Annotated in this window: 55 protein-coding genes; 19 read left to right on the forward strand and 36 right to left on the reverse strand. The window is 71.7% G+C overall.

Annotation, left to right across the window (positions count from 1 at the left end; all coding sequences use genetic code 11):
• Nucleotides 1-360 precede the first annotated feature (360 nt).
• From ABZ234_RS06590 to ABZ234_RS06600, 3 genes are all read right to left on the reverse strand, one after another.
• Complete coding sequence (locus ABZ234_RS06590; protein ID WP_355011285.1) at nucleotides 361-921, reverse strand: hypothetical protein; 561 nt, start codon at nucleotides 919-921, stop codon at nucleotides 361-363.
• A gap of 1,134 nt (nucleotides 922-2,055) precedes the next feature.
• A complete protein-coding gene (locus tag ABZ234_RS06595) occupies nucleotides 2,056-2,388 on the reverse strand; it encodes a hypothetical protein (RefSeq protein ID WP_355011286.1) in 333 nt (110 codons plus the stop codon).
• A 262-nt stretch (nucleotides 2,389-2,650) separates the two neighbouring features.
• The gene (locus ABZ234_RS06600) at nucleotides 2,651-3,883 is read right to left on the reverse strand and encodes an MFS transporter (protein WP_355011287.1); all 1,233 of its coding nucleotides are present in this window, start codon (nucleotides 3,881-3,883) and stop codon (nucleotides 2,651-2,653) included.
• Between the two features lie 675 nt (nucleotides 3,884-4,558).
• On the opposite strand from ABZ234_RS06600, the gene ABZ234_RS06605 reads away from it, so the two are divergent.
• The 4 genes from ABZ234_RS06605 (at nucleotide 4,559) to idi (ending at nucleotide 9,078) form a co-directional block, all read left to right on the forward strand.
• Nucleotides 4,559-5,962: a family 2B encapsulin nanocompartment shell protein gene (locus ABZ234_RS06605; protein ID WP_355011288.1), complete on the forward strand. Its 1,404-nt coding sequence runs from the start codon at nucleotides 4,559-4,561 to the stop codon at nucleotides 5,960-5,962.
• Nucleotides 5,963-5,997: 35 nt separating this feature from the next.
• Entirely contained in the window at nucleotides 5,998-7,356 is a 1,359-nt protein-coding gene (locus ABZ234_RS06610; RefSeq protein ID WP_355011289.1) for a family 2 encapsulin nanocompartment cargo protein terpene cyclase, read from the forward strand.
• An 86-nt stretch (nucleotides 7,357-7,442) separates the two neighbouring features.
• A complete protein-coding gene (locus tag ABZ234_RS06615; RefSeq protein ID WP_355011290.1) occupies nucleotides 7,443-8,303 on the forward strand; it encodes a geranyl diphosphate 2-C-methyltransferase in 861 nt (286 codons plus the stop codon).
• 166 nt (nucleotides 8,304-8,469) lie between these two features.
• The gene (idi, locus tag ABZ234_RS06620; RefSeq protein ID WP_355011291.1) at nucleotides 8,470-9,078 is read left to right on the forward strand and encodes an isopentenyl-diphosphate Delta-isomerase; all 609 of its coding nucleotides are present in this window, start codon (nucleotides 8,470-8,472) and stop codon (nucleotides 9,076-9,078) included.
• A 109-nt stretch (nucleotides 9,079-9,187) separates the two neighbouring features.
• Here idi and ABZ234_RS06625 read toward each other — a convergent pair whose 3' ends face one another.
• From ABZ234_RS06625 to ABZ234_RS06640, 4 genes are read right to left on the reverse strand one after another with little or no spacing between them, the layout of a single operon-like run.
• The gene (locus ABZ234_RS06625; RefSeq protein WP_355011292.1) at nucleotides 9,188-11,953 is read right to left on the reverse strand and encodes a DUF3962 domain-containing protein; all 2,766 of its coding nucleotides are present in this window, start codon (nucleotides 11,951-11,953) and stop codon (nucleotides 9,188-9,190) included.
• Nucleotides 11,950-15,747 carry a hypothetical protein gene (locus tag ABZ234_RS06630; protein WP_355011293.1) on the reverse strand — a complete coding sequence of 1,266 codons (3,798 nt, stop codon included), beginning with the start codon at nucleotides 15,745-15,747 and terminating at the stop codon, nucleotides 11,950-11,952. Before ABZ234_RS06630 ends, ABZ234_RS06625 begins: the two co-directional genes overlap by 4 nt.
• 17 nt (nucleotides 15,748-15,764) lie before the next feature.
• The gene (locus ABZ234_RS06635; protein WP_355011294.1) at nucleotides 15,765-16,670 is read right to left on the reverse strand and encodes a hypothetical protein; all 906 of its coding nucleotides are present in this window, start codon (nucleotides 16,668-16,670) and stop codon (nucleotides 15,765-15,767) included.
• Nucleotides 16,667-18,397: a PD-(D/E)XK nuclease family protein gene (locus ABZ234_RS06640; protein ID WP_355011295.1), complete on the reverse strand. Its 1,731-nt coding sequence runs from the start codon at nucleotides 18,395-18,397 to the stop codon at nucleotides 16,667-16,669. Before ABZ234_RS06640 ends, ABZ234_RS06635 begins: the two co-directional genes overlap by 4 nt.
• Before the next feature lie 132 nt (nucleotides 18,398-18,529).
• Here ABZ234_RS06640 and ABZ234_RS06645 point away from each other — a divergent pair, with 132 nt between their 5' ends.
• Nucleotides 18,530-19,831 (forward strand): serine/threonine-protein kinase, encoded by a 1,302-nt coding sequence (locus tag ABZ234_RS06645; RefSeq protein ID WP_355011296.1) that lies wholly within the window; start codon nucleotides 18,530-18,532, stop codon nucleotides 19,829-19,831.
• A 185-nt stretch (nucleotides 19,832-20,016) separates the two neighbouring features.
• Here ABZ234_RS06645 and ABZ234_RS06650 read toward each other — a convergent pair whose 3' ends face one another.
• Complete coding sequence (locus tag ABZ234_RS06650) at nucleotides 20,017-22,926, reverse strand: tetratricopeptide repeat protein (protein WP_355011297.1); 2,910 nt, start codon at nucleotides 22,924-22,926, stop codon at nucleotides 20,017-20,019.
• 441 nt (nucleotides 22,927-23,367) lie between these two features.
• Here ABZ234_RS06650 and ABZ234_RS06655 point away from each other — a divergent pair, with 441 nt between their 5' ends.
• Together ABZ234_RS06655 and ABZ234_RS06660 are read left to right on the forward strand one after the other, a co-directional pair.
• Complete coding sequence (locus tag ABZ234_RS06655) at nucleotides 23,368-23,760, forward strand: hypothetical protein (RefSeq protein ID WP_355011298.1); 393 nt, start codon at nucleotides 23,368-23,370, stop codon at nucleotides 23,758-23,760.
• Nucleotides 23,757-27,473: an AAA domain-containing protein gene (locus tag ABZ234_RS06660; protein WP_355011299.1), complete on the forward strand. Its 3,717-nt coding sequence runs from the start codon at nucleotides 23,757-23,759 to the stop codon at nucleotides 27,471-27,473. Before ABZ234_RS06655 ends, ABZ234_RS06660 begins: the two co-directional genes overlap by 4 nt.
• A 94-nt stretch (nucleotides 27,474-27,567) precedes the next feature.
• Here the strand turns inward: ABZ234_RS06660 and ABZ234_RS06665 are convergent, their stop codons facing one another.
• The 6 genes from ABZ234_RS06665 to ABZ234_RS06690 all read right to left on the reverse strand — a co-directional run bounded on the left by ABZ234_RS06665 (nucleotide 27,568) and on the right by ABZ234_RS06690 (nucleotide 32,137).
• A complete protein-coding gene (locus tag ABZ234_RS06665; protein ID WP_355011300.1) occupies nucleotides 27,568-28,866 on the reverse strand; it encodes a metallophosphoesterase family protein in 1,299 nt (432 codons plus the stop codon).
• Between the two features lie 336 nt (nucleotides 28,867-29,202).
• Nucleotides 29,203-29,517, reverse strand: coding sequence for a contact-dependent growth inhibition system immunity protein (locus ABZ234_RS06670; protein ID WP_355011301.1), 315 nt, complete (start codon nucleotides 29,515-29,517; stop codon nucleotides 29,203-29,205).
• Nucleotides 29,518-29,702: 185 nt separating this feature from the next.
• A complete protein-coding gene (locus ABZ234_RS06675) occupies nucleotides 29,703-30,443 on the reverse strand; it encodes a hypothetical protein (protein ID WP_355011302.1) in 741 nt (246 codons plus the stop codon).
• Nucleotides 30,440-30,772, reverse strand: coding sequence for a contact-dependent growth inhibition system immunity protein (locus tag ABZ234_RS06680; protein WP_355011303.1), 333 nt, complete (start codon nucleotides 30,770-30,772; stop codon nucleotides 30,440-30,442). Before ABZ234_RS06680 ends, ABZ234_RS06675 begins: the two co-directional genes overlap by 4 nt.
• 64 nt (nucleotides 30,773-30,836) lie before the next feature.
• A complete protein-coding gene (locus ABZ234_RS06685; protein WP_355011304.1) occupies nucleotides 30,837-31,253 on the reverse strand; it encodes an SgcJ/EcaC family oxidoreductase in 417 nt (138 codons plus the stop codon).
• Nucleotides 31,254-31,318: 65 nt separating this feature from the next.
• Nucleotides 31,319-32,137: a metallophosphoesterase gene (locus ABZ234_RS06690; RefSeq protein WP_355011305.1), complete on the reverse strand. Its 819-nt coding sequence runs from the start codon at nucleotides 32,135-32,137 to the stop codon at nucleotides 31,319-31,321.
• Between the two features lie 124 nt (nucleotides 32,138-32,261).
• On the opposite strand from ABZ234_RS06690, the gene ABZ234_RS06695 reads away from it, so the two are divergent.
• Nucleotides 32,262-32,792 carry a GNAT family N-acetyltransferase gene (locus ABZ234_RS06695; protein ID WP_355011306.1) on the forward strand — a complete coding sequence of 177 codons (531 nt, stop codon included), beginning with the start codon at nucleotides 32,262-32,264 and terminating at the stop codon, nucleotides 32,790-32,792.
• A gap of 118 nt (nucleotides 32,793-32,910) precedes the next feature.
• On the opposite strand, the gene ABZ234_RS06700 is transcribed toward ABZ234_RS06695, so the two are convergent.
• The 9 genes from ABZ234_RS06700 to ABZ234_RS06740 form a co-directional block, all read right to left on the reverse strand.
• Nucleotides 32,911-33,561, reverse strand: a complete 651-nt coding sequence (locus ABZ234_RS06700; protein ID WP_355011307.1) for an ATP-binding cassette domain-containing protein — start codon at nucleotides 33,559-33,561, stop codon at nucleotides 32,911-32,913.
• 17 nt (nucleotides 33,562-33,578) lie between these two features.
• Complete coding sequence (locus tag ABZ234_RS06705) at nucleotides 33,579-35,645, reverse strand: hypothetical protein (RefSeq protein ID WP_355011308.1); 2,067 nt, start codon at nucleotides 35,643-35,645, stop codon at nucleotides 33,579-33,581.
• 69 nt (nucleotides 35,646-35,714) lie between these two features.
• Entirely contained in the window at nucleotides 35,715-36,011 is a 297-nt protein-coding gene (locus ABZ234_RS06710) for a lactococcin 972 family bacteriocin (RefSeq protein WP_267949375.1), read from the reverse strand.
• 289 nt (nucleotides 36,012-36,300) lie between these two features.
• Nucleotides 36,301-37,254 (reverse strand): GntR family transcriptional regulator, encoded by a 954-nt coding sequence (locus tag ABZ234_RS06715; RefSeq protein ID WP_355011309.1) that lies wholly within the window; start codon nucleotides 37,252-37,254, stop codon nucleotides 36,301-36,303.
• Nucleotides 37,255-37,493: 239 nt separating this feature from the next.
• The gene (pdxA, locus tag ABZ234_RS06720) at nucleotides 37,494-38,525 is read right to left on the reverse strand and encodes a 4-hydroxythreonine-4-phosphate dehydrogenase PdxA (protein WP_355011310.1); all 1,032 of its coding nucleotides are present in this window, start codon (nucleotides 38,523-38,525) and stop codon (nucleotides 37,494-37,496) included.
• On the reverse strand, nucleotides 38,522-39,733 hold the full coding sequence (locus tag ABZ234_RS06725) for a four-carbon acid sugar kinase family protein (protein ID WP_355011311.1): 1,212 nt from the start codon (nucleotides 39,731-39,733) through the stop codon (nucleotides 38,522-38,524). The genes pdxA and ABZ234_RS06725 overlap by 4 nt, the downstream gene beginning before the upstream one ends.
• Nucleotides 39,730-40,860, reverse strand: coding sequence for a 2-keto-3-deoxygluconate permease (locus ABZ234_RS06730; protein ID WP_355011312.1), 1,131 nt, complete (start codon nucleotides 40,858-40,860; stop codon nucleotides 39,730-39,732). Before ABZ234_RS06730 ends, ABZ234_RS06725 begins: the two co-directional genes overlap by 4 nt.
• A gap of 177 nt (nucleotides 40,861-41,037) precedes the next feature.
• Nucleotides 41,038-41,541, reverse strand: coding sequence for a DoxX family protein (locus ABZ234_RS06735; protein WP_355011313.1), 504 nt, complete (start codon nucleotides 41,539-41,541; stop codon nucleotides 41,038-41,040).
• 239 nt (nucleotides 41,542-41,780) lie between these two features.
• The gene (locus tag ABZ234_RS06740) at nucleotides 41,781-43,145 is read right to left on the reverse strand and encodes a hypothetical protein (protein ID WP_355011314.1); all 1,365 of its coding nucleotides are present in this window, start codon (nucleotides 43,143-43,145) and stop codon (nucleotides 41,781-41,783) included.
• A gap of 261 nt (nucleotides 43,146-43,406) precedes the next feature.
• Here ABZ234_RS06740 and ABZ234_RS06745 point away from each other — a divergent pair, with 261 nt between their 5' ends.
• From ABZ234_RS06745 to ABZ234_RS06755, 3 genes are read left to right on the forward strand one after another with little or no spacing between them, the layout of a single operon-like run.
• Nucleotides 43,407-44,936 carry a TIGR02677 family protein gene (locus tag ABZ234_RS06745; RefSeq protein ID WP_355011315.1) on the forward strand — a complete coding sequence of 510 codons (1,530 nt, stop codon included), beginning with the start codon at nucleotides 43,407-43,409 and terminating at the stop codon, nucleotides 44,934-44,936.
• On the forward strand, nucleotides 44,936-46,420 hold the full coding sequence (locus ABZ234_RS06750; RefSeq protein WP_355011316.1) for a DUF2398 family protein: 1,485 nt from the start codon (nucleotides 44,936-44,938) through the stop codon (nucleotides 46,418-46,420). Before ABZ234_RS06745 ends, ABZ234_RS06750 begins: the two co-directional genes overlap by 1 nt.
• A complete protein-coding gene (locus tag ABZ234_RS06755) occupies nucleotides 46,417-50,664 on the forward strand; it encodes an SbcC/MukB-like Walker B domain-containing protein (protein WP_355011317.1) in 4,248 nt (1,415 codons plus the stop codon). The genes ABZ234_RS06750 and ABZ234_RS06755 overlap by 4 nt, the downstream gene beginning before the upstream one ends.
• A gap of 54 nt (nucleotides 50,665-50,718) precedes the next feature.
• On the opposite strand, the gene ABZ234_RS06760 is transcribed toward ABZ234_RS06755, so the two are convergent.
• Together ABZ234_RS06760 and ABZ234_RS06765 are read right to left on the reverse strand one after the other, a co-directional pair.
• Entirely contained in the window at nucleotides 50,719-51,456 is a 738-nt protein-coding gene (locus ABZ234_RS06760; protein WP_355011318.1) for an SDR family oxidoreductase, read from the reverse strand.
• 149 nt (nucleotides 51,457-51,605) lie between these two features.
• Nucleotides 51,606-52,814 carry a hypothetical protein gene (locus tag ABZ234_RS06765; RefSeq protein ID WP_355011319.1) on the reverse strand — a complete coding sequence of 403 codons (1,209 nt, stop codon included), beginning with the start codon at nucleotides 52,812-52,814 and terminating at the stop codon, nucleotides 51,606-51,608.
• Between the two features lie 121 nt (nucleotides 52,815-52,935).
• On the opposite strand from ABZ234_RS06765, the gene ABZ234_RS06770 reads away from it, so the two are divergent.
• Nucleotides 52,936-53,538: a histidine phosphatase family protein gene (locus tag ABZ234_RS06770; protein ID WP_355011320.1), complete on the forward strand. Its 603-nt coding sequence runs from the start codon at nucleotides 52,936-52,938 to the stop codon at nucleotides 53,536-53,538.
• Between the two features lie 41 nt (nucleotides 53,539-53,579).
• On the opposite strand, the gene ABZ234_RS06775 is transcribed toward ABZ234_RS06770, so the two are convergent.
• Nucleotides 53,580-55,064 carry a hypothetical protein gene (locus tag ABZ234_RS06775; protein ID WP_267949388.1) on the reverse strand — a complete coding sequence of 495 codons (1,485 nt, stop codon included), beginning with the start codon at nucleotides 55,062-55,064 and terminating at the stop codon, nucleotides 53,580-53,582.
• Nucleotides 55,065-55,683: 619 nt separating this feature from the next.
• On the opposite strand from ABZ234_RS06775, the gene ABZ234_RS06780 reads away from it, so the two are divergent.
• Nucleotides 55,684-57,093 (forward strand): SLC13 family permease, encoded by a 1,410-nt coding sequence (locus ABZ234_RS06780; protein ID WP_352985565.1) that lies wholly within the window; start codon nucleotides 55,684-55,686, stop codon nucleotides 57,091-57,093.
• An 87-nt stretch (nucleotides 57,094-57,180) separates the two neighbouring features.
• On the opposite strand, the gene ABZ234_RS06785 is transcribed toward ABZ234_RS06780, so the two are convergent.
• Nucleotides 57,181-57,879 carry a FadR/GntR family transcriptional regulator gene (locus ABZ234_RS06785; RefSeq protein ID WP_352985567.1) on the reverse strand — a complete coding sequence of 233 codons (699 nt, stop codon included), beginning with the start codon at nucleotides 57,877-57,879 and terminating at the stop codon, nucleotides 57,181-57,183.
• Between the two features lie 207 nt (nucleotides 57,880-58,086).
• On the opposite strand from ABZ234_RS06785, the gene ABZ234_RS06790 reads away from it, so the two are divergent.
• The 3 genes from ABZ234_RS06790 to ABZ234_RS06800 all read left to right on the forward strand — a co-directional run bounded on the left by ABZ234_RS06790 (nucleotide 58,087) and on the right by ABZ234_RS06800 (nucleotide 63,684).
• Nucleotides 58,087-59,586, forward strand: coding sequence for a carboxyl transferase domain-containing protein (locus ABZ234_RS06790; protein WP_355011321.1), 1,500 nt, complete (start codon nucleotides 58,087-58,089; stop codon nucleotides 59,584-59,586).
• Nucleotides 59,587-59,748: 162 nt separating this feature from the next.
• A complete protein-coding gene (locus tag ABZ234_RS06795; RefSeq protein WP_355011322.1) occupies nucleotides 59,749-60,969 on the forward strand; it encodes a CoA transferase in 1,221 nt (406 codons plus the stop codon).
• 753 nt (nucleotides 60,970-61,722) lie between these two features.
• Nucleotides 61,723-63,684 (forward strand): ABC transporter ATP-binding protein, encoded by a 1,962-nt coding sequence (locus tag ABZ234_RS06800; protein ID WP_355011323.1) that lies wholly within the window; start codon nucleotides 61,723-61,725, stop codon nucleotides 63,682-63,684.
• A 26-nt stretch (nucleotides 63,685-63,710) separates the two neighbouring features.
• Here the strand turns inward: ABZ234_RS06800 and ABZ234_RS06805 are convergent, their stop codons facing one another.
• Complete coding sequence (locus ABZ234_RS06805) at nucleotides 63,711-65,483, reverse strand: PD-(D/E)XK nuclease family protein (protein ID WP_355011324.1); 1,773 nt, start codon at nucleotides 65,481-65,483, stop codon at nucleotides 63,711-63,713.
• A 207-nt stretch (nucleotides 65,484-65,690) separates the two neighbouring features.
• Here ABZ234_RS06805 and ABZ234_RS06810 point away from each other — a divergent pair, with 207 nt between their 5' ends.
• Complete coding sequence (locus ABZ234_RS06810) at nucleotides 65,691-66,521, forward strand: hypothetical protein (protein ID WP_355011325.1); 831 nt, start codon at nucleotides 65,691-65,693, stop codon at nucleotides 66,519-66,521.
• A 184-nt stretch (nucleotides 66,522-66,705) separates the two neighbouring features.
• Complete coding sequence (locus tag ABZ234_RS06815; protein ID WP_267950339.1) at nucleotides 66,706-67,161, forward strand: GNAT family N-acetyltransferase; 456 nt, start codon at nucleotides 66,706-66,708, stop codon at nucleotides 67,159-67,161.
• Nucleotides 67,162-67,240: 79 nt separating this feature from the next.
• On the opposite strand, the gene ABZ234_RS06820 is transcribed toward ABZ234_RS06815, so the two are convergent.
• Together ABZ234_RS06820 and ABZ234_RS06825 are read right to left on the reverse strand one after the other, a co-directional pair.
• Nucleotides 67,241-68,818: a hypothetical protein gene (locus ABZ234_RS06820; protein WP_355011326.1), complete on the reverse strand. Its 1,578-nt coding sequence runs from the start codon at nucleotides 68,816-68,818 to the stop codon at nucleotides 67,241-67,243.
• Between the two features lie 283 nt (nucleotides 68,819-69,101).
• Complete coding sequence (locus tag ABZ234_RS06825) at nucleotides 69,102-70,463, reverse strand: hypothetical protein (RefSeq protein ID WP_355011327.1); 1,362 nt, start codon at nucleotides 70,461-70,463, stop codon at nucleotides 69,102-69,104.
• 499 nt (nucleotides 70,464-70,962) lie between these two features.
• On the opposite strand from ABZ234_RS06825, the gene ABZ234_RS06830 reads away from it, so the two are divergent.
• Complete coding sequence (locus ABZ234_RS06830) at nucleotides 70,963-72,174, forward strand: phosphatidylserine decarboxylase (protein ID WP_355011328.1); 1,212 nt, start codon at nucleotides 70,963-70,965, stop codon at nucleotides 72,172-72,174.
• Nucleotides 72,175-72,316: 142 nt separating this feature from the next.
• Here the strand turns inward: ABZ234_RS06830 and ABZ234_RS06835 are convergent, their stop codons facing one another.
• From ABZ234_RS06835 to ABZ234_RS06860, 6 genes are all read right to left on the reverse strand, one after another.
• Nucleotides 72,317-73,492, reverse strand: a complete 1,176-nt coding sequence (locus tag ABZ234_RS06835) for an AAA family ATPase (RefSeq protein WP_355011329.1) — start codon at nucleotides 73,490-73,492, stop codon at nucleotides 72,317-72,319.
• Entirely contained in the window at nucleotides 73,476-74,261 is a 786-nt protein-coding gene (locus ABZ234_RS06840; protein WP_355011330.1) for an RNA ligase family protein, read from the reverse strand. Before ABZ234_RS06840 ends, ABZ234_RS06835 begins: the two co-directional genes overlap by 17 nt.
• 82 nt (nucleotides 74,262-74,343) lie before the next feature.
• Nucleotides 74,344-74,592, reverse strand: a complete 249-nt coding sequence (locus tag ABZ234_RS06845) for a hypothetical protein (RefSeq protein ID WP_355011331.1) — start codon at nucleotides 74,590-74,592, stop codon at nucleotides 74,344-74,346.
• Between the two features lie 75 nt (nucleotides 74,593-74,667).
• Entirely contained in the window at nucleotides 74,668-75,165 is a 498-nt protein-coding gene (locus ABZ234_RS06850; RefSeq protein WP_355011332.1) for a hypothetical protein, read from the reverse strand.
• Nucleotides 75,166-75,224: 59 nt separating this feature from the next.
• Nucleotides 75,225-75,599 (reverse strand): hypothetical protein, encoded by a 375-nt coding sequence (locus ABZ234_RS06855; RefSeq protein WP_355011333.1) that lies wholly within the window; start codon nucleotides 75,597-75,599, stop codon nucleotides 75,225-75,227.
• On the reverse strand, nucleotides 75,596-85,174 hold the full coding sequence (locus ABZ234_RS06860) for an ADP-ribosyltransferase (protein ID WP_355011334.1): 9,579 nt from the start codon (nucleotides 85,172-85,174) through the stop codon (nucleotides 75,596-75,598). The genes ABZ234_RS06855 and ABZ234_RS06860 overlap by 4 nt, the downstream gene beginning before the upstream one ends.
• Between the last annotated feature and the right edge of the window lie 58 nt (nucleotides 85,175-85,232).

Raw genomic sequence — 85,232 nt, forward strand, 5'->3', positions numbered from 1 at the left:
GGGAACCCTGGCTCGGAGTGGTTGCTTGGTGTCGGTGCGGTAGCCGGTGTCGGGGAGCGCACCAGGAGCCGCACGGCACCGACGACCCCGGGTCAGCGAAAGGGTTCGCACCCGTCGGCCTGGGGTTTCCTTACCCTCGGGTCCGTTGGACCATTGGATTATAGTTCCCCTGGCGTATCAGCGTCTGCTTTGCTTTGTTTCCTCATTTCGTTCCGATCCATAAATATTCGCCAGAGCGCTAGGCGATCTTCGGACTTGGATGGCATCAGGATCTTCGTCAGGCTGCAAATAATCGCACCGAGCGCCAATAGGAATGCAAGGATGAAAGTGGCCCACCAGGGAATGTCGAGCGCCGAGAAGTCAAACATTTTTCTCCTGCGCTCGGGGTTTATTGTGAGGGCGGAAATCGCGAACCGGGGGTTTCATGATTTCTAGCGCTGCGGTCCCCAGTTTAATTATGTGACTGCTTTTTGTTGTGCTCGAAGATGTTCCTTTGATTCCTACAATGGAGTGGGTGAGGGCTGCCTTTAGGGATTCGGGGTGAGGGCCTTGGTTGTATTCAATAACCCAGTGATCACCTTCTCCCCAGAGGCGGCGGTTGACCGCGTCCGGTCGAGACCATATTTCCCTTTCTCCTGCACTCTGTTTCTGTGGGGGGCTATCCCACTCAATCTTCCATTTTTTGCCCGGGTCTCTGAGGGAGTACCGGCTGGTGAGCCCAGCCAGTAGGATCCTGGCGTCGTTGCTCATGTTGGGTAGGGCAGATATTTCCTCCTCTTCTTTTTCTGTCAGTGCGTCGCCTTGGGAGAGGTATCCGCCCCACCAGGATTCATCCTTGTGTATAGATTCGGGCTTCTCTTTGGCATTCCAGTAGCTCAGGCCTGTTATGGCGAATTTTGCGCCGCTGGGTTCATGGATCATTAGCACAGTTTCACGAGACTGGGTTGGTTCGCCGATGAGCCGCAAGCCTGGAAGTCGATTCCCGGAATCCCCAATTCCTGGACTAGAGAGGAGGGGGTATGTGGCATTGATAGGGGCTCGGCGGGCAATAAATATGAAGTACCCCCACCGGGGGGAAGCGATTGGGGCGTATACGTGAGTTCGTGCGATATTCCACGAAGCTGGGCGTTCCCCTGGAGTGCCAGTATTAAATAGGCCTAGCGCGAGCTGTGCGCGAAAAGAGAGCTGTTCTGGAGAACACTCATCTAGGCCGATGGCTCCCTTGCGTCCTACTCCTGCAAGTGCAGACTGAAAGCATTCTCCAGTGAACTTGCTTCGTAGGTGGGCAGAGGTATCGTGCTTTGAACTGCGTTTCCTGGACATGAGTTAAGGCAACCAAGTCTCGGTGCTGCCCGGTCAGCATCTGAAGGTTTGCGCCCATGCAGGAATGGCATCCAAAATTTTTGCAGAGAGGTTGCGCTTCGCACCCGCGGGCCTGGGCTGCCGAACTCCGGGATGGCGTTCCCATCTGGCCTTCGTTCCTCTGCGGAACGTTCTACGCTTAACACCTGGGATGCTAGCACACGTGGATGGTGGAAGGTAGATGGTGTTTCCTATCATTTTTATTGGACTGACGTGCGGGCGTGGTCCGGATTACTTCATTCGGCAGGCATGCTTGCGCTGAAACTGATGCAGAAGGTCGAGTTCTGCACTACTAAAGGAAATATGCACTATTTGCTCGGATGTGAGCAGCCTTGGAGTGGAAGGGCAAGGCGGTGGCGCCTGCTTGGATGGTAGAGAGCGGGGAAGCAGCGGGCACAACGGCACCAGGCCGTATTCATTCCTTGACGGGTGTCAGAGTGCAAGCGCAGGGTGACTCAGGGTCTGGGAGTCCTGGGGTGCATGGCGAGGAAGTGCTCCGGAGGTGAGTGGGCTGGGTGCATGGGGCCTTGCCCTGGGGAGCGCGCATGGGCCCGAACCACGACGAGGACCTCTCACGAGGTCCTCGAACACCCCGTATGAACTGGGGTTTTGTGGCGCACCCGGCAGGATTCGAACCTGCGACCATCGGATGAGAAGTCCGTTGTCGAGATGGTGCAGACCGTCCTGGGTGACTCAGGCGTCGCAGCTTTGGCAGCGGCGCGTGGCAACTCGCGCCGTGTTGCCGTGCGTGGCCTGAGCGGGGCTCCCCTCGCTGATGCGTCTCCACAGCTGAGGGTCGGGCTCGGGAATCCACCCCCACTGCGGTGCCGTGACCTCGTTGTCGTTCTGGTGCATGCAGCCTGGCCGGTGGGCCACGCCACGCGGTGAGACGAGGACGGCGCCGGCGGGGAAGACGGAGCCCGCCGCCACGGTGCCGGTACGGGCCCGAGCGGTTCCGTCGTCCTTGCTGAGAGAGCAGGCGCAGCCGCCGCCGACGGGGAGTTCGCAGAAATCACAGCGTTCCATGGGCCCCATCCTGCGCGACCCCTGTGACGATCGGGCGTGAGGCGCACGTCCTGCGCGGGAGGCCGCCAACGTGTTGCCTGGTCCGGAAGGCATGGCCGGATACGGCCACTTCCGGAAGAGAAGGTACCGGGGGAACGAACGCTTCATCCCCGAAGGACGCGCCGGGCGCCCCGGGGCCCTCATCACTCGTCGGCCCCCGATAGGGGGACGGGTTCTACGGTCCGGCCCGCAACACCTGAGCGCCACCACACGGAACGGGGCGTCAGTCCGCGGGAACACTCTGCGAGAGCACACGTGCCCGCAGGTGTGGGACTGCCCTGGCCATCACCGCGGACACCGCGATGCAGTAGCCGCCCAGCGCGGCCAGCTGGGCGGGGTAAGGGACACCCGAGTCGATGAGCAGACCCGCCATACCGGGACCGGCAGCGGAGGCGAACACCAGGACCGCCACGACCACCGACCGGATCGAACCCAGGTGCGCGGTTCCGTAGACCTCCGGCCACACCGCGCCGAACAGGCTCAGGGAGAGGCCGTTGGTGACGCCGTACAGCGCCATGAAGGCGAACGCCCCCCACTGGCCGGCCACCGAGGCCAGCACGACCAGACCGAACCCGAGCGGCAGCAGGTAGACGGGCACCAGCCGCATCGCGCTGAACCGGTCGACCAGTTGTCCTCCGACCAGGTTGAACACGACGGTGGTCACCGCGTACACGGTGAACGCCGCGGCGAACGCGGCTGGCGCCCACCCGCGCGACTCCACCAGGTACACCTGATGGAAGAACACGGTGTTGCCGATCAGGGCGGGAGCCGCCATCGCCGCCGCGACCAGGTAGAAGCAAGGGTCGCGCAGGGCCTGGCGGCGGGTCCAGTCCCGTGCCCGAAGTTCCCGAACCCCCGCCGGCACGGGGTCGGGTTCGCGCTCGGAGCGCATGAGCGCCGTGACCGGCCACGCGAGGACGAGCAGGAGCACCACGGCCGACCACCAGGTCCCGCGCCATCCGGCCAGGGCGGCGAGGGCGACCACGGCCAGGGGCAGGAGCGCTTCTCCGGTGTTCAGCCCCAGCGTCGCCACCGAGGTGGCGCGTCCTCGCTCGCGGCCGAACCACCGGCCCATGAGCGTGAACGAGGTGTGCGTCATCATCCCCTGGCCGAACAGGCGCAGGAGGAACAGCGCCACGAAGAGGGCGGCGACGTGTGACGACAGCGTCATCGCCGCCGCGCCCGCGGCCAGGAACGCGAAGACGCCCAGGACGACCCCCGCGGAGCCGAAGCGGTCGACGACTGAACCGATCTGCGTCAGGGCCAGAGCGCTCGCCAGGGTCGCGAACATGAAGAGCGAGCCGAACTCCCCGTGGGAGAGGCCGTACTCAGCCCGGATGTCGCCGGCGGACAGCGAGACGAAGAAGGTCTGTCCGAAGGAGGACATGAGGAAGAGCGCGAATCCGCCGAGGAGCCATCGCCGGTTCGAGTGCAGGAAACGCAGGTAGCCGGACATGCCCACTCTTCGCTTGTCGTGTTCCCGGCACGTCCCGGGACCGGCCGGTCTCCTCGTGCGCCGGGCCCCAGGGCCCGGGGGGAGAGACGCAGTCGCGGCCGATCCTAGCCAGGTCCCTAACCCGGCCCCTGCGGCGGGTCCGGCGCAGCTCCGTCCGTACGGGCATCCGCTTTGGGAACACACGGGAAGCTGTAACCGGTTGTCCGAAAACACTGCCTTTGGCGTTCAGGTGGCGCACTGGGTCCTCTTTTTCAAGAGGCGTTCATGTCGTGTTATGTCATCGCCTTCCGGGCAAAAGGGATGGCTGTGCCTCGCGTGTGGCGGGGTCAATGCTGTGGGGTTTTTCGTCATCCTTTGTCATATTACGGGGATGGTTTGAGCTGGGGTCGTAAGGGGAGAACGGAGGATTCTCTCGGGTTCTTCATGAAAGGTCGAGCATGGGCAGTGGGTTTTGGTAACCCCTGTTCAGAGTGGGAAAAACGCGATTCCGCTGCGATGTCCGACGGCGCTCTCCTAGGGTGATCAGCGGTTTACGGGACGCGGGCTCTGGGGCCACCAGGGTCGGGCGGCTCACGTAGGCGTTCAGCCAACCCTCCTTCCCCTCGCCCGTCCCGTGGGCTCCCCCGAGGACCCACGGGACGGGTACAACGACCACCACGAGGAGAGACTCCGCGGATGTCGATCGACTCAGCCCCCGAGGTACGAACCAGCGAGCAGCGGAGCCTTGCGACCGCGGCGGCGCGCAACCTCGCCACCACCACCAAGTCCGCGCCGCAGATGCAGGGCATCAGCTCCCGCTGGCTGCTGAAGATGCTCCCGTGGGTCCAGGCCGACGGCGGCGCCTACCGGGTCAACCGGCGCCTGACCTACACCATCGGTGACGGCCGGATCGACTTCGACCAGACCGGCTCCGAGGTCCGCGTCATCCCGGCCGAGCTCGGCGAGCTCCCCGTGCTGCGCGGCTACGAGGACATGGAGGTGCTGCAGGCCCTGGCCGGACGCTTCGTCCAGCAGGAGTTCGAAGCGGGGCAGGTGCTGGCGCAGGAGGGGACCCCGGCCGACCACCTCTACCTCCTCGCGCACGGTCGCGTGCACAAGACCAGCAACGGCCACTACGGCGAGGTCAACCGCCTCGGCGTCCTGGCCGACGGCGACAAGTTCGGGGACCGCTACCTCCTCGACACCGACCCGGTCTGGGACTTCACCGTCAAGGCGGCGTCCTCCGGTGTCCTGCTGGCACTGCCCCGTCGCGAGTTCATCGCCCTCCTGGACGACTCGCCCAGCCTCCAGGCGCAGGTCCAGCACTTCCTGTCCGTTCCCGAACACCGGCAGAACAAGCACGGTGAAGCCGAGATCGCCCTCTCCTCCGGCCACGTCGGCGAGACCGAGCTGCCCGGCACCTTCGTGGACTACGAGCTCAAGCCCCGCGAGTACGAGCTGAGCGTGGCCCAGACGGTGCTCCGCGTGCACACCAGGGTCGCAGACCTCTACAACAAGCCGATGAACCAGACCGAGCAGCAGCTGCGGCTGACCATCGAGGCGCTCCGCGAGCGCCAGGAGTCCGAGCTGGTCAACAACCGCGACTTCGGCCTGCTCCACAACGCCGACTTCAAGCAGCGCATCCAGACCCACGAGGGCCCGCCCACCCCGGACGACCTCGACGACCTGCTGAGCATGCGCCGCAACACCCAGTTCATGTTCGCCCACCCCAGGGCCATCGCCGCCTTCGGCAAGGAGTGCAACAAGCGGGGGCTGAACATCGGCACGGTCGACGTCAACGGCCACCACCTCCCCGCCTGGCGCGGCGTGCCGCTCCTGCCGTGCGGCAAGATCCCGGTCTCGGAGCACCACACCTCGTCGATCATCGCCATCCGCACCGGCGAGGACAACGAGGGCGTCATCGGGCTGCACCAGACCGGCCTCCCCGACGAGGTCGAGCCGGGCCTCAACGCCCGGTTCATGGGCATCGACGACAAGGCGATCATCTCCTACCTGGTCAGCACCTACTTCTCCGCCGCGGTCCTGGTCCCCGACGCCATCGGCATCCTGGAGAACGCCGAGGTCCGGCCCCGTGCCTGAGCGCCCGACACTGTCAGGGAAGGAGGACTGAGACGGTGTCACTGATGGCCCGGATGTCCGCCTCCACCGCCACCCACAAGGCGGCGGACCTGGTGGAGGCCCTGCTCCGCGACTCCAACCGACCCGGAAGACCGGACCTGCTGGCGCCCCCGGCAGTACCGACACCGCAGGGGGGCGTGCCGGAGGGCCCCTCCGCTCCACGCCTGCCCGGCGGGCCCACGGGGCTCGGCGTCTCGGCGGCCACGATCCGGCTCCCGGCGCCGCCCGCCCGGCAGCGCGCCGCGGTCCCCCTCGGGGCCCCGGCACCGGGCCGTACCGGCGTCGGAGCGCGGACCGTCCCGCGGGTCCCCGCGACGCCGCCCGGCGCCGGGAGCGTCGGCTCCCACGGGAGCGGGGGTTCTCCGGACACGATCCGCCCGGCGGCGGACAGCGCGTCCGCCGTGCCCGTGCTCTACTGCCCGCCGGCCCTTCGCGACGATCCCGCCCTGGGCGACGAGGTCGACGACCGGCTCGTCGAGTGGGCCGAGGAGGTGGGGGTCTACCCCGGCCAGCTCGACCGTGTCAGGTCGGCCGGGTTCGGACGCCTCATCATGCTCGCCCACCCCGAGACGGACGACCCCGACCGGCTGCTGGCCGCCGCCAAGTGCGCCCTGGCGGAGTGGTCCGTGGACGACCACTACGTCGATGGCGAGGTCGAGGAGGCGCAGCCGGAACTGCTCGGCCAGCGCCTGGCCATCGCCCACTCGGTGATCGACCAGGCCCACCTCCCGCTGAGCTACGCGCCCCAGCTGGAGGAGGTCGTCCAGAGCGACCCGGTGATGGTTGCCCTGCGCTCCAGCCTGAAGAACCTCGCCCGCTACGGCTCGTCAACCCAGGTGCGCAGGCTCCGCCACGAGCTGGCCATCATGTTCGTGGCCTACAACCAGGAGGGCGTCTGGGCGGCGACGGGGCAGCGGCCGCCGGTCTGGGAGTTCCTCATGCACCGGCACGAGAACAGCTTCGTGCCCTGCATGGCGCTCATCGACACGGTCGCCGGTTACGAGCTCCCCGCTGAGGAGTTCTCCGACCCCAGGGTGCGTCGCCTGTTCACCATGGCCGGATCGGCGACCGTGATCGTGAACGACCTGTACTCGATGGGCAAGGAGGACCCCTCCGACTTCAGTGTCCCCCGGCTGATCGCCACCGAGGACGGGTGCTCCGAGCGCGAGGCGATCGAGCGCACCGTCGTGCTCCACGACGAGCTGATGCACACCTACGAGGCGGAGGCCTCCGCCCTCGCCCTCACCGGCTCACCCGAGCTGCGCCGGTTCCTGGCAGGCGTGTGGGCCTGGTGCGGCGGCAGCCGCGAATGGCACGCCCGCACCGCCCGCTACCACGGGACGGGCGCCGCCTGAGGGGGATCACGGCCCCCTGCACGTCACCACCGCGGCCCGGGCCCTGCCCGGGCCGCCTCCGGAAACCACCACAAGGAGTACACGCGATGACCACCACCATGCCCTCCTCGGACAACGTGCTGCGCACCGACTACCAGAAGTCCGTGGCCGCGTACTGGAACGCGGAGAAGGACCCCGTCAACATCCGCCTGGGCGAGGTCGACGGCTTCTTCCACCACCACTACGGGATCGGCGACTACGACCCCTCCGTCCTGCAGGGCCCGGAGGAGGCCCGCGAGGCGCGCATCATTGAGGAGCTGCACCGCCTGGAGTCCGCCCAGGCCCAGGTGCTCATCGACCACCTCGGCGACATCAGGCCCGAGGACCGCATCCAGGACACCGGATCCGGCCGGGGCGGCACAAGCTTCATGGCCAACCAGCGGTTCGGCTGCTACGTGGACGGCGTCTCGATCTCCCAGCAGCAGGTCGACTTCTCCAACGAGCAGGCGCGCGACCGGGGCGTGGACGACAAGGTGCGCTTCCACTTCCGCAACATGCTGGACACCGGCTTCGAGACGGGGTCCATGCGCGCCAGCTGGAACAACGAGTCGACCATGTACGTCGACCTCTACGAGCTCTTCAGCGAGCACGCCCGCCTGCTCCGCTACGGCGGCCGCTACGTCACCATTACCGGCTGCTACAACGACGTGACCGGCGGACGCTCCAAGGCGGTCAGCCGCATCGACGAGCACTACACGTGCAACGTGCACCCCCGCAGCGCCTACTTCAAGGCGATGGCGGCCAACAACCTCGTCCCCATCAGCGTCGTCGACCTCACCGCCGACACGATCCCCTACTGGGAGCTGCGCGCGCAGTCCTCGGTCGCCACCGGTGTGGAGGACCCGTTCCTGACCGCCTACAAGGAGGGCAGCTTCCACTACCTGCTCATCGCCGCCGACAAGGTCTGACCCCAGGCCCGGCGCGCGGGCGCTCGCCGGTCTCGCACCGAGCGCCCGCACCGATCTTCCAGACCCCCCGTAGCCCACAGCCCGGGCACCGCAACCGCGGACGGGGACGACGGGCCCGCGTCGCGGGCCCGTCACCCCTTCCCCTCCGCCCGACCGAAGGATCCACATGAGCACGCACCCCGCCGCCGGCCGCCCCGGAACCTCCGCCACCGTCCCGCCCGGAGACCGCCCGGACAGCCGGATCATGCTCGAACTGGTCGACGAGGCGGGGACGACCATCGGCACGGCCGAGAAGCTCTCCGCGCACCTGGCCCCCGGACGCCTCCACCGCGCCTTCTCCGTCTTCCTCCTCGACGAGCACGGCCGCCTCCTCCTCCAGCGCCGCGCCCTGGGCAAGTACCACTCGCCCGGCGTGTGGTCGAACACCTGCTGCGGCCACCCCTACCCCGGCGAGCCGCCGTTCGCGGCCGCGGCCCGCCGCGTCGGCGAGGAGCTGGGCGTGGCGCCCGCGCTGATGCGCGAGGCCGGCACCGTGCGCTACCACCATCCTGACCCGGACTCCGGCCTGGTCGAGCAGGAATTCAACCACCTGTTCGTGGGCCTGGTGGACGGCGTCCTGAGCCCCGACCCCGACGAGATCGCCGAGACCGCCTTCGTCGGCCCGGAGGAGCTGGCGAAGCTCGTGGGCGCGGACCCGTTCTCGGTGTGGTTCACGACGGTGCTCGACGCGGCACGGCCGGGACTGCGCGAACTGGCGCCGGCGGTCGGCTGGTAGGAGCCGGATCTGTGAGGGTGGATCCGGTCGGACGCAGCCTCGCCGGAGACACTGGTGTCTGGCCAGGTGCCTGAACCTTGAGAACGGCCGGATCCAAGTTCGTGGCCGGTCATTCGTCCGCGGTCGGGAGCACGTACTCGACTGCCAGCTTAGCCATGTGGAGGGGATAGGGAAGCGCCAGCGGAGCCTTGATGTCCGGTGCGTAGCGCATCTGGTGTACGCAGGCGGCCCACTCCTGGGGCACATCCGGATCTTCTCCGGTCCCGCGGGCCAGAACCGTGATCTCCAGCAGGTTGGGGTTGCTGGCGTCCTTGTCTGTATCGGAAACCACTCTCCCCTTCTTGTTCTGCCGTGTTCCGTCTTTCACTGCCTCGACCGAGGCATTCTTGGCGGTGGGAGCCTTGTCCGTGCTGCTGTAGAAGACGCGTTGGTCCGGGGTGTCGACTACCGGCCTGATACCCGCGGGCAGCCCATATTTGTCACCGGTCCCGTACCACTGGGGAGTCTCGTCCCCGCCGCTGTCCCGGACTCGAAGCAGGCGCAGTCCTTTGCCCCAGTGGTGAATGGGCAGGCTTTCCTCTCCGTCGTCCAACCAGATGCGATCACGTTCGAGGTCGCCGTTGCGGAGCCAGGTCCAGCTGTCCCGGAGGTTCTGTGCATGCGTCATCAGAAGGGTCGGACGGCCCTTCGACTGAGCGAGAAGAGGGCGCAGGAGGGCGTTGGTCTTGCGGCGTCTCTCCTCACGGGTCCCCTCGGTTCTGCCAGAGGAGAAACGGTTCTCGGGTTGTATCTCCTCAAGGGGGAGGTCGTAATGGTTGTCGGCGGCCTCCGCGGCATCGACCTCGCCGGCGAGCCACAGCAGGTACTCCCGATAGGGGACCCAACGCCGGGCGTCGTGGCGCCACCCGCATACCGCCTGAACGCCATCTTGAGGACGCACTCTCAGAGCGAGCAGTCGCCAGGTGGGCTTACGGGTCGGACCGTCCCAACGGCGTTTAGCCATCCACACGGACACGTACTGCAGATCCTGGGGGAGGCTGTCGGTGAACGTATGCAGTGGGACCTGGGACACCCCGAGTTGGCGGAAGGCGTCCAGCCAGCTCGTCCGGGCACGGTGTGCACGGTTCTTCTTGAGCTTTCCGGTGATGGCCGTCTGGATGAACTGGGTCACCGCTCCGGCACGTGCGCAGCCGAGCCGTACGGCGAACTTGGGATCGGTCCGGCGGTCCTTGTACTCCGTATCGATCTCGACCAGGGCAACAACAGGAGGCTCTTCTGTCCCCTCGTGCGGGTCCTCTCCGCGTACGGTCGTTTCCGCCAAGGCACGGCGTTGCCGGATAGCCTCCTGGAGTGCCTTCGACGTGACCACCGATCCGTCCCCCAGATCGAGAGGAGAGGTCAGCCTTCCACTCGGTCGGAGCTGGAGATGCAACTCCAGGTTCGGGAGGTTCCAGGACAGAGTGCTGCTGCTCCTTGATTCCGGAAGGGGGAGGTCCAATAGTTCACACCACGCTGATACGAGGGCCTCTCGGGTTTCGGTCTCCTGCCAGTGCACGCGCGCGACGAATGGAGCACCGTCGAGCAGGCTGCGCAGAAGGTCTCGCCGATCCTGGGCTTCCTGCTTATTCTGTTCCTGGACCTTTTCAGCTCTGATCCGATCCTTTTCTTCCTTGCTCCCTTTGCTGGGGACTCCGGGGGGTTTGGGAAAGTTCGACGGATGGTTGGGGAGGGGGAGTTGCGGACGCAGCGGCACTCGTTTCAATATGGGCGAGAGGGCATCGTCGATCCAGGTCATCAGCGGGACGCGTTCTCCCGCCATCAACCCGGCTCCCACATCGTGTGAGCCCATTCTCGTGTTGTACGGGATCGCTGCGACCACACCGCCGACTCCGCTGAGCCACTGTTCCGGTTTGCTGATCAGCTCCCGCGGATCGGGCAGGCTAGGCAGGATGCTCGCATTACGCGGCATGTCGGGTCCATCGATGATCCGCCATCCGTGAGTCCCTCTGCTCGGGTAGTAGCGCAGGCGGTTCACGGAGAACCGGCTGCGTTCACCGGAGGAACCCACCCAGGGTGACGTGGTGAGCAGATGGACGGATACCGACTGGCGGCTAGTGTGAAGGCTTCCGCTGGATCCGGTGTCCGTCACCCACCGCCGCACACCGGTGCGTATGTGTACACGAAACCGTGAGATGAAGGGGACCGTCTGCACGCTGATGGTGATCACATAGGAGAAACGGGCACCATCCTTGCCGACATGATCGGTCATCGGCGGCCACGAGACCAGCTCCGCACGCCGGGCACTTCCAGGCGACTCCAGGAAGGAGTGGCTGTTGCCACTGGGCCCGGTGAAGGGCCCCGACAGTCGGATGAGCCTTGCCAGGAAATCGGGGAGCAGGTGATAGAGCGCGGGAGCGGGTTCGGCTGTCCCTCCCGAGCTGATCGTCTGTGCTCGGAGGTCTACCTCCTGATCCTCCCAAGTGAGAGGGGTGGAGTCGATGAGGGCGAACATCTGCGCGGGGTCGATGTCATCGGAATCGATGCCTTTCATCCCCCGCACCCAGAGTTTGAGGACTCCTCGGATGAGACGCAGGTTCACGGGGTTTCGCGCATAGAGCCAAGGGGTTTCGTCTGGGACAGCGACCCTGCGGCCTACGGATATCACATCCGGGGCGGCCGCCGTCAATACATTGTTCAGTCGGCCGATCGGAAAACTCTGGAAACGCTGCTTATCAGGATCGGCGAACCTGGAATGGTGGAATCTGTTGAAGGCCGAGCGGAGCTCCTCCGGCATGGGGAGCACGTGGAAGTGGTGGTTGATCTCCTCGGCCTCGGGCATCTGATAGGCGGTGAGAGTAATGGACTTGTAGGTCACGGTGTCTTTCCGGGGTTGGGGCCGGGAACAGAGGGTGGCTGTCGGAGCAGGTCGACCAGCGCGTCATACAGCGGCCTGTAGAGGGCTTCGGCGAGATATCTGGTTGCTGAGGTGACCGGGAGGCGGTGCGGAGGCGTGGTGCCGGGGGAGCTGGACGTCGTGTGGCCGAAGTAGGGGTCAAGCACCTCACGCATGCTCACCAGCAGGCTTGTCCTGGACGTGTCCTGTCGACTTCCGGAGGCCAGGCGCGGTGCGAAGGCCGCATCGACGAAGTGCACCCGCGCGTCGACCCCGCCTCGGGTGAGGCGCCCGATCACCTGCCACAGCACGACGAGAAGATCCCAGGTCAGATACTCGCGGTCGTCCGTTGACAGGCCCTGCCATGACAGCCGGCGGTTGGCAAGCCTCCGGAGTTCCTGTCGGGCCTCCTTGCGCCAGGCCAATCCGGCTTTGTCCAGGAAGTCGTAGTTGCGGACCATCGCGTCGAAACCGCCATCGGCCAGGGTCTTGCGTACGGTCAAGTCGTTGAGGGCGTGTACGAGTACACCGACGTCCCCGGGGTGAGGGAAGGGGCGGGAAAGGAAGTAGACCGATCCGAAGATCGCTTTGTCATTCCGGTTGAGGATGTTGTGGCCGCGCTCCACCGAAAGCAGAGGAGCCACCAGGATCGTCCGTCCGGTCTCGCGGAAGCTGGCGAGGTCGCCCCGGCGCAGGACGGGCACGGTCATGAGACCGTCCAGGTCCGGTGGCTGGTGCTCAGGGGAGAGATCGTCGTCATCGGAGGCCAGGACGCACACTTGGTCGTGCCATCCGGGCGTTGAATGTATCTCCTTGGCGACCAACCGCGAGTCGGCGTAGCTGCCCACGAGTACGAGAAGGTGCCTGCGCTGAAGATCTCTGAGCAGACTGAGCTCCCGTGAGAATTTTGACCGTCCTCCGTTGTCCTCAGGGTCGGGTCTGGCGAGGCCACGCACCATCTGGCGCAGGATTTCCGGTCGGTCGCCGAGCGGGGCACCGGAGAACTGGAGGGGTTGCTCGGGCTTATCGCTCGGGGAAGACGGTAGCCGTCCGTGCACAAAAGCTGTGTGCATGGAGATCCGCGGTTCGGCTGCCTGCTTGGTGGGGGAAGCGGGGGTCCCCGTCTCACTTGTGGAAAAGGAGGCGCCCTTCTGTTCTGGGCGGGCGCGGAGCACAGCCCTTACCGGTTCGGCGACGTGGTAACGCGTTGAGGCGCTTGCCCAACTCGTGCCCGACATCAGCACGACGTTGGGTCCACGTTTTTTTCCGTCCGCGTCGAGCAAAGGTAATGCACGAAGCAGCTCTCTCCCGACTCCTGTGCAACGGAAGAACCTCAGCTCACCGGTGGGCGTATCGCGTTTTTTGGGGTCGGCCACGAACTGGAACGCCAGGATGTTGCCCATCGGTGATTCGGGGATGTGAGGGGCGTAGTCGGCGGGGGAGCTGTGATAGAGCGCGTTGGTCGAGGCATCGAGCCTGAGCGCTGTCTCCACGCGTGGCCAGAGCGTGGTGAGCAAGTTCAACCGGTCGTGCATGACGGCCAGGAGAAGGGTGAACTCGAACCTGTGCCGCTCCCTGTCGAATTCGGCCAGGACGTTCTTCCGAACGGTTTCGCTCCTCCACTCGTCCTGGGAGATCTTCTGGGGATCGCGCAGCCCGGTGAGTGACAGCAGGACCGCCTCCAACTCCTGTGCGACCCGTGGATTTCCGGGTCTGTTGGTGATGAGGCGCCGTGCCAGTTCGGCGAGCCGGAGGGTCGCTTGTTCCGGCTCGGAGTTGACGAGCAGATCCTCGTCGGTGTCTCCCACCGGGTCGTCCCGGAAGTCGTCCAGGATCTGAAGGACCTCGGAGCGCCGCTTATCGCGAACCTCCTGGTCCGCATTATGGTCCGGATCCAGGTGATCCAACCACCGGGCGGTCTGGGCCCTTCGTGTGCCCACCTTGTCGTCTCGCAGTATGTCGTCGGAGAACCTGGTCGTGGGCCATCGGCCGGCCAACTCCAGCTGGAGCGACCAGACACTGAAGAAGTCTTCCTGTGCCCATGCCCTCAACTCCTCGTTGTTGACGAGCATCGAGTAGATACGGTTGGCCGTGGTGGAGACGGTGTCCAAAGCCGCGGTCCACTGCTCGACCTCACCGTTGGTGAGCTGGATACGTCCTTCCCGAGCCAGTTCCGCGACCTTGTGGCGGTCGAGTTCGTCCAACCAGGAGTCGTCGCCCGGCTTGTACAACGTTGCGGTAGGTGAGAAGACCCGGTCCAACCGGATCTGAACCTGGTCGGCCTCATCGACGATGATCATGTCGCTGGTGCGGGAGGCCAACTCCAAGTAGCGGATGCGCTCGGCATTCTGGTGCCGGGGGAGTGAGGACAAGGTGAGGGACTCGGGGGTTGCCACCCAGATCGTCGCCTCGCGGAGTTCCCGTACGGTGTCATGGCGCGGGCAGCACGCCCACAGTGGGCAACCGTGCCGATCTTTTTGCCCTCCGGTCCCCGCAGGAGGGTTGCCGGAGGGCGTCTCAGTGTCCGACTTCGAGTTTTTCAACGGAATCAGTGACTGGCACGGAGCCTCGGAGAAGCTCAGCGGCTCGGACGATTCCGAGCCGCGGAGAGCACTCAGGGGGCAGGCAGTGCTCAGGTGGGTGAAGGACTCGTCGTAGTGGGCCAGGGGCGAGTCGTAGACCTGGCTGACCCGGTGATGGAGCCGTGAGGTGTGCTGCTCACGCGTCGAGGAGCCGATGATCGGGGCGGCGTGGAGGCGGGACCACTTCTCGTATTCGGTGTCACCGGCTCGGGCTCTGCTGCTCGCGGCCCGCCCCATCCTGTTGAAGCGTTCCACCACGCGCAGGGCCTCGGATACGTCGCCGACGACCAAGGTGACGTGCCACCCCTTCTCCACCACGGCATGTGCGGTCACAATGTCGCGCAGAGTGCTCTTGCCCACGCCGGGGACCCCGATGAGGTGAAGCAGGCCGTCGATGACGAGGCGGTCGGCCTTCGTGAAACTGTTGCTCCCCTCCTCCAGAGTGAAGAGCTCCATCCGCTGGAAGCGGCTCTCCCAGTCGTCGTGGCCACGTTCGCCGTCGGCCTTCTCACGGGCGTCGAGTCCGGCCATCTTCCGTGCGGTCTCCTCCAGATGATGCACCTCGTCGGAGAAGGGCTCACGGGAGGAGGCGGCATCCAGATCGAAGCCGACGATCTCGAGCTTTGGCACGTCGTCGGGGACGGTGAGGTTCTCGGTTCCGATTCGAGGGCCGTGGAATCGGTACTGGCCGGGAACAGCGAGTTTCAGGGGGCGTGTGCGGAACGGCGGGGCCGAGGAGAGGAGGGCGTCGTAGACCTGCCGGCGGTCGCCTGCGAGGGAGGGCCAGCGCCACTCCGCAGGTTCTTCGAGATCCAGGCTGTATCCGCGAACCCGCTCGGGGAGTTGGAGGTAGCGCAGGAGACCTGAGCGCCAGATCTCCCTTCGGTGCATGGGCTCGAGGTGGTGGCGGGCGGCGCGCAGGAGACGGGCCGGATCCGTGTCAGGTGTCTCGGTGAGGATTCCGGCAGCGCGGGCGAACGGGTAGCCCCCGAAAAGCGTCCACCCGTCAATAGGGCGAAGCGTCCGCGCTGCTCCCGGCATCGTGTTGAGTCTTTCCAGGAGACGGAGCCCCAGCTCGATCGCGTAGTCGAGCTGAGCCGGGGGTTTTTGTCCGAGGAGTTTCCTGAACTCCGCTGCCTGGGGCGCGGACAGGGTGCTCAGCGCCCTGTCCAAGTGGGCCCGGGTGTCGCGCATGGGACGGTCCTTCGCGGTCAGAGCTGACGGTCGGGAGAAGGCACATGGGGAGATGCGCGTTTGGAGTCGTCGATGCGGACGGGTGCCACGACGAACTCACGGATGGGGCGTATGAGGTGGTACAGGACCCCGTCGTCGCGGTGCAGGGACGTGCCCACGGTGACCTGCTCCCGGCTGGGGCAGAAGTTGATCTCACACACCCAGGACTTTGCTGTGGGGGCGAGGAGAAGTCCGCAGTACCTACAGGCGGCGGCCTTGCCGGACGAAGTGAAGTACTTGTCCGGCACGGCGGCGTAGACGTGGTCCATGGGAAGGTCTTGGACGTGGACCCCACCGATGGTGTCCAGCATGTAGAGGGCGAAGTCCCTGCTGTTCATGACCGGGGTATCGATGATGCTGCGTCGGAAGGCCAGATAGCCCTCCTCCTTGCCCGACCTGTGGTAGGCGTCGTACACCTTTCGCATGACACGTTTCTCCACCTCGCGATGAGGCGTGCTTGGATCCACTCCCAGGGAGAGCCGCAGGCAGAGGAGCGACGGGCGCAGCGGATCTGTCTCGATGAGACGGTCAGTGATCTCCTCGAACTCCTCCGGGAGCTCAAGGAAGAACCAGTCGCTCACGGGGCGGTCCCGACACCAGGCCAGGAGCTCGGTGAGGCCACGGGGATAGCGGGGCCCCGAACCATGGTGGAGGACCACTTTCGGATACCTGTAGGCGCCCAGGAGACAGATGCGATCCAGCGCATGTTGGGCCATCGGCGGGTACGGCGGACCGAAGGCAGAATTGCGGGGGTGTTCTGCCAGATCGACCACGGCTCGAGCAACTGAGCGGAGCACTTCCAGGCACGCTTTCTCGTCGTAAGGGCCGCCCACGAGATCGGTCAGGACGGTGGGTTTCTGCTCCTGGGAGGGGGCTTCGGTCACGGGCTGTCGGTCTCCTTCTCGAGGTCGGCCGAGGATGGACACCATCGCCGGTAGGCGCAGCGGCCGCAGACCTCCTGTGCAGGGGTGGGGACGTGCGACGTGTCTGCGTGCCACGAGCCGGCAAGCTCTTGGATCACCGTCCTGGCGCGGGACGTGGTCAGATCCGAATGAGGGTCGAGTATTCGCACGTCGGGGCCGTTCGGCGTGAGGGTTTCGAGCTCCACCGAGGAACCCGCCCCCAGAGGGATCACCCCACGATCGAAGAGCAGAATCGCCAGAGCCAGTTGAGGGTGCCTGGACAACAACCAGCGACTCCCCGGTGTGTAGTCGGACGATGTCGTTTTCAGTTCGCGGTAGACCCAGGCGCCGTCTCGTTGGTAGAGCAGGTCCGCCTTGGCCAGGACCAGGACATCGGCCGCCGGATCATCGGCCGTCACGGTCTGCTCCACGTGGACACTCGCTGAGGGGGAGACATCCTGGAAGGGGCAGACCTCAATGTGCCCCAACAGCATCGCCGCTGCCTGCTGGGCCTCCTCACCTGTCAGGGACCAACCGCCCGCGGCCCACGAGTCGTGGCTCCGAGGTAGGTCGTCCGTGGTGCACGGCCGACGGGGGGAGCGCATGTGCAGCACGTCCAACCATGCATGCACGGCGCGACCCTGCCGGACGGCAGCAGGGTTCTCCACACTGTTCTCGAAAGGAAGGTGGAGGGATCGAAAGTGCTCCTTGGCCGGACAGTCGCGGAAGTACCGTCCGGAGGTGATCGACCATGTCCTTCGAGGGCGCGACCGGTCATGGATGCCCAAGAGCCCCGGTGCGCTTCTCAGCTGCCCGCATCCCCCGCGCACCTTGCAGGAGAGACAGTCGGATCCGGGTACACGGTTGGTGCCTCGGAGCAGTGCGTGAAGTGCTTCACGACCCGAGGCCGCATAGAACTCCTCGGCCTCCGAGACGCTTCCCTCGTAGAGAGGTGGTGACGAAACGGAGGAGTCGAGGCAGGAGACCTCGACAATGCGTACGCGATGGGGCAGCTGGGTTCGGGAAGGATCATGGCGCATCGGAAAGGGGGCGCCGCCGAAGTAGTGGCCGGGAGACTTGGCGACCATGTCCCGGTCCACGTGCGTTCCTGTAGCCAGCACGAACGCGGCGACAGCTATTTCGGCTTCGTCGCGTCGACGCCTGCCAAGGGGGCCGAGGACCGGGATACGAAGCTCTCGAACCGTCTCCTCGCCCTCCCGCAAGATGTATCTGCGCCCCCAGACACAGAGTTCGTATGGCCGCGTGCGGCCCGCGTAATCCTCAGGCAGATACTGCCTGACCCACGGATCGTAGACGGGGATCCGCCTGGAACCTGTTCCGTGTGCATCCTCTTCCAGGGAGTACAGGTAGGCATGTGCAGCATGCCGTGTCCAGGTCAACAGTCCTTCGTGCGGGGGCCGGATCAACTCGCCCATGATCCCTCTGACGCGTTCACCGGGAGAGGGGAGCTCGGCACAGGCCCTGTCGACGGTCTGCCCCTGGTGTTCGACGAGGTCGAGAACTGCGTTGAGGGGACTGAAGGGCATGTCGGCCAGGGTGGGGTATTTCTTGCGTTCTGTCCTTTTTGTAGAATAGTCGGTCTTTGTTCGCATGTGTGTTGGGCAGTTGTCCTGAAAGGTGTTGGTGGATCCACTGAAGATCCGTATGACCGTTTCGTGGTCGTCTGGGTAGGGTGGGTAATCGATCAAGGCTCCTCCAGTTGGGGATTGTGTCATACTGAAACGAGTCTTGTGGTTCTTTTGCTTGAAAGTTCACACCTGTCCGCGGTTTGCCCTAGCCTGCAGTGGTTGGTGGTGGATTACTCATGATCGGAGTGGGGTGTGCAGGTCGGGGACAAGACTCCCGGGGGGCGGTACACATTCTTGGACCGTCTCGGCGGCGGAGGTATGGGCGAAGTTTGGCTCGCGAGGGATGAGCAGTTCGGGCGGACCGTTGCTGTCAAGTTCCTTCTTGAAGAGCATCAGTTGACGAAGAGTACTTCAGGAGGTGGGTGGGATTACCAGAATCTTGAACAGAGATTTCTGAGAGAGGCTGAGGTTATGGCCTCGCTCGACCATCCGGGTGTCCCGATGGTTCTGGACTGGTCCATGGAGCCGTGTGGGGATTTCAAACGACGCTACATTGTCATGCAGCACGTCGAGGGTGGAACACTCGAGTACATCTTCGATAAATTTCACTCCCTCGTGGTGGAAGAGGTGGCTTGTCTGGCGGCGCAGGTGTGCTCTGTCCTTGCAGTGGCGCACGACAAGAATCTGATTCATCGCGACCTTAAGCCCAGCAACCTTATGGTTGATCGTTCGGGGTTGGTCAGGGTGTTGGATTTCGGAATCGCGATCCTGACCGACCCGAATATCACTAGGTTGACGAGGAGTTCCCAGGCAAGTCCTGGCACCACGGGGTACATGGCTCCAGAGGTCCGAACTCTAAAAACTCCCGGAGTTGAGGAGTCGGATCTCTATTCTCTGGGCTGTGTCATGTACGAGGCGCTGGGTGGTCCCGTTTTCAGCGGTACGTCAGATGAGGTGACTGCAGCCCATTTGAAGGAGACTCCCGAACCGATAAGGGTGAGGAACCCGACCGTGCCGGAGAAGCTCGGTGAGCTGATCGACCAGATGCTACTCAAGGACCCCGGAGAGCGTCCCAGTGGTGCTCGGGAAGTGTATGGGCGCTTGAGGAGCTATCTTCCCCGGCAAGATTTCCGAGGCCGGGAATCCTTTGATCTCACTCGACCGTTTGTCGACCCTTGGTGCCCGCTCCCACGGTCGGACGGCAGGTCTGGGGGAGGGCGGATGCCACCGCAAGTCATCGCCAAGCCGCAGGTCACCAGCTCTTCGGTTGCGGCGGGACTGCGTGCGGCGCAGGAAACCTGGGAGACGGGGCGAACAGAGGACGCCCTTATGCAGGCCAAGCAGATTCTCCAGGGAGCCAAGGATCACTTGAAAATTCCCTCGAGAGTCACGCGCAAGGCTTGGCTGGCCTATGCCACGATGCTCCGTGACTCTGGCAGCGTTCCCGAAGCAGTAGCGGAACTCCGTGCGATGCTGGAACAGTCTGCTCCATTTGTTGGGGAAGAAGACTCGCACCTGGGGCAGGCGAAGAAAATTCTGCGTGACATCGAGTAGAGAGATCGACGGGTGAGGGAGTGGCCCTCACCCGTCAACTCAGATGTACTTAGGTGGTTTCTTCGGGTTGGTGGGGCGCTTCTCCTGCATGGCCTCTCCTTTGTTTTCATGCAGACCTCGGCCTGCAATTGGCGGTGTTCCAGTGGTTTGATTCTAGCATGTCCGGGTGATGTTGGCTTGGATTTTCAGGGTGAGACCTCCCGGGCTCCGCGTTGCTTCTGGATCTTTTTTCGTATGGTTTTCGCGCCTTCTTCGTCGAAATCGCTCAGTATCAGGCAGGCGTTCTCCCAGGACTCTTCAGCAGCATGTGGCCGGTTTGCATCACTGAGGACATCTCCCATGCTTTCGAGCGTGCGAGCTTCATTCGAGCGATGATTGATGTCTCGGTAGATGCTGAGGCACAGGCGGTAGTGCTCCAGGGCGGACTCGTGATCGCCCAGTTGATGCTGGATCACGGCAATGCTGTCGAGATCGGCTGCTTCACTGTTGATTTTTCGCAGGGTTCGATGTATCTCCAGCGCCTGAAGACAGTAGGGGAGACCTCCCTCGGGGTCTCCGTTCTCCGAGATGCTCCATCCGAGGCCGTTGAGTGTGTCGCCGACACTACTTGTGTCCTTGTGCTCCCTGAATCCCCGAAGCGCTTTCTGGTAGGCCGGGATGGCGAGTTCGTGCTGTTCGTCGTAGGAGTAGACCACAGCGAGCGTGTAGTGGCTCTCTGCCGCTGCCCAGGTTTCTGATTCCGATCCCAGGGTCACCAAGGACCTCTCGGCGTATTCCAGGGCTTTCTGGTAGAGCCCCATGCGGCGCAGGGTGATGGCCATCAGACCTAGGAAGTGGGATGCCTTGGCAACGGGTGTGGAGGAAGGCAGAGCGTCTATCACCAGCTGGAGTGCAGAGGTGCAGTCGACCCACCGCCCCTGCATCCACAGATGTTCTGTCAGGAAATCTGCGATGGCACATGCCTCTTCGATCAGCCCGATGCTGGCGGAGTATGTGACGGCGGCGAGTAGGGCGTTGGTGTGGTGGCGGATCCACAGCTCTGGATCTTCGCGTGTGTACGTGTCGGCCTTGAGCGTAGACGGGTCCGCGTAGTACCGCATCAGCCGTTCGTTTCCCTGCGTGGAGAGGAGTTGTGCTTGCTCCGATTCGCGACTGAGTGATGTCGCGTAGTCACGGAGCAGGTCGTGCATCTGGAAACTGCCGTCCGTGCTTTCCGTCATGAGGCCGAACTGCTGCAGTTGGTACAGCACTTTGCGGGCTCTGCTGTGGCCCAGGAGGGCAGCTGTATCATCTGCGTCCAGGTAGGGAGAGGGGCATGCACCGATCAGGATGAAGGCATCCCTCAACTCAGGCGTGAGAGCGGTGTAGGTCCAGGAGAGAACCACCCGCATGTTCGACCGGGCGTCGCCGAGATCAAGCAGATCGAGTCGGTCGTCCGCGTCGGCGAGTTCTGATGCGAACCGGAACAGCGGGCGCTCAGGGCACTGGTTCAGGCGTGCCGCAAGGATGCTGATCGCCAGAGGGACACCGCCGCACAGGGAGAGGAGCTGGTTCGCAGCCTCGAGTTCAGCGGCCACGCGGTCTTCGCCCAGAAGTGCCCTGAGGAGTTCGTGTGCCTCGGCTGGAGGCAGGGGTTCGAGTCGGATGGAGACAGCCTGGTAATGGCTCATGAGCGTGCCCAGAGGTCGGCGGCTGGTGACGACAACGGCTGATGTCTGCTTCCGGGGCAGCAGCGGCAGGATGCTCTCGGCATCGGAGACGTTGTCCAGGACGACCATGAACCGGTGAGCCTCGATGATGTCCCGGAAGCGCAGGCAACGATCCTCGACGGTCGCCTTATTGGCACGGGAATCCTCACCGATCTGACTGAGGAGGTTTTCCACGATCTCCTCGGTGGACATCGGCGACGAAGGACCGAAACCTCGTGTGTCGACCAGCACCTGGCCATGGGGGAAGCTGTGGCGGGACGAGTTCGCGTAATGGTGAGCCAGGGTGGTCTTCCCCATCCCGGCACCTCCGGTGATGAGTACTGGACCCTCCTCCCAAGGGATGTGCTCCCAGGTTCGGGAGGCGTTGTCGATGAAGGGGCCCCTCGGTGCTGCAATGGTTTGGGGAGACCTGAGCCGGCCCGTGAGAGCTTTTCGCGCCTGCTTGTGCAGGGCGTCGATGACCTGTCCAGGACTCAAGGTTCTTCTTGCCGACTGGAACTCCGGCCTGCTGCGCCAGTCGGGATCCCGGAGCAGTTGGAACCCGGGAGTGCCCGAGTCGAGGCATCCGATGTCGCCGACAGTCCGCATACGTCGATCCACCATGTTCTTGACCGTCTCCCAGGCGTCTTCGGTCAGCATGGTCGCGAGTCCCAGGTGTTCCAGGCAGGGCCGGATGCGGTCGCTGGGAAGCATTCCGTGTGTGAGCTGTCGCTCGGGTAGGTCCGTGACAAGGGTCAGGGAGCGGAGGAAGGCTCTCAGATGCCGACTCAACAGCGGGGTCGGAGAGCGGGTGGGGGCTGAGGGCAGTAGTTCCTCGGGCAGAGCGAAGTCACCACGGCCGTAGTGTTCTCGTACCGCTACGCGGCCCATGGTTTCGAGCACTTGAGAAATCAGCTTCTCATCCTCAGAAGAGAGCGGGAGCCTTCTATCGGGCTTGAGAAGTTCGGTGGCCTTCTTCAGCCTTCGAGCCTCGCGTCCGAGGAGATCGGAGTTGGTGTACAGATAAGTTCTGCAGGTCCTGTCCAGGTGCCACCAGTTGCCAAAAAGGTGAAGAAGTCCGCCTTTCTTGATCAGCTCCTTCTCGCCCCACCTTCTGCCCGTGGGATCCCGATGTTTCACTGAGCAGAGGTGCACTTGCCCCTGATGTATGACACAGAAATCCTCGTGCCACTCGCATATGAAGGTCCACTCGTCGTCCGTCCTCGTAGTCCCAGGGATTGTGAGGTGCGCGAGGAGGAGTTCGAAGACTCGTCGCGTGGCCACCAGGGTCTGCCAGTGGAAGCGATCATGCGTCGCCTCGCCGTCGTGCTCTCGCGGAGGGCGGGAACGCGCGGTCTCGATCGAGGCCGGAGGCTCCGCCGGGGGGACAGGTATGTCGAGGACCATGATCCGATGATCTCCTGCGGTTCCGTGATTATGTCTTCGTCTGTTGTGGTGCTGACAGTTCACAGCACGAGTAAATTCTTGCAGGCGGTAGTGACATGGGGTGGTGCTTCTCTGGAATCCGTACGGTGTCAGCCTTGGGGGGCGGTGTTGATTTACGCCCTACGTGTGTGGACGGGGAGAAAATCAGACTCCGAGACGAAAGTTCCGGGATGAAGACGAGGTCGATTGGCTCTCCTCGGGTGCTCGGCCGCACTGGCCCGGTTCTGGCCTCTTCCGAAGGCCCTCCCCGGTTCGGTCTGGCCGGAAGCGGCCAGGGGACCGAAGTCCCGGTCACAGCCGGACGTCTGCTGGTAGAACGTGCGTGGCGGAGTGGCAGCGGGCCGTGACCGAGCGGTCCTCTCCGGGGGACGGGAGCGTGCGCGGGTGCGGCAGAGTGCGTTGGTGGCCAGGGTCGGCTTCGAGGACGACGTCACGGCCGAGGAGGCGGACCAGCACACACGTGACCTGGTGCTCCTGCTCGAGGACCTGGACGTCGACGAGGTCCGGGCGGTAGAGGGAGAGGTCGTCTCCGGGACCCGGTCGGCGGACCCCGCTGCCGTGGCCGGCGCCGTGCTGGTCACCGGGATGCTGCTCAAACCTGTGCTCACGGCGGTCGTCTCGCTCGTCGGGACATGGCTGGAGCAGAGCGGCCAGCGTTCGGTGACGGTGGAGGTCGAGGGAGCCAAGGTCACGGTGCAGGGGAGGGTGGCGCCCGGCGAGGTGGAGGGCTACGTTCGGGCCCTGCGCGATGGTGGGGCCGCCCCTGCTGTCGAAACCGGGAAGGACGACGCGTGAGGCGTACCGCGATTCTCCTGGGCGTCAACCGCTACGAGGACCTCGACGACTTGCGTTCGCCGTACGAGGATGTCCGGGCGCTCGAACGGGTCCTCAAGCACAACGGCCACTACACCAGGGTCGAGGCGCTTCTCGACCCGACGCGCGACGAGGCCATGGAGGTGCTGGAGGCGGCGCTGTCGGAGGGCAAACCCGACGACCTCCTGCTCATCTCCTTCTCCGGGCACGGTGTCAAGGACAAGAGGGGTCGGCTGCACCTGGCCCTGCGGGACACCCGCCGCAAGAGGCTGGAGACCACCGCGCTCTCCGCCGAGGTCCTCAAGCGCCTGCTGGAGGACTCCCGTATGCGGAGCAAGGTGCTGCTGCTCGACTGCTGCCACGGTGGTGCCTTCGCCGACGGGTTCGCCACCCGCTCCGCCGGTGAGGAGGCAGAACCGCTCGACCTGGAGCGCCAGCTCAGCGATGGCGCCGGCACCTACGTCATCGCCGCGTCCGGGGCCCTGGAGCTGGCGAGGGAGGGCGACAACGCGTCGGGGGCGCGGCCCTCGCCCTTCAGCGAGGCGGTCGTGCGGGGTCTCGGCGGCGCCGCGTCGGACGCCAACGGGGACGGATGGATCGACGCGGTCGACCTCTACCAGTACGCGCATCGTGAAGTGGACCACGTGGACGGCCAGCGTGTCACCGTGTCCTCCCTCGGCGTGCGCGGATCGCTGGTCCTGGCCCGGCACACGGGATCGGCCACGGCGGCCGACCTGCCGGGGGTCTCCGGCCGGACCGACCGGACCGACCGGAGCGGCGCGGCGGATACGGAGGGGACCGAGGCGCGCGGGGCCGGCACGGAACAGCCGCGGGCCCGTGGGGAGCGGCCCGCCGAATGGACCTGGTCGGGCTACCTGGACTACCTGCGCGACTGTCTGGTCCGACAGAGCGTCCTGCAGCAGCTGCCCGACGCCAGCGGCCGGGACGCAGCTGTCTGCGAGATGGACTCGGAGGTCCTTCTCAGCCGGGCGGAGGGCCGATGGCGGCTGCCCGGTCGCGCCGAGACCCTCGCGCGGGAGGCGGTGAAGGAAGGCCGCCCGCTGCGCTACGGCTATCCGGCGGTGCTCTTCGACCCCGTGCGGTCCGACCGCGGCAGCGGGAGAAGGGCCAAACTCGCCCCACTGTTCGTGATGGACGTGGAGATGGCGGAGGAGCCCGACGGGCACTATCTGATGCCGGTCGGTGAGCCGGAGTTGAACCGCGAACTCCTGATCTCCGCGGCGGGCCTGGACGAGGGCGACATCGAGGAACTGGTCACCTGGTTCGAGGTCGGCTGGGACGGGGGAGAGGTCTCCGGACTCGCCGACAAGGCGCGCGCGGTCTGCGACCGACTCCGGCTGGCTCGGGTGGACGACCTCGTCGCCGGTGAACTGCGCAGCTCGCTGGACGTTCGCCACGGTGCGCGGCGCGGAGCGCAGAACGCCGCCGTCCTCTATCGAGGTGACCCCGCGGGCGCGGCCGTCAAGCAGCTCGTCGGGGATCTCGACCACCGGGGCAAGGGCATCCGGGTCGATGCCCTCGCGGGTACGGCGCTGGCGGCCCTGTCCGACCCCCACCACGCGGTCAGCGGTTCCGGGACCGCGCTCCCGGTGGTCACCGGACGCAGCAACGCCGCACAGGAGGAGATCCTGGCCTCGGCCATGGGGCAGGTCATGACCGTGGCCACCGGAGCCCCCGGTACGGGAAAGAGCGAACTCATCACCTCCGTGGTCACCACCGCCGTCGCGGCCGGGCAGTCGGTCCTGGTGGCCTCCACCAACAACACGGCCGTGGACGAGGTGGTCGAGCGGGTCAACCGACTCGCTCCTGGGGCCGACCTGGTCGTGCGCACCGGGAACCAGGAGCGCAGGGCCGCCGAGCCGGGGATCCTCAACGGGCTCCTGGCGGCCGAATGGGAACCCGCCGACACGGCCACCGCGCAGGCCCGACTCGTGGTCCACCAGCGCGGAGTGGGGGCGGCCCAGCACGAGCTGGCTGTCGCGGAGGAAGCGGAGCGGAGGCTTGCGGCGCTGGCGGGGACGCGTAACCGGCAGGTGCGGGGCCTGCCCGGCGGGGTCGGTCCGGGTGTCTTCGGCGGGCCCCGGGAACTGCGCCGGTGGACCCGCCGCACCGAGGCGGCGCTGGAGTCCCGGTGGACCGGCTGGTGGCACCGCCTCCTGACCAGGCGGGGGCTCCGTATCGCGGGGACGGACGGGGAACTCTCGGAGATCCTCGCCTTCCTCACCACCGAGGGGGAGTGGCGGGAGCTGCGCGAGCGGGTGGGGGAGGGTGCGCGACCGGAGGCGGCGGTAGCCCGGATCAACGGCCTACGAGAAGAGCGGCGCGAGGCGAGCAAGGAGTTCCTGCTGGGCCGGGTCGCCGAGTCGCTGCGCAGGGGCCGCACCGTCGTGGAGGGCAGGCTGCGCGACCTCGCCTCGGGGCAGAACGGCTGGAAGGGCATGAAAAAGCTGGTGCGCACCGTGCCGGCCTGGGCCACCACGTCCCGATCGGTGCGCGGGGTCTTCCCGCCGGAACCGAAGTTGTTCGATCTGGTGGTGGTCGACGAGGCCAGCCAGTGCACCGTCGCCGATCTCGTTCCACTGCTGTACCGGTCACGGCGGGCACTGGTGATCGGCGACCCGCACCAGCTCCAGCCGGTCAACCCCATGACCGGACAGGACGACCGCAGGATCCAGGCGGTCCACGGGCTCCCCGAGGCCGAGATGGGGGAGCGCTCCCTGGCCTTCACCGGCTCCTCCGCCTACCACGCTGCCGCCTCCGCACTGGTGGAGGGCGGGGGCGAGGTGCTCTGGCTCGACGAGCACTACCGCTGCCACCCCGACATCGTCGCTCCGGTGAACCGGCGCTTCTACGGTGACCGGCTCGCGGTGCGCACCGACACCACCGCTCTGGCCGCCCCCGGTGACCGGGCTGTCCAGTGGATCGACGTGCGGGGCGCCTGCGAGCGCCCGGGCGGGCGCTCCTGCCTCAACCGGGACGAGGCGGAGGAGGTGCTCACCCTGCTGCGCCGGCTCTGGCGGACGCTCCCGCCGGAGGCGACCATCGGCGTGGTCTCACCCTTCACCGCCCAGGTCCGCTGGATCGAGAAGAAGTTGGGGGAAGAGGCAGCCGAGAGGATCAGGGTGGGCACGGCGCACCGCTTCCAAGGCGGGGAGCGGGATGTGGTCGTGGTCTCGCCCGCCGCGGCCGAGGGCGTGAACCGGCACAGCGGGCGGTGGGCGCTGCAGCAGCAGAACCTGTGGAACGTCGCGGTCACCCGGGCACGCTCGCGCCTGTACGTCGTGGGCGACCGGGGGTACTGGGCCGAGCAGGGAGGGTTGCTGTCCGACCTGGTGACAGAGGCCGCGACCGGAACCGCTCCTGGCCTGGACGAGGCTGCGAGCCTGCTGTTCGAGGCCCTCACCAACAGTGGGTCCTCGCCCAGGGTCGGCCACCGCGTCGAGGGTTATGCCTGTGATCTGCTGGTGCCGGGGAAGGACGGGGACATCGCCGTGGTGATCGACCGTCCCAGGCCCGGCGCCACGGCCACGCCCGCACCGGGGCGCACGCTGCAACGCACCTTGGACAGGACGGCCCTCTTCGCGTCGGTGTCCGGTCTGCGCACCGTACGCGTTCCGGAGTGGAGGTGCCTGGCGGAGCCCGAGGCGGTGGCCGAGGAGCTCATGGCCGGATAGCGGATTCCGTCGGGTGGCGGCCAGACCGGGACGGCGCCGCACGGGTGTGTCCGAAGAGGGCGTGCCCCTGGGACGGCGCTGGCCTTGTCTCCGCTCAGGAACCGTCGGTGACGCGCTTGCCGTCCCCGTCCTTGACGATGGTGAAGGCGTCCACGGTCGCGCCGTCGGCGGTGCGGGCCCGGTACTCCAGGGTGTCTCCGTCCACCGCGACGTGCTGGAAGGTCTGGGTGTCCTCGCGCTGCACCTGGACCCGGGCGCCGTTGTCGGTCCAGTTGTCCTCGCCGGCGTCGTAGGTCTTGGGGCCGGCCACCGAGACCACGTAGACCGGGCCGGTGTGCGCGCCGGAGTCGCCGTCCTCGCCCTCTGCCAGGACGCCCCGGGTGTAGGAGTGGTCGTGGCCCTGCAGGACCAGGTCCACGTCGTGCTCCTCCAGTACCGGCAGCCACGCCTCGCGCAGCGGCCCGTTGTCGCGTTCGGGGTCGCTGGAGAAGACCGGGTGGTGGAAGGTGACCACGGTCCACGGGTGGGGGTTGTCGGTCAGCACCCGGTCGAGCCAGTCCCGCTGCGTGTCCAGCCACCGCTCGGGGTCCTCCGGGGCGGCCTCCCGGTAGTTGGAGTTGAGCACCACGAACCGCACCCCCTGGTAGTCGGTGTGGTAGGCGGTTCCGGCCAGGTCCGCGCCCTGTTCGGGGCCGTTGCCGGCGCCGGGGAACTGCGGGCCCCAGTGCCGGCTCAGGCCGTCGTCGTACTCGTGGTTTCCCGGGGCGGCCACGTGGTTCATGCTCCCGGAAGCCTCTCCGAAGGCGTCGAACCACTCGTCCCACTGGGAGGCGCTGTCGGCGTCGTCGATGAGGTCCCCGGAGTGCACGGCCAGCTCGGCGTCGGGCACCGCCTCCAGCCCGGCCCGGACGACGGGGGCCGCGTCCTCGGTGATGTCGTTCTGGATGTCGCCGAAGTACAGGAAGCTGAAGGGCTCCGCCCCCTCCGCCGCGGTGGTGAAGGTGCGCCAGTCCCCGGTCTCCTCCTCCGAGCCCTCACCGGCACCGCTCGCACTGATCCGGTAGCGGTAGGCGGTGTCCGGTTCGAGGCCGGTGGCCGTGGCCGCGAAGGTGGAGCCCGGTTCGTCGCCTCCGGTCGGGCTGCCGTCGACCCGCACGGTCTCCTCCGAACCGTCGTCGGGCCCGATCTCCAGGAAGGACTCCTCCGCTCCGGACGCGTGCCAGGTCACGGTCTGGGAGGTGCCGGGATCGGCTGTGGGCGAGAGGAGGACACGGTCGACGGGCTGTTCGGACGTGGCCTGGGGGGTACAGGCGCACAGTCCTGCCACGAGAAGGGTCCCGCACAGGGCCGCCGGCACGCGGCCCGGAGCGGGGCGGGGTGGAGCGGTGGGCATGGAGGTACCTGTCCTTTCGTCCGGCGTTCCGGGGCCACGGGTCGGGGAGACGGCGGGCCGGTCCGGGGAGGGGCGTCGTATCCGGCCCCTACCCAGGTGAGAGGCGGAAATCCGTTGCGGTGGACATGCGGAACTCGATCACCGGTCTCGCTTCTCGGACGTCCGCCCCGTGTTCGGCGTTCGTTCAACGCTCCACGGAGGCCAGACGCACGCGCAGCGCCGGGTCGGTCGCGACCAGGGCGCGCATCAGGCCCGAGCCGTGGGGCGACCAGTGCGTTCCGGGTCCGGCAAGCGTTCGGGACAGAGCTCATCGGCCCGAAATGCTGGGATCGGGCGTTATTCGACTTCGGTGTACCGGCCGCAGTAGCGGACGATCTCCCTGAGAACGTGGTGCCAGTCATCGAGCCCGTCCGCCTCGGGTTCGTAGCCTGCTCCCCACTGTCCGAATAATATATCGTCCAATAAATGGTTGTCATGCTCTCCTGTCAAGAGGGCTTCTGCTTCTCTTCTCATTCCTCCTGAGAGGTTCTGGAGGGCCTTGCTCTTCTCGAATACATCTGACAGTGTCTTGCCCTCGATGGTCCAGTCCTGATGGAGGTGTGCGCCGAACAGGTAGTGCAGGTTTCTGAAATTTCCTTCCAGGGATTCCATGGTTTCCTGGTGGCTCGGAGGCGCTGAACGATGGTGGGGGAGGCAGGGATGGGGTTGGTCAGGAGATGAGGATTGTAAAGAGATGAGGGTTCATGCCGTGAACGTGGTCGAGTTCCACGGTGACGTGTGCTGGGTCGGGGTGCTCCCATCCGATCGGGTTTTCGGCCAATCTTCCACTGTTTTATTTAATCCTCCCGCATGTCGGAGAAGTCGCGCCTGATGCCTCCGTTCCAGGGAAGCTGGTCCTCGAAGTCGCATGCTGCGACGGCGGGCAGAGATGCTTTCCAGAGAGAGCTGAGGAGGCGAGACACCTGATCGGTCAACAACGGAAGCAAGGAGTGGTCTTCCAGTTCGAGCTCGACGAGGACCGGCCAGTAGAGAAAATCTTCGCTGAAGCTTCCGTTGCCAGCAGAATCTTCATTTCGAAGTACCTCGACAAGGGGATCCGGGGTTTTTGTAATATTTCTGTCGAAGCTCACGTTGAAAACGGAGGATACGACATTTTTCACAGAGTTCCTATCTGCCTTGGCGACAAAAATTTTACAGTACAAAGTTTCGGGGTTGTTTATTTCTGAGTGAGGGGTTGGCAAGCGTTCCTTCTTCAGGATGAAGGATATGTCCATGTTAATATGGAATATCTCCTCGGATTTGATTTGCAGGAGTTTGGAGTCCGTCCCTCCTGGCTGGATGTATCCAGTTTTCATGACGTGAAGCACGGTATGCTTGTCGGTGCTTTCCGGGGAACGGGGGCCCGGAGTCGCGCACGCGTTGGCCTGGACGTGCTCGGCCATCTCCAGGTTGCCATTGGCATGGCGCACGGTGGCCTCGCCCGCGCTGCCGGTGGTGCTCGCACTCGGGTCGTCGGATGTTCGGAGAAAACCTCGTGGATAGCCGGATGCGGTCATGTGGAGGCGGTCCGCGATCACGTAGAACCATAGCGTTGCCCTGGCTCGGTGTAGCGTTCTGAGAATCGGATGATCTCCCTGAGGACATCGTGCCAGGTCTCGAGGCCTTCCGCCTCTGGCTCGTAACCGGCGCCCCAGCGACCGAAGAACATATCGTCCAGATACTGGTTGTCATGACTTTTCTTCAGAAGGATGATCGCCTCCTGGCGAAGGCCTCTGGAGATTTCGTGGAGGGCCTCGTTGCGTTCGAAGACCTCGGAGAGGGTTTCACCCTCGACTGTCCAGTCCTGGTGCAGGTAGTAGTTGAAGAGGTGGCAGAGGTTCTTGTATCTCTCCTCCGGGGTGTCCATGGTCTTCCTGTGGTGTTGTGGTGGGTGGGGAAACCGAGTTGCGGACTCGGGTGTGGAGCGGTGGTCAGACCACCGGCGTGGTCTGGGCGAGGGAGATGCGCCAGTCGTCGCCCTCGCGGACCAGGAGGTAGGACATGACTCCTTCCCGGGGGGCGGGGGACTCCGCCTCGGGGCGCCCGTCGAAGACGGTCTTGGTCAGGCTGACGTGGGCGACGTCGCGCGCGACGAAGCGGATGTCGTCGACCCTCAAGGCAGTCCGGATGTCCTTGAGAGGTGTGGCGAGGGCTTCGGCCATGGCGGAGGTGAAGGCCTCCAGGCCGAAGAGCCGCCGCCCGCCGAAGTTGACGATCACGACGTCGGAGGTGTGCAGCGCAGGGAGTGCGACGGGGTCGTTCTGGGCCCGGTCCGCCCGGGCGACGAGGTCGCGGATGCGCCGCTCGTCGGTGTCGCGGTCGGGGAGGGTCGTGCTCGTGGTGTCCATGGGGCGAACCTAGAAGCTCAACTTTTGTTCATGTCAAGGAGCCCGCCCCGCCCCCGCCCCCCGCCTCAGGGCAGGACCGGCCGGGGCCCCTCCGGAGGCTTCGGGCGCGGTCCCCACTCGCGGGGGTAGCCGAGGGAGACCTCGATGTGGGGCACGCCGTCCACGACGATGGTGCGCGGGATGTGCAGGTGGCCGTAGACGACGGCGCGGGCGCGGTAGCGCGTGTGCCAGTCGGCGGTGGCCTCGGTGCCGCACCACTGGGCGAACTCGGGGTAGTGCAGGATCCGGGTGGGTTCGCGGACCAGGGGGAAGTGGTTGACCAGGACGGTGGGGGTGTCGGGGTCGAGGGCGTCGAGGCGCTTGCGCGTGTAGTCCAGCCGGGCGCGGCACCACTCGTCGCGGCTCGGGTGGGGGTCGGGGTGCAGCAGGTACTCGTCGGTGCACACGACCCCGGACGCGTGGGCGACGGCGAGCGCCTCCTCCTTGGTGCGGGCGCCCTCGGGTCGGAAGGTGTAGTCGTACAGGACGAACAGCGGGGCGACGGTGACCGGCCCGTCGGGGCCGGGCCACACCGGGTAGGGGTCCTCGGGGGTGTGCACGCCCAGGCCGCGCAGCGCCTCGACGAGGTGCAGGTAGCGGGCCTCGCCGCGCAGCTGGACCGGGTCGCGCGGGGAGGTCCACAGCTCGTGGTTGCCGGGGGTCCACACCACCGTGGAGAAGCGCTCGCTCAGCAGCTCCATGGCCCACAGGACGTCGTCCGCGGTCTCGGCGACGTCGCCGGCGACCAGGAGCCAGTCGTCGTCGGACGCGGGCCGCAGGGCCTCGGTGAAGGCGCGGTTGTCGGCGTGCCGGACGTGCAGGTCACTGATGGCGACCAGGCTCATCGTCACCGTCCCCTTCGGTGGTCGTGGATCGGCGACACCCTACACACCCGGGCGGGGTTCCGGGCGTCCGGCCCGGACTCGGGCCGGACAAAGGAGTGTCCCCGGCCTCTGCTTGACTGCTCCCATGAACGTGCGTGAGGCGCTGCCGGACGAGATGGCGGCGGTCGGGGAACTGCGGGTCGCGGCGTACCGGGACCTGGGGCTGCTGGAGGAGGGGGACCCCTACACGGACTCGCTCCGTGCGCTGGGGTCCGACGGCCGGGGCGAGGTGCTCGTGGCCGTCGAGGGGGAGCGGGTCGTGGGCACCGTCCTGCTCGTCCCGTGGTCGGAGTCCAGCGAGATCGCGCGCGGGCCCGAGGAGGCGGAGGTGCGGGCGTTCGCGGTGGCGCCCGACGCCCAGGGCCGCGGGGTGGGCCGCGCCCTGGTGCGCGCGGTGATCGCGTCGGCCTCGGAGCGGGGCGCGGCCCGGGTGGTCCTGTCCACACAGCCCCCGATGCTCGCGGCGCAGTCCCTCTACCGGGCCCACGGGTTCGTCCGCACACCCGAACGCGACTGGACCCCGGTGCCCGGGGTCGACCTGCTGACCTACGCGCTCGCGCTGCCGGAGCGGAAGACCTCCGCGGACCCCGCTCCGCAGGCGGTCGCCCAGGGCTGAACGCCCAGGGCTGATCGCCCAGGGCCGGGCGGCGTCCCGGCCCCGCACCGCTACCCGCGGTCCGAACCCCGCGCCGCTACCCGCGGTCCGGGCGACCCGTCCCTCCGACGGTTCCGGCTCAGCCCGCCGGGCCGGACGGCGCCGCCTCCCGCCCCGTCCCCACGTCGAAGGCCCTGTCGCACGCCGCCCGCACCCCGTCGTTGTGGGTGGCGACCACCACCGCGCACCCCTCGCGGCCCAGCTGCCGCAGGACCTCCACCACCATTGCCGCGTTGTCCGCGTCCAGGGCGCCGGTCGGCTCGTCGGCCAGCACCAGGGAGGGCCGCTTGACGAGCAGGCGGGCCAGGGCGACGCGCTGCTGCTCGCCGCCGGACAGGCGGTGCACCACCTCGCCCTCCCGCCCGGCCAGGCCGACCCGCTCCAGCGCCGCGGCGTGGTCGGACCGGGCGCCGCGCCGCCGCGCCACGTCCAGGTTGGCCCGGACCGTGGCGTTCTCGATGAGCGCGTAGTCCTGGAAGAGGTAGCCGAGCCTGTCGCGCCGGAAGCGCCGCCGCCCTCCCGGCCCCAGGCGGGTCAGGTCGGCGCCCTCGCAGAGGATCCGGCCGCCGCTGGGCCTGTCGAGCAGGCCCAGGCAGTTGAGCAGGGTGGTCTTGCCCGAGCCGCTGGCCCCGACGAGGGCGACCGTCTGCCCGGCCTCGACGGTCAGGTCCAGGCCCTGCCACAGGACGCGGTCCCCGAAGGACTTGGCGAGGTTCTCGGCGGTGATCATGGTGCTTCCCGGTGGTGTCAGGCCCGCGAGGGGCCTTCGCGGACGATGCGGCGGTGGAAGAGGGCGAGGGCGCCGAGGGTCAGGGCGAGCCCGGCCGCCGTGACGGCCGCGGCGTAGAGGGGCTCCAGCCCGCTGGTCGGCACCGGTTGCGGCGGCAGGGGCCGCAGGGGATCGTCCAGGGCCCGCAGCGCGGCGAGGGTGTCCCAGGCGGCCCAGCCCGTGAAGCCGAGCGCGACCACGGCCTCCACGGCGAGGAACCGGCGGTGCGCGGAGAGGAACCCCCACCCGCTGATGTGCCGGGCGAAGACGGTCTGGGCGTGCGTGCGCACGTGGACGACGCACGCGGCGACGCCGGTCATGAGCAGGACGGCGGTGCCGGCGGCCAGGGCGAGCAGTTCGACGCGCACCGCGGCGACCTGGGCGGCGTGGGCGCTCCTGGCCTTGTCGAGGATCGGCTGGACCGTGTTGACGTACTCCGCCACCCGCGGGTCGGCGCGGGCCTCCAGCACCACGTCCGGGTCGGGGAAGAGCAGGGCCTCGTGCGTCAGGTAGGTGACGTAGGTCCGGTCGGAGAGCGCGGAGCCGTTGGGCAGGGCGACGATCACCGGGTCCCGCAGGAAGGGGGAGGCGTCGGACCCGCCCGGGTCCCTCGACCCGTAGGTGAACACCCGCTGGCCGTCGGCCAGCGGCAGGACCTCGATGTCGGCCGCGGTTCCCGTGCTCCCGGCCTGGAGCGCGTACCAGTCGGGCAGCTCGCCCTCGACGGCCTCCCGGTGGGCGGCGTGCGCGGGCGGCAGCAGGACCCGGACCCGGTCGTCGGAGGGGGCGGCGCCGTAGCGCGCGCCGGTGGGGGACAGGACCTCCTGCTGCGCGAGGTAGGTGTCGTTGACCACGAGCACGTCGAAGCCGGGACGGGGGGCGCCGACCGGCACGAGCGACGCGGGGGGATGCCGCTCGGCGACGACGAGCTCCCCGGCGAGGTCGGCGCGGCGCAGCCAGGGGCCGAGGAGGCGCTCGGCGGTCACCGGGTCGTCGAAGGCCGTGCTGCCGTTGAGCGTGGCGTGCGAGGTCTGTCCGGTGCGCTCGAACGCCTCCAGCGCGGCGCGCTGCTCCCGCGCGGCCTGCGCGAGGTGGAGCGTGCTCGCCAGGACGCCGAGCAGGAGGAGTAGGACGGGCACGCGCACCAGGTAGACGGCGGCCCGTGTGCTCCGGACGGGGAGGCGCCCCCGGAGCGCCGGCAGGACCCCGGTGGCGTGCACCAGGCCCAGCGCCGCCGCGTGCGTCACCAGGGCCGCGGCGGCGAGGACGCCGAGGAGGGCCAGGGCGGTCAGGGAGTACAGGCCGAGCTGGTTCCACCCGTTGTAGAGGCCGAGGAGGACCAGGGTGAGGGCGCACACGGCGGGCAGGGCGACGCCCCACAGCCGCGCGACCCGCCCCAGGTCGCCCAGGAGGATCCGGGTGTAGGAGTGCCCGTGGAGGCGCCGGACGCCGTGGTCCCGGGAGTCGAGCAGGACGCCCGCGCCGATCGAGGTGGTGCCCACCAGCAGCGCCGTGGCCAGGACGTGGAAGAGGGGGCCGCCGAGGAACGACTGCCACAGGCGGGCCTGGCCCGCGCCGGGGTCCGCGCCCAGCCCGTGCGCGGCGAGGGCGTCGGCGAGCACCCGCGCGTTCTCCGGCGGTCCGAAGACGAGGTAGTTGCCGCGGGGGCTGCGGTCGGCCATGTCCCGCACGGGGTGCACGCGCAGTTCCATCGTGCGGCCGAAGGAGGGGTATCCGTCGGTGAGCCAGTCGGCCTGGGCCGAGCCGGGGTCCCCGACCGCGAGGTACATGTGCCACAGCGACTCGGGCGAGCGCACGTCCGGGACGACGAGGCCGACGGAGATCCGCTGCTCCGCCGCGACGCGTTCGACGGTCCGCGCGACCTCGCCGCCGTCGGAGGCGCCGTCGTCCTCGACGATCCACACCGACGCCGAGTGCTGCGCCGTGGGGATCGTCGCCTCCCACGTGGCCAGCAGCAGCGCGGCGATGAGCGCGGCGGAGACCAGGAGCGCGGTGTGGGCGAAGGCGATGGTGCGGTTGGGCATCGTGTCCCTGCGCGTGGTCGGGGAGCCGTGCGCCCCGGCGGAGGGGCGGCCCCGTGGCTGCGGGAGGCGCTACCCGCAGTGCCTCCAGTAGGTCTCGTTGTGGTTGACGGCGCGCGGGGCGGAGGCCTCGGACGTCTTGCCGGGCAGCATCGCGGCGGACGTGACGGTGTACGTGCCGACCGCCGTCGACCCGTGGCAGAGCGTCGCGTGGAAGTAGTTCGAGTACACCCTTCCGGTGGTGAGGCCGTGGTACCAGGTACCGCCGCCGACGTAGCTGATGGCCGCGTCGGCGACACCGGCCGTCGCCGCGGTGAGCCCGGCCGCGAAGACCAGGGACGCGGCGGCGCGCTTCAGGGGGTGGGGCATGTCGTTCCCTCTCACGGCCTCCGGCACGGTTGTCGGCGGAGGCCTTCGTCGTGCGGGGACGGTGCGCGGAGGGTGCGGTCGGGCGGGCCTCCCGGCCGCGCGCCGGGGGCTCCGTGTCGGGGACGGACGACGGGGCGGCGGCGCGTTCCGCGGGGCGGGGCGTTTTCCTCACTGCCGTCCCGCTCGTGCCGACGCAAGAAAAAAGTACCGCACGGAGTGCTTCGGTAACTCTTTGTGGCCACTATCGGACAGGAATTCGCCCGTAGCAGGGTTCTCCGTGCGTTCCGGTCTAGCGGGCGGCGCCCGGGCCTTGCTCTGCGTCACCGCCGGCGAGGCCGTCGCGCAGGCGTGCCAGCTCGGCCCGGAGTTCGTCGGCCAGTGCGACGGCGCGGTCCAGGCCGGGCGCGGGGGCCGCGTCCGCCGGCCCGGGGGCGGGTTCGGCGGCCGGCCGCTCCGGGGCGGGCCGGTCCAGCAGGGAGGGGTCGGGGGCGATGCGCACCTGTTCCGAGGCGCCCTCGGCCTCGATGTCGAACACCACCCGGTCCGACCGGTGCCAGCTCTCGAACCACTCCAGCGGGGTGCCGTCCCGGTTGAACGTCCCGCCCTCCAGCAGCAGGAGCGGGGCCTCGGCCGCCACCCCGAGCTCCAGGGCGATGCGCGGGTCGGCGGGCACGGCCCGGATCTGCCGGCGCCCGCTCGTGGGCACGGCCCCGAACCGCTCCTCCATGAGGCGGTGCAGGGAGGCGTCGCGCAGCATCGCGGCCTCCAGGCCGGGGAAGCGCTCGGCGGGGAGCCAGGTGCGCACGTAGGACAGCGGGTCGCCGTCGACCGAGCGCACGCGCTCCAGGCGGAGCAGGTCCCGGGTGCCCAGGTGCCCGACCGCTGCGGGGCCCCCGGAGAGGGAGGGCTCCAGCGACAGCACCGCGGTGGACAGGCTCAGCCCCTCGGAGGAGAACTGGTCGAAGAGCCCGGTGACGCGCTGGACGAGCCGGTGGTGCTCGGTGGGGACCGCGGCGACCGGGGCGCGGCCGCGGGTCCTCCTGACCGAGCCCTCGTCCTCCAGGGTGGCCAGCGCCTGCCGGACCACGCTGCGGGAGACCCCGAACCGCTCGCGCAGGGCCGCCTCGCTGGGCAGGGTGTCGCCGGGGGCGATCGAGCGGTCGCGGATCTCGGCGCGCAGCACGCCGGCGACCTGGGCGTGCAGGGGGCGGGGGTCGGTGCGGTCGACGGGCATGGGCGCCATTCTAGGGCCGGGCGTGCGGGCGGGGGCGTGCCCGTGCACGGCACGCTGCGGATCCGGGTCGCCCGACCCCCGCACGGAACCGGGCGCCGGAACGGCGGTGTGCCCGCGCCCCCGACGGGGACGCGGGCACACCGTTCACGGGTGCTCCGGAGGGAGGGGCGGCCGAGGGCGGGCGGGGCCGCCCCGACCGCCCGGCGGCGCCGCGCGGAGCGGACACTGCCGAGCGGTCCTTCGCGCCGCTACCGCGCGTCGGAGCGGGACGCCTGCCAGACGTGCCCCCAGCCGGGGGCCAGCTCCGCGGCCCGGCGCAGCGCCAGGACGAGGCTGGCCTCGCGGGCGATCCCGCGGCCCGCGATGTCGAACGCGGTGCCGTGGTCGACCGAGACCCGCACCACGGGGAGGCCGGCGGTGATGTTGACGCCGTCGTCGCCGTAGACGGCCTTGAAGGGCGCGTGCCCCTGGTCGTGGTAGCAGACCGCGACCAGCTTCCACTTGCCGTTCACGGCAGCCGGGATCAGGGCGTCCGCGGGGAGCGGGCCGTGGGCGTTGATGCCCTCCTCACGGGCCAGGGCGATCGCGGGCGCGAGGACGTCGGCGTCCTCGTCGCCGAACAGGCGGTTCTCCCCGGCGTGCGGGTTGAGCCCGGCCACACCGATCGGCTCGTCCGGGCTGCCCTGGGCGCGGGCGAACGCGCTCATCAGGCGCAGCACCTCCAGGGTGCGCTCCCGGGTAATGCCCTCGATCGCGTTGCGCAGGGACACGTGCGTCGTCAGGTGGAAGAAGGACAGCTCCCCGGCGGAGAGCACCAGGCTGTAGTCCCGCACCCCGAACTCGTGGGCGAGCAGCTCGGTGTGGCCCGGCCAGGCGTGGCCGCCCAGGTGCATGGCGGCCTTGTTCAGCGGCGGGGTGACGATGCCGTCCACCAGGCCGCGCTTGGCCAGGTCGACCGCGGCGATCACGAACCGCGCCGCGCCGTCGCCGGCCTCCGCGCTCAGCTCGCCCGGCGGCACGTGGCCGAGGGAGGGGCCGGTCTGCACGACGTCGATCACGGCGGGGTCGTCGGCCGCGTCGGCCGGGGACTCCACGGGGTTGACCGCGGCCGGGTCGCCGCCGACGGCGGTCACCGCGTTGCGCAGGGCATCGGCGTCACCGATCACCACGGGGCGGGAGTACTCCCGGACCTCGGGGTGGTGCAGCAGCGACTTGGCGGTGATCTCCGGGCCGATGCCCGCGACGTCGCCGAGGGTGACTGCCAGGGTGGGGCGGCTCATGCGTTCCTGCCTTTCGTGTGGCGTACCGCGTCAGCGGCCTCCAGTAGTGCGGTGGGGGATCCGAATCCCCCGGCCTTGGTGACGATGGCGCGGCCGTGCCGGGGTCCGCCGGACAGCGTGCCGAGCGGGATGCCCGGGGCGACCTCGCCGGTCAGGGCGATGGCGCGCGCGTCCAGGGCGGCGGTGAGGGCGCGGGCCCCGTCGCCGCCGGTGACCACGAAGCCGGACAGCTCGTGGCGCGCGGCCAGGTCGGCGGCGAGCGCGCCGAAGCGGCGGGCGACCGACGCGGGGTCGAGCGCCCCGTCGCGGTCCTCGGGCGCGACCAGCGCGGTGTGGGCCGTGGCCGGGTCGAACCGGTCCAGGACCCCGGCGGACCAGGCGCGCCAGGCCGCGTCGTCGGCGAGGTCGCGCGGCGCGGGCTGCTCGATCCGGGTCCGGTCGTCGGCGGCCAGCTCCTCGACCTGGCCCCGGGCCGTCTGGTGGAGCGAGGTGACCACGACGAGGGCGGGGGCCGGTTCGGCCTCCGCGGCCCAGGAGTCGGCCAGGCGGGCGGCGAGCCCGGCCGAGCCGACCGGCACGGCGTCGGGGCCGAGCGCGGTGACGGCGGCGGCCAGGCGCGCCAGGTCCTCGTCGGTCTCGGCGTCGGCGACCACGACCGGTCCGGCGGCGCGCAGCAGTGCCGCGTCGGCGGCGGCGTCGGCGGCGGCGTCGACGCCGGTGAGCCGGACGTGGCCGGCGCCGAGCAGGACCGCGACGCGGCTCTCCGACACCGGGGTCACCGGGTCGGTGCCGACCGCGGTGCGGTGCACCTCGACCCCGTCGACGAGGAGGACCCCGTCGCGGACGGTGCGGCCGTTGGCCGGGAAGGCCGGGCAGACCACGGCGACCGCGTCCGGCGACCACGCGTCGAGGACGGCGTCGATCTCCGCGCGGATGGGGCCGCGCAGCGTGGAGTCGACCTTCTTGTACAGGCGGGCCGCCCCGGCGTCGCGCAGGCGGCGGACCGCCTCCGCCGCCGCCGCGGCGGCGCGGTCGGCGGGCAGCGCGCGGGAGTCGGTGCTGACGGCGACGACCTCGGCGTTCGGGGTCGCGGCGTCGAGCTGGAGCTCCGTGCTCCACCCGGCCCGCAGGAACTGCACGGCGGTGTCGCCCGCGCCCGTCAGGTCGTCCGCGACGACGGCGACGCGCGGTGTGACGGGGGTACTCACGAGTCGGACTCCTTCTGCTCGGTGGTGTCGGTTCCGGCGGCGGGGGCCGCGGTGGTCGCCTGTCCGGCGCCGGTGACCGCCGGCTCCGGGCCGGTGGCGCTCTCCCCGTCGGCCAGGGCCCTCTCGGCCTCGGCCGCCTCCTCGGCCTTCTCCGCCTCGGCGGGGGAGGCCCCGGCGCGGCGCAGGACCCAGGTGGTCACGAGCGGGGCCAGGATCGCGGTGACCAGCACGCTGGCCGCGATCTGGGAGGTCGCCGTGCCCATGTAGGCGGCGAAGGACGGGTCGGCGGCGGCCACGATGGCGGGGGTCGCGACGGCGTTGCCGGAGACGGTCCCGGCGGCGAAGCCGATGCCGGACTCCTTGCCGCGGCGCAGGATCAGCTTGTAGCCGAGGTAGACCAGGCCGCCGGTGAACAGGGTGATGGCCACGCCCAGCAGGATGCCGGTCAGCCCGCCCCGGGCGACGTCGGCGAGGTCGATGCCCGCTCCGAGCGCGAAGGCGAAGAACGGGATCACGATGGAGGGCACGGGCTTGAGGACCTCGCGCCACTGCGCGTCCACGTTGCCGACGACCACGCCGAGCAGGAACGGGATGATCGCGGCGACGAGGGCCATCACCGGGATCTGGCCCAGGCCCGAGGCGCCGATGAACAGGAGGGCGATGAACGGGCCGTCGTTGATGGCCCCCGCGATGTAGGCGCCCCGGTCGCGGGAGCGTCCGTACTGGCCGGTGATCGCGAGCCACAGTCCGCCGTTGGCGTTGGTGGTGGCGGCGAGCAGCGCCAGGATCGACACCCCGAGGATGCCGTCGGGGCCGGTGAAGACGGCGAGTCCGACGATCAGCAGTCCGGGGATGAGGCTCTTGCCGAGCAGGACCACGCCGGTGGCGGCCAGGACGGGGCCGCCGGTGCGCAGGGTGACCTGGGTGCCGGTGGCGAAGATGAGGAGGGCGATCAGCGGCAGGGCGCTGTCCTTGAACAGCGCGGTGGTGAAGCTGCCGATGTCCAGCGCCCCGGGGGCGAAGGTTCCGATGAGCGACCCCAGGACCAGCGGGACCAGCATGGCTCCGCCGGGGATCTTGTTCATCCAGTGGTAGAGGGGCACCAGGGTCCCGTGGTCGTCGCGCATGAGTGTCCGTTCGCAGGGGTGTCCCGGCGGGGACCTCGGAGGATCCGGGCCGGGACTCATCTTGTCCGTACAGAGTGTACGTACAATTTGGGATGATGTCAGCCGGGGCCACAAGATTTCACAGCGGCCCCGGCCGTATCCCCTGCGTGACGGGGTGCGCGTCGGTGTTCGCGCCCGTCAGGACGGCACGGCCTCCCGGGCCTCGGCGCGGTCCCCGGCGACGGCAGCGGCCCGGCGGGCGCGCAGGTGGTGGAGGACCACGGCGAGGGTCGCCGCGATGAACACCGCCTGCATGGCGGTCCGGACGGGCAGGTTCTCGCTGAACCCCGCGCTCGCGCCGGTCATGATCGAGTAGACGTTCGCGGGGAACATCGCGACCATGAGCGCGCCGAGCCCGGCCGCCGCCCAGGGCGAGGTGCGCGCCCACAGCAGGCCCGCGGCCCCGGCGAGCTCCAGCACCCCGGTGACGGTGACCAGCAGCTCGGGCGCGGGCAGCAGGGGCGGGACCATGGCGACCAGCTCCTCGCGCAGTCCGACGAAGTGCGACACGCCGGTCAGGGTGAACATGGCCGCGAGTCCGCCGCGCAGGGCGCGCGGCCAGGAGCGCAGGGGCCGCACGCCGAGCACGCCCAGTGCGAGCAGTGCGGTGGTGGTGCCGATCAGGGTGATGAGCGGTTCCATGGCGGGCCTCCGATGGGTGGTGTCCCGAAATCTTTCTACTGGAAAGATTGCCTCGCGGCGCCCTAACTTGTCAATGGAAAGATGGAGGCAAAACGGGAATTGGCGTGCGGCGGAACCTGCGGTGGGGGCCGGGCCGTGGGAGGGGCGGGCGCGGGCCCGTGCGGACGGAGGGCGGCGCGGGCGGGCCACGGCGCGGAGGGTGGGCGGGAGCGGCGGCCGGGGCCGGGGCCGCCGCGGGCTCAGGAGGGGGAGGCCAGCCTCTCCACGGCCCTGCGGGCGGTGGCCGCGACGCCCGGGTCCGGGTGCTGGCGGCCGATCGCCTCCAGGACCGGCACGGTGTCGGGGTGGCGGTCCGCCCGGAGGCGGTCGACGTCGTCGAGGATCAGCTCCTCGATGCCCTCCGTGCACTCGGCGGTCAGGAAGGCGCGCAGGTTGGCCTCGTCGGGGTCCAGCGCCGCCGCGAGCATGTCGATGACGACCAGGGTCCCGTGCCTGTCCATGATCCGGTCGACCTCGTGCCGGGTGAGCATGCCGGAGGAGAGGAGGACGGAGGCGGCCAGGCCGACGGCGGTGGGCTCGCCGGAGCCGAGGAGGGACCACAGGTCCGGGACGAGCTCGGAACTCGTCGTGTCCAGGGCCTTCGCCCCCGTCCACCGGCGCTGTGCGCGGCCCGGTCCCCGCACCGCCTCGGCGATCTCCCGCAGGGCGAGCGCGGGGGTGCGCTGCGCCAGCCACGCGTCGAACGAGCACAGCCGGCCCTCCGGGGGCAGGGCGCCGAGTGCGTCCAGGAGCTCCCCCGCCCCCGCCAGGTCCTCCGTCAGCGGGGCGGGAACGCCCACCGCGAGGAGGATCCGTCTGACCCCGAACCGGCCCAGGCCCGTCAGCCGCGCCCAGAAGGGGCGGGAGCCGTCCCCGGCCCCGGAGCCGTGGCGCCCCACGACCACCGCCCCGGTGCCGGTGAGCCGCCACAGCGAGCGCAGGAGCCGGTCGGCAGCTGGGTCGGGGCCCTCCCGCACCGCGCCGGGGTCCGGCCGGTCGGTGCCGGCCAGGGCCTCCAGGGGGGTGCGGGCGCCGTCCGGGGCCTCGTAGAGGAGTCTCAGGGCCCGGGGGAGGAGGGCGTCGGCGCCGGCGGGGGAGAGAGGGTCCTGGTCCTGCCCGACACCGTCCTGGAACACCTGCGACCACCAGGCGAGGATCCGGTCCGGGGAGCGTGCGTGCTCCTCCAGTCGCCGCGCGGGGTGGGCGTTCCCGGCCTCCAGCTCGACCAGGCCGAGCCGGACGGCGGTCCGCCACGGCCGGACGAACTCCTCCACGCCGGGCGCCGGGCCGAGTCCGTCCAGCCATCTGCGGCGTCGGCGGGGGTGGTCCTCCAGGCCGCGGGGCCACAGCCCGCACTCCCGGACGGCGTCGCGCACGTCGGCGGTCCCGGGCAGGCCCCTGGGGCAGACGGGGGTCGCCGGCCCGCACCAGCGGGCCAGGCCGAGGGCGTCGCGCAGGGGCGGGGACGCGAGTGCGGCGAGGGCGAGGTCCTCCGGGGGAGGGAGCGAGACGGGGCGGGCCGGGCGCCGCAGGCTGTCGGGGGACGCCGGTTCGTCGGAGGGCATGGGGAGCTCGTGGATTCTCTTGGTGGAACGTGATTCCTCTTCTTCTACCGTGCCGGTGGGCCGCGTTGTGGCGGATTCGCCAAGTTCGCCCCGTGGCGCCCGGCACACCGGCCCCTCACGCCCCACGGCGGCGGACGCGGAGAACCGGGCCCCGTCGACCCCGGACGTCCGCACCTGCCCCCGCAGTCACGTAGCGTCATGGTGTGGCGGAACCCCCTCCGCCCCGGCGGCACCACTCCCACATCACCGAAAGGGCGGCCCGTGGTCGAACGCAGAGCCCTGGACATGGACTCCCTCGCGGTCAGCGACCGGTTCCGGCTGTTCAACTTCACCCGGCGCGACGACCACGTCACCTACCTGTGGATCCTGCGCGCCATGGACCGGCTGCGAGAGGTCCACCAGGTGCAGGTGTCCCCCGACGACGTCGCCGCGGCCCTGCGCGAGCTCGCCGCCGCGCACGACCAGGTGCCCACGCCCGACCGCGGCCTGCGCGACCGGCTGGACGAGCTCCACGCCGACCGCGTCGTGCACCGCTTCGACGACGCCTCCCGGGCCGGGAACCTGGTGCGCTACCGCAACCGCCAGTCGGTCTACCAGTTCAGCGAGCTGGGCTACTGGGCCTACCAGGCGGTGGAGAACCTGCTCGGCGCCCGCATCGAGGACGTCAACCTGTCCCGCCTGGTCTTCTCCGAGGTCCTGGACGACCTGCGCGCCCTCGCGGAGGCCAACCGCACCGGCCGGGCCGAGCACGTCCACCGCAGGCTCGCCCGCCTGGACTCGGCCATGGAGGACATGGGGCGCCGATCGGCGCAGTTCCACGTCACCCTGGGTGAGATCCTGCGCTCCACCGACGCCTCCCCGGACGTCTTCCTGCGCCACAAGAACGCCCTGCTGGTGCACATGTCCGACTTCACGGCCGAGCTCGACCGCCACCTGCCCCGCCTGGACCGCGCCGTCCGCGAGGTCGAGGAGACCGGTCTGGCCACCCTCCTCTCCCGCGCCGCCGACGCCGACGAGCGCCCCTTCATGGAGCGCGCCGAGCGCCGCGCCGACTGGGAGCGCCGCTGGCAGGCCCTGCGCGCCTGGTTCTCCTCCGACGACGCCGTCCCCGCGCGCGCCGCCGAACTGCACGCGGCCACCAGGACGGCCGTCTCCGGCGTGATCGCCCTGCTCCGGCAGATCACCGAGGCGCAGCGCGGCGGCGTCAACCGCTCCAGCCAGCTGCGCCACCTCGCCTCCTGGGTGTTCAACACCCCCGACGACGGCGCCGCCCACGCCCTCATGGGAGCGGCGTTCAACGTCCGCTCCGCCCGCCACCTCGGCGTCGCCCACGACGACGAGGAACAGATCTCCCCCGGCCTGACCTGGTGGGACGCGCCCGGGGTCGAGGTCTCGGTCACCCTGTTCCGCAGCGGCACCGCGCCCACGGCCGGCGTGCCCAGGCCGGTGCGGCGCAACCCCGGGGCCCAGGCGCGCCTGCGCGGCAGGCAGGCCGCCGACCGCGGGTCCGAGCGCAGGTCGGCCGAACGCCTGGTCGAGGAGGGCGTCCACGGCCGTGTGCTGGACGAGACCGACACGCGTATCCTGCTGCGCCTGGTCACCCGCGCCCTGGAGGCGCGCACCGTCGTCGCCGGACGCCTCTCCTCGGCCTCCGGCGAGGGCGACGGCACCATGGTCCGCCTGGTCCCCGACCCGGCGGGCAGCACCGTGCGCACCAGCCAGGGTCGGATCCACCTCCCGGGCCTGCGCCTGGAGGCGACCGCCCACCGGACACGAACGAAGAACCCCTGATGCCCCGAACCTCCGCCCCCGCGGTCGCCCCCGCCGACCTGGGCTCCTACCAGCAGGCCGTGCTGCGCGTCCTCACCTGCGACCTCATCACCGCCTCGCGGCCCCGCCCCGGCGTCCTCGACCAGGTGCTGCGCTGGGCCGACGAGCTCGCCGCCGACCTCCACCGGCTCTTCGGCTACACCCTCATCGCCACGACCGACCACGTGCGCCTGGTCCGCGAGCTGGACGCCCTGGACCCCACCCAGACCCAGGCCTTCTCCCGCCGGGGCAGGCCCTTCGACCGGCGCAGGCTCGCCTACCTGTGCCTGCTGCTGGCCTCCTTCCAGCGCTCCCAGATCGAGATCAGCCTCGCCGACCTGGTCGCCCGCCTCACCCCCGCCGCCAACGCCGTCGCGGGCCTGGGCTACGACCCCACCGACGGATCGCACAAGGCCGCGCTGGTGGACGCCGCCCACTGGCTCCTCGACCGGGGCGCCCTGCACCTGTCCGACGGCTCGCTGGAGGCGTGGGCGGCCACCGGCGGCCAGGGCGACGCGCTCTTCGACATCGACCACGAGGTGTGCGAGGTGCTGTTCCGGCCGGCCCGCCCGGTCCAGCACCTGGGCAGCGCGGCGGGACTGCTCGCCGAACCGCTGACCGCGGCCTCCCCCCGCGAACAGGCGGCCCGCCGGGCCCGGCGCCTCCTGGTGGAGCGCCCCGTCGTCTACTTCGCCGACGTCGAACCCGAGGTCGCCGCCGTCCTGCGCGGGCGGGGCGCGGCCGAGGAGCTGGCCCGCGCCACCGGCCTGAAGGTGGAGCGCCGCGCGGAGGGGGTCCTGCTCGCCGACCCGGCGGGCACCTTCACCGACCGCCCCTTCCCCGGGCGGGGCGGCGCGGTCAACCGCACCGCCGGGCTCCTGCTCGCCAAGGTCGCCGACCTCCTGGAGACGTCCCTGGCGGCACTGGTGACACTGCCCGTGCCCCCGCTCCCCGCCGACCAGGCCGACCTGGTCCGCCTGGTCGACGCGGGCCTGCCCCGCGACGGGGTCGTCACCGGACTCGCCTGGACCCCGGAACCCCCAGGGGCGGACGACGGCGCGGGGCCGCCGGAACGGCTGGAGGCCCCCCTGGTCGAACGCGGCCGGTGGGAGACGATGATCCACGAGCTCTTCGCCGAGTTCGGCGCGGCCTCCTTCGGCGGCGCCTGGCAGCAGGACCCCTACGGCCTCCTGGACGCCGCCCTGGCGCTGCTCGCCGAACTCTCCCTGGTCCGGCCGGTCCCGGGCGGGGCCCTGGTGCTCCCCGCCGCCTCCCGCTACCGCAACCTCCAGGGCGCGCTGCCCGAGCGCGCCGACAGCGGCCAGCTCCCCCTGGGGCTGGCGGACCCGGCGCCCGCGGAGGCCGCCCCCGCCGACCAGCCCCCCTCCGAGACCGCACCCCCCGACGATCCCGGGCCGGCCCCCGAACCCACGGCCGCCCACGCCCCCGCGGAAGGAAACCGATGACCTCCAGGAGCGACCGCTTCCGGCCCAGCCGCGCCGGCGTCATCAACGTCTGGGACTACGTCGACGAGGAGTTCGTGTTCGCCGACGGCCGCCTGGTGCTGCGCGGGCACAACGGCTCGGGCAAGACCAAGGCCCTGGAGGTGCTCTTCCCGTTCGTGCTCGACGGGTACACCGACGCACGCCGCCTCGACCCCTTCAGCGGCCAGAACCGCACCATGAAGTCCAACCTGCTCTACCGGGGCGAGGACTCCGCGTACGGGTACGTGTGGATGGAGTTCGCCCGCGCCGACGGCGACCGCACCGAGACCGCCACGCTGGTCGTCGGCCTGCGCGCGCACAAGCACCGCGACGGCGTCAACCCCTCGTTCTTCGTCACCGACCGGCGCCTGGGCGTCGACTTCGGCCTGCTCGCCTCCGACGGGCGCCCGCTCACCGAACGCCAGCTCAAGGGCGTCCTGGGCGACGCCGCCTGGCACGCCACCGCCGCGGACTACCGCAAGGCCGTGGACGCACGCCTCTTCGGGCTCGGCGAGCGCTACACCCAGCTCCTCGACCTGCTCCTGGCGCTGCGCCGGCCCCTGCTGGCCAAGGACCTGGACCCCGACAAGGTCTCCGAGACCCTCACCAGCGGACTGAGCCCCCTGGACGAGACCCTCCTGGACCAGGCCGCCCGCGACTTCACCAACCTGGCCGCCGTCCAGCGCCGGTTCGACCAGGCGACCACCGCCCACGCCGCGGCCACCGCCTTCGCCGGCGAGTACGCCTCCTACCTGGACGTGCACGCCCGCCACCGGCTCGCGCGCCTGCGCGCCGCCACCGGGCACGCCGCCGAGCGGGCGGCGGCCGTCACCGAGGCGCGCGGGACCCGGGAACGGGCCGCCGTCGAACACGCCGCCGCCACCGCGAGGTCCGAGGAGCTCGACGCCCGCGTCCGCGAGCTGGCCGCGCGCAGGAGCGGGCTGGAGGCCGACGACGCGTTCCGCAGCCACGCCGCCCTGGAGGTCGAGCGCGCCCACAGCGCGGAGACCGCCCGCGAACTCCGCGAACAGCAGGCCCGCCTGGACGTCCAGGCGGGCGAGGTGGGCGCCCTGCGCCGCGAGGCCGACCAGGTCGCCGACGACCTCGAACGGGTACGCGCCCGCACCGGCGAACTCGCCGCGGAACTGGCCGAGGCCGCGGACCGGGCCGGCCTGGCCCACGACGGGGAGGGGCCCGCCGACAGCGGCGACGACCTGCCCTCCGCGGCCCGGGCCCGCGCCACCGCCCGCCGCGCCGACGTGGACGCGGTGCGCGAACGCCTCCGCGGGCTCGCCGGGGCGGAGACCGCCCGCGCCGCGGCCGACCGGGCCGCCGCCCGCGCAGACGAGCGGCTACAGCAGCGCGAGCAGGAGTGCGGGGAGGCGGACGAGGCCCTGGCCGCCGCGCGCGGCACCGCCGCCGACGCCCTCGCCGCCTGGGCCGGGCACTGGGCGCAGGGCCCCTCCCCGGTCACCGGCGCCGCCTGCGTCCAGGCCCTGGAGCAGGCGCTGGAACGGTTCGGCGAACCCGGCACCCCCGCCCTGGCCGAGGTCTACGGCGAGCACACCGACCAGCAGCGCCTCGACGCGGCCGGCCGCGTGCGCACCCTGGAGGACCGAAGGGAGCGGCTGGACGGGGAGACCGCGCGCCTCACCCGCGAACGCGCGGACATCGCCGCCGAGCGCGACGACGCCCCGCCCGCCGACCACCGGCGCACCGCGTCCCGGGAGGGCCGCCCCGGCGCCCCGCTGTGGCGGCTCGTCCGGTTCGCCGACACCGTCGCGGACGCCGACGCGGCGGCGGTCGAGGGCGCGCTGGACGGCGCCGGGCTGCTCACCGCGTGGGTCCACCCGGACGCCGACGCCACCCGCGCGGCCCTGGAGGCGGGGGAGGCCGACGCCTACCTCCTGCCCACCGGCGAGACGGTCGCGGACGGGGGCCGCACCCTCGCCGACGTGCTCGTCCCCGAGCAGCAGGACCTGGTGCCCCAGGACGTGATCGCCCGCGTCCTGGCCTCGGTCCGCCTGGACGGCGCCGCGGGCGGCGCGGACGCCTCCGGGGCCCCGGGGTCCGCCCCGGCGGCGCACACCGTCACCGCCCGGGCCGGGTTCGCCCAGGGCCTCCTCGTGGGGGCCCGCCCCAAGGACGTCCCCGAGTTCATCGGCGCCACCAACCGGGCCCACCGCCGCCGCGAGCGCCTCGCCGCCTGCGACGCGCGCCTGGCCGAACTCGCCGAGCAGGGCGCCCTGCTCTCCGCCGACCTCGACCGCGCGGGCGAACTCCTCAAGGCCTTCACCCGGGCGAGGTCGGCCCTGCCCGACACCGCCCCGGTCGACCGCGCCGTGCGCCGCGTCGAGCACCACTCCACCCTCCTGGCCTCCGCGCGCGGCGAGAGCGAGGAGCGGCGCCGCGCCCTCGACTCCGCCGTCGCCGAGGTGGACGCCCACCGCCACCAGGTGCGCGCGGTGGCCGCCGAACGCGCCATGCCCGTGCGCCCGGAGGCCGTCGAGGCCGTGGCCTCGGCCGTGGACGACTTCGCCGCCGCCGCCCGCGACCTCCACGCCGCCCGCGCCGAGGCCGCCCGGCACACCGCCGACCTGGACGGGCGGCGGGAGACCGTCGCCCGGCTGGGCGGCCGGCTGGAGGAGGACCGCGAACGCCACGAGGAGCGCCTGCGCGAGCACGAGCGGGCCGTCGCGGAGCTCACCGCCCGCGAGGAGGGCATCAGCGCCCCGGTGCGCGAGATCATGGCCGAACTGGAGGCCGTGCGGGAGTCCCTGCGCGGGGCCGAGGCGGAGCAGCGCGAGGTCCGGGCGCGGGCGTCCGCCGCGCACGAGACGATGATCCGCGCCGACCGCGACCTCGAACACGGGCAGAAGGCCCTCACCGACGCCTTCACGGCCCTGTTCGAGCACGCCGACTCCTTCGCGGCCCTGACCCACCCCGACCTGCGCGCCGCCCTGGGGGTGGAGCCCGGGCCCGCCTGGCCGGACCGGGGGCTGTGGCCCGAGCCGGAACAGGCCGCCGAGAAGGTGCTCGCGGAGGGAGACACGGACCCCGGGGACGCCGTCCGCGCCGTCCTGCCGCCGGCCGCGGCGGCGCTGACCGACGCCTTCGCGCGAGCGGTCGACCCGGGCCGCGCCGTGACCGACGGCGACCTCAAGTCCGCCTCCACCCGCGTCTCCAACGCCCTGCGCGCCTTCCAGGACGCCCTGGGCGGCGACGCGGAGGGCTACCGCGTCGACCACGACTTCGGCACGAGCGGGATCATCACCGTGTTCGTCAACGACGAGACGGGCCGCAACCCGGTCTCCGCCTTCGCGCGCACCATCGCCGACCGCGTCGAGGACCAGGGCGCGCTCCTGCGGGAGGAGGAGCGCGGCGTCCTGGAGGACGAGCTGCTCAGCGGTATCGCGCAGCAGATCCACGAGCGCGTGCGCGTCGCCCGCGACCTGGTCGCCGGCATGGACCGCGACACCCGCTCGCGGCCCATGTCCTCGGGCACGCGCATCGGCATCCGCTGGAGCCGGTCGGACCGCCTCACCGAGAACCAGGCCCTCGCGGCGCAGCTGCTCAAACGCGACGCCGCCGGTCTGGGGCAGGCGGGCCTGACACGTCTGCGGGAGGTCCTGCGGCAGATGATCCGGGCCCACCACGCCGCGCACCCCCGCGCCACCTACAAGCAGGTCCTGGCCGCGGTGCTGGACTACCGGGCCTGGTACCGGTTCGAGCTGCGCATGGCCGTCCCCGGCCAGGACGAGGTCCGCCTCACCAAGAACAAGCACGAGCAGATGTCCGGCGGCGAGAAGTCCGCGGCGATCCACCTGCCCCTGTTCGCCGCCGCCAACGCCCTCTACACCTCGGCGTCCCCCACCTGCCCGCGGATGGTGGCGCTGGACGAGGCGTTCGCCGGGATCGACGACCGGTACAAGCCGGAGCTCATGGGGCTGACGGTCACGTTCGACCTGGACATGTTCATGACCGGGCACGACCTGTGGGTGCACTACGACAGCGTGCCCATGGCCTCCCACTACGACATGCACCACGACAAGGGCTCGCACACCGTCTCGGCGCTGTTCATGCTCTGGGACGGTACCCAGACGATCGACGCCGACGCGGGGTTCGCCGGGAACGAGGAGCTCGCGGCCGAGCTCCTCGGGTTCACCCCCAGCCGCTACGCCCCGCTGTCGGCGGCCGGGACCCTCCTGGAGGACACCGGCGGGTGAGGCGGTGGAGCGGCTCCGCGCCGCCGTGCGCCGAGGGGTGCGCGGCGGGGGCGGTCAGCGCAGGTGGGAGGCGCCGTTGACGTCCAGGACGGCGCCGGAGGACCACACCGCCTCCGGCGAGGCCAGGTACAGGACGGCCGCCGCCACCTCCTCGGGCGCGGCCACCCGCCCGAACGGGCTCTGCGCGCGGACCTCGTCGGTGACCCGGTCGGCGACGCGCTCGGTCGCCACGAACCCCGGGGCCACGGAGGCGACGGCGATGCCGTGCGGGGCCAGGGCCGCGGCCAGCGACTGCCCCAGGGAGTGCAGCGCGGCCTTGCTCGCCCCGTAGGCCGGGTGGTCGGGCTCCCCCTTGTAGGCGCCGCGCGAGCCGACGTTGACGATGTGACCCGGGGCCCCGCGGTCGATCATGTGCCGGGCGGCGAGGTAGCCGATGTTGGCGGCGGCCACCACGTTCACGTCCAGGGTGGCCCGCCAGGCCTCCTGCCACTCCTCGTAGGAGACGCCGGCGACCGGGTGGGCCGTGTTGACGGCCGCGTTGTTGACCACCACGTCGATCCCGCCCAGGGCGGCGACCACCCCCGAGACGAGGTCGGCGGTGGCGGCGGGGTCGCGCAGGTCGGCGCGGAACAGCGCGTGCCCCTCGCCGGGCAGGCCGGCGAGGGTGCGCTCGGCCTCCTCCACGCTGTTCCCGCAGTGGACGGCCACACGGTCGCCCACCCCGGCGAAGGCCCGGGCGACGGCCCGGCCGATGCCCCGGGCCGCCCCGGTGACCAGCACGTTCCGGCTCACCGGCCCCTCCCCGGGGTCGGGGCGGGCGCGGCGGACGTCGGATGATGAGGCATGGGCGGCATCCTAGCCCCCGCCCCCGGGCCCTTCCGCGGGCGGGGGGAGGGCCCGGGGGCCGGGGCCGCGCGGCAGGGGGTCCCGGCGCCGGGGTGTCAGGATCCGTTCCCCGCCCGCCCCTCCCCGGCACGCAGGCCGAAGGGCAGGCCGAAGCCGGTCAGCCAGCCCCCCGCGCGGAGCAGGCGGAACACCTCGTGGGTGACGTCGTGGTCCGGCGCCTGGCGCGGCGGCCAGCCGAAGGCCTCCCCGATCGCGGACCAGCTGGGCCCGTGCCCGTGCTCGCCCCGGTAGGCGTCCACCCACCGGGCCACCTCCACCTCACGGCCGGAGAGGAGGCCGCGCGCACGGTCGGCGACGGGCACGTCGAGCGGCGTGGTCGCCGGGACCTGCTTGGGAGGGGTCCTCGGCGGCTCGGGCCGCACGGCCAGGGGCTGCGTCAGCTCGGTCAGCCGCGCGGCCACGACGCCGCCGGCGGACGAGGCGTCCTCGATCCACGACACCTCGGACAGCCACGTGAGGAGTTCGGACAGCTCTTCGCTTCCGGAGAGGGCGCAGGCCGCCACGACGTCCCCGGCGGGCAGGGACACGGAGCCGCCGGGGTCCGCGTGGAGGGCCAGGTGGGCGGCGACCAGCCGGAGCCGGTTGGGCTTCTTGCGGAGCTTCTTGTGGGCGAGCGCCTGGGAGAGCCATCCCGAGGCGCGGGACCGCACGCCGTTGCCGACCGTCCACAGGTCGCCCCGCAGGCCCGGCAGGTCGCACAGGGCGGGGTTGGCGGCGTCCGCCCCGATCACCGCCTCCGGGGTGGAGGCCAGCCACCCGGTCGAGGTCAGCTCGACGAGCGCGGCGTGCGCGTCCTCCAGGCGCAGCATCCGCAAGTCCTGGCCGGTGAAGTTGGCCCGGCCCGTGACGGCGCCCCGCACCGCGAAGGTCAGTCCCAGGAGGCGGCCGTCGGGGGTGGCGCCGACGCCCTCCGCGGCCAGGCGTGCCCACAGCCCGCGCAGGAGCGCCGCGTGGTGGGGGCCGATCGGCAGGGTGCGCTTGCGGTCGACCGGCACTTTGACCTGGGGCTTGGCCAGCGCCTCCTCGCGTGCGCGCTTGCGCTCCTTCTTGAACGCCCGCAGCTCCGCGTTGGACAGCCTCCGGGGCGCCCCTCCCGGCGGGGTGGTGATGCCCTGCTCCTCGCAGCGCGCGCACTCCATGGCCGCGGCCAGGTCCTCGTTGGGCCGGAAGAAGTGGGGCTGCGCGATCTCGTGGGGCACGGGGGACGGGTCCCGCGCGTCACTGGTGGCGGTGTGCTGCGTCATGGTCAGGAGGGTAGCGACGAATCTGCGCCGGTGTCCGGCATCTGGCGAATTTGCCCGGGAGCGCGCGGGAGCGGTTCCGCCAGGGGGAGTCCGACGGGGTCCGGCGGGGCAGGAACCCGGCATGGGTGAACTGGTGCTGATCAGGCACGGGCAGACCGAGTGGAGCCGGGACCGCCGGCACACCGGGTGGACCGACGTCCCCCTCACGGAGGAGGGCGTACGGCAGGCGGAGGGGCTGCGGCCCCTGCTGGAGGCCCGCGACATCGGGCGGGTGGTGGTCAGCCCGCTGGCGCGCGCCGTCCGCACCGCCGAGCTGGCGGGGCTGGGCGGCGGCGCGGCCGACCCGGACCTGAGGGAGTGGGACTACGGGGGCTACGAGGGGATCACCACCGCCGAGATCCGGCGCGGGCGCCCCGGGTGGGACCTGTGGCGCGACGGCGTCGTCCCCGGCGGGCCGGACCACCCGGGGGAGGCCGTGGAAGCGGTCGGCGCGCGCGTGGACCGCGTCCTGGAGGGGGTCGCGCGGTCGGTGGGGGAGGAGGGCGCCCCGGACGTGGCCCTGGTGGCGCACGGGCACGTCCTGCGCGTGCTCACCGCCCGCTGGCTGGGGCTGGAACCGGGGGCGGGGGCGCTGTTCGCCCTGGGCACGGGCTCGGTGGGCACGCTCGGCCGTGAGCACGGCCGGCCGGTGGTCACCTCGTGGAACCTGGCGCCGTCCGCCTGACCCGGCCCCGCCGGGCGCCGCCCGACGGCGGGCCCGGCCCGTCACAGGCCCCGGAGCCGGGTCCGGCCCGCGGCCCCGCGCGCGGCCCGGGCCACCCGCGGGTCCCGGTGCAGGCGGCCGATCGCCTCCAGCGCGGGGACGGTGTCCGGGTGCCCGCACAGCCACAGGCGGTCGGCGCTCTCCAGGAGGGAGGCGTCGAGGCCGGACGGGAAGGCGAAGTCGAGCGCGGCGGCGAGGTCGTCCGCCCCGGTCCCGGCGGCGGAGGCCAGGTCCAGCACGAGCCACGGGCCGAACCGGTCCAGGACCGCGTCGATCTCCTCCTGGGGGAGCATCCGGGAGGACAGGAGCACGAGGGCGGCCAGGCCCGCCGCGACCCGGTCGGGGGCGCGCAGCATGGCCCGCAGCCTTCCCGCGAGGCGCGAGCTGACCATGTGCAGGACCGAGGCCCCGGTCCGCCTGCGCAGGGTCAGGCGGGGATCGGCGACCGCCCGGACGATCTCCTCCAGCGCCTCCTCCGGGGAGCGCCGGGCCAGCCAGGGGTCGACCAGCGCGCCCTGGTCGGCCGGGCGGACGCGGGCCAGGGAGTCCAGGAACTCCGCCGCGTCCGTCACGGCGAGGTCCTCGGCCAGCGGGGCGCGGACACCGCGCCGGAGCAGCAGCCTGCGCACGCCGTAGCGGCCCAGGTCGGTCAGTTCGACGTCGGGGTGCGCCGGCGGGCCGGACGCCTGCGCGGAGGGGGAGGCGGGAGGGCCGTCCGCGCACTCCCCGCGACCGGGGTCCCCGCCCGCCGCGCGATCCGCGGGTGGCGGGGCCTCCTGCTCCGTGCCGAGGATGACCGCCCCGGTGTCGGAGAGCTGCCACAGCAGGTGGAGCACCAGGTCCGGGTCCGGTTCGGGGCCGGCGGGGAGCGGGGGTGCTCCCGGGAAGGGCGGTGCGCTCGTGGCGAGCGAGGCCAGCGGGACACGGGCCCCGTCCTGCCCCTCGTAGAGGCGGAGCAGGACCGCGGGCAGCAGCTCCGGTCGGTGCCCCCTCGGCGGATCCGGGTCGAGGAGGTCGGCGCGCGCGTACCGCACGGCGTCCTCGAACAGCCGCATCCACCAGTCCAGGACCTCCTCGGGGTCGTGGACGCGGTCCTCGAGCCCCGGAGCGGGGCGCGCCCGGGCGGTGTCGACCTCGATCATGCCCAGGACCACGGCCGCCTGCCAGGGGGCCATGAACTCCGCGGCGTCCGAGGCCGAGCCCAGGCCCCGCAGCCAGGCCACGCGTGCGCCGCGGTCGCGCACCAGCCCGTACGGCCACAGGCCGAACCGCTCGATCGCGGCGCGGGCGCTCTCCGGGCTCGGCACACCGGGCCCGGACACGGGGGTGGCCGGGGCGCTCCACCGGGCCAGGCGCAGGGCGTCGCACAGCAGGGGTGTGCCCAGGGCGACCTGGGCGAGCACCTGCGGTCGCAGCAGTGACACCGGCCGGACCGCGGCCCGGCCGGGGCCGCGGCGGTCCAGGTGCGAGGTCTCGTTCGACGCCATGTCCGCTCCCGGTTCTCTCTCGTGCTGTCCGACCTTCCCCTTCTACCGTTCCGGGGTCGCCCCGTGGGGCGTTTCGGAGAACAACGGCGGCGGGGAGCGCGAGGCGCGGGGCGCCGGTCGGCATCGGGGCGCCGCGGTCCTCGGGAGCGGACCGGGGCGGTCGCCGGACCCGCGGCCCGTGGCACGGGTCCGGCCGGGACGGGGGAGGGACGGTTCTCCCACCGGCGGCAGGACCGGGTCGGTGCGGCGCGTGGCCGACCAGCGCCGACGCTGTTCCCCCGCGAGGGGGACGGTCCCGTCATTGAGGGTTGAGCAGGGGAAACTCGGGGCTCGACGGACCGGATCTGGCCCCGCTCATGTCGCGGGAACCAGGCATGGGTTACGACGTGTCCCTGGGGTCACCGGTTCCACATTCGGCGGGTCCGATGGCGTGGACACCGGGGACGTTCCGCCGCCACCTGGGGAACAACCGTACCTTTCGCGCGCGGGGAGGACGGGGCGCCCGGGCCCGGGAGTGTCCTACCGGGGGGTTGACATGTCGGCAAAAGGCATATTGGCTAGGCCACTGAGCCGTATGAGCCAGATCACAGCCCTGCTTTTCGTCTGATCGGTACACGACATGACCCCGCAACTTCTCACCATCCTCGCCCTCCTGGCGATGTTCGTCATCGCCACGGTCCTGCCGATCAACATCGGCGCCCTCGCCTTCGTCGGGGCCTTCCTCGTCGGCGTCCTCGCCCTGGGCATGGACACCGACGCCATCCTGGGCGGTTTCCCCGCCGACCTCTTCCTCACACTGGTCGGCGTCACCTACCTCTTCGCCATCGCCAAGAACAACGGGACGATCGACCTCCTCGTACGCGCCGCCACGCGGCTGGTCGGCGGCAGGGTCGTCGCCATCCCGTGGATCATGTTCGGCATCAGCGCCCTGCTGACCGGCGTGGGCGCCCTCAGCCCCGCGGCGGTGGCCATCGTCGCACCCATCGCCCTGGGCTTCGCCGTCAAGTACCGGATCAACCCCCTGCTCATGGGCATGATGGTGATCCACGGCGCGCAGGGGGGCGGGTTCTCCCCGGTCAGCGTCTACGGCGCGACGGTCAACGGCATCGTCGCCGACAGCGGGCTCGCGGTCTCGCCGCTCACCCTCTTCCTCGGCAACCTCGTCTTCAACCTGTGCATCGCGCTGGTCCTCTTCGTCTCCCTGGGCGGCAACCGCCTGGTCGGCGCGCGGGCGCAGGAGTTCGAGGCCGCCGGGCACGCCGCGGCGCGCACGGGCGCCGCCGCGGTCTCCGGCTCCGGCGCGGACGCGGTCGGCGGCTCCGTCGCCGTGGCCACCGGCGGCCCCTCCGGGACCTCAGCCGCCGGCGCACCCGCGGACCCGCCTGCGGACGGTCCCGCCGAAGCGTCCGCGGACGGTCCGGCGGGTGGGCCCGTGCGGTTCGACCAGCTCGCCACCATCGCCGGCATCGTCGTTCTCGGCGTGCTCGCCCTGGGCTTCGGCCTCGACGTCGGTTTCGTCGCGCTGTCCGTGACGGTCGTGCTGGCGCTGATCTCGCCCAAGGCCCAGAAGAACGCGCTGTCCCAGATCAGCTGGCCCACGGTGCTGCTGATCACCGGCATGCTCACGTTCGTCGGCGTCATGGAGAGCGCCGGGACCATCGACTACGTCGGCGACGCCGCGGCGAGTCTGGGCGCGCCGCTCCTGGTCGCGCTCGTGCTCTGCTACATCGGCGCCGTCGTGTCGGCGTTCGCGTCCTCGACCGCGATCCTGGGGGCGACCATCCCGCTGGCGATCCCGTTCCTCATGATGGGCGAGATCAGCGCGACCGGCGTGATCGTGGCGCTGGCCGTCTCCTCCACCATCGTCGACGTCAGCCCCTTCTCGACCAACGGCGCCCTGGTGCTGGCCAACGCTTCCGGGGTGGACCCGGACAAGTTCTACCGGCAGATCCTCGTCTACAGCGCCATCGTGGTGCTGGTGGGACCGATGATCGCCTGGGGAGTGCTGGTCGTGCCCGGTCTGCTGTGACCGGGCCCGCGCCGGCGGAGGCGCGGTGCGGGGCCGCACCGCGGCCGACTACCGGACCACAGGCTCGGCCTGTGGTCCGGTGAAGTCTCACGGGGTGGCCGGTGCGACCACCCGGGAGACCAGCACGAGGTGGTCGCGCATCGCGTCCGCGGCGGCCTTGGGATCCCCCGCGTGGATGGCGGCGCCGATCCGCTCGTGACCGTCGAGCGAGGCCTGGGGGCGGTCGGGCTGGGACAGGGACTCCAGGCGGGTCTCCCTGATCATCGGCGCCAGCTCGTTCATCATCCGCGCCAGGAGGCGCGAACGCGCCGCCGCGGTGATCGCGGCGTGGAACCGCTCGTCGCCGGTGACGCCCCGGTCCCCGTTCTCGACCTCCTGGCGCATGAGCTCCAGGGCCGCGTCGATGGAGGCCAGGTCCTCGGGGGTGCGGCGCTCGGCGGCCAGCTCGGCCAGCTTGACCTCCAGCGCCTGGCGGGCCTCGATGATCTCCGCGCGCCGGTTGGCCCGGTCGCGCAGCAGGGCGAGAACCCCCTGCTCGGAGACGGTCTGGCGGATGATCGCCCCGTCGCCGTGGCGGACCTCGATGACCCCCTGGACCTCCAGGGCCACCAGGGCCTGGCTCACCGAGGCCCGGCTGACCTCCAGCGCGGAGGCCAGCTCGCGCTCGGGCGGCAGCCGGTCGCCGACGCCCAGTCCGGCCTCCCGCATGTGTTCGACGAGCCGCTCCACGAGCTGCTCGTACAGACGGGGTCGGGCCGGCGGTCGGGGTCGGGATTTGGCAGGCACGCTCGGTGGCTCCTGTCTTCGCATCCGGCTGTGTCAGAGGCCTTCCAGGCTAGAGCATCCAGCCCCCGCGCCCCCGGGAACCAGCCTGTGGCGGCGGGCGCTCGGGAGGGTGATCGGGGGCGCGGAGGGCTTCACAAACGGGGGGTGGGCGTGCCACCCTGGCTTTAAGGCCTAGTGGCCTAGCCACTGAACCATTTGGAGGTTGCTGTGGGGACCCGACGCACCGCTCACGAACTCCTCGACCTCGTCCTGGACACGGGCTCGTACGCCTCCTGGGACACCGCGCCCGCCGACGCGCGCCCCGACCCGGCCTACGCCGCAGCACTGGCCGACGCGCACACCGCGACCGGGTGCGACGAGGCCGTCCTCACCGGGGAGGGGCGCCTGGGCGGGCACCGCGTCGCCGTCGTGGCCAGCGAGTTCGGATTCCTCGCCGGCTCCGTCGGGCTCGCCGCGGCCGAACGGCTCCTGGACGCCGTCGAACGCGCCACCGCCGAGGGGATCCCCCTGCTGGCCGCACCCGCCTCGGGCGGCACCCGCATGCAGGAGGGGACCCGCGCCTTCGTGTCCATGGCGCCGATCGCCGCCGCCATCACCGCGCACAAGGCCGCCGGGCTCCCCTACCTCGTCTACCTGCGCCACCCGACCACGGGCGGAGCACTCGCCTCCTGGGGCTCCCTGGGGCACCTGACCGCGGCCGAGCCCGGCGCCCTCATCGGCTTCCTCGGCCCCCGCGTCTACGAGGCCCTCCACGGCGAGGCCTTCCCCGAGGGGGTCCAGCGCGCGGAGAACCTCCGCCGACACGGCCTCGTCGACGCCGTCCTGGCCCCGGAGGAGCTGCGCGGGGCCGCCGTCCTGGCCCTCGACGTCCTGCTCGACCGGACCGCCGACGAGGCGCGGCCCCCCGCTGCGCCGCCCGCCGCGCCCGCCTCCCGCGTCCCCGCCTGGGACTCCGTCCTGCGGTCCCGGCGCGAGGAGCGCCCGGGGGTGCGCGACCTGCTGCGCCACGCCGCCACCGACGTCGTGCGCCTGCGCGGCACCGGGGAGGGGGACGAGGACCCCACCCTCCTGGTGGCCCTGGCCCGGTTCGGCGGACGCCCCTGCGTCCTGGTCGGCCAGGACCGCAGCAGGCAGGGCCCCCGGACCCCGATGGGGCCGGCCGCCCTCCTCCAGGCACGCAGGGGCATGCGCCTCGCGGCCGGGCTCCGGCTCCCGCTCGTCACCGTCATCGACACCGCCGGCGCCGAGCTGTCCGCAGAGGCCGAGGAACGGGGCATGGCGGCCCAGATCGCCCACTGCCTCGCGGACATGGCCACCCTCGCCACCCCCACCGTGTCGGTGCTGCTGGGGGAGGGGACCGGCGGGGGCGCGATCGCGCTGCTCCCCGCCGACCGCGTCCTGTGCGCCCAGCACGCCTGGCTCTCGCCCCTCCCGCCCGAGGGCGCGAGCGCGATCGTGCACCGCACCGTCGACCGCGCGGAGGAGCTGGCCGAGAGCCAGGGCATCGGCTCCGCGGACCTGCTGGCGACGGGGGTGGTGGACCGGGTGATCGCCGAGGCGGGAGACGCCGCCCAGGACGGCGAGGCCCTCTGCGTCCGGGTCGGCGCCGCGGTCGCCCACGAACTCTCGGCCCTGCGGTCGCGCGCCGGGGAGGGCCCGGGCGCCGGACGCACCGGGCGCTACCGGTTGCTCGGCGCGGGTGTCTGACCCGGGACCGGACGGCCGGACCGCGTGGACCGGCCGCCGGGGACGCGCCCCAGCGGGGGCGTCCCCCACGACACGCGTGTCCGGCCGGTACCGGCGGGGAGGCCCGCCCTCCGCCGGGGCCGGCCGGACACAGGACAGGAAGAACGACACCGGAGGTGGAACATGGACCGCTCGGAAGGCCCGCTCAAGGGAACCGTGGTCGTGGATCTGTCGCGGGCCCTCGCGGGGCCGCACACCGCGATGCTGCTCGGCGACCTCGGGGCCAGGGTGATCAAGGTCGAGCAGCCGGGCACGGGCGACGAGACCCGCGGCTGGGGTCCGCCGTTCGTCGGACCGGAGGAGGAGCGGATCAGCACCTACTTCCTCTCCTGCAACCGCAACAAGGAGTCCATCGAGCTCGACCTGAAGTCCGACGACGGCATCGAGCAGCTCACCCGGCTCGTGCGCGCCGCCGACGTCCTGGTGGAGAACTTCCGGCCGGGCGTCCTGGACCGGCTCGGCTTCTCCGTCGGCCGCCTGGAGGAGCTCAACCCCCGCCTGGTGGTCTGCTCCATCAGCGGGTTCGGGCACGACGGGCCCGAGGGCGGCCGGGCGGGCTACGACCAGATCGCCCAGGGGGAGGCCGGCCTGATGAGCCTGACCGGTCCCTCCTCCAAGGAGCCGACCAAGACGGGCGTGGCCATCGGCGACGTGCTGGCCGGGATGAACGGGGCGCAGGGCGTGCTCGCGGCCCTGGTGGAGCGGGGCCGCACCGGGCGCGGACGGGTGGTGCGCACCTCCCTGCTCTCCTCCATCGTGGGCGTGCACGCCTTCCAGGGCACGCGCTGGACCGTCGCGCGCGAGGTGCCCTCGGCGCTGGGGAACCAGCACCCCTCCATCGCCCCCTACGGCGCCTTCGCCTGCATGGACGGGATGCTCCAGGTGGCGGTGGGCGGCGAGGCGCAGTGGGCCCGGTTCGCGGGGCTGCTCGGGCTGGACGCCGAGGACCCCAGGTTCCGGGACAACGCCTCCCGCGTCGCCCACCGCGAGGCCCTGATCGCGGAGATCGAGGCGGTCCTCGACCAGGGGACCCGCGACGAGTGGCTGAGCCGGATCGGCGGGGCCGGGGTGCCCTGCGGCGCGGTGCGCACCGTCGACCAGGTCTACGAGTGGGACCAGACGCGGTCCCAGGGGCTGGTGGTGTCGGTCGAGCACCCGGTGCTGGGCGAGGTCGAGCTGCCCGGGTCGGCCCTGCGCTTCGACCCCCGCGACCCCGGTGAGTCGGAGGAGTTCGGACGCGGCTACCTGCCGCCCCCTGCCCTGGGCGAGCACAACGACGCGGTGCGGGCCTGGCTCGACGAGGTCGAGCGGGAGCGGGAGCCCGCGGCGGAGCCGGTGGGCTGACCCGGAGGGGTCCCGGAGCTGCCCCGCAGACGGGGCGCGGGTCCTCCGACCGGGCCGGTCCGCCGGGGAGCGGGCGCCGCGCACGGCCCCCGCCCGGCGAACGGGCGCCGAGCGCGGCCCCACCGGCCCGGCCTGCCCCCGGACCCCACGACCACCGTGGTGGCCATGCGAACGGCCGTACCGAGCGTCCTCCGGGCGCGGGTGCGGCCGTTCGGCGCGCCCCGGCGGGCTGCCCCGGCCTTCTGCGCGGGGCCCGCGCCGGTCCCGGCGGCACCGTGACGGCTCTCCCGCGTGCGCCGCGTCCCGTGGCCGGGCCCCGGCGGAACCGTGCGCCCCGGCCGGCGACCGCCCGGACGACCGGGACCCCTGGTTCCGGGCGCGGGCCGGCCCCCGGCGGTGAGTCCCCGGGGGTTCCGGGCACCGGCGGGCCTTGGATCGGTGACGGACCGGCCCGCTTCGGGGCGGTCCGTATCCGGCGCCGATCCGGGCCGCACCCTCCGACAGGTTTTCGATTCGGGTGCCCGGGCCGGGTCTCCCACCCCCCGGGGCGAGTGCGCGCCGGGCCGTCGCGGGGTCCCGGATCCGGTCCGACCGCAACCGCGAAATCCCCTTCCGACCGTCCCACGGCGGGTCCATGATCGGCAGCACTTCGACGCCGGTCACCGAGGAGGTCGCGACGCACACCCGGCGCGACCGCCGTTCCCGCGCGCCCGGACACGGGCGCGCACCGGCTCCCGACCACCAGAGGACTCCATGACACGAACCACGGAACCACCCGTCACCGACGACGAGACCGGCGGGGGACTGTCCCTGCCCGAACTGGCCACCCCGGTCTGGCGCCACTTCGGCTCCCAGGCGGCCGAGGCCACCTGGGCCCGGATCGCCCGCCGCATGCCGGCCCTGGCCGCCCAGGCCGCCGCGCTGGCCTGGCAGAGCAGCCCGCGGGACCTCCTCGCGACGACCGCGCTCAACATCGGCATGGGAGCGGCCACCGCGTGGGCGCTCGTCGCCACCACCGGCGTGCTCGGCGAGCTGTTCGCGGCGGCGCCCACCCCCGACCGGCTCATGGCCGCGCTGCCCTCCCTGCTGGTGCTCGCCGCGGCCCTGGCCCTGCGCGGGACCTGCTCGGCCGCCGCCGGGCGCGCCCAGGCCCGCCTGGAGCCCAAGGTCGTGCTCACCGCGGAGAGGCGGCTGCTGAGCCGGTGCACCGCCGTCGAGCTGCGGGCCTTCGACGACAGCGGCTTCCACGACCACCTCTACCGGTGCTACGCGCGCGGCAGCGACGAGGCGGGCGCGCTGGTCCGCCACACCGCCGACGTGCTCACCGGGACGGTGGGGGTCGCCGCCGCCGTCGGCGTCCTGGGCGTGCTGCACCCCGCCCTCCTCCCGCTGCTGCTCCTGGCCATGGCGCCCCAGTGGTGGGGCTCCTCGGCGGCGGCGCGCATGCGCTACCGGATGATCGTGGCCTTCACCGACGGGCACCGCCGCAAATTCCTGCTCGAACAGATCATGGTGAACCGGGACAACGCGGCCGAGATCCGCTCGTTCACCATGGAGGGGCGCCTGCTCGCCGAGTTCGACAGGGTCGCCGGCAGGGAGCTGGACATCCAGCTCGGCCTGGCCACCCGCCAGGCCCTGATCCGGCTGGCGGGCAGCGCCGCCGGCGGGCTCGCCTCCGGAGCCGTGTTCGCGGTGCTGGGGCTGATGCTGGTCGGCGGGACCGTGGAGATCGCCGTCGCGGGCGCGGCCGTGGTCGCCATCCGGGTCGCGCAGGGGGCGCTGGGCAACGCCCTGTCCTCCCTCACGCACGTGTACGAGTCCGGACTGTACTTCTCCGACTTCGTCGCCTTCGAGGAGGAGGCCGCGCTGCGGCTGCCCCCGGCCGAACCGGAACCGGCCCCCGAGGGGTTCGAGGAGATCCGGGTCGAGAACGTCACCTTCACCTACCCGAGCGGGGGGAAGGGGGACGCGCCGGCCCTGGACGAGGTCAGCCTCACCCTCCGGCGCGGCCGGACCGTGGCGCTCGTGGGGGAGAACGGCTCGGGCAAGACCACCCTGGCCAAGCTCCTGTCCGGCCTGTACGCGCCGGAGAGCGGAAGGATCCTCTGGGACGACACCGACCTGGCCGGGGTGGACGGGACCGGTCTGCGGCGGCGCATCTCCGTCATCGCCCAGGACCACACCCACTGGCCGCTCACGGCCCGGCGCAACGTCGTGATGAGCAGCCCCGGCGACGACCCCGGGCGCCTGGAGCGCGCGGCCCGCGCCGCACGCGCCGACACGGTCGTGGCGGAGCTCGCCCACGGGTGGGACACCCTGCTGGACAAGCGCTTCGTGGACGGCGCCGAACCGTCCGGGGGCCAGTGGCAGCGGCTGGCGGCGGCCAGGGGCTTCTACCGGGGCGACGACGGCGACGCCACGCCCCTGCTCATCGCCGACGAGCCCACGGCGGCGCTCGACGCCCGGGCCGAGCACGCCTTCTTCGCCTCCCTGCACGCCCACGCCGGACGCACCGGGGCGGCCGTCGTCCTGATCACGCACCGCCTCGCGTCCGTGCGGATGGCCGACCACATCGTCGTCCTCCGCAAGGGCCGCGTGGTGGAGGAGGGCGCCCACGCCGACCTGTTGGAGGCCGACGGGCTCTACCGGGAACTGTGGGACCTCCAGGCCGCCGCCTACCGGTGGTCCGTTCCGGAGAGCCGCCACAGCGCCTGACCCCGGGGGCGGTGGCGCCGTGCCCGTCACCGCCCCTCCCGCCCGCGGTCCCCGGGGCGCGCCCCCGGGCCCCGTTCGGGAGGCCGGTGCCCAGACCAGGCCGGGCACCAGCGGCGGTAGGGGCAGTCCCGGCACACCCTGCCCGGGGTCGGGGCGTGCTCCAGGTCGCGGTGCCAGGGCCCGGCGAGCCCGTGGACCACCTCACGCGCCTCGGTCCTCACCCGGGCGGCGCCGGGATCGACGGTGCGCAGGTCGGCGCCGTCGGGGGTGAGGGCCTCCAGTTCGACCGCGGACCCCGGCTCCAGGGGGAGCACCCCTGACGCGAAGAGCAGGACGGCCAGGGCCAGCGCGGGCTCGCGTGCCATGAGCCCGCGCTCGTCCGGGGGCGGGCCCGCGGTCGTCGGAGCGACGTCCCGCCAGCTCCAGGCGCCGTCCCGGTGGAGCAGCAGGTCGGGCCTGGCCAGGACGAGGACGTCGGCCCGGGGGTCGTCGGCGGCCACGGTGCGCCCGACCCGGACATGGCTCCCGGACCGGAGCCCGTCCAGCGGGCAGACATCGACGTGGGCGGCGATCATGGCGGCGCCCGCGCGGGCCTCCCCGCCGCTGGGAGCCCACCCCTCCGTACCCCAGTCCCCGGGACCGTCGGGGAGGTCGCCGGGTCCGCACGCCCTCCGCGGTCGGCGCCCGTGCAGCCGCTCCAGCCGGGCACGGACGGCGCGGTCCCGGGCCGAGGCGCCGGCCGCCCCGGGCGGCGCGCCCTCCGGCGGGTCCCCCGGGAGGCCGAGGGAGTGGAAGTGCTCGCGCGCGGGGCAGCCCCGGAAGCGCAGGCCCCCGGCTGCGGTCCAGGACCTGCGGGGGCGTGAGCGGTCGTGGACGCCGAGGATCCCGGGGGCGGAGGGCAGGCGTCCGCAGCCGGTCCGCACCCCGCACGACAGGCAGTCGGCCCCCGGGGACCGGGCCCCGCCGACCAGGGCCGAGCGCAGGGGCTCCCTGCCGGCGGAGGAGAAGAACCCCTCGGCCTCGCGGGCCGGGGCGTCGTAGAGCACGGCGGTGGAGGAGTCCAGGCACGACGCCCGGACCACCCGCACCCGGTCGGGGGGACCGGCCGGGCCGCCGTGGCGCCCCCGCATGGGGTAGGGGACCCCGCCCCGGTAGCGTCCGGGGCGGCCCGCGTAGGCGTCGCGGTCCACCCCGGAGCCGGTGGCCAGCACGAACGCGGCCACGGCCACCTCCGCGTCGGGGAGGCTCCCGCCGTCCGCCGGGCCCGTGACCGGGACGCGCAGCTCCCGCACCCGCTGCCCGCCGTCCAGGTACGCGTACCCGCGCCCCCGCGCGCACACCTCGTAGGGCCTGGCGTGGGAGGCGCCCCGGTCGGGCATGTACTGCCGCACCCAGAAGTCGGCCACCGGAGTGCGGTCGAGGCCGTCCCTCGCGCGGTCCCCGGCCAGGCCGTCGAGGTAGGACCGCGCGGCGTGGCGCGCCCAGGCAAGCAGGCCCGGGTGCGGCGGCGCCACCCGTTCGCCCAGCACGTCGGCGCACCGCCCGCCGGGGGCGGGCAGCATCGAGCACGCGTCCCCGAGCGACAGCCCCCGGTGCTCGACCAGGTCCAGGACGGCGCCGAGGACGGCGGGCGCGGAGTCGGCGAGGGGCGGCGGGCGGGGGGCGGGGTCCCGCCGCGCGGCGTGGTCGGCCTCCGTGCGGCGGAAGGTGGGACATCCGCCCGCGGCGAGGGTCGCGGAACTGCTGAAGAGTCGGATGACGGCTGCCTGGCCGTCGCTGCCACGGGTCCGGTCGGTCACGGTGTCCTCCCTGGGAGAAGGGTGGCACGATCCGGGCCGTCCCGCCGGAGGCCTGTGGACAAACGCTCCGGGCCCTCGGAGGCGCCGTGCTCCCGGCTGTCGGCGCAGGGCCGAACGGCCTGTGGACGAACTGTCCGGGCGCGGTGGTAGAACACTCGAAGCGGACATCGTTCGCACAGAACTCAGAGAGAACGCAGGCATCCCCCCATGTCACGACGCGCCGCCGCCACCCGCTGGGTCGCGCTGCTCGCCCTGCTCACCGCCACCGGCTGCGCCCAGGTCCAGGACGCCCTGGAGTGGTTCGTCTCCCCCGCGCCGACGGTCTCCGGACTGGGCTCCTACGACGAGGTCGACCGCGACGACCCCTTCGGGGGAACCCCCGCCGAGGACTACGCCGAGGGATTCGAACCGCCCCCGGCCGAGCCCGTCGGCTCCTTCTCCGCCGCCCGGGTGGAGGAGGCCTACGGCCTCACCCAGGACCTCCTGGACGCCGTGTACCTGAACCCCGACGCGGTCTTCGACGAGGACAACAGCGAGTTCACCGGGCTGCTGGGCGAACAGGCGCTGAAGTGGTACATGAACCACCTCGGCCACGAGAACGGCGACCTGGACAGCCGGCACGTGGTCTTCAACCTCGCCCCCGGGACCGCCGAGCCCATCGGCGACGTGGTCAAGGTGGACGGCCGGATGTGGGCGGAGGAGTCCTCCGAAGGCGGCCCCGACCACCTGGCGGTCAACACCGAGTACACGATCGTCCACCCCGTCGCGCGCCCGGGCGATCCCGTGTCGGTGCGGCTGGTCACCACGCACTACGGCGAGGTGTCCTTCTTCGACACCGGGGACGGGGCCCTGGAGGCGTGGCCGAACTGGTGGCGCGGGACCGGGCCGGCGCACTGTGTGGACGGGTACAACGTCGTCCCCGCCTATCCGGACGAGCTCGCCGAGGGGGAGCAACCCCGGGGGCCGGTCGAGGACGCCTACGACCTGGAGGCCCACCGCGACGGCGACGACGGGTGCGCCGCCATCCGCGGTACCTGAGCGCGACGGGCGCCCCGGACGGGGAACACCGCTCCACGTCCGGGGAAGCTGGGGATAAACCTCCGTAAAAAGTCACTCACGGTGACGTTTTCCCCTCCCCGGGCGGTGCGGCGAAGACCCGTCCGGCACCCCCTCATCATGTTGAATGACGTGCATGATCGTGCGTCGAGTACTTCCCGATGAGATGAACGCCGTCAGCGAACTGCGCGTGATGGCCTACACGGCCGACGGCCTTGTGAACGTGAACCCGGCCCACGTCGAGGCGCTGCGGCTCCTGGGGGCGGACGGCCGCGGCGAGGTCCTGGTGGCGGCGGACGACGAACGGCTCCTGGGGACGGTCATGTTCGAGCCGTGGTCACCGGAGAGTGAGATCGCCCGCAACGCGGACGAGGCGGAGATGCGCGCGTTCGCGGTGTCGCCCGGGGCCCGGGGGCTCGGGGTCGGCCGGGCGCTGGTGAACGCCCTCGTCGACAGGGCGCGCGAGGAGGGGGTCTCCCGGCTGCTGGTGTCGGCGCTGCCCGAGATGGTCGCTGCGCAGTACGTCTACCGGGCGCGCGGCTTCCGGCGGGCGCCCGACCGCGACCTGTCCCCGCTGCCGGACGTGGAACTCCTGACCTACGAGCTCGTGGTCAAGGACTGACAGCCTGTCCGGGCGTCCGGTCCCGCCGGGGGACCTGACGCCCGGACCCCGCCGTCGGGGGAGGCGCGGGGCGGGCGCCTCAGGGGACGGCCGGGGCGGGACGGACCCGGCGCGCCGCATCGGCCAGGGACGCGCCCAGCGCCCCTCCGCAGATCCGGTCCAGCACCGTGTCGGAGACCGGGTGCCCGGTCAGCCACACGGCCCGGGCGAACTCCTCCGGGAACCGCGCGTACCGCTCCCGGTCCGACTCCGGCAGCGGCCGGCCCGCGTCGAGCCGGATCGCGTAGCGGTCGAGCACGGCCCACACCGCCTGGTGCGACAGGGGGTCGGTGTCCGTACCTCCGCGCAGCCCCCGTGCCCACCCGCCCAGGACGGGGTGGTGCACGTACAGCCGGAGGACGGGGGAGAGGTCCTCGTCCAGGGCCGACAGGACATCGGCCACCCGCTGCCTGCGGTGCCAGGCGCCGGGCGCGTCGCAGGCCTCCAACAGGTCGCACACGGCGCTCTCGGTGTCGCGGGCGGCCAGCCACCCCTCCACCAGCCCCTCGGCGTCCACGGGGCGCCCCCCGTCCGCGAGCGCGAGCACGTCCTCGGCGCCCATCCCGTCGAGGGGCGGGGCGACCGCGACGTCGGCCCCCGACTGCCGCAGCTGGCGCACCGTGAAGTGGTCGCCGAGCCGGGTCACGCGGAACCGTCCTCCGCCGGCGGGGGCCACGGCCCCCAGGGCGGCCAGGGCGTCGAGCACCCGGGCGGAACGGCGCCCGGGGTCCTCGCCCCCGGGCGCGGCCCCGGGGACGAGGACCCCGGCCAGCTGGGCGGGCGTACGGGGCTCACCGTGCGAGAACAGGTCCGCGAGCAGCAGGAACGCCGTCATCCCTGGCCCGCCGACCATGGTGAGCAGGGCGTCCGACCAGGCGTCGGCGAGGGCGCCCGGGACCTCCTCCGCGAGCGCCCGGGCGGCCCGTCCGGGCAGGACGCGCGTGTACGTCGTGCGCAGCAGGCCGCAGTGGCGGGCGACGGCGAACAGCGACCGCACCTCGGCGGGCGTCCGGCCCAGCGCGGCGGCGGCCCCGGCGGTGTCGGACCGGGTGAGCTCGTCGTCCCCGTCCGAACGGAGGTCCCTGCCGCCGCCCACCCAGGCGGCGAGGCGGACGGCGTCGGACAGCGGGCGGCACAGGCGCGCGGCCGCGTCCAGCTCCTCCGGGCGCCCGGCCACGACCGGGCGCGCCGGTCCGGAACTCCCGCCCTCCCCCACGCCGAACCGGTCCAGGAGCGGCAGCACGTCCTGGTCCGCGTCCGCCCCGTCCGCCGGATCGCGGGCGCCGGAGGACCCGCCCGGGGAGAGGTCGACCGAGGCGATGGCCCGGCGGAGCCTGCGGGGGCTCTCCGCGGACAGCAGATCCCCCTTCTCCACCAGGAAGTCGCACCACGTCAGCCAGGTGTCCCTGAGGCCGGCGGGCGTCCGGTCCCAGTGCCGGACGGTGCGGGCGATGTCGTGCACGTCGGCGGTGGACCAGTCGCCGGGGTCGGGCGCACCGGCCTCCAGGTGCGCGGTCAGGAGGAAGAGCAGGGTGTCGGGGTCCAGGACGGGGCGGGGGTCGACGCCCCCGGCCCACTCCAGACACGCGCGCACGGCGGAGTAGATGCGATCAGTCATTGCCCTATCACCCGGAGTGGTGTGAGTCGCCGAAAGGGCCTCAGGCTAACCGTGCCGTGCGCTGTGGCGTGGGAGAACGCCGAAATCGCCCACGGGCCGGGGCGGATGCGGCGGAACGGCGCGCGGGACCGCTCCGCGGGACGCGGTCGGGGTCCGTTCCGGGGCGGGCGGGTGTGTGCGTCCGGGGTCCGCCCGGGAGACCGCCCGCGCGGGCGGACCCGTGTCCGGTCCCCTCCGCGAGACCGGAGAGGCCACGGGGCCTCGTCCCGGGGCCGTCACGGGGTCACAGGCCGGCGTCGGTGAGGATGCGGTACATCCGGGTCGGCCGGAGCGCGGGGTTGGCAGCGGCGTTGTCGGCGACATGGGGGTCCGGGTCCGACAACAGCTGCTCCAGCAGCGCGTCCGTGACGTTGGGGTGCTTGGCGACCCCACTGCGCAGGAAGGACTCGTCGGCCGCGGCGAGTCGCCGGAGGGCTGTCACGGGCAGGTCCGGGTCCTGCAGGGCGAGGAGGCGTACCCGCGGGTCCGCTTCGTCGACGAGCGCGGGCAACGTGTGACGGGGGTAGTTGGGGTGGTCGACGAGTACCGGCCGGTCGGAGAAGACCTCCCCCTCGGCGCGGACCAGCCGTTCCAGTACGTCCGGTGGCGTGTCCGGCCGGCGGGCGGCAGCCCGGCGGACCACGGGGTCAGGGTCCTCGTCCAGCCGTCGCCAGGCCTCTTCGGGAAGGTCGTCACAGGAGGCCAGTACGAGCCGGAATGCCCTGTGCGGGCTGTCCAGGTAGCGCATCCGCTCGTCGAGGGGTACGTCGCGCACCCAGTCCGGTCCGGCGGGGTTCCAGCTCAGCGCGAAATCGGCCGCGAGACCGCCCTCCGCGCGTTCGGCCTCCAGAAGCGCGTACAACCTGTCCCGTGTCGCGTCGTCCACGTGGCGGCTGTTCGCCACCGCGACCCGCACGAACGGGTCGTCGACGTCCCGCAGCCGGGCGACCATCTTCGCCGACAGGTGCGGGTTTTCGGCGAGAGCCCCATGGATCTCCTCCCCTCCGCTCCGCATGAGCTGTGTGAACTGGTCCGGGGTGAGCGGGGCGTGGCGTGCCACGTGGCCACGTGTAGCGGGGTCTGCGAGACAGCGCTCCCGCCAGTCCGGTGGGACACCCGGCCGGCCCGCCGCGGTGGCGGCTGCGCGGACCTGTGGATCCGGGTCGGCCAGCAGCTCCACCTGTACGGAGAGGGGTCGGTCGTGCCAGGTCCGCGCGACCGCGGCGCGCAGTCTCGCGTTCGGCGCGCCGACGAGTACGGTCCGGGGACGGCCGTAGGCCTCCTCCAGGTCGTCGATGCCGAGCGGCGTTCCTTGCTCCACCATCTCGCGGACGAAGTCCGTGTACGCGTCACGGATCGCCGGATCGGGGTGTTCGGCGACCCTTCGCCGCATCGCAGGGGAGACCCGCTCCCCGCGGAGGACCAACGCCGTCCTGGCGTCGCCGAACGTCAGCAGGGCCTCGACGACGGCGTCCTCCAGTCTTCCGGGACGCCGTGAGATCTCGGGCCGAGCCGCCCTGTGCGCGGCCAGGCGCACCAGGACGTCCTGGGGGGCTGCCGGATTCCGTCCCAGTCCGGTCAGTTGCGGATGTTCGGAGCTCACCATGGGCCCAACCTAGACCGCCGTCGGGGCCCGTCCCCGACGGCCCCGGCGCCGGGGGCCCGGCTCGGGCGGCCGTCACGGTACGGGCCGGGAAGGCCCGGGGGCCGCCCTGTTTTCTTTGTCAGCAGTTCACGTGGAGTTCTGTTTCGAGGGCGTTTTGCCCACAAGGTCCTGATGCGGCCGTAGGGCGGGTTCCCTCGGAAGTTCGGGTGTCGTTCTGTCGGGAGAGAGTCGCTTTTTCCCCATTGGGACCCCTGCGGGAGCGGTGTGTTCCTTGCGAGCAAAGGGGCTGGGTAAGAGGCGGTTGGGCGTCCCGGAGTGCGGGGATATTTCGATTCCGAGTGCCGCGAACTCTCCCGGGGTGATTGGCGGAAGAATCGAACACCTCTCCGTGTGTTCGGGTTGTTTCCCCGGTCGGGAGGTGTAATTCGCGCAGTCGTCCCATCCGACCTCCGGTCGTGCGAGATGCGCGAATCAGACAATTGGCTGTATGGGAGGAAAAATGAAAGAATACCGCATCGAGACCATCGACGACTTCACCGACCTGCTCCAGCGCTGGTATGCGGCGGATCACGAGGGTTTCGCCACCATGTTCGACGCGGCGGTCAAGAACGTGAAGCCGATCCCGGAGGGGACCGGGCCCGAGGTTCGGCACGACTGGCGAAACAGTACGATCGACGACCTGTGCGACTTCTTTCGCGCCTGGGACAAATGGGAGCCGGGGGTCGACAGCGGGCTCGTCTTCATCGAGAAGTTCAGCTGGCTCAACTACGAGAACGACTACGGGATGGTCTTCGTCACCTCCGGTCCCGGATGTGAGATGACCGCCCTATTCACCGAGTTCCAAGGGCGTTACATGGACTCCGAGAAATCGCTCGGGCTCGTGGAGAAGTGGAAGAGGCAGCTCGGGCCGAGGATGGACGACTATGTCGTGCCGCCGGGTGGATTCAGGAACTTCAACGACTTCTTCGTCCGGAGGGTGAAGGACGGGAAACGCCCGATCGACGCACCCGCGGACGAAACCGTCGTGGTCGCCCCCGCCGACTGCGTCATCAACATGATCGTGAACGAGCTGACCGAGGAGACGCGCATCCCGGTCAAGACGGTCACCATGAACGTCAGGGAGCTGCTCGACGGCTCCGCGTACGCGGGCAGGTTCGTCGGGGGCACCGCGGTGTCCTGCATCCTGATGCCCGACGGCTACCACCGGTACCACTCCCCGGTCGGGGGACAGGTCGTGGAGTCCAACTCCGGGATCGGCGGCGTCTACTACGGCATGCGCGACCTCCCCGGACTGCTCAACGACGGGAACGTGGGCTACGGCCACGACTACAGCATGTTCGAGAGGTTCCGGCGGGGCTACCTCGTCATCGACACGGGGGACGCGGCGCGCGGACACGTCGGGATGGTGCCCGTCGGCCTCAACTCGATCGCCTCCGTCGAGTTCCGTCCCGAACTCTCCCGCGTCAGGCCGGAGAACCCGGTCGCGATCGCCAAGGGGGAGGAGGTCGGATGCTTCAAGTACGGCGGTTCGCTGAACATCCTCCTGTTCGAGAAGGGCTGCTTCCCCGCGCTCCAGCTGCTCCAGGGCCAGCGCATCGGGCTCCTGGAGGACCCGGGGAAGCCGCGCTCCCTCTTCACCGGACCTGCCGCACGCCGTCCGGGGGCGTTGCGCCCCGACCTTCCCGCGAACGGACGCCGGACCGTCCCCTGACCGCGGGGAGGCGGCCCCCGACCGGCCCCCACGCCTCTGCGGGCCGGCCCCTCCCGGCCCGCTCCCGGCCCGCTGCCGGGCCGGGGCGGAGGCGCCCCGCGAGACCGCCGGCGCCCCGGCCACTGCGTGCGCGGCGCCCCGGCTACCCGCCGGAGGTGACGAGGGTGAGACGGTGCGCCTCGGTGGGGTCGGGGCACTCCCAGCGGCGGACCAGCCTTTCGACCGCGGCGGCCGGGACGGGGGACTCCCTGCGGTCCAGGCGCGCCCGCAGCACCCCCGGCGGGGCCTCCACGGACACGATCTCCACACGGGCCCGGTAGTCGGCGGCCAGGCCGACGCACTGGTCGCGCAGCTGGCGGGAGACGTTGGTGGCGTTCCACACGAACGGGCGCCCCGCGCGCAGGTGCTCGCGGGCCCGCTCGTGGGCGGCGGCGGCCACCGGCCGCTGGTCGGCGGTCGGGCGCACGCCCAGTTCGGTGCGCAGCGCGTCCAGGCTCACGACCGGTGTGTCCGGGAGGTGGCGCGCGATCCAGGTGTCCTTGCCCGCCCCGGGCAGCCCCGACATGACGGTCACCGACGACCGGGTGTCGTCGTGGGCCGCGTAGTCCGGATCGCGGTCGGGCTTGCGGAAGAACCAGAACCGCGCGTGGTCGGAGGGGAACTCGCGCGGCCGGTCCAGGCAGCGCTGTTCGGCGCAGTACTCGCCGTACAGGCCGATGCTGTCCAGGACCTCGGCGGTGTCGCCGCAGTGCCGGCCGAGGATGTCCGCCGTGGCCAGCAGCACCAGGTCGTCGTTGCGTGCGAGCAGGCTCACCCGGAAGGCGATGTGGCGCAGGTCGGGGCGTTCGAGCGCCCAGAACGGCACCTGGTGGTGGCGGACCAGAGCCGCCACGTGCTCGCGCCACCGGGCCGCGGCGAGGCTGTCGGCCTCCGCGGCCCGGCCCGTCCGGGCCGAACCGTCCGGGCCCGCCTCCCACAGCAGGCGGCGCACCATCAGGTCGCCGCGCCGCGAGTGCCCGTGCGCGGTCACCCGGCCGTCCCCGTCCCGGCGCGTGCAGTAGGGCTTGGCGACGTCGTGGAGCAGGACCGCGGCGAACAGCCGCACCCTCTCCGGCGCGGGCCTGGCCCGCCAGCCGGGCAGCCCGGACAGGGCCTCGCAGGCCATCCGGGTGTGCACCTCCACGTCGCCCTCGGCGTGGTGCACCGGGTCCTGTTCCACCCCCGCCAGGTCGCGCACCCACGGGAACGCCTCCCTGACCCGGTCCCAGTCCAGCTCCCAGTACGGGGGAGCCGGGCACAGCTCAGCGAAGACCCGCATGGAGCACCTCCGGGTCGGCGAGGCCGTTCGCGATCACCGGCCGGTCCAGCCAGTGCGAACCCGAGTCCAGGACGGCGGCCGTGAACCCGGGGCGCACCCACTTGTACCGGTCGACCGTGCGGCCGCCCTCCTCGACCTTGACGTACAGGCCCTCCATCAGGTCGGAGCCGTCCCCCTCCGCCAGCGCCCGCTCCGGGTCGGCGCCGCCCGCCACCGCCGCCCGGGCCAGGGCCTCGCGCCAGCCGGCCGTCCGGCAGGTGGAGGCGCCCACCAGGGAGACCAGGTCCTCCAGGCGGTCCAGGGGGCCGGAGCGCAGCACGGGCACCGACACCACGGGGATCCCTTCCAGGAGCTCCCTGCGGCGCGGGGTGGACAGGAACGCGTCCTCCCGGGTGTCCAGCACGTCGAACTCGCAGAAGTAATGGGGGAGGGCGTCGTAGAAGACGGTGTGCCTGGCGTACATCCACTCGCCGTAGAGGACGTACCTCTCGCCGAGGCGAGGCCACAGCAGGTGGGCGACGGTGGCGGCCCACGCCTTGAACGGGGCGAACTGCCGCTCGCGGGGCCCGCCCGTCAGGTAGTGGCCGCGGCTCTGCAGCAGGAGCGCGCCCCCGGGGCCGAAGCTGATGCCGGTGTTGGCGCCGTCGAGCTTCTCCTCCACGACCAGGTGCCGGCCGGCCAGCTCCCCGAAGGGCACGGCGGCCAGGTCGTGGTCGCCCGCCTGGAGGCGGGAGCCGCGGATGTGCCGGGTCCGGGGGTACTTGCGCATGGGTGCGGTTCTACACGCCGGCGCCGCCGCGCCGCCACCCGTTTTCCCCGGCATCGGCCGCGGCGCGCCACGGGGCCGGGGCTCAGGCCAGGTGACGGCGCGAGCCCGGGGAGGCGGCGTCGGCCGCGGCGCGCCCCTCGACCCAGCCGTCCTCGCCGTAGGGGCCCGCACCGGCCGCGGACAGGGCCGGCAACCCGGCCGGATCCGGACCCCGCACCAGTTCGACGACCAGCGGCGCCACCATGGACAGCGCGCCCAGCAGGTCCGAGACCACCGACACCACGCACCGGTCGAGCCGGTCGACGAGCAGTCCGGAGAAGATCCCGGTCACGCCGGACGCGGCCGTGCCGACCGGCGCCGCACCGGGCCACGAGAAGCGGAGTGCGGATGTCGTCGATCCGGTGCCTCAGCCGCGGGCGAGGGCGCGCAGTTCCTCCAGGCTCGGGGCACGGGACTCGGGGGCGTCGGCGTCCACCCTTCCACCATGGGGGTCGTCGACCCTCCCGGCGCAGGACCGGAGCGCCTCCAGCGCGGTCAGCCCCTCACCGCGCAGGCGCACGTGCTCCATCGTCCACCAGCCGCGGGCGGCGTTGCCCGCCGTGTCGGGCGGCAGGAGGGGCTGGAAGTCACTGGCCTCCTCGGTCTCGGAGGCCCACAGGTACCCGATGAGGCGGCCGTCCCGGTGCACGGGGAGGTACAGCACGGGGCCCGCGGTGGTCGGGACGTAGGAGCGGCCGACCAGCACCGGGGCCAGCGCCTCGTCGCTCCACCGGTCGAACGCCCCCTGCCCCGCGCCCGGCGCGCGGGCCGGACCCCCGGCGCCGTCGGCCCCGCGGGACGGATCGGGCTCCGCCCCGCCCCGGTCCGTTCGGTACCCGTCCTCGGGTGAGTGCCCACCGTCCATGCCGTCCCCACTTCCTCTCGTCTCCAGCTGTCACTGCGGTACCGGGTGTCCTGCCCGGATCAGGGGGGAGGGATCCCGTCCAGGCGGTCGGCGTGCTCGGGCACGCTCCCCGGCGGGACCGCCCCGGCACGGTCGTCCTGAGGGGCCCCGGTCCAGCGTGCCAGCGCGCCGAGGGCGTCCAGCCCCTGGGCCCGGGCCAGGATCAGGCGGCGCACCCAGGCGCCCTTGGCGTTCAGCCCCGCCGGACCGGGCACGGGCAGGAACCCCGCGGCGGCCCCGTCCCGCGAAGCCCAGAGGCGGCCCAGCGGACTTCCGTCCCCCCGCAGTACCGGAACGTGCAGCACCGGCGCGTCGGTGTCGGCGGCGAACCGGGGCTCGGCGCCCGCGAAGTCCGGGCGGAACGCGTCCCGGGCGGCCTGTTCCTCGTCGGTCATCCCTTTTCCTCCGTCACGGTCGCGGGGCTGAACGGGAGCACGGTGACCCGCAGGACCCACTGCCCGGTGTCGGGGTCCTGGAGCGCGTCGTCGATCCTGAAGCGCGTTCCGCGCGGCAGGAGGAGCTCCCTCTCCGACCGTTGCACGCTGTCCGCGCCGATCCACAGGGCGGGGTGCCCCGCGGGCACGGCCAGGTGGAACTGGTAGGCGGCGGTCCGGTTCACGGTCTCGACCCCCAGCGACCCCGAGAGGAACCCCCGTTCGACGAACTCCGTGCCGATCAGGTCCGTGGGGTCGTGGAAGGGCCGCCCCGGCGGGGCCATGAAGCCCACGCTGAACACCGAGCGCCGGACCTCGACCGTTTCCGGGATCGGCTCCGTCGCCCGGTCGAGCCGCTCCATCCCCTCGCGCAGGAGGCCCCAGGTCTTCTCGGCGTTCTCCCGGGTCGGGGTGTGCCCGCCGAACCACTTCTCGACCCACGAACCGAAGAACCGGTGCCCGCTGAGTCGCAGGACCTCGGTCTCGGGGCTGGCCCGCCGGGAGAAGTCGTTGTAGAACTGCGCGTTCTTCGTGTAGGCCCGTGCGGACTCCTGCTGCTCCGGGGTCAGGGACGGGAACCGGTCGCCGAGGACGAGCCTCCCGTACCCCGCGCCGTCGGCGTCGGTGGCGAACCGGCGCACGCCGTCGGGGTCGACGCGTCCGGGGCGGTCGTCGGGCAGGTCCGGCCCAGCAGCCCGTGTCCCGTTCTCCGGGGGACCGGCGGAGTCCTCCGCGGTGGTCTCCGGGGGGACCGCGGCCGCGGCTTCGGCGACGGAGTCCAACCCCAGGAGCGCGGTCAGGAAGGCTTCGGCGCCACCGCTGAGTGCCGTTTCTTCGGGGCCGGTCACGGTGGTGTCCGTCTCGGTCAGCACGGTGAGCACCTGGACGTCCGCGGCGTCCCCGGCCCGCTGCTCCGGTGACGGAACGATCTCCGGCCGCGGCGGGACCACCACCTCGGCTTCGATGTGGAACCCCGGCAGCCCGAGCGATCCGCCCCATCCCGCGCGGGTGATCCGGTAGGTGGTGCCCCGGGCGAGGACGACCTCGCGCTCCTCCGGGTAGTCGCTCCTCTCACCGATCCACAGGCCGCGGCTGCCCGCGGGCACGGTCAGGTGGATGACGTGCCCGGATTCGGCCTGGTGGTGTTCGGCCAGCTCGTTGCCCAGGGACATGGACATGTAACCGGGCTCGGTCTGGACGGTGCCCACCAGGGAGTAGGGGTCCAGGTCCCGGAACCCGTCGAGGAACGAGACCTCGGACAGGCCGCGGACCATCTCGACCGTCTCGGGCAGTGGGCGGTCGACGGCCCGGTCGAGGCGCTCCAGGAACGCCGTCACATCGGCCGCTGTGGGGAACACGTTCCCGTTGGACCGCGCCACGACACCGGCTCCACCCGCATGCCCGTACCAGCCCGCCAGTTCCGCCTCCGGGTCCGGCGCGTCGAGGATGTACCTGACGAAACCCGCGGTGTGTTCGGGCACCCGGTCCTGCGCCAGGAGTTCCCGAAGGCGCTCGACGGTGGGCCAGGACAGGTCGTTCAGCTCGTACAGGCTCCAGCCGCGGGCCTCCATCGGGTCCGTGGTGATCTGGAGGCGGGTCTCCTCCCGCACCTCGTCCAGGCTGTCCTGGATCTGCTCGGCCGAGAGGTTGGCGCGGACGATCACGTTGAGCCATCCGTCCGCCGTGTACCCGCGCACGTCGTCGCGCTGCCGGTCGTGGAGGGTGTCGAAGGCGTGCGGGTTGTTCGCCGGATCGTGGAGCCAGCGGCCGTAGGCGTCGGCCTCCTCCACGGAGCGGAACCGCCGCACGCCTTGGTCGTCGACGTACCCCCTGCCGTCGTCGGCGGGACCGGTGCCGACCGGGATGCCGGTGGCGGTGGCGGAGGGGTCCGCGGAGGCGTCCGGGGCGGCCGCGTGTCCCGTCTCCCCGCCGGGAGCGGCCGTGTTCTGCCCGGCCCCGCCGACGGTCGCGGGAGGGGCTTTCTCCACGGCCGGCGGTCGGGCTCCGGACGCGGTGCCGTCCTGTTCCGGCAGGACGGCCTCGGCGGACAGCAGCAGGCCGTGAGCGGTCGTCTCCGCGCCGGTGACGCGATAGGACATTCCCCGGGGCAGGACGATCTCGTGGTTCGACGGCCGCGGGCCCTCCGCACCCAGCCAGAGCCCGTGCGCGCCCTCGGGCAGGGTCAGCCGGACGGTCACCGCGGGGTGTCCCAGGCCCACCGGTTCCGGGTTCACGGAGACCGTGGTGTACCCCGGGCTGCTCTGGACCGTGCCCACCAGGCCGGAGGGGGTCCTCTCGTCGTACCCCTCGGGGAACCGGAGGTCGCGGGTGTGGTTCAGGACCCACGTCGTCTCGACCGCCTCCGGGAGCGGGCGCCCCACCGCTTCGTCGTAGGTTGCGAGCAGTTCCCACGCACCCGCGGCGGAGGGGTAGGTCCCCCCGTTGGCCGCGGCCAGCGCCCCGGCCATACCGCTCCTGCGGTACAGACCGGCCAGCCGTTCCTCGGGGCGCTCCAGCGTGAGGACCGTCCGTAGGAAGCGCGTTGTCGGGGTTTCCCCCTCGGCGGCGTCCACGATCTCCCGCAGCCGCTCCAGGGTGGGCCAGGTGAGGCCGTTGGCCTCGTAGACCTCCCAGCCGCTGCTGCCGTGGGGGTCCACGACCGAGGGCCGCCCGGTACGGCTCATCGAGCGCAACCGGTCGAGTTGCGTCCGCAGGTCGCCCGTGGGCACCAGTGCCAGGTCCGCGAGCCACGGGGTGCCCGAGAACGCCGTGGCGACGCGGCGTTCCTCCGCGGGGAGGGTGTCCAGCCCCGGCATGCCGCGTTCCGCGCGCGCGGCCCGGTGCGCGTACCAGTCGGCCTCCGCGGGCGTCCGGAACCTCCGGACACCGGACGCGTCCACCCGTCCGTCCGAGAGCGGGTCCGCGAAGGCCTCCGGGAGCAGGACCACCTCCGCGGAGAGCACGGTCACGATCCCGCCCGTGTTCATGTCGAACGTGTCCCGGACACCGGTGATCCGGTAGGTGGAACCGCGGGCGAGGGTGAGTTCGCGCTGTTCGGGGTCGTGGCTGCGGGAGCCGATCCAGAGGCCGTGCGCCTCCTGGGGGACGTTGAGCCGCAGGAGGTAGCGGAAGGGGGCGGCGTCGGTCTTGAAGGCCTGTTCGCCCAGGGTGGTGGACATGTACCCGGGCTCGGTGTGGACCGTGCCCTCGAGGTCGTCGGCGTCGTACCTGCCGGCCGCGCGCAGCAGGTGGTCGATGGAGTGCATGCCCCGGGAGACGACCAGGCCTTCGGGCAGGGGGCGGCCGGTGGCGTCGTCGAGGAGGCGGAAGAGTTCCAGGACGCGGTCCACGTCGGGATAGGTCCCGCCGTTGTGGCGGGCGATGACCCCGGCGTACCCGGCGTTGTGGAACCAGTGGCGCAGCTCCGCGGCGGGGTCGCGGGCGGTGAGGACGTGGTCGACGAGTCCGACGGTGCGCGGAGGAAGGCCGTCCGGGTTCGCCCGGATCTCGCGCAGCCGGTCGAGGGTGGGCCAGGTGAGGCCGTTGGCCTCGTACAGGTCCCAGCCGTGGGCGGTCACCACGGTCGCCGCCTGCCCGGCTTCCTGCTGGGCCTTGGCCCGTATCAGTGCCAGCTGGCTCGCCACACCGGTCGGGGACAGGGGCCGGATACGTGCCAGCCGGGTGATCCAGGCGGATCTGGTGTAGGCGTCGACCATCCCCCGCTGTTCGGGGGTGAGGGTGTCGAAGGCGTGGGGGTTGTTGGCCGGGTCGTGGAGCCACTGGTCGTAGGCGTCCAGTTCCTCCACGGCGCGGAAGCGCCGGTACCCGTCGTCGCCGACCTGCCCGCGGCCGTCGCCCGCCGGAAGGCGCGACTCCTCGTCGACGAGCGTGGAGGTCTCCGAGTCGCCGTCCCCGACCTCCGCGGACGGCTCTCGCGCCGACATGTCCACGGGGACCGGCTCGGCGTCGATCTCCATTCCGTCGTCGGTGATCCGGAGGTCGGTGATGCGGTAGCCGAAGTCCCGGGGCAGGACCAGTGCGTACGGGTCGCCCGTCGCGCCCCGGCCGCCGATCCACAGGCCCCGGGCGTCTTCGGGGAGGACCATGCGGACGACCGCCACGGTGTCGCGCGGTGCGGTGGTGAAGGGCGAGTCGCCCAGGGAGACGGTGGTGTACCCCCGTTCGCGCTGGTCCCTGCCCACGACGGCGGACAGGTCGTCCCAGTCGTATCCGTCGAGTCCGGGCAGGTCCCGGTCGACATCCAGCACGAAGGACACCGCGACCGGGCCGGGCAGGGGCCGGTCCACGGCCGTGTCCATGTCCCGGATGAGCTCCAGGGCCCTGTCCCCGGTGGGGTAGACACCGCCGTTGGCCCGGGCGACCTCCCCCGCGTCGTCCGCGTTCTCGTACCAGTGGTCCAGCCGCAGCCGCGGATCGGAGGAACCGAAGATGTCCGCCGCGACCGCCCCGAACCCCGGGGAGCGGCCTCCCTCGGCGTACAGTTCGCGCACCCGGCCGAGCGAGGGCCACGACAGGCCGTTCGCCTCGTAGAGCGCCCACCCGTTGGGGGTGTCGGGGTCGGCGGCGTTCTGCAGGCCGATCCTGTTCCAGTAGTCGAGCCTGTCCTGGACGGCCGCCGGGTCGGAGGTTCCGAGCCGGGCGAGATTGCTGAGCCACGGGAACGCGGTGTGCGCGCCGATGAGGGCGCGCAGCTCCGGCGGGAGAGCGCCGTAGGTGTGCGGTTCACCGTCCCGGTCCTCCATTCGCTCCGCGTAGGCGTCCAATTCCTCCCGGGTGCGGAATCCGCGGACCTCTCCGCCGCTCGTTTCAGGGGCCGCGGCCGCGGTACCGCCGTCGTCCGTGCGATCGGGCAGGGCCCGGTCGGTGCGCCCGGCCGAGGCCGTCGGCGCGTCGTCGTCGGAGTCGTAGCGGTCGAGGAGGGGCCGGTCGTCGTCGGAGTCGTCGCGGTCCCGGGGCGGCCGGTCGTCGTACGCGTCGTCGGCGCTCTCGTGCCCGGAGTCCTCCAGGCCCAGGAGCGCGGCCAGTCCGGCCTCCTCCTCCGCGCCGAGGCCGGGTTCGTCGGGGCCCGTGACGGTGGCGTCCGTGTCGGTCGCCACGGTGAACACGTGCAGGTCCGCGGATCCCTCGACCTGCGGCGGGGCCGGGTCGGTAACCGGCCGCGGCGGCACGACCACCTCGGCCTCGATGTACAGACCCTCCAGTCCGTGGAAGCCTCCCCAGCCCGCCCGGGTGATCCGGTAGGTCGTACCCGGAGGGAGGATCAGCTCGCGCTCTCCGGGGTACCTGCTCTCCGAACCGATCCACATGCCCCGGGAGCCGCGGGGGAGGACCAGGTGCACCGCGTGCGCGTAATTGGCCGTGACCCCGGCGAGCTCGTTCCCCAGCGACGTGGACAGGAACCCGCGCTCGGTGTGGACGGTCCCCACGAGGGAGTAGGGGTCCTTGCCGTCGAAGCCTTCGAGGTGGTCCAGCTCCTCCAGACCGCGGATCACCTCGATCCCCTCGGGCAGGGGCCTGTCGATGGCCTCCGTCAGGGTCCGGAGGTGCTCGAGCGCGAGTTCCGGGGTCGGGAACACGTCGCCGCTCGACCTGGCGATCTCCCCGGCCTCACCGGCGTGCACGTACCAGTGGTCGAGTTCCTGCTGCGGGTCCTGTGCGTCCAGGATGTACCGGACGAAGCCCTCGGCCCTCTCCGGAACGCGCCCCTGGGCCAGGAGTTCCCGCAGCCGGTCCAGGGTCGGCCACGCGAGGCCGTTCATCTCGTACAGTTCCCAGCCGCGCGAGCCCATGGGGTTGGTCTCGAACGCCGCGACGGTGTCCTGGCGCATCAGGTCCAGCGTGATCCCCACCTGGTCCGCGCTCATGGAATTGCGGGCCACGGTGTTGAGCCAGCCCTCGATCGTGTAGCCGACGATCCGGTTCCGGTGCGCAGGGTCCAGGGCGTTGAAGGCGTGCGGGTTGTTGGCCGGGTCGTGGAGCCACAGGTCGTAGGCGTCGAGTTCCTCCTCGGTGCGGAACCTCCGGATCCCGGTCCCGTCGACGTACCCCCGTCCGTCGCCGGGCACGTTCCCGGTGCGGAGCGTGTCCGGCCCGGCGGCGGCGGCGTCGTTCGTCCCGTCGACCGCGGCCCCGGCCGAGGCGGGCGGCGCACTCACCGCCGCGGGCGCGGCGGTGTCGTCCGCCGGCACGTGCACCCGCGCGGTGATCACGGGTCGGCCGCCGGACGTGTCCACGGAGTCGATCCGGAACCCGGTCCCCGGCGGGAGGATGATCTCCTGGTTCTGGGGGCGGGGGCCCGCGCCGCCCAGCCAGAGGCCGTGGGCCCCCGACGGCAGGACGAGACGGACGACCGCGGCAGCCCCTTCGCCCGGGGCGGCCGACCGCGGGTTGAGCGCGACCGCGGTGTATCCCCGGGTGACCTGCTCGGTCCCGACCAGCGCGGAGGGGTTGTGCGGGTCGAACCCGTGCCACTGCTCCCGCGCCGCCGTGGGGTCCGGGTACCAGGTGCTCTCGACCGCGTCGGGCAGCGGACGGCGGACGGCGTCCTCGTAGGAGGCCAGCATGTCCAGCAGCCTCTCGGGCGAGGGGTAGGCGCCCCCGTTCGCGCGGGCCAGGACCCCGGCGGGCCCGGCGGCGTTGTACAGCCCGCCCAGCTTGCGGGCCGCCTCCTGGGGACCGTGCCTGAGGAGGTCGGTGATGAATCGTGCCCGTGCGGGGTTGCCCACCCGCTCCGCGGGCAGGAGCTGGAGCAGCCGCTCGGGGGAGGGCCAGGTGAGGCCGTTCGCCTCGTACAGCTCCCACCCGAGGACCCGCTGCCGCTCCGCGGGGGTGGAGGCCTGGGTGACACGACTCGCCGCGCGTAGGGAGTCCAGCAGTTCCCGGGCGCCGTCCGGGTCCGCCGGGGTGAGGTCGACCCCGGGAGCGAGCGCGCTGAGGGCGCGGGCGAGGTCGTGCCGTGCCCGGGGGAGCGCGTTGACGGTGTGCGGGTTGTGCGCCGGGTCGTGAAGGCGGTGGCCGTACCAGTGGGCCTCCTCCGCGTTCCAGAACCTGCGGACGCCGTCCTCACCCGTGCTCCCCTCCGAGAAGAGGTCGGGCACCGCACGTGGCAGGGGGACCACGGTCGCGGTGACCACGGTCTGCGGGCCGCCGGATTCGGGGTCGATCCTGTCCTGGACACCGGTGATGCGGTACGTGGTGCCGCGGCCGAGGGTGAGCTCCATCTGCTCCGGGTCGTGGCTGCGTGTACCGATCCAGAGGCCACGGCTCCCCTGGGGCACGTCCAGGCGCAGCAGGAAGGGGAACCCGTCCACGTCCGTCTTGAACGGGGAGTCGCCCAGGGTGGTGGACATGTAGCCGGGCTCGGTGTGGACGGTGCCCACCAGCCTGCGGGGGTCCGTGCCCCCGGTCGTGCGCAGGAGGTGGTCGATCGACTGCATGCCGCGGGACACGGCCATGCCCTCGGGCAGCGGGCGGTCGACCGCGCCGTCCAGGAGGCGGAACAGCCGCCTGGTCTCGGCGGCGTCGGGGTAGACGCCCCCGTTGAGCCGGGCGATGACCCCCGCGTATCCGGCGTTGTGGAACCAGTGGTCGAGTTCGGCACGGGGGTCGGGGGCGTCGAGGACGTACCGGATGAGCCCCCGGGTCCGCGGGGGCAACGGCTGCGGGGAGGCCGCGATCTGGCGCAGTCGTTCCACGGACGGCCAGGACAGCCCGTTGGCCTCGTACAGGTCCCAGCCGTGGGCCGTCTGCGCCGTGTCGGGGTCGGCCGCCTCGGACCGGGACTGCGCGCGCCACTCCATCAGCTGTCGCGTGACGGTCTGGGGCAGGAAGGGCCGGATGCGGGCGACACGGGTGATCCAGGCCGACCTGGTGTAGGCGTCGACCATCCCGCGCTGTTCGGGGGTGAGGGTGTCGAAGGCGTGGGGGTTGTTAGCCGGGTCCTGGAGCCACCGGTCCTGCCCCTCGATCTCCTCGGGGGAGTCGAAGCGGCGGATGCCGTCCTCGTCGAGAGACCCCCTGCCATAGGTGTCCGCGTCCGAGGTGTCCGAGGCGTCCGATTCCGAGCCGGCGTCGGTCTCGTCGTCTCCGTGACCCCCGTCGTCGTGGACCGCGGCGGACTCCGCCGGGGGCGCGGCCACCGGTCGCGGTTCCGCGGGCAGGGCCACGGCGGTGATCTCCACGATCCCGTCCGACTCCGTGACGCCGGTGACGCGGTAGCCGGTGCCGCGGGGGAGGAGGAGCGTGTACGGGTCGGAGGTGCCCGCCCTGTCGCCGATCCACAGGCCGCGCCCGCCCTCCGGCACGCTCAGGCGGACCAGGACCGTACCGTCGCCGTCGTCTCCCGTGGCCGGTGAGCGGTCCAGGGAGGTGCGCAGGTACCCAGCCTCCCGCTGCTCGGTGCCCACCAGCGAGGAGGGGTCGCCCTCGACGTACCCGCCGAGCCCGTGGAGGCCTTCGTCCCCGCTCAGCGCGAAGGTCACCTCCACGGGGCCGGGAAGCGGCCGGTCGGTCGCGGCGTCCAGGGTGCGCAGGGTGTCCAGGACCCGGTCGGCCGTCGGGTAGGCGCCGTCGGCGGCCTTGGCCAGGGCTCCGGCCTCGTCCGCGTTGTCGTACCAGTGGCGCAGCCGTCGGGCGGGGTCGGGCGCCTTGAAGATGTCGTCGACGAGCCGGTTGAAGGTGTGGGTGTTCCCGCCGTCGGAGTGGATCTCCCGGATATCGGTGAGCGTCGGCCACCGGTTCCCGTTCTTCTCGTAGAGCGGCCAGCCGTTGAGGTCGTCACCGCTGGCGTTGTCGCCCGCGTCGTACGTCAGGTCCTCCAGCCTGTTCTGGACGGAGGCGGTGTCCAGCGAGGGGGTCCGGGTGAGGGACGAGAGCCAGCCTGTGGCCGCCTGCGCCACGACGGCCTCGCGCTGGTCCCGGGGCAGCGCGTCGAAGGTGTGCGGGTTGGTGCCCGGGTCGTCGAGCTCCGCGGCGCGGGCGGCCGGGTCCTCCAGCCCGAGGAGGCCGGCCATCCCGTCTTCCCGATCGCGCCTCCACCCGGGCCCGTCGACCTCGGCCGGGTCCTGGTCCGTCGTCTCCATCAGGAACACGGTGATCTCGTCGTCCGTGTTCGACTCGGGCGCCGATCGGGCCGGAACCGGCTGCGGGGACGGTCCGCCCCCCGGGGCGGATGACTCCTCACCGGTCACCGGTCCGCTCCGGACGGGCGGGGGCTGCTCGTTGAGTGCGCTGCGGAACGTGTCCAGGAGCGGGGCGGCCTCGGGACGCTCCCCCGGCTCCGGCTCCGCCCGGTCGCTCAGGGGCGCGACGCTCCCGGGACGGTGCGGCGGCGTCGGCGGTGCGTCGGGCGTATCCGGGAACGAGTCCCGGGCCTCTCCGGCGTCGGACTCGCCGCGGGTCGCGACGCTCTCCGCGGCCTCGGCGGACGGCTGGTCCGCGGATCCGAGCGCCGCCGCCGGGCCCGACGACTCCCCGGACTGTTCTTGCGGGGCCGGTGCGTCTTCGTTGCCGTCCACGAGCGCCGTGTTGACGGTTTTCACGGTGTTCGGTGCGTCGTAGGGGGAGGGGCCCCGG

Source organism: Nocardiopsis sp. NPDC006198 (genome assembly GCF_040613895.1).
Classification (GTDB): domain Bacteria; phylum Actinomycetota; class Actinomycetes; order Streptosporangiales; family Streptosporangiaceae; genus Nocardiopsis; species Nocardiopsis tropica.

Bases quoted from the DNA above. Each gene is read 5' to 3' on its own strand.
- ABZ234_RS06825 (WP_355011327.1), bottom strand. From the start codon at position 70,463: ATGGTGAGCTCCGAACATCCGCAACTGACCGGACTGGGACGGAATCCG.
- ABZ234_RS06680 (WP_355011303.1), bottom strand. From the start codon at position 30,772: ATGGACACCCCGGAGGAGAGATACAAGAACCTCTGCCACCTCTTCAAC.
- ABZ234_RS06630 (WP_355011293.1), bottom strand. From the start codon at position 15,747: ATGCGCGACACCCGGGCCCACTTGGACAGGGCGCTGAGCACCCTGTCC.
- ABZ234_RS06685 (WP_355011304.1), bottom strand. From the start codon at position 31,253: ATGGACACCACGAGCACGACCCTCCCCGACCGCGACACCGACGAGCGG.
- ABZ234_RS06665 (WP_355011300.1), bottom strand. From the start codon at position 28,866: ATGCCCACCGCTCCACCCCGCCCCGCTCCGGGCCGCGTGCCGGCGGCC.
- ABZ234_RS06835 (WP_355011329.1), bottom strand. From the start codon at position 73,492: ATGCGGGTCTTCGCTGAGCTGTGCCCGGCTCCCCCGTACTGGGAGCTG.
- ABZ234_RS06765 (WP_355011319.1), bottom strand. From the start codon at position 52,814: ATGACGCAGCACACCGCCACCAGTGACGCGCGGGACCCGTCCCCCGTG.
- ABZ234_RS06750 (WP_355011316.1), top strand. From the start codon at position 44,936: ATGCCCCGAACCTCCGCCCCCGCGGTCGCCCCCGCCGACCTGGGCTCC.
- pdxA (WP_355011310.1), bottom strand. From the start codon at position 38,525: ATGAGCCGCCCCACCCTGGCAGTCACCCTCGGCGACGTCGCGGGCATC.
- ABZ234_RS06780 (WP_352985565.1), top strand. From the start codon at position 55,684: ATGACCCCGCAACTTCTCACCATCCTCGCCCTCCTGGCGATGTTCGTC.
- ABZ234_RS06770 (WP_355011320.1), top strand. From the start codon at position 52,936: ATGGGTGAACTGGTGCTGATCAGGCACGGGCAGACCGAGTGGAGCCGG.
- ABZ234_RS06850 (WP_355011332.1), bottom strand. From the start codon at position 75,165: ATGGACGGTGGGCACTCACCCGAGGACGGGTACCGAACGGACCGGGGC.
- ABZ234_RS06700 (WP_355011307.1), bottom strand. From the start codon at position 33,561: ATGATCACCGCCGAGAACCTCGCCAAGTCCTTCGGGGACCGCGTCCTG.
- ABZ234_RS06595 (WP_355011286.1), bottom strand. From the start codon at position 2,388: ATGGAACGCTGTGATTTCTGCGAACTCCCCGTCGGCGGCGGCTGCGCC.
- ABZ234_RS06615 (WP_355011290.1), top strand. From the start codon at position 7,443: ATGACCACCACCATGCCCTCCTCGGACAACGTGCTGCGCACCGACTAC.
- ABZ234_RS06830 (WP_355011328.1), top strand. From the start codon at position 70,963: ATGAAAGAATACCGCATCGAGACCATCGACGACTTCACCGACCTGCTC.
- ABZ234_RS06800 (WP_355011323.1), top strand. From the start codon at position 61,723: ATGACACGAACCACGGAACCACCCGTCACCGACGACGAGACCGGCGGG.
- ABZ234_RS06715 (WP_355011309.1), bottom strand. From the start codon at position 37,254: ATGGCGCCCATGCCCGTCGACCGCACCGACCCCCGCCCCCTGCACGCC.
- ABZ234_RS06695 (WP_355011306.1), top strand. From the start codon at position 32,262: ATGAACGTGCGTGAGGCGCTGCCGGACGAGATGGCGGCGGTCGGGGAA.
- ABZ234_RS06690 (WP_355011305.1), bottom strand. From the start codon at position 32,137: ATGAGCCTGGTCGCCATCAGTGACCTGCACGTCCGGCACGCCGACAAC.
- ABZ234_RS06710 (WP_267949375.1), bottom strand. From the start codon at position 36,011: ATGCCCCACCCCCTGAAGCGCGCCGCCGCGTCCCTGGTCTTCGCGGCC.
- idi (WP_355011291.1), top strand. From the start codon at position 8,470: ATGAGCACGCACCCCGCCGCCGGCCGCCCCGGAACCTCCGCCACCGTC.
- ABZ234_RS06820 (WP_355011326.1), bottom strand. From the start codon at position 68,818: ATGACTGATCGCATCTACTCCGCCGTGCGCGCGTGTCTGGAGTGGGCC.
- ABZ234_RS06735 (WP_355011313.1), bottom strand. From the start codon at position 41,541: ATGGAACCGCTCATCACCCTGATCGGCACCACCACCGCACTGCTCGCA.
- ABZ234_RS06840 (WP_355011330.1), bottom strand. From the start codon at position 74,261: ATGCGCAAGTACCCCCGGACCCGGCACATCCGCGGCTCCCGCCTCCAG.
- ABZ234_RS06815 (WP_267950339.1), top strand. From the start codon at position 66,706: ATGAACGCCGTCAGCGAACTGCGCGTGATGGCCTACACGGCCGACGGC.
- ABZ234_RS06775 (WP_267949388.1), bottom strand. From the start codon at position 55,064: ATGGCGTCGAACGAGACCTCGCACCTGGACCGCCGCGGCCCCGGCCGG.
- ABZ234_RS06795 (WP_355011322.1), top strand. From the start codon at position 59,749: ATGGACCGCTCGGAAGGCCCGCTCAAGGGAACCGTGGTCGTGGATCTG.
- ABZ234_RS06600 (WP_355011287.1), bottom strand. From the start codon at position 3,883: ATGTCCGGCTACCTGCGTTTCCTGCACTCGAACCGGCGATGGCTCCTC.
- ABZ234_RS06855 (WP_355011333.1), bottom strand. From the start codon at position 75,599: ATGACCGACGAGGAACAGGCCGCCCGGGACGCGTTCCGCCCGGACTTC.
- ABZ234_RS06755 (WP_355011317.1), top strand. From the start codon at position 46,417: ATGACCTCCAGGAGCGACCGCTTCCGGCCCAGCCGCGCCGGCGTCATC.
- ABZ234_RS06740 (WP_355011314.1), bottom strand. From the start codon at position 43,145: ATGCCCTCCGACGAACCGGCGTCCCCCGACAGCCTGCGGCGCCCGGCC.
- ABZ234_RS06650 (WP_355011297.1), bottom strand. From the start codon at position 22,926: ATGGTCCTCGACATACCTGTCCCCCCGGCGGAGCCTCCGGCCTCGATC.
- ABZ234_RS06670 (WP_355011301.1), bottom strand. From the start codon at position 29,517: ATGGAATCCCTGGAAGGAAATTTCAGAAACCTGCACTACCTGTTCGGC.
- ABZ234_RS06605 (WP_355011288.1), top strand. From the start codon at position 4,559: ATGTCGATCGACTCAGCCCCCGAGGTACGAACCAGCGAGCAGCGGAGC.
- ABZ234_RS06810 (WP_355011325.1), top strand. From the start codon at position 65,691: ATGTCACGACGCGCCGCCGCCACCCGCTGGGTCGCGCTGCTCGCCCTG.
- ABZ234_RS06590 (WP_355011285.1), bottom strand. From the start codon at position 921: ATGATCCATGAACCCAGCGGCGCAAAATTCGCCATAACAGGCCTGAGC.
- ABZ234_RS06705 (WP_355011308.1), bottom strand. From the start codon at position 35,645: ATGCCCAACCGCACCATCGCCTTCGCCCACACCGCGCTCCTGGTCTCC.
- ABZ234_RS06730 (WP_355011312.1), bottom strand. From the start codon at position 40,860: ATGCGCGACGACCACGGGACCCTGGTGCCCCTCTACCACTGGATGAAC.